Here is a 113741-nt window from a genome sequence, read left to right as displayed (position 1 = left end):
GGCCGAGGCCATCCGAAACACGCTTCAGACGGCTTGCGAAGAAGGCGACCCGCACGCGTTGGTGCCGGAGCTGGTCACGCTGCTGGCCCAGCGACCAGGCGCCTGATGCGTCAGCTGCGTTGACGGCGCTTTAGCCGCCTGCCTTGGAGGCTTTGGATTTTTGGCGCTTGGCCACCTCGGCTTGCATGGCCTGCAAGGTTTTGGCATCCGGGGTTTTCCAGTTTCCGCCAGACTGGTTGACCATGTGGTTCAAGGCTTCGGCGAAGGCCTCCAGCGTCAAGTCGGCTTGACCGCCTTTGGCAGGCATGCCTCTGACCCCCACATAGCCGTGTGCGGTGAGGGTGACCTGGCCCTCACGAATCAGCGGGGCCCATTGTGTTTTGTTGCCCAATTGCGGCGCCTTGGGAAAAGCCTGCCCGTGACAACTGGCACAAACGGCTTTGTAAGTGCCCTCGCCCGAGGCCCAGGCGGGCACGGTGGCCCAAGTGATGCCAGCCAACAAACAAATTGCCAATGGATTCATGGATTCAACCTTTCATTCACACGCATCAGCGCAGAGGCACCGTCAGCTGCGCAATGACCCCTGCCGTATCGGGGCGCACGCCCCGCCACCAGGCAAAGGCCTCGGCGGCTTGTTCGGCCAGCATGCCCACGCCATCGGCCAGGTGGGTCACGCCGGCTTGCTGGGCCAGCTTTAAAAACGGTGTGAGGCCTTTGCCGTACGTCAAATCATAGGCCAGGCAACCGGGGGCAAACACGCTGGCGGCCAGCGGCGGCAGCTCCGCCGTGAGGCTGGACGAGGTGGCGTTGAACACCACATCGAACATGCCTTGCACCGACTCATAAGCCAAACCCGTCACCGGCACCTGGCCGCTTTGGTGCTGGTGCGCCAGTGCCGCCAGCGCTTGCGCCTTGGCCACGGTGCGGTTGACGATCACGAGTTCGGCAGGTTGCTCGGCCAGGAGCGGCAGCAAAGCCCCGCGTGTGGCGCCACCCGCACCCAAAATCAGCACCCGCCGCCCTTGCAGCGGACAGCCCAGGTTGTGCACCACATCGCGCACCAGACCCACGCCGTCAAAGTTCTCGGCAAAAACCCGGTCGCCTTCGAACTTCATCGCATTCACTGCACCAGCCATCTGCGCGCTGGGCGCCAGGTCGGTGGCATAGGCAAAAGCGTCCAGCTTGAAGGGCGCGGTCACATTCATGCCGCGCCCGCCCGAGGCCCGAAACGCGTCCACTGTGGCTGCAAAGCCGCCCAAAGAGACCCAGCAACTTGCTGTAATCCATGTCTTGCCCCGTGACCTGCGCAAAAGCGCTGTGGATCAAGGGCGATTTGCTTTGCACAATGGGGTTGCCGATCACGGCGTAGCGGTCTGTCATGCGAGAAGGTCCTGGCCAATCAGGCCCTCATCTTATCGCCCCGGCTGAGGCAGAATGATCGCGCGCATGTCCACCTCCCCCACATCACACCTTCCAAACAACACGCCTGCCACATCCTGGCCAGTGGCTTTGATTGTGTTGGCGCAGTGCTTGGGCACCACCTTGTGGTTCAGTCCCAGCGGGGTGTCCGACAGCCTGATCGCCCACCTGCAACTCAGTGCAAGCGGATTTGGCTGGTTGCTGGCCGCCACGCAACTGGGCTTCATTGCGGGCACGCTGGGTTTTGCACTCAGCGGTGTGGCCGATCGGTTTGCCGCCACTCGGGTGTTTGTGGTGTCCAGCCTGCTGGGGGCCTTGGCCAATGCCGCGGTGGTCTGGGGCACAGCGGACATGGGCGCCATCTGGGCTTTGCGATTTGTGGTGGGCGTTTGCATGGCGGGCGTTTACCCGCTGGGCATGAAGATGATCGTGCAGCGCGTGGGCAGCAAACCAGCAGCGGCTTTGGGTTGGTTGGTCGGGATGCTGACTTTGGGCACGGCCATGCCGCACGCCTTGCGCGCCTGGGGGCAAAGCTGGCCGTGGCAAGAGGTGCTGCTGGCCTCATCCTGGCTGGCGGTGTTGGGGGCTGTGGTGGTGGGCTGCTTGGGCGAGCCAAGCCGGGCGCAGGCCATGTCCAGCCAGGCAGCGCCGGTACCCACCGGCTTGAAGCTGAACACGCATGCGCTGCGCGCCATTTTGGCGGTTCGGGGGTTTCGGGCTTCGGCGCTGGGCTACTTTGGCCACATGTGGGAGCTCTACGCTTTTTGGAGCGTGTTGCCCTGGCTGAGCCTGCCGATTGCACGCGCCTTGACCGACACACCCGAGGGCTTGGCTGGCACAGTCGCCTGGGTCAGCTTTTCCGTCATCGGCATCGGCTTTTTCGGTTGTGTGCTGGGCGGCATCTGGAGCCGCCGGGTGGGCAGCGCCCGTGTGGCGGCCAGCGCTTTGGCGGCCTCGGGCCTGATGTGCCTGCTCTACCCTTTGATTCCCGAGCGCTGGCCACTGGTGCAGCTAGGGGCTTTGCTGTTTTGGGGCGTCTGCGTGGTGGCCGATTCGCCCCAGTTTTCGGCCATGTCCTCGCAGCATGCACCCCCCCAGTGGCTGGGCAGTGCGCTGGTGCTGCAAAACGGCGTGGGCTTTTTGATCACCGTCCTCAGCATCTTGCTGCTGGGCTGGGCGCTGGAGACTTGGGGCAGCTGGGCCCTGTGGCTGTTGGCCCCGGGCCCTGCGCTGGGCCTGTGGGCTTTGTGGCCCTTGGTCAAGATGCCCAAAACTGGCACGTGCGCAGCCTAGCGTCGCCCTACCAAACGAAACACCACCATCCCCAACACCAGCACACCCGCAGCTGCGGCACTGAAAGCATAAGCCAGCCCACCCCTGTTCACGCTTTGGGCCATCAGCAAAACGCCCATGGATTGGCCAAAAAACAGTGAACTGGCAAACAAGGTCACGGCCGTACCCCGCGCTGCAGGGGCCATTTGGGTGGCCTGCACTTGCAAGGTGTTGTGCAGCATGTAAAAACCCAAACCCGCCAGCAGGCAAGCCAGCATGCCCGTCCAGGAGGCGATACCCCAAGCCAACAAGAGAAGCCCTGAAGCCACCAAGCCCGCTCCGGTTTTGACCAGGCCGCGCTCTCCCAACCATGCCAACCAACGCCGTGCCATCTGGCTGTAAAGCAATCCACCCACCCCATAGAGCATCATCACCGAGCCCGCAGCCGCCACACTCAAGCCATAGTGTTCATGCAAATGGGTCGGCATGAAGGCCATGGTGCCGAACACCAAAGCCCCTTCGATCGCGGTGACCGCCAAGACCCACCGCACGCGGGGCATGGCCAACAAGCGCGCCGTGGTGAGAAACGAACTCAAGAAGCTAGGGGCGTCCGTCGCCATGGCCAAAGCTTGACCGCGCAACTGGCGCAGCAACAAAACAGCCGCCACGACAAAAAGACCCGACAGCACCACAAAGGCGCCTCGCCAACCGAGTGTGTCGGCAGTGAAACCACCAAACCACAGGCCACTCATCATGCCCAACACGGTGGCACTCATGATTTTGGCCAGGGTTTCCTGACGGCGTTCATAAGGCACCTGGTCACCCACCCAAGCCATGGCCAAGGGAATCATACCTGCCGCTGCGGCCCCCATGCAGCCACGCACAATGACCAGCATTTGAAAATTGAACGACAAAGCCGTGATGGCACTGAACACGGCGCAAGCCAGAACGGCCAGTGATATCACCCGAAGCTTGCCCAACCGGTCCCCCAAAGGACCGTAAAAGAATTGTGCAATGCCGTACACCACGGCATAAGCCGAGACCACAGCCGAGGCCTCTCCGGTGCTGATCTGGAACTCTTCACCGAGCACCACCAGCATCGGGTCACAAATACGCATCGACGCCATGCTGGCAAAGCCAGCCAGACCCAGCAAGCGCAGGTAAAGGCGTTCTTCGCCCGGTGACAAAAGGGACACGCTCAGGCCAGTTGCTGTTCCAGATCGTGCAAGACCTGGTAGCAAGGCAGCACCTGGGCAATCGAGCTGTTGGGCTCACGGCCTTCGCGGATCGCGGCGAAGAACTCGCGGTCTTGCAGTTCGATGCCGTTCATCGACACCGCCACTTGCGACACGTCGATCTTTTCTTCCTTGCCGGTGAACAGGTCGTCGTAACGCGCCAGATAAGTGCCGGTGTCGCCGATGTAACGGAAGTAAGTGCCCAACGGGCCGTCGTTGTTGAAGCTCAAGCTGAGCGTGCAGATCGCGCCATTGGCCGCCTGCAGCTGAATGCTCATGTCCATGGCGATGCCCAAAGTGGGGTGGATCGGGCCTTGCACCGCATGGGCTTTGACGATGGGGCTGCCGCACTGGTAGGCGAACAAATCCACAGTGTGCGCCGCGTGGTGCCACAGCAGGTGGTCGGTCCAGCTGCGGGCCTGGCCCAGCGCATTCATGTTGGTGCGGCGGAAGAAATAGGTCTGCACATCCATCTGCTGGATGTTGAACTCACCGGCCTTGATCTTGTGGTGTACCCACTGGTGACTGGGGTTAAAGCGGCGGGTGTGGCCCACCATGGCCACCAGGCCGATTTCCTTTTGGACCCGCAGCACTTCCTGGCCTTCCTTGTACACATCGCACAGTGGAATCTCCACCTGCACATGCTTGCCCGCCTTCAGGCAAGCCAGGGTCTGGCTGGCGTGCATTTGCGTGGGTGTGCACAAAATCACGGCATCGACTTCTTTCAAAGCCAGCGATTCATTCAGGTCGGTGGTGACATGGCCAATGCCGTATTTGTCCGCCACCTCTTGGGTTTTGGCGAACTCGCGGCCGATCAGCGAGACGACTTCCACGCCGTCGATGTTTTTAATGCCGTCCAGGTGTTTGATGCCGAAGGCACCCGCGCCTGCGAGGGCGACTTTGATGGTTTTGCTCATGTGTGTTTCTCCAAAAGATTAAATGGGTTGTAGGTGACAAATTTGGAAGTTGAGCTTTGGGCAAGGGTCAACAGTTCATGAGCCATCGCCCACAGGGTGGGCTCCTACAGGAAGCGGCCCTGACTTCGGTGGTGCCCACCCCTGTGGGCGATCCATCCAAGAGCGGCTCCGTCTCTGTAGGAGCCCACCCCTGTGGGCGATGCGCTGCACGCCCGGCCCCTGGCCTGAGCATTGCGGTGCGATGACCACCAAGCGCATCAGCTGTTTTCCAAAATCACATGCCCGACCGCCGTGTTGCTGGCAGGCACATGGTAAAAGCGGTGGCGCAGCTGAGGCGCGGGGCCTGTGGCTTTGCCATCCTTGATGTCGTTCATCGCGCCACGGGCGATCAGCCACATGACCAGCTCGATGCCTTCGCTGCCGGCTTCGCGCACGTAATTGATGTGTGGCGTGGCCGCACAGGCCGCCGGGTCCTGGATCAATTGGTCGAGCCAGGCGTTGTCCCACTCTCGGTTGATCAGGCCCGCACGCGCGCCCTGCAGCTGGTGGCTCATGCCGCCTGTGCCCCAGATGTGCACGTTGATGTCTTCGTCGTAGCTCTCCACCGCTTTGCGGATCGCTTGCCCCAGGTTGAAGCAGCGCTGGCCGCTGGGCACGGGGTACTGCACCACGTTGACCGCGAACGGGATCACCGGGCAAGGCCAGGCGTCTTTGACCGGGTCGAGCGGACCGCACATCAGCGACAGGGGCACCGTCAGGCCGTGGTCCACGTCCATCTTGTTGACGATGGTCAGGTCAAAGTCTTGCTGAATGACCGACTGCGCGATGTGGCTGGCCAGCTCGGGGTGGCCTTTGACCACGGGCACCGGGCGTGGGCCCCAGCCTTCGTCGGCGGGTTGGTATTCGGCTGCGGTGCCGATGGCGAAGGTGGGAATCAGGTCGGAGCTGAAAGCCGTGGCGTGGTCGTTGAACACCAGAAAAATCACGTCCGGTTTGTTGTCCTTCATCCATTGTTTGGAGAAGTCGTAGCCCGCGAACACGGACTTCCAGTAGTCTTCTTGCGTTTTGCCCAAGTCCATGGCCGCGCCGATGGCGGGCACATGCGAGGTGTAAACGGATGCGGTGATGCGTGCCATGTCTTGTTCTCTCAAAAAAGAATTGGGATCTGACCCCAATTAATGAACCCAATTAAACTTTCTTCCCGGCTGCGCCTTGGGGCTGGTTTTGGGCTTGGGCGCTGCCGTTTTCGCCGATGTAGCGGTTGCCTTCCACGCTGCGGCCGCCGGCGATCATCATGTTTCGATATTCCTCTTCGGTCATGCCGGTCATGGAGCCTGCCATTTGCTGGAAGCTTTTGCCGTCGGTCGCGCCGATCTTGGCCAAGAAGTAAATGTTGCCGCCGGTGCGCATGCACCAATTGAGGTCACGCGCCAACACGGCCTGCTTTTGCTCTTCGGTCATCTGCCACTCGTCCAGATAGGCCCGCTCATCAGCCTTGAACTTTTCACGGTTCGCGGCCTTCATGAGCGACATGCAAAACTGGTTGAGCCAATAGCCTTTGCGCGATTGCTCTGCGTCAAAAATGATGGTGCCGGGCACGTCTTTGTAGGGTTTGTCTAAAGCCATGTTCTACCTTTCAGGTCGATGGTGATTGCTGTAGGAGCCCACCCCTGTGGGCAATGAGACCGTTGGAGGTCCACAAGCCATCGCCCATGGGGTGGGCTCCTACCAAAACGGCTATGCCTGCTCTTCAGGCCAATAAAGGCGCATCGGGTTGTCCACCAGCAGTTTCTTTTGCAGCTCTGCCGTGGGTGCGATGTGCGGGATGAATTCCACCAGCAGGCCATCGTCGGGCATGTGGTCTTTCAGGTTGGGGTGTGGCCAGTCGGTGCCCCACAGCACGCGATCGGGAAACTCCTGCACGATGCGCTGGGAAAACGGGATCACGTCTTGGTATGCGTTCTGTTCGCCGTTCAAGGCCTTGGGGCCCGTGACCGACAAACGCTCGGGGCATGACACCTTGCTCCACACGTTCTGGTGCTCGCGCATGAACTTCTGGAACAACGCAAACTGCGGGCCATCCACCGGCAGCGAAACGTCAGGGCGACCCATGTGGTCCACCACCACGGTGGTGGGCAGCGCGGTGAAAAAGTCCCACAACTCGGGGAGGTCCACCGCTTCAAAGTAGATCACCACATGCCAGCCCCATTTCTGGATGCGGCTGGCGATTTCCATCAGCTCGTCTTTTGGCGTGAAGTCCACCAAACGCTTGACGAAGTTGAAACGCACACCGCGCACACCCGCGTCGTGCATGGCCTGGATTTCCTGGTCGGTCACGCTGCGCTTGACGGTGGCCACGCCACGCGCTTTGCCACCCGAGTTGACCAGCGCATCGACCATGGCGCGGTTGTCTGCGCCGTGGCAGGTGGCTTGCACCACCACATTGCGCGCAAAGCCCAAGTGGTCGCGCAGCGAATACAACTGGTGCTTGGACGCATCGCAGGGGGTGTACTTGCGCTCGGGGGCGTAGGGGAATTCAGCGCCGGGGCCGAACACATGGCAGTGGGCATCCACCGCGCCTGCGGGCAATTGGAATCGGGGCTTGGACGGGCCGGTGTACCAGTCCATCCAGCCTGCGGTTTTGGTGAAGTCACCCGACGTGGGTTTATCCATGGGTTTGCTCATCTCGAATGCCTTTCAATGTGTCTTTTTTTGTAGGAGCCCACCCCGTGGGCGATGAAACGCATCAGGGTCCACCAACCATCGCCCACAGGGGTGGGCTCCTACAAACTCAAAAAATCAATCGATGTATTTGAGGCCTGCAGCCGCCAACGGCTCGCGCATCTTGTACATGTCCAAACCCAACACGCCTGAATCGAGCTTGGCGCGTTTTTCGCCTTCGTTGGCTTCACGGGCTTGCGCCGCTTCCAGTGTCTTGGCCACCAAGGCTTGGGGCACACAGACCACGCCGTCGTCATCGGCCACGATGGCGTCTCCGGGATGAACGATCATGCCGGCGCACACCACGGGGATGTTCACCGAGCCGATGGTCGCCTTGATGGTGCCTTTGCTGCTGATGGCTTTGCTCCAAGCGGGAAAGCCCATCCGGGTCAGCTCTTTCACGTCACGCACACCCGCATCGATGATCAAGGCCCGTGCGCCACGCGCCATGAAGGACGTGGCCAGCAGGTCACCAAAGTAGCCGTCGGTGCATTCGGCGGTGATGGCCGCGACCACGATGTCGCCGGGCTGAATCTGCTCGGCCACCACATGCATCATCCAGTTGTCACCGGGGTGCAGCAGCACCGTCACTGCGGTGCCAGACACTTGCGCACCGGCATAGACGGGGCGCATGTAGGGCTTCATGAGGCCCACCCGACCCATGGCTTCGTGAACGGTGGCCGAACCTAAAACGGCCAAGGCATCGGTGGCTGCGCGGTCCGCGCGGGTGATGTTGCGGTAAACAACGCCGAGTTCGTACATGGTTTTCTCCTGTCTATGCAAACGTGTTGGGGACTTCGTAGGAGCCCACCCCTGTGGGCGATGGCTTGTGAACGCTTGCCGTTTGTGCAAGGCACAAACAGCCCATCAAACCATCGCCCACGGGGTGGGCTCCTACAAAAATTTCACAAGCCTTTGGCCGTCAGCTGGTCGTCCAGCCGCTTGAACACGCGTCGCGCATTGCCCTCAAACACCATATAACGCTCGTCGTCGTTCAGGTTGGCCGTGGCTTGCACGTAGCGCTTGGTGTCGTCAAAGTAGTGGCCGGTCTCGGGGTCGATGCCGCGCACCGCGCCAATCATCTCGGACGCAAACAAGATGTTCTTGACCGGAATGACTTTGGTCAGCAGGTCGATGCCGGGCTGGTGGTACACGCAGGTGTCAAAGAAGATGTTGTTCAGCAGGTGCTCGGACAGCAAAGGCTTTTTGAGCTCTTGCGCCAAACCCCGGAAACGGCCCCAGTGGTAAGGCACCGCGCCGCCGCCGTGCGGGATCAAGAACTTCAGCGTTGGGAAGTCTTTGAACAGGTCGCTGGTCAGGCACTGCATGAAGGCGGTGGTGTCGGCGTTCAGGTAATGCGCGCCGGTGGTGTGAAAGCAGCTGTTGCAGCTGGTGCTCACATGAATCATCGCGGGGATGTCGTACTCGACCATTTTTTCGTAAATCGGGTACCAAGCTTTGTCGCTCAAAGGCGGCGAAGTCCAGTGACCGCCCGAGGGATCGGGGTTCAGGTTGATGCCGACGTTGCCGTATTGCTCGACACACTTGACCAGCTCGGGGATGCAGGTGGCCGGGTCCACACCGGGCGACTGGGGCAGCATGGCCGCAGGCACAAAGTGGTCGGGGAAGAGTTGCGCCACGCGCAAGCACAACTCGTTGCAGATCGCAGCCCAAGTCGACGAGACGTTGAAATCGCCAATGTGGTGGGCCATGAAGCTGGCTCGCGGGCTGAAGATGGTGATGTCCGAGCCGCGCTCTTTCATCTTGGCCAACTGGTTGGTCTCGATCGTTTCGCGCAACTCGTCGTCGCTGATTTTCAGCTCGGAGACTTTGGGGCTGACGCTGGAGTCCTTGATGCCGGCAATCTGGCGGTTGCGCCACTCTTCCAGCGCCTTGGGGGCGGTGGTGTAGTGGCCGTGCACGTCGATGATCAAGGGTTTCGTTGGTCGCATGGGCACTCCTGATGGGGCAAAGGGTTTGCGCTGATTGTGCAGGCACCCGCCTGGCCACCACAGCCCTCGGTGCATCTAGCAGCTAGAACAATATTGCATAACAGTACCACTGATATGACAAAATCAAACCAACCGAAAGCCCTCTCCCCCCATGGACCTCAAACAGCTCGAATACTTTGTCCGCGTGGCCGAACTGGGCAGCTTCACCCGGGCCGCCCAGGCCCTGAACATCGCCCAACCGGCGCTCAGCCGCCAGGTGCGCTTGCTCGAAGTCGAACTTCGGCAAAACCTGCTGGTGCGCAACGGGCGCGGCGCCACCCCCACTCAGGCCGGGTTGCTGCTGCTGGAACACGGCCGGGGCATCTTGCACCAGGTGGAGCGGGCACGCGAAGAACTGGGCCGGGTGCGTACGGGCCTGACGGGACGGGTGGCTTTGGGCCTGCCGCCCAGCGTGGCGCGGGTGCTCACAGTGCCACTCACCCGGGCCTTTCGCGCCAAGATGCCCGATGCCCAGCTGTCCATCAGCGAGGGCCTGTCGAGCGCGATGCAGGAAAACCTGCAAAACGGCCGGCTGGACATCGCCGTGCTCTACAACCCCAGTCAAGTGGCTGGCATCCAGCACACGGCGCTTGTGAAAGAAGAGCTGCTGCTGGTGCAGCCGCGCCCGCCGGGCCTGCAAGAGGACCCGCCCCCGCCCGCCATACCCCTGCAAGAAGTCGCCGCCCTGCCCTTGGTGATCCCCACCCGCCCCAACGCGATCCGCATGCATGTGGAGTCTGAAATGGCCGCCATCGGCTGCCGCCCCCTCATTGCGCTGGAGATCGACGGCGTGAGCGCCATCCTGGACCTGGTGGCCGACGGCGCAGGCTACGCCATCTTGCCGCGCAACGCCGTCATGCGTTCGGTGCGGCCATCGGCGTTTTCAGTACGCCCCCTCAAGCAGCCTGCCCTGCACATCCAGCTGACCACCGCCATCAGCGCACAACGCCCCAGCACCCTCACCCAGCAAGCCACGCTGGCCCTGCTGACCGAGATGGCCGCACAGTGGCTCAGCCCGCCTTGACGGCTTGCCTCATCACGCGCCGAGATCAGGGCACAACAACGCTCACGCAGGCTGTAGCTGCAAGCCCCACAACAGGGCACTGAGGGCAAAGAACGACAGAACCGTGGTCACCAGCAGAGCCGCTGCGCTGACCACGCCATACCCATGGCGCTGACTGAGAATGCTGTAGATACCCAGCATGGGCATGGCGCCCGAGAGCACGACCGCCGCCCGCAGCGCGGGATCATCGATGGGCACCCACCACAGCGTGACCAACCAGATGGCCAAGGGGTGCAACACCAGGTTGCCCACAAATGATGACATCGCTCTTGGCCTGTTCTTCGGGGGTGAGGTACATGTCCCAGTGGTCGGGTGTGCCTGCAACCACTTTGGTCAAGCAAGTGCCGCAAATGCCTTCTGAACAAGAAAACGGCACGTCGTGACCCGCGTCTTGCAGCACTTTCAGGATGGACTGGTCTTTGCTGACTAGCAGGCTCAGGCCGCTTTTTGCAGTTGCACTTCAAACGTGCCATCGGCAGCAATCGCGGTCTGAATCGGTTCTGTGGTGCTCATGCGACGACTCCCGAGTTGTTTTCTTCGGCCAACAACCGGTCGATGATGCGGCGCGACTGCACACCGCCTGCATCGATGTTGAGCTTCAGCAGTTTGCGGGCAGGCCACCGGCTGATGTTGGCTTGTTGCAATTGCAGCATCTCCATGTCTTCTTTGAAAATGCTGCCCTGCCCTGCGCGGATCTTGTCTGTCAGCGCAGCATCTTCCGGCTTGAACTGGCGTGCCATGCCCCAGTGGTACCAGTGCGAGGTTTCGGCCTCGGGCGTGATGAAGTCCACCACCACGCTGTAGGCCTTGTGCTCGGGGGCGGCGTCAAAGCCGCCTTTGCCAGCGAGGGCCACGCCCACGTCGATCATGATGTGGGTGGGTGGCGTGAAGCGGCAAATCTGCCAGCGGTCGACCTTGGCCTGCGGGTCCAGTCCGTTGGCGCTCATGGCCATTTGCCAAAACGGCGGGGCTTGAATGCCTTGCATGTGGCGCTGCAAGATGACCTGGTCGCCGCCCACCTTGATTTCGCAAGGCGTCTCGTCAATTTCGGGCTGGCCGATGCTGTTGGCGTGCACATAGGTTTCGTGCGTGAGGTCCATCAGGTTGTCGATCATCAGCCGGTAATCGGCCTTGACGTGGTACAGCCCGCCGCCATAGGCCCATGCCGGGTTGTCAAAAAACTCGAACACCGGCATCTTCGCCTCGTCGGCCTTGGACTGGTCACCCGGCCAGACCCAGACAAAGCCATAGCGCTGGGTCACGGCATAAGCCTTGATGGCCGGGAAACCGCGAACCCGCTGACCGGGCATGTGCATGGTTTTGCCTTCGCAGCCCATCTCCAGGCCGTGGTAGCCGCACACCAGCTTGCCCTCGCACACCTTGCCCAACGACAAAGGTGCGCCGCGGTGGGGACAAAAATCTTCCACCGCGGCGACTCGGCCATCCAGCTTGTTCAGATGCTCTCCCACAAAGCCCAAGGGCGATGCAAAGAGACGGTTGCAAGCGTGCTCGAACTCGCGAGCCAGCAGGCAACTGCCCAGCCAGAATCCGCTTGCACCAGCGTTGATGCGCCATGAAGGCCTGTGTGCCGGCTGCCAGGGGCATTGGGCTGGGCGGTGGTCTGCTTGGAGCGGTGGTTTTGAACGTCGGTCCTGGCCAAGTCAAGGCCGAGTTGGTCGGTGCAATGTCAACAAAAAATCTTGCACAGGGTTTATATTGAAATTTCTTTCGGGAATTTTTCATTCACTGTAGCCCAAGAGGCATTGAAAGCGCCAAGCTTGGAGACTCAAGCGAAGCACCCCAGGGCCCGCCGCACAAGGGTCGGTGACAATCAGGCCAAGACAGGGAGTGTTCCATGGTTTTGCAATTGCTGGATTTCGACCGCAGTGAAGATGCTGAGGGTGTGGTGTGCCTGGACGCGCTGGCCCAACCGGCCGCCGCCCATAATGCGGCATTGCTGGCAGAAGTGGTCAAAGTGCTGGTATGGGCGCATCAATTTGATAACCATGGTCCTGGGCCTTTGGAAAATGGCGCCAATTGGGACTTTGACCTCCAGGTCACGTTGCTGGGAGATGGGGCGCGACACCAAGTCGCTCAACCCCGTTTTGTGCACAGCGCCGGTCGTTTGACCCTCGTTCCCGAACCACAGGCCAACCAATGCTTGGCCTTGAGCCTGAGCTTGAGTGGCACGCCCTGTTTTATTCAGGCGTTTTTTGAAGCATTCGATCTGGCATGAGCTCCATCGGACCCGCATCGGACCTGGCAGACTCCCCCACAGTGAGCTTTGGCCAAGCCCTCCGATTTTGGCTGTGGCTGGGCTGCATGAGCTTCGGTGGTCCAGCCGCCCAGATAGCCCTGATGCATGAAGCGTTGGTGGTGCGTCGGTGCTGGATTTCTGAAAAAAGGTTCCTGCACGCCTTGCATTACTGCATGCTGTTGCCCGGCCCCGAGGCACAGCAATTGGCCACTTACACCGGATGGTTGATGCACGGCACACGCGGAGGGATTGTGGCCGGGGCCTTGTTTGTTTTGCCATCTTTGCTGATCTTGATTTTGCTGAGCTGGGCCTACACTGTCTGGGGCCATCATCCCTGGGGTCAAGCTTTGCTCTGGGGTCTCAAGCCGGCCGTGACCGCGCTGGTGCTGCATTCGGCACACCGATTGGCCCTTCGCACGTTGAAAGAACGCTGGTTGTGGGGGGTGGCCGGATTGTCCTTGCTCGGCATGTTGTGGGGCTTGCCTTTTCCCCTGATCATTGCCGCCGCCGCTGCCGCTGGGTTTTTCATGGCGCGCCCACACATCACCCCCCCCTTGCCCGAAAGAGTCGACCATGAACCCCAGTGCGCCAACCCAAGCGCGCAAGATCGCCCAGACCGCGCGTGGCTGGATGACAACACGCCTGCCCCCGCTCACACACACTTCAGCCGACCGCGACTGGTCCGGGCCTTGGTTTTGGGATGGGCACTTTGGGGACTTAGCCTGGGCCTGATCGCTTTGCTGTTCGGTGTGGGTCACACCCTCACTCAAATGGGCGGGTTTTTCACCCAAGCCGCTTTACTGACCTTTGGGGGGGCCTATGCGGTGCTGCCTTTTGTGACGCAAGCCGCCGTGGGACATTACAACTGGCTAACGGCCGCGCAAATGATGGACGGCCTGGCCTTGGGCGAAAGCACACCCGGGCCGCTGATCATGGTGGTGGCGTTCGTAGGATTTCTGGGCGGGCACAGTCAAGCACTTTTTGGCCACCCTTTCCTAGGCGGTATCGTGGCGGCCTGCGTGGCGACATGGTTCACTTTCCTGCCTTCCTTCGTATTCATTTTGGCGGGCGGCCCACTGGTCGAGTCGACGCGCCACATGCCTTCTCTGGCCGGGCCACTGCAAGGCATCATGGCCGCCGTTGTGGGTGTGATCCTGCACCTGGCTGGCGTGTTTGCCCATCAGAGCTGTTTCCCCAATGGCTGGCACCAAATGCCCGATTTGGCGGCCATGGCCCTGACGGTGTTGGCCGCTTGGTTGCTGATTAAAAAACAACTGAGCGTATTCAAGCTACTGGGCCTTTGTACGGCATTGGGTCTGGGGTGGCAGCTGCTGGTCTAAGTCGCAGCCCCCACCCCCGCCCCGTCTCATTTTTTGGGATACAGGTCCGGGTAAAGGTCCCTGAGCATGCAACCGCTGTCGTCATTGGCCGGGATGTTGCCGGTACGACGCGCATCATTCAACTCGGCCCGAACTTGCTCACGCGTCTTGCAGGGCACCACGGGCTTGGGTGGGTAAGCTGAGGGGTTGATCTCATTGAGCATACAACCACTGTCATCATTGGCGGGCATATTGCCCGTGCGCTGCGCTTCGGCCAGCTCAGCCCGCACCTCGGCGCGTGTTTTACAAGGCTCCACCTTTTTGGGTGGATAGGCAGAAGGGTTGACCTCATTGAGCATGCGCCCCGATTCATCGTTGGCAGGCAGGTCGCCAGTACGAATGGCTTCCATCAGCTCTATGCGCACCTGTTCGCGAGTTTTGGGACTGCCCGTGTTTTGCGACCAGACTTGGGTGGCGCACACCGCCAAGACCCCGAAAGCCAAGGCATGGATAGAAAAATGTCGCATGAAAATATCCTTTCAATGAAAAAAAGTCCGTCAAGGCCTCAGCATGAAATGACCGATTGCCCCATGAAGCCAAGCCGGTTTTGATTAAAAAAGATCAAAGTCGAACCGTCTGTGCGTTAATTCACCCTTGAACCCACACATCGCCATGACCGACGAATTCCAGATAGATATCCCGGCTTCATTCATAGCGCTGTACTTAGCGCCCGGCAAAGTCAAACCCACACTGGGACAGCGTGCGTTGGCTGCGCGCTACGAGCTGTGCGAAGACTTGGCCAATCTGTTGACCGAGAAAGCCGCCAACTTGCAGTTCACCCTGGGGATCACCGAAGAATTGGTGCTGGAGCAATGCGAAGCCGCTTTGTTGACCGAGCCTGCGGTGGTCTCCCCCACAGAGGCTCGTTGGGTGGTCTGCCGCTTGGCCGAACTTCTTCAGTGGCCGATGAGGCAAGCCGCCGGAGATCTGTCATGAGCAGAACCGTTGTTTACGAAGTGCAAGTGATGTTCGGTGACTGCGACCCCGCAGGTATCGTGTTTTTCCCAAATTTCTCCAAATGGATGGATGCGTCATCGCTCAACTTCTTTATCCAATGTGGCATGCTGCCCTGGCGCGAGACGGTCAAAACGCGCGGAATCATCGGCACGCCGCTGCTGGAGATTCACACCCGATTCATCCGCCCAGCCACCTACGGCGAAACCCTGCAGGTTCACACCACCGTGCAGGAGTGGCGCGACAAGGTGTTTGTGCACAAGCACGTGGTCATGCGTGGCGACACCGTGTTGTGCGAAGGCACCGAAGTGCGTGCTTTTTGCATCAAGCACCCCGAAGACCCCGACCGCATCAAGGCCATACCGGTGCCCGAAGACATCAAGGCTCTGTGCATCTGAGCTTTGGGCCATTGCACCCGCCAAAATCCTCCTAGCGCGGACAACAGCAGGCCCGACACCCAAGCATGCTGTTTCAGCATTGTTCTGCGGCGGCATAATGTCGGACACCATGCCCAACAAGCCCAGCCCCGAATCCAACTCCCGCACGGGAGCTACCCAAGCCGATTCAACCTCCTGCGCTGCGCCTGACACCACGGCTGAGGTTGACACCCGATACCTGCAAATCTTGATGGGTTACAACCCCCGCAAAGCAGCACTCAACATCCTTGAAGTATTTCTTGAGCGGCTGGCACCCTATGGACTCAAGCCGGTGGAATTTTCAGTCATGTCCACCATCTGCCATAAGCCTGGCGTGAACTCACGCCAACTTTGCAATGCGTTCGATTTATTGCATCCCAACCTGGTTGGTCTGATCCAGTCACTCGAATCGCGTGGTCTCATTGAGCGCCAACCAGCCCCTCACGATGTCCGCGCCATGGGATTCCACGCCACCTCAAAGGGACTCGAGTTGATGATTCAAGCCGAGCAAATAGCCACTGAACTCGAAATGAAAAAAATCGCTCAGCTCACCACTGCTCAGCGCAAGAGTTTGCTGACGCTGCTTCAAAAAATATACCTTTGACTGCGTCAAGTCTGGCCGTACTCCACCCAAGTCTCCTTTGATCGACAACGGGTTATGGATGGCATCGCTGACGAGGCTATGGGTGCGCCCCTCGACGCACACAATGTGTGCTTACCCCATGCGCCGAGCGGTATCTTCCATGTTGTTTGACCACACATCCCCCGCACACACTCAGAACCCGCTTCGCAAGCTTATTTGTGACATTCCAAGTTGAGCGCTTCTGGCAAGATCGTGCTATTCAATTTGGATGCCCTGGCCATGAACGCTTCTGCCTTGCCCCCCTTTTGTGAGCACGCCCTGCTGATCGGCCGCATATGGCAACCCAATACAGGTCCGGTCCTGGTGGCGATCACGCCACACAAGGTGCTGGACCTCTCCCCTTTGGCCCTGACGTGCAGTGAGCTGCTCGAACTGGACCAAGTCGCACAACGGGTCAGACAGTGCATCAACTCGGGGCAGGTTGCGGCGGTGGCAGACACCCCCGCCGTGCTGGCCAACAGCGACGAAGACGGGCGTGATCCGGCCCGGCCTTGGTTCATGGCCCCCTGCGATTTGCAAGCGATCAAGGCCGCGGGCGTCACCTTTGTCGCCAGCATGCTCGAGCGGGTGATCGAAGAGCAGGCCCGTGGCGACGCCAGCCGCGCCGAAGCCGTCCGTCAGGCGGTGGTCGCGGTCATTGGCGACAACCTGCGCAGCGTGGTTCCCGGCTCACCCGAATCGGCCAAGCTCAAGCAGGTGTTGCTGGCCCAAGGCATGTGGTCGCAATACCTGGAAGTGGGTATAGGCCCAGACGCCGAAATTTTCACCAAAGCCCAACCCATGAGCGCGGTTGGCCCTGGTGCCCGGGTGGGCATCCACCCCGCCAGCCAATGGAATAACCCCGAACCCGAGATCGTGCTGGCCGCCAACTCGCGCGGCGAAGTGGTCGGTGCCACTTTGGGTAACGACGTGAACCTGCGCGACTTTGAAGGCCGCAGCGCCTTGCTGCTGGGCAAAGCCAAAGACAACAACGCCAGTTGCGCCATCGGCCCCTTCATCCGTCTGTTTGACGAACACTTTGGCCTCGACGAGGTGCGCCAATGCGAGCTGAGCCTCAGAGTGCAAGGCCCCGAGGGTTTTGTGATGCAAGGCAGCAGCGCACTGAACCAGATCAGCCGTGACCCGCTCGATTTGGTGGGTCAGGCCATGGGCAAGTACCATCAGTACCCCGACGGCATGCTGCTGTTTTTGGGCACCATGTTCGCCCCCACGCAAGACCGCCATGGCCCCGGCCAGGGCTTTACCCATGTGGTGGGCGATGTGGTCAGCATCTCGACCCCGCAACTGGGCTCCTTGGTCAACCAGGTCAGCACCTCGGACCAGGCACCCGCCTGGACCTATGGCGTGGGGGCCCTGATGCGCGATCTGGCCAAACGCCAACGGACGAGCTGAGGGTGGGCGGGCTGGCATAATTTTGGGTTTCCACAACCGGGCGACCCACCAGAGGCACCGGACACTTTCTGACAGGATGCCCATGAACACCACCCCCTCCGGCCTGCAATACGAAGACACCATAGTCGGCGAAGGCGAAGTCGCAACAGCAGGCCAGGACGTCACCGTGCACTACACCGGCTGGCTCTTCAAAGACGGCGAACAAGGCGCGAAATTCGACTCCAGCCGCGACCGCCGCGACCCCTTCGTGTTCGGCCTGGGTGCAGGCATGGTCATCAAGGGCTGGGACGAAGGCGTGGCCGGCATGAAGGTCGGCGGGCAACGCACCCTGATCATCCCGGCCGAACTGGGCTACGGCGCACGCGGCGCTGGCGGCGTGATCCCGCCCAACGCCACCTTGAAGTTCGACGTGGAGCTGCTGGCCCTCGATTGAGCCCAAGGCGAAAAGGCTGCAGCTTTTCCGACTGACCCGCCTTTGGGCGGGTTTTTCTTGCGCTATTTTTGCTCTATTTTTTTGCGCCATTCCCGGGGCCATTGAACTGCACCCCCCCCTTGAAGCCTGAAACAACGCCCCTATTTGCAAAGGGTATCCATTTTTTGCGGACATTGTTCATGTCAGAAGCCACACAAAACCAAGACCCTAAGCCCCTGAGTGACGAAGAATTGGCTGCAGCTGCTGCCATGACCCCCACCGACCCGCTGGCCGATGCCCAGGCCGAGCTGGCCAACCTGAAGGCTCAAAACGCCGATCTGGCCGACCAGTACCTGCGCGCCCAGGCCGATGTGCAAAACGCCCGCCGCCGCGCCGACGACGAAATCGCCAAGGCCCGGAAATTTGCCGTGGAAGGTTTTGCCGACAGCCTGCTGCCTGTGCTCGACAGCCTCGAGGCCGGTTTGGCCTTACCCAACGCCACGCTGGAGCAAATCCGCGAAGGGTCAGAGGCCACGCTGCGCCAGCTCAAAAGTGCGTTGGAGCGCAACAAAGTGATCGAAATTGCCCCCCCCGCAGGCACCAAGTTCGACCCCCACCACCACCAGGCCATCAGCGTGGTGCCGGCCGAGCAAGAGCCCAACACCGTGGTGGGCGTGTTGCAAAAGGGTTATTCCATTGCCGACCGCGTGCTGCGTCCGGCTTTGGTGACGGTGACCGCCCCCAAATAAAACCTTTTCGGCGCAGGGGACTTGAAAAGCGTCCCGGCTGCCTCAATTGCAAAACATTGCACTTTTAACCAATTTCGGAGCATCAAAATGGGAAGAATCATCGGTATTGACTTGGGCACCACCAATTCGTGCGTGGCCATCATGGAAGGCAACACGACCAAAGTGATCGAGAACGCCGAAGGCGCTCGCACCACCCCGTCGATCATTGCCTACCAAGAAGACGGCGAAATCCTGGTCGGCGCTTCGGCCAAACGCCAAGCGGTCACCAACCCCAAGAACACCTTGTACGCGGTCAAGCGCCTGATTGGCCGCAAGTTCGCCGAAAAAGAAGTCCAAAAAGACATCGACCTGATGCCCTACACCATCGCCAAAGCCGACAACGGCGATGCGTGGGTGGAAGTGCGTGGCAACAAATTGGCCCCGCCACAAATCAGCGCTGAAATTCTGCGCAAGATGAAGAAAACTGCCGAAGACTACCTCGGCGAGGAAGTGACCGAGGCCGTGATCACGGTGCCCGCTTATTTCAACGACGCACAGCGTCAAGCCACAAAAGACGCGGGCCGCATTGCCGGTTTGGACGTCAAGCGCATCATCAACGAGCCCACCGCTGCAGCCTTGGCCTTTGGCCTGGACAAGCAAGAAAAAGGCGACCGCAAGATCGCCGTGTATGACTTGGGGGGCGGCACGTTCGACGTGTCCATCATCGAAATTGCCGACGTGGACGGCGAAAAGCAGTTCGAAGTGTTGTCGACCAACGGCGACACCTTCTTGGGCGGCGAAGACTTTGACCAGCGCATCATCGACCACATCATCACCGAGTTCAAAAAAGAATCCGGCGTGGATCTGGCCAAGGACGTGCTGGCCCTGCAGCGCCTGAAAGAAGCCGCTGAAAAAGCCAAGATCGAGCTGTCCAGCTCGGCGGCCACCGACGTGAACTTGCCTTACATCACAGCGGACGCCACCGGCCCCAAGCACCTGAACATCAAGCTGACCCGCGCCAAACTCGAGCAGTTGGTGGAAGAGCTGATCGAGCGCACCATCGCCCCTTGCCGCACGGCCATCAAAGACGCTGGCGTCTCAGTCGGCGAGATTGACGACATCATTTTGGTTGGCGGCATGTCCCGCATGCCCAAGGTGCAAGAGAAGGTCAAAGAGTTCTTCGGCAAAGAGCCCCGCAAAGATGTGAACCCCGACGAAGCTGTGGCCGTGGGCGCTGCGATCCAGGGCCAGGTCTTGTCGGGCGACCGCACCGATGTGTTGCTGCTGGACGTGACGCCTTTGTCTTTGGGCATTGAGACCATGGGCGGCGTGATGACCAAGATGATCACCAAGAACACCACCATCCCAACCAAGTTTGCTCAGACCTTCTCGACCGCCGAAGACAACCAGCCAGCGGTGACGATCAAGGTGTTCCAGGGTGAGCGCGAAATCGCCTCGGGCAACAAATTGCTGGGCGAATTCAACCTCGAAGGCATCCCGCCAGCTTCGCGTGGCACGCCCCAGATTGAAGTGTCTTTTGACATCGACGCCAACGGCATCTTGCACGTTGGGGCCAAAGACAAAGGCACCGGCAAAGAAAACAAAATCACGATCAAGGCCAACTCGGGCTTGTCGGAAGCTGAAATCCAGCAAATGGTGAAAGACGCCGAGCTCAATGCCGTCGAAGACAAGAAAAAGCTCGAACTCGTGCAGGCCCGCAACGCCGGTGAAGCTGCGGTGCACAGCGTCAAGAAGAGCCTGACCGAGCACGGCGACAAGATTGAAGCGTCTGAAAAAGACGCCATCGAGACAGCCGCCAAGGACCTGGAGGAAGTTTTGAAGGGCGAAGACAAAGAGGCCATCGAGGCCAAAACCGAAGCCCTGATGACGGCCAGCCAGAAGCTGGGCGAGAAGGTCTATGCCGACATGCAAGCGCAGCAAGCCGCCGCCAGCGCAGGTGCTGCCGGTGCCGCCGAAGCCAAGCCACAAGACGACAATGTGGTGGACGCGGAAGTCAAGGAAGTCAAAAAGGGCTAAGACCCCACCCTCTGCGGCCTGGCCGCAGTCCCGCCGCGCAAGCTGATTCAGGCCACTGAATCGCCTTCGCGGCGTTCTTGTTCTAACGGTTGGATTTGCCCCATGGCGACAAAACGAGATTTTTACGAAGTGCTGGGCGTTGCCAAAAACGCCACGGACGAAGACATCAAAAAGGCTTATCGCAAGCTGGCGATGAAGTACCACCCTGACCGCAACCAGGGCGAAGACGCCAAGGCCAAAGAAGCTGAAGGCAAATTCAAAGAAGTCAAGCAAGCCTACGAAATGCTGTCGGACCCGCAAAAACGCGCGGCCTACGACCAGCACGGACACGCCGGTGTCGACCCGAATATGCGAGGCGGAGCCGAAGGCTTTGGCGGTTTTGGTGATGCGTTTGGCGACATCTTTGGTGACATCTTCGGCGGGCAAGCTCGCGGTGGGCGCGGTGGGGGGCGACAGGTGTTTCGTGGTGCCGATCTGAGCTACGCGATGGAAATCACCCTCGAAGAAGCGGCCAACGGCAAGGACTCGCAACTGCGCATACCGAGCTGGGACGAGTGCGACACCTGCCACGGCACGGGGGCCAAGCCGGGCACCAGCGCCAAGACCTGCTCGACTTGCCAAGGCCAAGGTCAAGTGCAAATGCGCCAGGGCTTTTTCAGTGTGCAGCAAACCTGCCCGCACTGCCGGGGCACCGGCAAGATCATTCCCGACCCTTGCGGCACCTGCCATGGGCAAGGCAAGGTCAAGAAACAAAAAACGCTGGAAGTCAAAATTCCGGCCGGTATCGACGACGGCATGCGCATCCGCAGCGCGGGCAATGGAGAGCCCGGCACGAATGGCGGCCCACCCGGTGATCTGTTCATCGAAATCCGCTTGAAAAAGCATGACATCTTCGAGCGCGATGGGGACGACCTGCACTGCGCGGTGCCGATCAGCTTTTCCAAAGCTGCGCTGGGCGGAGAGATCGAAGTGCCCACCCTGGGCGGCAAAGCTGCCATCGACATTCCGGAAGGAACACAGACGGGCAAGCAGTTTCGTTTGCGAGGCAAGGGAATCAAAGGCGTGCGCGGCAGCTACCCGGGCGACCTGTATTGCCACATCACCGTAGAGACACCGGTCAAGCTCACCGAGCACCAGAAGAAACTGCTCAAGGAGTTTGAGGAGTCGCTCTCCAAAGGTGGCGGTAAACACCAGCCCAGCGGCGAAGGCTGGACGGATAAGTTGAAAGGCTTCTTCGGGGGCTGACGCTCAGGTCGGAACTTCGAATGTCGCCGGGCGCAGGCTTTTGAGTCGACCGCCTCCCTTCGAGCAGTGCGAGAGGGGCTGCGGCGGGTTCCTCATGGCGGGTACGCAAAAATCGTCACCCGCCGCAGCCCCTCTCGCACTTCGGTGCTTGTTTGACTCTGATCAATCTGGCTGCTTGGTTTTCGGCGCAGCATGCCATGCATGAGCGCCACCATCACCTTCCTCGGCGGAGCCGACACAGTCACTGGCTCCAAGTACCTGATCGAGCACAACCAGAAGCGGCTGCTGGTTGATTGCGGGCTGTTTCAGGGCTACAAACAACTGCGCCTGCGCAACTGGAACCCCCTGCCCGCCAACCCGGCAAACATCGATGCGGTGGTGCTGACACATGCGCACCTGGACCACAGCGGGTACTTGCCCTTGCTGGTCAAAAACGGTTTTCGGGGTCGGGTGCACGCCACCTCGGCCACTTGCGATCTGGCCAGCATTTTGCTGCCCGACAGCGGGTACATCCAGGAGGAGGACGCGTTTTTTGCCAATCGGCACGGTTTTTCCAAACACGCACCGGCCCTGCCGCTGTACACCAAACAAGAGGCCATCCAGAGCCTGCGGCATTTGCATGCCGAAAGGCAAGGCCAGTGGTTCGAGCCCATCCGTGGCTGGAAGGCCCGCTTTCAGCCTGCGGGGCACATTCTGGGCGCGGCCAGTTTGCTGTTGGATGTGGGTGGGCGGCGCATCCTTTTTTCGGGCGATCTGGGCCGCCCTGACGACCCGCTGATGAACCCGCCCGAGCCGCCCCCTCAGGCCGACACGGTCTTGATCGAATCGACCTATGGCGACCGCCAGCACCCCAGGGGAAACGTGTTTGAGGAACTGGGGCCGCTGTTGAAAAAACTGGCCGCACGCGGCGGCGTGGCCGTGGTGCCGGTCTTTGCCGTGGGGCGGGCCCAGGCTGTGCTGCACACCATCGCACAACTCAAGGCGGCGGGACAAATCCCCAAGAGTTTGCCGATTTTTCTGGACAGTCCGATGGCGATCCACTCCACCGCCCTGTTTGAGCGCCATCCTGGCGAGCACCGCCTGAGTGTGCAAGAGGTGCACAACATGGACCATGTGGCCACCATGCTGGAAACACCTGAGCAATCGAAGTCGCTGGCCAAACGGCATGGCCCCATGGTCATCCTGGCGGCCAGCGGCATGGCCACGGGCGGGCGCGTCTTGCACCACTTGACGCAATACGCGGGAGACCACCGCAACATGATCATCCTGACGGGTTATCAGGCCCCTGGCACACGCGGGGCGGCCTTGGCCAGCGGCCGCAACGCCATCCGCATCCACGCGCAGGATGTGGCGGTACGCGCCGAGGTGGCACAAATCGAGTCGGCCTCGGCCCACGCCGACGGCAACCAGTTGATCAGCTGGCTGCACAAAATGCCCAGTGCACCGGCTCAGGTGTATGTGGTGCACGGCGAACGCGAGGCATCCGACATGCTGCGCCAGCGCATCGAGCACGAGATCAAATGGCGCGCCTTGGTGCCCGAGCACGGCTCGGTCTGGCCCCTGTGAAATCGCTCAGAGAAAACGATCCAACAATTTGCGCGAGTGTTTGTCCATGGCCGCCAAATCTCGGATCATGTACTGCACGCCATTGGCGTCGTTGATCAGCAGCACAGTGCCTGTCAGGCGGCGGATGTCTTCCTCGCCTTTGAGCATGAATTGCGTGGTGCCCCGATCGGTCTGCACCGTCCAGGTGCTGGGCGTGAGCAGGCTGCTCACGGTGTCCAGGCGCAGGATTTGTGGCAAAAACTCTCGCTCGTCCACGGCCTCTCGAAGCGTGGCCTGCAGGTCAGGCGCGAGTGCCAACAGGTTGGGCACCCACTGCAGCTCGTGACCATCGGCGTCTATCAAGGCCACGCCTTGGTCAGGGGCCGAGACCGGATAGGCGCGCACAGCCGTCACCGGGCTGTGGCGCGTGCCATCGGCCAAGACCAGCACCCAACGGCCAAAAGCATCGCGTTGCAAATCAAACGGGGTCATGCGCTCACCTTTTTGTCCTCGTCGCTGCCGCCGAGCACCGCCACCGCTTCGGCCTGGCGCTGCTGCGCTTCGTACAAGCGCCAGTAAGCGCCTTGGGCCTCCATGAGCACGTCGTGCGTGCCCTCTTCGACCACCACCCCTTTGTCCATGACCACCAAACGGTCGGCCTTGCGCAAAGTGGACAAACGGTGCGCGATGGCAATCGTGGTGCGCCCGCGCACCAGGTTGTCCAGCGCTTTTTGGATTTCTTTTTCGGTTTCGGTGTCCACCGCAGAAGTGGCCTCGTCCAAGATCAGGATGCGCGGGTTGATGAGCAAGGCCCGCGCAATCGAGATGCGCTGGCGCTCGCCACCCGACAGGCCCTGGCCGCGCTCGCCCACCAGCGAGTCGTAGCCCTGAGGCATGCGCAAAATGAACTCGTGGGCATGCGCGGCGCGGGCTGCGGCCACGATCTCTTCACGGGTGGCGTCAGGCTTGCCGTATGCGATGTTGTCGGCGATGGTGCCGAAGAACAAAAATGGCTCTTGCAGCACCAAACCAATTTGACGGCGGTAGTCGGCCACCTTCAGCTGGCGGATGTCGGTGCCGTCAAGTTCGATGGCCCCTTCGCTCAGGTCGTAAAAGCGGCAGATCAAATTGACCAGCGTGCTCTTGCCCGAGCCACTGTGGCCCACCAGACCGATCATCTGGCCAGGCTGGATGTCAAGATTGAGCTGGCGGATCACGGCCCGGTTGCCATAACGAAAGCCCGCATCGCGCAGCCTGATGTGGCCTTGGACATGGGCTGGCAAAGCCACGGGGTTGATCGGCTCGGGCACGCTGGAGACATGGTCTAGGATGTCAAATATCCGCTTGGCCCCGGCGGCTGCTTTTTGGGTGTTCGAGACGATGCGGCTCATGGCATCGAGACGACTGTAAAACCGCCCGATGTAGGCCAAAAACGCGGTCAGCACACCCACGGTGATTTGGTTGTCCGACACCAACCAGATACCAAAGCCCCAGACCACCAGCAAGCCGATTTCGGTCATCAGTGTCACCGTGGGCGAGAACAGCGACCAGACGCGGTTGAGTCGGTCGTTGACTTGCAGGTTGTGCGCGTTGGCGTCCTTGAAGCGCTGGGCTTCGCGGTCCTCCTGTGCAAAGGCTTTGACCACCCGGATGCCAGGGATGGTGTCGGTCAGCACGTTGGTCACCTCGGCCCAAACGCGGTCGATTTTTTCAAAGCCGGTGCGCAGTCTTTCGCGCACCACGTGGATCAGCCAGCCAATGAAGGGCAGCGGCAACAAGGTCACCAGCGCCAACGTGGGGTTGATGTAAAACAAGATGACAGCCGTCATCAAAATCATCAGCACATCGGTGGCAAAGTCCAGCAGGTGCAGTGACAAAAACACGTTGATGCGGTCGGTTTCGCTGCCGATGCGCGCGATCAAATCACCGGTGCGCCGTCCGCCGAAATACTCCAGCGAAAGTTTGAGTAAATGCTCATAAGTGCTGGTGCGCAAATCGGAACCGATGCGCTCGGACACCAGCGCGAGGATGTAGGTTTTGGCCCAGCCCAGGCCCCAGGCCAGCAAACCCGAAGCGAGCAAACCCAGCAGGTACAGGGACACCAGGCCCGGGTCGATGTCGGCCCCGTTCTGGTAAGGGATCAGCACCTCGTCCATCAAGGGCATGGTCAGGTAAGGCGGCACCAGCGTGGCGGCGGTCGAGGCCAGGGTCAGCAAAAAGCCGATCAGCAAAGAGCGCTTGTAAGGCCGGGCAAAGCGCCAGAGTTTGAGCAGGGTCCAGGTCGACGGCGGGTTCAGGTCTTCCCGGCTGCAGACAGGGCACTCGTCATCGTCCTCGGACAAGCTGGCCTGGCACACCGGGCACACCAACACATGGGCCGCCTGCAAAGGTCGCCCTTGCAGGTCGGCGGGCACACTGTCCGGGCTTTGGGCACGGTGGCTTTGCTGCGCCTCGAACTGCGCCACCCAGCGAAACACCGCGTCTTGCAGGCCCAGCGTAAAGCGCCAAACCGCCAGGCGGCCTTGCACATCCCTCAACTCCAGCTGCCCGACCCCGGCGTGGTCCGTCTGGCGCAACCGCTGGCCTTGTGCCAAGGACCAGCTTTGCCAATTTTTTTCACTCAGATGGGCCGTGAGGATGCGCCGATCGGTCAAAATCAAAGCGATTTTGTGGAACTTCAGTGCCGCATTCAGGTCAACCAGAACCCAGGCTGTAGCGTTTTCATCGGGTTGCAGCCTCGATTGCACTTCTGCTTGCCACTCGTCCGGCACAACCGAACGACAAGATGCAGAAGAAAGTACTGAAGACATGAAGGCTGAACCCCAAAGAACCCGTTGCGCCCCGGTGGCGCGACGAAAAAAACACACTTCGAACCCGGTTGACACCGCCTGTCCAAGCCATGCCCCTGTTGAACCTTGAGCTTTCCGCCCAAACGCTGGACATCCCCGCGATCGAGCGACAATTCTATCGCTGCACCCCCAAAGCATGAGCGCACACCCCACACCCCACCCCATTCAGTTCCTGCGCATGACCCCATTGCGCGGCCCCAACATCTGGACTTACCGCCCGGTCATCGAAGCCCTGATCGACATCGGCGACCTGGAAGACTGCCCCTCCAACACCCTGCCCGGCTTCGCAGAGCGTCTGGCGGCTTGGCTGCCCGGCCTGGTCGAGCACCGCTGCAGTGTGGGCGAGCGTGGCGGCTTTTTGAAGCGGCTGCAAGAAGGCACCTGGCCGGGTCACATTCTGGAGCATGTGGCGCTGGAGCTGCAAACACGCGCCGGCATGCAAACCGGTTTTGGCAAAGCCCGCGAAGCTGGGCCCCGGGGTGTTTACAAGGTTGTCATCCGCACCCGTCATGAAGCCGTGAGCCGTCAGGCCCTGCACAGTGCACGCGATTTGATTCTGGCCGCCATTTCAGACCAGGCTTTTGATGTCACTGCGCACATCGCCCAACTGACCCAAATGGTGGACAGCCTGTGCATTGGCCCGAGTACCGCCAGCATCGTCGATGCAGCCGCCGACCGGGGCATCCCGAGCATTCGCCTGAACGATGGCAACTTGGTGCAGCTGGGCTATGGCCAGCGCCAGCGTCGCATCTGGACCGCCGAGACCGATCGCACCAGCGCGATTGCCGAAGGCATCTCCAAAGACAAGGACCTGACCAAGCAGCTGCTGAGCATGTGTGGTGTGCCCGTACCCGAAGGCCAGATCGTCGACAGCCCGCAAGCGGCCTGGACCGCGGCCCAGGACATTGGCCTGCCGGTCTGCGTCAAGCCCACCGATGGCAACCATGCCCGGGGGGTGTCGCTCGAACTGTCACGCCAGGAAGACATCGAAGCGGCCTATGGCATCGCCTTGGCCGAAGGCAGCGAGGTCATCGTCGAGCGTTTCATTTTGGGCCAGGAACACCGCCTGCTGGTGGTGGGTGACCAAGTGGTGGCGATCAACAAAGGCGAAACCGCCAGCGTGGTGGGCGATGGCGTGCACACCGTGCAACAACTGATCGAACTGCAAATCAACTCCGACCCGCGCCGGGGCGAAGAAGAAGACTTTCCCCTGGACACCATCCGCCTGGAAGACCACACCACCTCGGTGCTGGAGCTCAAGCGCCAAGGCCTGAACGCAGGCAGCGTGCCCGAGGCGGGCCGCAGCGTGCTCATCATGCGCACCGGCAACATGTCGATGGACGTGACCGACCTGGTGCACCCCGATGTGGCCGCCCAAGCGGTGCTGGCCGCGCGCGTGGTGGGCTTGGACATCGCCGGTGTTGACCTGGTGGTGGAAGACATCTCCAAGCCCTTGGGGCCGCAAGGCGGCGCGGTGGTCGAGGTCAATGCCGGCCCGGGCCTGCTGATGCACCTCAAACCCGCCACAGGCCAGCCCCGCCCGGTGGGCCAGGCCATTGCCAACCACCTGTTCAAGCCCGAAGACAATGGCCGCATTCCGGTCGTGGGCCTGATCGGCGATGGCGACACCACCCAACCTGCGCAATTGCTCGCGTGGTTGCTGCACCTGTTGGGTCTTCACACCGGACTGTCGTGCGCCAACGGCTTGTTCTTGAACCAACGCCAACTGCCCACCCAGGACGGCATGGACTGGGCCCAAGCGCAGCGTTTGCTGATCAACCGGGGCGTGCAAGCGGCCGTTTTCGAAAGCGATGCCCGCCATCTGCTGGCCCAAGGCCTGCCGTATGACCGCTGCCAGATTGGCATCGTCACCCGCATGCCCCGCGCCACCGGTCTGGATGACCTGTACCCGGGCGGTGATGAAAAAATGCCAGGCTACATCCGCACCCAAATCGATGTGGTGTTGCCCGAGGGTACGGCGGTGCTGAACGCCGCCGACCCCGAAGTGGCCGCTCTAGCGGATTACTGCGATGGGAGTGTGATGTTTTATGCCGACGATGAGCACAACACCCGCTTGCAAGCGCACCGCAGCGCAGGTCACCGCGTGGGGTTTTGGCGCGAAGGCCAGCTGGTGCTGGCCCAGGGCCCCAAAGAACACCTGGTGCTGGCAAGCCAACGACCGGCCGTGGCGCGGCTTTTGAAAACGGGCAGTCTGAACACCAGCGACATGCTCGTGGCTGCCTGCGCGGCCTGGGCCTTGGACATTGGCACCGACCTGATCCGGGCCGGGATCAAAAGTTACGGCAGCTTGCCCACCGCTTGAAACATCGCCCCTGGCCACCCTTCTTCCCCTGGAAACACCTTTCATGCAAGTTTCTCGTATTCGCGCTTTGCGTGGCCCCAATCTGTGGAGCCGCCACACCGCCATCGAAGCCATCGTCAGCTGCGGTCCCGAAGACAGCGGCCTGTCAGCGCAGCACCCGGTTGAGCAGCAACTGCGTCGCATCTTTCCCGCGGTCGGTCCGTTTGATGGGCAGCGCCCCGGCGAGGCCGTCACGCTGGCCCATGCGTTGGAAAAAGTCACCTTGAGCCTGCAAGCGCACGCAGGCTGCCCGGTGTCCTTCAGCCGCACCATGCCCACCGAGGAGCCCGGCGTGTTTCAGGTGGTGGTGCAGTACACCGAAGAAGTGGTAGGTCGTTTGGCGCTGAGCCTGGCCGAGCAACTGTGTCAGGCCGCCGCAGCAGGTGCCGGCTTCGACCTGGAAGGCGCCATCGCGCAATTGCACGAACACGACGAAGACGTGCGCCTTGGGCCTTCGACCGGGTCCATCGTGGACGCCGCCATGTCGCGCGGAATCCCGATCCGTCGCCTCACCGATGGCAGCATGGTGCAATTTGGCTGGGGCGCCAAGCAGCGACGCATCCAGGCCGCCGAAACCGACACCACCAGCGCCATTGCCGAATCGATTGCACAAGACAAGGACCTGACCAAAAGCCTGCTGCACGCGGCAGGCGTGCCCGTGCCCATGGGGCGCCCGTCCAAGAGCCTGGACGAAGCCTGGGCCATTGCCCATGAAATCGGTCTGCCGGTTGTGGTCAAACCCCAAGACGGCAACCAGGGCAAAGGGGTCTCGGTCAACATCACTGCGCGTGAGGCGTTTGACAAAGCCTATGCCACCGCTGTGCGGTATGGCACCGTGCTGGTGGAAAAGTTTTTGCCCGGCCACGATTACCGCCTGCTGGTGGTGGGCGACAAACTGGTGGCCGCCGCAAGGCGCGAGCCGCCGCTGGTCGTGGGCGATGGCAAGCACACCGTGCGCCAATTGGTCGATCTGGTCAATGCCGACCCACGCCGGGGTGAAGGTCACGCGACATCTTTGACCAAAATCCGTTTTGACGACATCGCCATCGGCCGCCTGCATGCGCAAGACCTGGAGCCCGAATCGGTGCCCGCCAAGGGCCGCCGCGTGATTTTGCGCAACAACGCCAACCTGTCCACCGGCGGCACCGCCACCGATGTGACCGACGAAGTGCACCCCGAGGTCAAAGCCCGCGTGATCGCGGCGGCACAAATGGTGGGCGTGGACATTTGCGGCGTTGACGTGGTCTGCGAATCGCTCTCGCGCCCGCTCGAAGACCAAAACGGTGGCATCGTCGAGCTCAACGCCGCACCGGGCCTGCGCATGCACATCAGCCCCTCGTTTGGCAAAGGCAGGGATGTGGGCAATGCCGTCATTGACCTCATGTTCCCCGATGGCGACAACGGCCGCATCCCGGTGATTGCCGTGACCGGCACCAACGGCAAAACCACCACCGTGCGCTTGGCGGCTCACCTGCTCAAGGCCCAAGGCCTGCGCGTGGGCATGACCAACACCGACGGGGTCTACGTCAATGGCCGCCAAACCGACTCGGGCGACTGCAGCGGCCCGCGCAGCGCCCGCAACGTGTTGATGCACCCCGATGTGGATGCCGCCGTGTTCGAGACCGCCCGAGGCGGCTTGCTGCGCGAGGGCCTGGCCTTTGACCGCTGCCAAGTGGCCGTGGTCACCAACTTGGGCGCAGGCGACCACCTGGGCCTGAACTACATCACCACCCTGGAAGACCTGTCGGTGCTCAAACGGGTGATCGTGCTCAACGTGGACCCCAGGGGCATGGCCGTGCTCAACGCCAACGACCCGGCTGTGGTGGCCATGGCCCGGCACAGCCCGGGCGATGTGACCTTTTTTGCGCTGGACGCCAACCACCCCGTGCTGGCCACGCACCGCGCCCAAGGCAAACGCGTGGTCTATGTGGAAGACGGCGCCATCGTAGCCCAAAAAGGCAGACAGGTGTTCCGCATCCCGCTGAGCCAAGTGCCGCTCACACGCCAAGGTCAAATCGGTTTTCTGACCGAGAACGTGTTGGCCGCGGTGGGCGCGGCTTGGGCGGTAGACGTGCACTGGGATGCGATGGCGCAAGGCCTGGCCACCTTCATCAGCGACATCCAGGGCGTCCCCGGTCGCTTCAACCTGTTTGACTACCAGGGCGCGACGCTCATTGCCGATTACGGACACAACCCGGACGCCATCCAGGCTTTGGTGCAGGCGGTGGAGAACATGCCCGCCAACAAGCGCGTGGTGGTGATCAGTGGTGCGGGCGACCGGCGCGACCAGGACATCCGCGACCAGACGCAAATTCTGGGCAAAGCATTTGACGAAGTGCTGCTGTTCCAAGACGCTTGCCAACGCGGGCGCGAAGACGGCGAGGTGATCGGTTTGCTGCGCGAAGGTCTGCAAGGCGCGCTGCGCACCACCCATGTGCAAGACATCCAGGGCGAGTTCAATGCCATCGACACCGCCCTGTCGCGCCTGTCACCGGGCGATCTGTGCCTGATTTTGATTGACCAGGTCGAAGAGGCTTTGGCGTACATCACCGAAAAGGTCAAGGCCAGCAACGGGGCCAACTGACCCGGGCGGGGACTCAAACCACCGGATTCATGAACAAGGCCAGTGCCACACTGGCCTTGAACGCCCCCACCCAAAACCACCAGCGCCACACCGTCGGTGGTTGCCGCTCCACCCACCGACAAAGCAGGCCACCCAGCAGCAGCGACAGCAGCAAGCTGGCCAAGACGCCCAGCACATTGACCCACAGCGCATCAGGCCAATGCTGCGTGACAACGGCACTGACTGCCAAGCTCACGCCAAAGTGGATGAGGAACACAGAGTAGGACACGCCCGACAACCACTCCAAGGCCGAGCGCCAGCGAGAGGCCCCAAGCGCTCGGCCCCACAGCCAGGCTTCAGGCACCGCCATCAACAGGGCCGCCAAGCTCCACGCCAGCGCGATCCGCGCTCGCGGCTCCAGCCACCAGGACACGCCGCCAACGAGCAGCATCAACGCACCCACAATCCAGCGGCGAACCTGGCCTTCAGAAGCGCCCGAGCCAGTGAACCGACGGGCCTCCCAAGCGAGTAAGCCCAAGCCATAAGAGCCCCAAAAATACACGCCCCAATCGTCCAGATTGCTGTCCAAATTCCACCACCACAAAGAGACGCAGACCAGCACCAACCACATCGCCCAGCGCTTGGCATCTGCCCGGTCCAAGCCCGGATTCGCTGTCTGTGCACGGGGCCAGGCCTTCAGCACCAACAGGCAAGTCAATGCCATCGCGTACAACTGAAAGTCAATCGCCACGTACCAAATACCTGCCGACAAGGCTTCCAGCTCCAGCACATGCTGCATGAGCGCCATGTGCGCCAGCGCCTGCCCCCAACCGGGCGGAGCCGACAGGCTGGCGTGCGCAAAGTCTGGCCTGACCCATTCACTGACCAGCACAGTGAAGCTCAGTGCGGCCAACAAGGGAATGGCCAAACGCAAATAGCGCTGCCAGGCCAGCTTCAGGGCCTCGGACAGCGTCAGCGATGCATATCGCGCCAAACTGCCTGCTGTGAGAAATCCCGCACACACCAAGAAAAACTGCACCGCCAATCGGCCATGGTCATAAAACCAGTCCACCACAGCAGGAAAAGCAACGTTCACCACATCCGACATGGGCCCGTAAAAGGCCAAGTGGTGCAACACAATCAACAAGCAGCCCGCAGCCTTGAAGGCATCGATCAAAAAAGAACGCCCCAAAGGGCGCTGCGATGTGTTGAACAAGGGCGGCTCAGGCAGAAGCCATCACAGGGCCAAACGGTTGCGGGCTGCTTGGTATTGCGCCTTGAGTTGGGCCACCAAATCGGCCGTGCTTTGCACCGCCTGGATCGCACCAATGCCTTGACCGCAGCCCCAGATGTCTTTCCAGGCTTTTTTGGCGTCACCACCGAAGTTCATCTTGCTGGGGTCAGACTCGGGCAGGTTCTCGGGGTCCAGACCTGCAGCGCGGATCGACGGGGCCAAGTAGTTGCCATGCACGCCCGTGAACAAATTGCTGTAAATGATGTCGTCCGAGTTGCACGCCACAATGGCTTGTTTGTAATCCTCTGTGGCTCGCGCCTCTAGGGTCGCGATGAAGGCCGAACCAATGTAGGCAAAGTCTGCGCCCATGGCCTGCGCGGCCAAAATCGCATCGCCCGTGGCAATAGAGCCGGACAACGCCACCGGGCCGTCGAACCACTGGCGGATTTCCTGGATCAAGGCAAAAGGGCTTTTGACGCCCGCATGGCCTCCTGCACCCGCAGCCACGGCGATCAGCCCGTCTGCGCCCTTTTCGATCGCTTTGTGCGCGTGCTTGTTGTTGATGATGTCATGCAACACCACACCGCCGTAGCTGTGGGCGGCAGCATTGATCTCCTCGCGCGCGCCCAGAGAGGTGATGATGATCGGTACCTTGTATTTGACACACATGGCCATGTCGTGTTCCAGACGGTCATTGCTTTTGTGCACGATCTGGTTGATGGCAAAGGGCGCGGCGGGTTTGTCCGGATTGGCCTTGTTGTAAGCCGCCAGAGTTTCGGTGATTTCAATCAACCACTCTTCGAGCTGCGCGGCAGGACGGGCATTCAAAGCGGGCATGGAGCCCACAATGCCGGCCTTGCACTGCTCAATCACCAACTTGGGGTTGCTGATGATGAACAGGGGCGAAGCGATGGCGGGGAAAGGCAGGTTTGCCAGAACGGCGGGCAATTTAGACATGGGGGCTCCTCAGAATCTTTGTTGGAATCAATTTCAGAAAGCGTCGAGCGCCATCGCCGTCACACTGCCAGCGCCTTCCACAATGCTATCGCGGATGCCTGGGGCCTTGGACAAAATGTGGTCGGCGTAAAAACGCGCGGTGTTCACTTTGGCGGCCATGAACGCGGCGTCTTGTGCCTGGGCTTCAGGGGTCAACGCCACCAACAGCGCGCGGCCCATTTGCCAGCCTGCCATCAAATTGCCCGCCAGCATGAGGTAGGGCACGCTGCCTGCAAACACGTCGTTGGGGTGGGCCTTGGTGTTGCCTGCCACAAACTCGACCACGTCGATGAAGGCTTCACGCGCGGCTTTGAGGCGACGGGCCACAGCCAGTGCATCGGCGTTGCCCGATGCGACCAATTCGCTTTCGGTCTGGGCCACTTGCGCGGCCAAGGCCTTGGCGGTTTGGCCGCCGTCACGCGCGGTCTTGCGGCCCACCAGATCGTTGGCCTGGATGGCGGTCGTGCCTTCGTAGATGGTCAAAATTTTGGCGTCGCGGTAATACTGCGCCGCACCGGTTTCTTCGATGAAGCCCATGCCACCGTGCACCTGTACACCTAAGCTGGTGACTTCCAGGCTCATCTCTGTGCTGTAGCCCTTGACCAGCGGCACCATGAATTCGTAGAACGCCAGATTTTGCTTGCGCACTTCTGCGTCAGGGTGGTGGTGCGATGCATCGTAAGCGGCGGCCGCGGTGGATGCCATGGCGCGGCAGCCTTCGGTGTAGGCGCGCATGGTCATCAGCATGCGGCGCACATCGGGGTGGTGAATGATGGGGCCAGCCGCAGGCAAGCTGCCGTCCACCGGGCGGCTTTGCACGCGGTCACGGGCGTATTGCACGGCACGCTGGTATGAGCGCTCGGCAATCGCGATGCCCTGCACACCCACGGCGTAGCGGGCAGCGTTCATCATGATGAACATGTATTCGAGGCCACGGTTTTCCTGGCCTACCAAGAAGCCCACAGCACCGGGTCCGGTGCTGTCTGCAATGCTCGCCGCCGTGCCGTCGCCAAACTGCAGCACCGCTGTAGGGCTGGCCTTGATGCCCAACTTGTGCTCGATGCTCACGCAATGCACATCGTTGCGCGCGTCCAAAGAGCCATCACCTTTGACAAGAAACTTGGGAACCACAAACAGGCTGATGCCTTTGACGCCTTCAGGCGCGCCCACCACCCGGGCCAGCACCAGGTGCACGATGTTCTCGGCCATGTCGTGCTCACCGTAGGTGATGTAAATTTTGGTGCCGAAGATTTTGTAAGTGCCATTGGGCTGCGGTTCGGCGCGGGTGCGCACAGCGGCCAAGTCTGAACCGGCTTGCGGCTCGGTCAGATTCATGGTGCCTGTCCACTGGCCGGAGATCAGTTTTTCCAGGTAAGTGGCTTTGAGTTCGTCGGAACCCGCTGTCAGCAAAGCTTCGATCGCGCCGTCGGTGAGCAAGGGGCACAGCGCAAAAGCCATGTTGGCCGAGTTGAGCATTTCACCGCAGGCCGCGCCAATGGTTTTGGGCAGACCCTGGCCGCCAAAGTCGGCCGGGTGCTGCAGACCTTGCCAGCCGCCTTCGGCATATTGTTGATAGGCCTCTTTGAAGCCGGGCGTGGTGGTAACACCGCTGCCGTTGTGAAAGGACGGGTTCTTGTCACCTTCCCAGTTCAGGGGGGAAATCACATCCTGGTTGAGCTTGGCGCACTCTTCAAGCACGGCTTGCGCGGTTTCCAGGCCCGCATCTTCAAAGCCGGGGATCTGCGCGATTTGGTCGATGCGTGCCAAATGCTCGATGTTGAAAAGCATGTCCTTCAAGGGGGCGATGTAACTCATGTCTTGTCTCCGATAGGGATCCGAGGAAATTGGGGTTGGGTACAAAAAAGACCTCTCACGGAGGCCTTTTTTGCAATCTTCAAATCATCACAGCGACTGAGTCAACTCAGGCACAGCCGCGAACAAATCGGCTTCCAGGCCAAAATCGGCAACGCTGAAGATCGGGGCTTCAGGGTCTTTGTTGATCGCCACGATCACCTTGGAATCCTTCATGCCCGCCAAGTGCTGGATCGCACCCGAGATGCCGCAAGCGACATACAGCTGCGGCGCGACGATCTTGCCGGTCTGGCCCACTTGCAGGTCGTTGGCCGCATAACCCGCGTCGACTGCTGCGCGACTCGCCCCAATGGCAGCGCCCAACTTGTCGGCCAGGGGCGTCATCACTTCCTTGAACTTCTCCGAGCTGCCCAAAGCGCGGCCACCGGAGACGATGATCTTGGCGGCGGTCAGCTCAGGGCGGTCGTTCTTGGCGATCTCGCTGCGCGTGAAGCTGCTCTTGCCGCTGTCGGCCTGGGCTAATGCAACTTCCACCGCGGCGCTGCCCCCTGTGGCAGCAGCAGCGTCAAAGCCGGTGGTGCGCACGGTGATGACTTTGGTGCCGTCGGTGCTTTGCACGGTGGCGATGGCGTTGCCAGCGTAGATGGGGCGCTCAAAGGTGTCGGCTGAGATGACTTGAGTCACGTCACTGATCTGCGCAACATCGAGCTTGGCGGCCACGCGAGGGGCCACGTTTTTACCCGCGGCTGTGGCGGGGAACAAGATGTGGCTGTAGTTGCTGGCGATGGCCAGCACTTGGGCTGCGACGTTTTCGGCCAGGCTGTGTGCCAAGGCGTCGCTGTCAGCGTGAATGACTTTTGACACGCCAGCGATTTGGGCAGCGGCGGCGGCAGCAGCAGCGGCGTTGTGGCCAGCCACCAGCACATGCACATCACCACCGCAAGCGGCGGCAGCGGTCACGGTGTTCAGGGTAGCGCCCTTGATCGAGGCGTTGTCGTGTTCGGCAATAACGAGAGAAGTCATGATGGGTGAGCGTTAAGTGTTGAGGGTTGAGCGCAAAGCGTGAAGGTTGGGCGTTGGCGGGTGCTGTTCACTGTGAAAGCCCAAAACACAACGCTGAATTTCAGATGACCTTGGCCACGTTTTTGAGCTTGTCCACCAAGGTCGCCACATCGGGCACCTTGATGCCAGCGCTGCGCTTGGCGGGCTCGGTCACTTTCAGGGTCTTGATGCGGGGGGCCACATCGACGCCCAGATCTTCTGGCATGAAGTGGTCGAGCTGCTTTTTCTTGGCCTTCATGATGTTGGGCAGCGTCACATAACGCGGCTCGTTCAGGCGCAGGTCGGTGGTGATCACAGCGGGCAGGCTGATGCTCAGCACTTCCAGACCCCCGTCGATCTCGCGGGTCACTTGGGCTTTGCCATCCACGATTTCCACTTTGGAAGCAAACGTCGCCTGGGGCAAATCGGCCAGCGCCGCCAGCATCTGGCCGGTCTGGTTGCAGTCGTCGTCAATGGCTTGCTTGCCCAAGATGATCAGGCCGGGTTGCTCTTTGTCGACCAAGGCCTTGAGCAGTTTGGCCACAGCCAGCGGCTGCAGGTCCATGTCCGCGGGGGTCTCGACCAGAATGCCGCGATCGGCACCGATGGCCATCGCGGTGCGCAGGGTTTCCTGGCACTGGACCACACCGCAAGACACGGCGATGATTTCGGTCGCAAAGCCTTTTTCTTTCAGGCGCACGGCTTCTTCGACGGCGATTTCGTCAAAGGGGTTCATGCTCATCTTGACGTTGGCAATGTCCACGCCCGAACCATCAGACTTGACACGGACCTTGACGTTGTAGTCCACCACCCGCTTGACGGGAACCAGAATTTTCATGAAATTAACTCCATTGAATGATCAAAACCAAGGACGTCTTCGACGATGTCTCGAAAAAACGACTAACGTTGACGTAAACGTCAATTTTGCATCAAAACACATCCCCACGGGGCTCATTATCCGAAAAAAAGCACGATCGTTCGAATTTTAAAACCACGGATACCATCTTGAGTCCATGGCAACCCCGAGAATTCACTGGTCAAACGGTCGGCCACTCAGGGTTAACAGGGATTTTGTTCGAATCCATTCGGATTGAATAAATTGTTTTTGCACCCAATGCCAGGGAAACTAAAACCCCGATTTCCCTTGTAGTCAGAACATTGAACCGGTTGCCTTGCAACATCCAGAAAAACGGTGTCAAAGTCATCCAGGCAAAGGCGGCGCCCTTTTTGGGTTGGCTTGGCTGGGCACTTTGCAGGCCTGACCCGCCATCAGTCTGTGCTTGCCTTCGAAGATGGACTGACCATCTGCACCACACGCTGCAAGTGCGGGATCACGACCCCCTGCTCTCGCAGCGCAGCCAAGATCAGCATATTGATGGTCGAGCGCAAGGCCAACTGGCCGTTTTCAGGATCGTCGATCCAATAACTCACCGTGAACTCCAGCCCGTCGGCACCAAATTTGCTCAAAAACGCGTTCGGTGCCGGGTCTTTCAAGACCCGCTCTTGGCTGATACAGGCCTCAATCAGCAAACGCCGAACCAGCTCCACATCGCTGTCATAGGCCACCGATACCAGCGTAGTCTGGGCCATTTTGGTGTCGAGGTAGGTGAAGTTCTCCACCCGGTTGATGATCAAGAACTCATTGGGCACGATCGATTCGCGTCCATTGAGCGCACGGATCACGGTGTAGCGCGCTTTGATGTCCACAATACGCCCTTCGAAACCATCCACCAGCACCATGTCGCCGATGCGCAGACTGCGTTCGGCCAAAATCACAAAGCCGCTGACGTAATTGGAGGCCAGCTTTTGCAAACCAAAACCAATGCCCACACCCACTGCGCCGCCCAACACCGACAAAGCCGTCAGGTCAATGCCTACCGACGACAGCGCCAGTAACAGGCCGACAAACATCAGTAAAGCGCGCACTGTGTTGCTGATCACCTTGCGCAGTGACAAATCACTGCCCGTGGCCGATTTGAGCAGACGTGATTCGATGGCGGCCGACACCCACAACGCCACGATCAGCACCGCCCCTGCAGTCAATGCGCCTTCGATCAAAGTTCGTACCGAGAGCATGGAGCCACCCACTTTCCAGCGGATCTGGTCCAACTCATTGAGCATCAAAGGCAATATGCCCGTGACCCACAGCACCACCGTGCCCCAGGCCAACCACGAAATCGTGCGCTCCAGCACGCGCACAAAGGGCGCATGTGCAAAAGCCACCTGCAAAACCTTGACCCCGAAGCGGATGACCAACAGCGAGATACAAACAGGCAACAAAATCTCAAACAGCACGATCGACTGGTTTCGTGTCAGCACCGTGCGCGCAACAAACACCAAGCCCAGCAGCACAGCGGGAAACAGCACGCCGTCATACAGCTTGCGCCCCAACAAAATGGCCATATCGCTCCCGCCCGACAAACGGCGCACCCCCCAAGCCATTGTCCAAGCCAAGGCCAGGCTGCCCACAAAAGCGGCCATGGCCAGCATCGACTCCGACTGCGCCAATGACACCATCAAGACCAAGGGGTCCACCACGGTCTGCTCGTTCATGCCCGCCATGACGGTGTCCTTTTTTCAATGAAGGCCTGCACACCCTCTTGCGCGACGTCGTGCACCATGTTGCAGGCCATGGCCTGACCCGCCAACTGGTACGCAGCCTCAATGCCCATCTCGCGCTGCTTGTAAAACAGCGCTTTGCCCGTACACACCGCATGCCGGGGCTTGGCCAGAATGGCATTGACCAGTTCATCGACTTGTGCATCCAGCGCGTCCAATGCGCAAACCCGGTTGACCAAGCCCCGGTTTTGCGCCTCCCGGGCTGAGATGAAGCCACCTGTCAGCAGCATTTCCATGGCCTGCTTGGCCAGCATGTTGCGCACCAGCGGCACGCTGGGCGTGGCACAAAACAGCCCCACATCGATGCCGTTCACGCCAAAAGTGGCACTCTCGGCTGCCACCGCCAGATCGCACTGAGCCACCAGTTGGCAGCCTGCCGCAGTGGCCAAGCCCTGCACGCGGGCAATCACCGGCACGGGCAGGTTTTGGATCGCCAGCATCATGCGGCTGCACTGGGCAAACAGCTTTTGGTAGTAAGCCAAGTCAGGCTGAGCGCGCATTTCCTTAAGGTTGTGTCCAGCACAAAAGGCCTTGCCCGCAGCGCCCAGAACCACCACGCGGGCCTGATCGTCTTGCGCAATCGCAACGAATGCTTGTTGCAAGGCATCAAGCATGGTCTCACTCAAGGTGTTGAAACTGGCAGGGTTGTTCAGGGTCAGCCGGCGCACACCACGCGCATCGCGCTCGTGCAAAAGCAAATCCTCGGGCTGGTGTCGGCTGGAATCGGTCATGGCATTGATTGTGCCCAAAGTATTCGGCTTGAACGCCTTGGGACTGAATTGCCCCTGGTTTATCAGACGTCGGCCAACACCCGCAAATGCGCTTCCACGCTGCGCCCCAGCGCACTCAGGTTGTAACCGCCCTCAAGGCAACTGACGATGCGGCCTTGGGCATGGCGTCGCGCCACATCCTTGATGCGCTGGGTGAGCCAGGCGTAATCCTGCTCCACCAGCCCCATCTGACCCAAGTCGTCTTCGCGGTGGGCATCAAAACCCGCGCTGATGAAAATCAGCTCGGGCCGGTGCGCCTCCAACCGCGGCATCCACATCATGTCCACCAACTCCCGAATGTCCATGCCGCGGGTATAGGCCGGCACAGGCAGGTTGACCAGATTGGCAGCTTGAGATGTCGAGCCCCCTTCCGGGTAAAACGGGTGCTGAAAAAAACTCACCATCAAGATGCGCTCGTCGCCCGCCACGATGTCTTCGGTGCCGTTGCCGTGGTGCACGTCAAAGTCCACAATCGCCACCCTTTGGAGGCCATGGCGCTCCAGGGCATATTTGGCAGCGATGGCCACGTTGTTGAAGAAGCAAAACCCCATGGCCTTGTCGCGGCAAGCGTGGTGACCCGGTGGACGAACGGCACAAAAAGCGTTCTCCAACTCGCCCGCCAGCACGGCGTCGGTGGCATCGATAGCCGCACCAGCGGATACCAGCGCCGCATCCCAAGTGTGCACATTGATCATCGTGTCCGGGTCCAAGCTGGTGTGCGTGGGGCCACCAGCGGCCATGTCCTCGCGCAGCATGTCACCCAAACCGCGCAATGAAGCGATGTGCATGCGGCCGTGCGCCAGCTCAATCTCGGCCAAAGCGGCCGGGCTGGCCTCACGACGTTGCAAAGCCATCCCGACACCACTGATCAGCAAGCGGTCTTCAATCGCGCTCAAGCGCTGCGGACACTCCGGATGCCCCGCCCCCATCTCATGCTTCCAGCAAGCTGGATGGGTGAAATAACCTGTCGAGCCCATGATGTTGTCTTCCCGAATGACCATCAGCCTGGGTCTGATGGTTTGGATGAATGGCCTTGTTTTTGTGGCTTCCAGCTTATCACGCCGCCCACGCCCGGCGTACATCCCCATCATCCACTGATTCATTCTCATGGGGCTGGGGTGCTCGCCCATTTCCAAGGTGCATCGCGATTAAACTGGACACCCCATGCACAAACTTTCCATCACCCGAAAACCAGGTCACTTTTTCACCCTCTGGGTCGCCTTGACCTTGGCCCTGCTGTTGGGCACAGCCAGCCCCATAAGCACAGTGGCGCAGACTCAATCCAGCGCCCCCCCCCAAAAAAAATCGGCTTCTGCTACCGGCAAAAAATCTGCCCCATCGGCCCAGTCAGCACACCCCAACAAAACCAAGATGCCCATTGGCCCGGCACCTCGCCCAAGCAAATCGGCCAAAACCCCATTGACAGGGCCTTTTTTCAGCGAATCGCCGGTGGCCATGGCCTGGTCTGTGCAGGCGGCTGAACGCTTGAACCTCGATCCCAAATGGGTGCAAACACAACTCGGACTGGCACGGCGGCTGCCCTCGGTCGAAAAACTGGTCTTGCCTCCCAGCAGCCCGGCGGCCAAAAACTGGGCGGCTTACCGTGCCCGCTTCATCGAACCCCAACGCATCCAGGCAGGCCTGCGATTTTGGCAAACCCACAAAAATGCCCTGGAACGCGCAGAGCGCGATTTCGGTGTACCCGCATCCGTGGTAGTGGCCATCATCGGAGTGGAAACCTTTTACGGCCAGTACACAGGCAATTTCCGGATCATGGACGCCCTGACCACTTTGGCCTTTCACTTCCCTTCCGCTCACCCGCGTGCCGCTGCCAGAGAAAGCTTTTTCAAAGGCGAATTGGAACAATTTTTGCTGCTCACCTCGCGCAGCGGTGCAGACCCCATGACCATCCGTGGCAGCTATGCCGGTGCCATGGGCCTGCCGCAATTCATGCCATCGAGCTGGGCAAAATTTGCCATTGATTTCGACGGCGACGGACGCATCGACCTGTTTGGCAGCCCCACGGACGCGATCGGGTCGGTGGCCAACTACTTCAAAGCCTTTGACTGGCGTCCCGGCATGCTCACGCATTACCCGGTCACCCTCACCCCGGGTCAAACCGACATGGATGCGCTGCTGGCCCCGGATATCCTGCCCACCTTCAGCGTGACCAACTTTGTCAGCAAAGGTGCCAGCTTGTCAGGTGCTGCCCTGCAGCACACAGGCCCCTTGGCCTTGATCGAGTTGCGCAACGGCACCGAAGCGCCCAGCTACGTGGCCGGTACAGAAAACTTCTACGCCATCACCCGCTACAACTGGAGCAGCTACTACGCCATGGCGGTGATTGATCTGGCCGAGGCGGTGGCGCGTGAAATGCGAAACAGCCGCTGAGGACCATCACCCATGAACCCTCTCAACCCCAAGAAACTGCTGATAACCAACATGATTTCTTCTGAATTTTTCACAACACAAATCGATGCTGCAACTCCAAGCAACATCAATTCAGTGGGAATCCTGCGCTACCTGTCCATCGCAGGGTGTGCCTTTCTTGCGCTCATGCTGATGCTGGAGCCTGATGTTGGATTCTCAGCTCCTATGGAAGCTCGGCTGCTGTTTTGGTCCATGCAGATCATCACGGGATTGCTCGTATTGCAATCGGTGCTGCACCTGCTTACACGCCATTTCGGTGCCAGCCGGGCACCCAGCTGGTCATTGGTTTTACTTTCTGGAGTGTTCGGTTCTGTGCTGCTCGCGCCACTTTACTGGCTGATTGGAGAAGGACTGATGGTGGCGAGGTTGAACTATCCGAACCAAGCGGATGACTCGGACACCGATTTCATGGGCATTACCCTTGCAAACCCTCTGCTCCAGGAATACCTGAACATCGTAGGCCCGGTCACAACAGCGTGGGCACTGATCTGCCTACCCCGCTTGCATTGGCTGATGCCACCACTGCTGCATGGGCGAACAACGAACAACGATGCTGCCGTCAAGCCGGATACAATTTCAGTAGCCCTTGAACTTTCCGCCAACATCAACTCGTCGAAGGCAGCAGAGTCGCCCACCCCGACTCGTGCGACCTGGCGAGATCGCCTTCCTGAACAGCTTGGTACGGACGTGATCGCCGTCGCTTCCGAGTTGCAATACCTGCGCGTCTGGACGCCTCGCGGTTGCGCCTTGATTCTGGGTGCTTTGGCGGATGTCGAATCCGAGGATTCAGCGTCCGGCTTGCGCGTGCACCGGACCTGGTGGGTGGCCAATGAACATGTGGTCAGCGTTCGGCGCACCCCCACAGGAGCAGTCTGCTTGATGAGCGATGGTCGCCAGGTACCGGTCAGTCGCCGCCGCCGCAGCGAAGTGCTCGCCCACTTTGGCGATGGTGCTCAATACCGTCGCGAGGACGCCTCAAAAGCTGTAACGGATACCCACCTGAACTGATATCGGGTTGTACTTCAGTGGGCTTGCACTCCCCCCTGGATTGCCCACCTCATTGTCCAGACGAACAGAGCCCACCCGCAGCCAACGTGCATCAGCAGTCAAGCGCCACTGGGGTGTGAGTTCGTACTCGATGCCGCCAATGAACTGGAAGGCTGACTTGCTGCCTGTCGAGTAGCCACGTTCAGCCCCTGTGTTGCTGGGGGTCATATCGATGTCGATCTCCTGAACCCAGCCGATACCAGCTCCCACATAGGGCGTCCACCCGCCGCCCATGCTGAAGCGACGCAAGCCAGTTGATCAGCAGGATGTTGGAAGCAAAATCACCATCGCGTGTGAGGTTGCTGCTGCCCTGACGCAGGGCATCGAGCGAATGACGTCGGTAATTCCACTCGATCTCAGACGCCCAGCCATTTCCATAGCGATAGCCTATGTCGCCGCCAAAGCCGAGTCCGCTACCAAACTCCGCACGCAGACCATTTCCGGCACCCTGGGTGCCGGATTCTGTGAAGTTGGAGGAGCCAATCCGACTTTGCTGAGCGTAGATCGTGGCGTAAAAACCCTTGGAATCTGCCTGCGCCATCGCAGCAGCGGGCATCAAGCTTGCACACAGCAAAGGGCCGATGAAATATGTCAAAGAACGTTGAAGCATGAGGGTTCACCTATTGTGGGTTGAAGAAAACTGCCGTCCACACGGGGAGCGACAGGGTCAAGATATATATGGCCTGCCCAAGAGGCAAGCGCTGCTGAACAAGCGGTTCGCCATTTGAACGAAAGGTAGCATTGAGTTGGTGGAAGAAGGAGCCTGTCAGAAATTTTGTGTGTGAGGCATACCATGTCACCAAGGAGCATGTATGCCAAGCAAGACAAGGAAGACTGCAGCCGCACAGGCGCTGCCAGCCATACCCAAAGAACTCATTGACCAGTTTGTCAATGGCCCCATGAACGCAGAGGCGGTCAATGCCACCTCGATGGCCTTTAATAAGGCGCAAACCGCACCGAATTGGTCGCGTTGTAGCAAACCGTATGCTGAATATTCCGGTGGCCTAAATCATCTTGAATCAATCGGGTGTCAGCGCCAGTTACGCCGCCAATCCAAGCGGCTCAATTTCTCGCTTGATGAGCTTGGCGCTTTGCTTCTCGGCAATGCGAAGGTCATAAGCTGCCTGCAGGGCAAGCCAACCCTGGGCCTCACTGCCAAAGTAGCGCTCCAGGCGCAGTGCCGTATCAGCCGAAACTCCCCGTTTGCCGTCCACGATTTCACGGAGGCGGGAGTAAGGGACATGCAGGGCAAGCGACAGCGCACGAACGCTGATCTGCCAGCGGCTTGATGTAGTCCTCAAGCAAGATTTCCCCAGGGTGGATGGGGCGCATTCCATTTTTGAACATGATGTTCCTTTGCGTCAGTCAGTGAGAGTCTTCAATCAGGACATCAAATGGACCACTCGGCCCCCACCTGAAAGTCAATCGCCATTGGCCGTTGATCCGAACGTTCCATGCGCCGTCGTACTCCTTGAGGTCATTGCCTGGTGGTGCCCGCATGAAGTTCAATGAAGGAGCAGCATCCAGCTGGACCAGCTTTCGTTCGGCAACTTTTTTGATGTTGGCAAATCGTGGATTCCGTCCAGTGGTGAAAAGCTCCTGGGTCTCGGCGCACGCGAAAGATTGAATAGCCATTGGCTGGATGTTGCCTGTTATCCGTTTAACGATCAAGATTTTTTGGTTGTATGGTTTCCGCCACACAAATCAGTCGACTCCTGAATTTCAAACGACTGGAATCTCCTGCCAACATACCGTGTCATTCGGCGAGATCCTCTCCAGCCGCATCTGCCAGCCCTTGAATGCTCCTTGCGTTGACACCTTCACCGTCCCACGTCCATAGCGCTGGTTCAGCGTGTCAAGCACTTGCATTAGGTTAGCGCTGCAGGTTGTCTCGGGCTCCAGCAAGTCGCCTTGCTTACGCGTGACCGGTGTGATCTCACTGAGCATGATCCCGGCCTTTTTGTACTGGTAGTCGGGTTTGAAGATGCGCTCGCACAGGTAACTGGCCCAACGGTAGAACTCCAGGCTGTCGTTCGTCGGGTAGGGCAGAGGCACGACCAGACCGGGCATGTACTGGGTCAGCTCTTTGCGAAATCGGTTGGTTTGCAAGAAGACCTGAACCACAACGCTTGGCCTTTTCAATCGAGTAAAACGAAATCGCAGTGGAGGCCACAGATCCACCCAAACCGAATTGAAAATCGTTGATTATTTAAGCGCGTCCAAGGGTTGCAAGTTAGGTCTCCCTTGTGCAGCTCCCACGGGCGGACAATAGAGCTTACCCGCATGAACATTGAGCCCTCCGAGCAACCCTAAGTCTTGTTGACAGGACGCTTTCCAGCCAAATTGGGCGAGTTTGAGCACATAAGGAATGGTTGCGTTGTTCAGAGCGAACGTCGATGTTCGCGCCACCGCGCCAGGCATATTGGCCACGCAATAATGCACGATGCCGTCAACAATAAAAGTGGGGGCATCGTGTGTCGTGGCTCTGGAAGTTTCAAAGCATCCACCCTGATCAATGGACACATCGACCAGTACCGCACCTGATTTCATATTCGACAAATCGCTGCGCCTGACCAGCTTTGGTGCGTTGGCACCCGGCACCAAGGCCGCGCCAATCACCAGATCTGCATCGGCGAGTAGCTCTTGAGTGGTGGCGTGACTCGGAAAACGTGTGCTGACGGCAGCGCCAAAAATATCATCCAATTGACGCAGTCTCGGAATAAATGAGTCAACAATGGATACGCGAGCGCCCATGCCAACCGCCATTTTCGCCGCGTGCGTGCCGACAACACCTCCGCCAAAAATCACGACGTTGGCGGGCGGCGTACCCGGAACTCCGCCGAGCAAGATGCCGCGACCGCCATTGGGTTTTTGCAGCGCTGCTGCCCCCACTTGGATGGACATGCGCCCAGCCACTTCGCTCATTGGCGCGAGCAGGGGCAGTCTGCCTTGTGCATCGGTCACTGTTTCATAGGCAATCGCTGTGCAGCCCGAGGCGAGCAATAAATCGGTTTGCTGGACATCTGGAGCCAAATGCAAATAGGTAAACAGAATTTGCCCCGGCCTTAGCAGCTTGCACTCCTGGGGCTGCGGCTCTTTCACCTTCACAATCATTTCACCGAATTCAAATATCTCTGCAGCGGTCGCCATGATGCATGCACCTGACTGAATGTATTCGTTGTCGCTACAGCCTATTCCCATACCGGCACTGTGCTCCACTGCCACCTGATGCCCAGCCTGGGTCAACTCCAACACTGCCTCTGGCGTGAGACCCACACGATATTCGTTGTTCTTAATTTCTTTCGGTAGTCCTATTTTCATAAGTATTCCTGATGCTTTGATGAGGATTTGGAGTCAGTCAAGTCAACTTGTCGCCGACAAAGCCATCAAAAGCAAATGACTTTTCAAGCGTGCGTTCGGGCGCAAAGTTAGGCCTGTGCAATACCCGCTTTTTCCAGCATCGCGTGCAGTAGCACGTTGCAGCCTGCGGTGATGTGCTCAGGCTTGGCGTCTTCGATTTCGTTGTGGCTAATACCGTCTTTGCAGGGAATGAAAATCATGCCAGCGGGTGCCAGGCGGGCCATGTAAACGGCGTCGTGTCCAGCGCCGCTGACTGCTGGCATGTGGGAATAACCTAGGGCCGTTGCCGCGCGCTCCACCGCATTGATGCAGTCGGGGCTGAAGGACTGCGCCGGATAACTGGAGGTGGGCACAATCTCAATACTGCAGCCTGTTTCCTGGGACACCTTTTGCGCAAAGGCCTTCACTTCAGCGGTCATTTGATCGACTAGGGTGTCGCTGCTGTTGCGCAAGTCGATGGTGAAAGTCACGGCACCTGGAATGACGTTACGGCTGTTGGGATGGACACGCACCATACCAACCGTTCCACGACCGTGCGGCGCGTGGCGCAATGCACTTGCTACGACTTCTTGCATGATGCGGGAGGATGCTTGTAGCGCATCTCTTCTCAACCCCATGGGGGTTGGGCCAGCGTGAGCTTCCATACCGGTGACAGTGCAGTCAAACCAGCGAATTCCAAGCACACCGGTCACTACGCCAATGGTGACGTCATTGTCTTCCAGCACTGGGCCTTGTTCGATGTGGGTCTCGAAGTAACTGCCAATGGGGTGGTCGCCAGGCTCTTCAGTGCCGATGTATCCGATGCGCTCAAGCTCTTCTTTCACGCCTTTGCCTTCGGTATCTTTGGCAGCGTAGGCGTGTTCCAGCGTGAAGGCTTTGGCGAACACGCCCGACCCCATCATCACCGGCACAAAGCGAGAGCCCTCCTCGTTGGTCCACCAAGCGACCTCGATCGGCGCTTCGGTTTCTATATTGTGGTCATTGAGTGTGCGCACCACTTCCAAGCCAGCCAGTACGCCGTAGTTGCCATCGAACTTACCGCCTGTAGGCTGAGTATCTATGTGGCTACCGGTCATCACCGGGGGCAAGTCGTTGTTACGCCCAGGGCGACGCAAGAAGCCATTGCCAATTTTGTCAATGGTGACGGTCATGCCGGATTCTCGCGCCCAGCGCGACACCAAGTCCCGCCCCTCTTTATCAAGCTCGGTCAATGCCAAACGACACACACCACCCTTGGGTGTGGCACCAATTTTCGCCAGCTCCATGAGTGAATCCCACAAGCGTTGGCTGTTGATTCGGATTGGTGATGTGCCGTTGTTGCTGGTGATATTGGGGTTCATGGTTTTGTCCTATCGTGGCACGGCTTGGGGGGCCTGTTGGGTGGCTTTGCGCTGGAGCGCATCAAACTGGGGGCCAAAAGGTGGGCGCTTGACGTATTGACCCGCGCCGCGCACGGCGCGCAAATCGCCCAAGGCAAACACAATGCGACCACGGCTCAACGTGTGGGTTGGAATTCCGGTGACTGTGCGGCCTTCGAAAATATTGAAGTCGCCCAGACTCTTTTGTGTTTTGACCGACAAGGTTTTGGTCCCCGCTGGATCCCACACCACCAAGTCTGCATCCGAGCCAGGTGCGACGCAACCTTTTCGAGGGTAGATGTTGAAGAGCTTGGCAGCGTTGGCTGATGTGACTGCAACAAACTCGCTGGGCGTCAGACGCCCAGTGTTGACCCCTTCGTCCCAGATCACCGCCATGCGTTCTTCAACCCCGCCACAGCCATTTGGAATCTTGCTGAAATCGTCTTTGCCAGCGGCTTTTTGTTCAGCACAGAAGGTGCAGTGATCAGTAGCTGTTGTGTGCAAATGCCCGCTTTGCAGTCCATGCCAGAGTGCCTCTTGGTTAAGTTTGTTGCGAAACGGCGGACTCATGACGTGGGCGGCAGCCACCGCGAAGTCTTTGTGTCTGTAAACGCTTTCGTCCACCGTCAAGTGGCCAGCCAGCACTTCGCCAAAGACGCGCTGGCCATTGGCGCGCGCTCTGGCAATGGCGGAGGCGCTCTCGGCGCAGGATACATGTACCACATAGATCGGTACATTAAGCACATCTGCGATGGCGATGGCCCGCTGAGCGGCCTCGGCCTCCACCGCCGGCGGACGCGACAAGGGATGACCTTCGGGCCCGAGCACGCCGCGCGCCTTCACATCGGCTTGCAACAAGAACACGAGTTCTCCGTTTTCAGCGTGCACGGTAGGCATAGCCCCCAGTTCCAGCGAGCGCTTAAAGCTACTCACCAGCGTTTCATCGTCGCACATGATGGCATTTTTGTAGGCCATGAAGTGCTTAAAGCTGTTCACTCCTTCTTCTTTGACGAGCGTGCCCATGTCCCTTTTGACGCTCTCATCCCACCAAGTTACGGCGACATGAAAGCTATAGTCGCTGGCCGCTTTTTCTGCCCAGCCGCGCCACTTTCGATAAGCATCCATCAATGGTTCCTTCGGATCAGGAATCACGAAATCAATGATGCTTGTCGTGCCCCCCGCTAAGGCAGCGGCAGTACCACTGTAGAAGTCGTCCATGGTGGTGGTGCCCATGAAGGGCAACTGCATGTGGGTGTGAGGATCAATGCCGCCGGGCATCACCAACTGCCCACCCGCGTCAATCACCTGCGCGCCCTCACTGGACACTGTCTCAGCCACCTGCACCACACGACCATCCTGGCACAGAACATCGGCACGAAAAGCTCTGTCTGCGTTGACCACGGTGCCGCCGCGAATCACAACGCTAGAAGTTGTTGAACCCATGAAAGTCATCTCCTATTGTTTTTTGGTCGTCAAGAAATAGTAGCCGCCAGCCAAGAACAAGCTCAAGAACCAGCCAAAGCTATAAAGGTCCACCCAGAAAGCTGCCACACTCGTGGCATTTAAGATGCCCGAGACAACCATATAGCCGGGCAAACAAGGCAACACGCCCAACGCAAACGCAACGATTGCATTAAAGTTCCAACCATTGCTGTATTCGTATTCGCCATTCCGCTCATAGAGGTCAGGCACATTCAACTCGGTCTTTCGCACAAGGTAATAGTCGACCAGCAAAATACCAGCAATCGCACCCAACAAGGTACCGTAACCGCCAAGCCATGTGAACAAATAACCGCCAGATGTAGCCAGGAGCTTCCAAGGCATGAACAACAAGCCAATACCTGCAGCAATCAATCCACCGGTTCGGAAGCTGATCTTTTTGGGCGCCACTTGACTGAAGTCGTAAGAAGGTGAGACCAGGTTTGCAGCCACATTGGTGGTCAGGTTGGCCAGTAAAATCACCAACAATCCAACACCTGCGGCAAAAGTGCCCATCTGCGTCAGCAAACCGTCTGGGAAGAGCTGCGCTTTGCCATACAAAATCTGTGACACTGAAAACCCAATTACCCCAACCATTGAGAACAAAGCCATGGGGATTGGCAAACCAATAGCCTGTCCCTTGATCTGAGCACTCTGCGATTTGGCAAAGCGGGTGAAGTCAGGAATATTCAAAGCCAGCGTGGCCCAAAAGCCCACCAGCCCTGTCAATGCCGCCCAAGTCTTGGGCCCACCTTCGACCACCTTTGCGGGCAGATTAAAAATCTGGCTTGGGGATACATTTATGAATGCCCACACCACCAAAGCCACCGAGGCCAACACCATCAATGGAGCTGCAACCACCTCTAGCTTTCGTATCGATTCCACCCCGTTCCAAATGAAGTAAATATGCACCAACCAAAAGGCTAAAAAGCACATAAATTGTGATGTGCTGATGGTGGAACCATCTGCCGGGCCTGCCAAATTGGCACCGAGCAAGTTCAAGAATCCATGCAATGCCAAGGCGCCAAAGTAACAATTGATTGAAAACCAACCGCAAGCCACCAGCCCGCGCAGCACGGCCGGTAAACTAGCACCCTTGACGCCAAAGGAAGCCCGAGCCAGAACAGGAAATGGAATGCCATGTTTAGGCCCCACCTTGCCGATCAAGATCATGGGCACCAACACAATACCGTTGGCTATCAGAACCAGCATGATCGCCATTTGCCAAGTAAAACCTTGATCCAGCATGGAGCTGGCCATGGTGTAGGTGGGCACGCACACGACCATGCCAATCCACAACGCTGTGAAATCTTGCCAACGCCAAGTTCGTTGTGCAGGAGTGGTTGGCTGGAGATCCTCATTGCTTAAATCTTGACTCATTGCGATATCCTTTTGTGTTTAAAGGTGACATGGGTTTGGGGCTGCAATAACCAAAGCATCCCATGAAATTTTGCTCTGGTATTTCCGACGAGTTGCCTTGGCTCAAGCAGCCAAAGGATTATTGGGATGTGTGGTCCAGTTAGCGTACTCACCGCTGACACTTTTTCCAGTGCGCGCATCGACCTCGCCTGGCTTTAAAGCACGCATGGTCAGCGTCTCTGGCACTGGACAGATGGAGACGCACAGGTTGCATCCGACGCACTCTGCCTCATTCACTTCGAAATGACGCTGGCCATTTTTAGTGGCAAAAATCGCTTGGTGCGAAGTGTCTTCACACACCACATGACATCGTCCACATTTGATGCAACTGTCTTGGTTTATGACAGCTTTTTCAATGTGGTTGAGATTAAGCAGTTTCCAGTCTTTGACCGTCGGAACGGCTTTGCCCCGAAAATCTTCGATGCTGGTGTAACCATGCTGGTCCATGAAGTTGGACAGACCGTCGCACATGTCCTGCACGATCTTGAATCCATACACCATGGCGGCGGTACAGACTTGCACGTTGCCGCATCCCAGAGCGATGAACTCGGCGGCATCGCGCCAGGTCGTGATGCCGCCGATACCCGAGATAGGCAATCCTGCGGTCAACGGGTCGCGCGCGATCTCGGCGGTCATGTTCAGCGCAATCGGCTTGACAGCTGGACCGCAGTAGCCCCCGTGTGATCCCCAGCCATCCGTATTCGGTGTCATGGTCATGCGTTCAAGGTCAACGCCCATTACTGAGTTGATGGTGTTGATCAAGCTCACCGCGTCAGCCCCCCCTGCTTTGGCAGCTCTGGCAGGAAAACGCACATCTGTGATGTTGGGCGTGAGCTTAACGATGGTGGGCAGTTTGGAGTATTTTTTGCACCATTCAGCGATTTGCTGAATGTATTCTGGCACCTGACCCACAGCCGCACCCATGCCGCGTTCGCTCATGCCATGCGGGCATCCAAAGTTGCACTCTATCCCGTCGGCCCCAACGTCTTCGACCTTAGTCAAGATGGTTTTCCAGGCTTGCTCATCAACTGGCACCATCAACGAGACCACGAGAGCACGATCTGGCCAATTGCGCTTGACTCGGCGTATTTCATCCAAATTAGTCTGCAGCGATCTATCGGTGATGAGTTCTATGTTGTTGAGGCCAATCACTCTCCTGTCTTGAGACATCAGGGTCGAGTAGCGCGGCCCGTTGACGTTGACAACCGCTGGATCTTGACCCAAGGTCTTCCAGACCACACCCCCCCAACCGGCCTCAAACGCTCGGCAGACATTGATCTCTTTGTCGGTCGGTGGTGCCGATGCGAGCCAAAAGGGATTGGGGCTTTTGATGCCAATGAAGTTAGAAAATAGGTTGGCCATGGTATTTCTTTCAGGCGCCTGCGCGCAATGTTGCATCGATGGATATAGCGGCGACTTTGCCGTGCTCGACGGCCTCCACCGTCAAGTCCTTGCCTCCAAAACGGCAGTCACCCCCGGCCCAGACCCTTGAGTGGTTGGTGCGACCATGCTCGTCTGTCGCGATGCGACCAGCCTTCAATTCGATGGCGCTGCCCACCGGCTGCGCTAGGTATGTCTGACCGATGGCCTTTAGCACCATGTCGGCTTCAAGAGTGAATTCTTCGCCAACCTCGACCAAATTACCCTCCACCAGAGCTGTGGTGGCGAAGCGCACGCCAATGAGTTGTCCGTTGTCGCTCAACACCTCTTTCGGTGCTGCCCAGTGACGAATCGTCACCCCATGGGTTTGTGCCCAGGCTTGCTCGACCGTTGAAGCCGACATGGCTTGCACACCGCGCCGGTAGACCATGGTCACTTCCCTGGCGCCCAAGAGTCGAGCCTGCACAGCGGCATCGACCGCTGTCATGCCCCCACCAATGACCACCACACGATTGCCCACTGGCACCTGTGCAGGATCACTTTGGCGCAATTCGGCGATGAACTCCACAGCATCGCGTACCGCTGATAACCCTGTGGCGGGCACACCTAGTGCGTTTACCCCTTGCATGCCCAGACCCAGGAAGACTGCATCAAACTGGCCAAGCAAACTCTCGAGCGTGAAGTCGCTTCCCAAGGCTTGTGCCGCATGGACAGTGATACCACCAATGGACAAGAGCCACGCAATTTCCTTTTGCGCAAAATCGCCCGCAGTTTTGTAGGTGGCCAGGCCGTATTCATTCAACCCCCCCAGCTTCGGATTGGCGTCAAAAAGCTCCACCGAATGACCGAGACGCGCGAGTCCATGTGCGCAAGCCAAGCCCGCCGGCCCAGCGCCCACCACAGCGATGCGAAAGCCGCTGGAGGTCGCACGGGAGAACAATGGTTCGCCAGGGTTATCAAAATACGCATCTGTTGCATATCGCTGCAAAGCGCCGATCTCCACCGGCTTCTCTTCATTGGTGTTGCGCACACAAGCTTGCTCACACAAAACCTCGGTCGGACAAACCCGCGCGCACATGCCCCCCAGTGGGTTGGCTGTCAGGATGGTTTTTGCAGCGCCACGGTTGTTGTCTTGCGCGATGCGATGAATGAATGAGGGAATATCGATGCCAGTCGGACAAGCGGTTTGACACGGTGCGTCAAAACAGTAGTAACAGCGCTCGGCTTCAATGAGCGCTTGCGAGCGGCTCAGGTTGGGGTGTGCATCGCCAAAGTTGACAGCATAGTCTGCGAGGTTCAGTCTCGCTGCGTGCAGACCACAGGCACTGGAAGCAGGTGTGTTCATCGTAGTTGAGAGGAAGTTGGTGAGTGGGTTAGCGGCCTATCGCTTTATGCGATATTAAATTTTTACTCATTGGTAAAAATTTACAAACTGGTAAAAACCCTCGCCAACAAGCCAACGGTCATTAACATGAGGCCGTGAAAATTTCTGCCGTATCCCGGAAAATGGCCCCATGTCTGCACCATCTTTACCTCGACCTTCCGTTAAAAAGTCGCCCCCTCCAGCCGACTCCACAGCCCCAGAGCTCAAGGGTGACAAAAATTCACCAAGTGTCTCGCGCCTCAAAAAACAACGCCTCATCTTGGCTGAGGCTGAACGTCAGTTCGCGCGGTTTGGATTTGAAGGCGCTTCGCTAGAGACCATCGCTGCGACCATGGGGGTGAGCCGCCAGAACATGCTGTACTACTACAGCAACAAACAAGATCTTTACGCTGCGGTGCTGGATGATGTTTTGGCATCTTGGCTCGCGCACATGGAAGACATGGCTCGGTCCATCGATCCAGCGACGGCGGTGAGCCGCTACGTGCGCGCCAAACTGCGCTTTTCCAAAGAGCGCCCTTTTGGTTCTGCGGTGTTCACAAGGGAGGTGATGAGTGGGGCTCCGCTGTTTGGAGACAAACTGATCCAACAGGTGCTGCCCAAGCTGCGTGCGGATGTGCGCAGCTTCGAGCGTTGGGCCAAGCAGGGAAAGATCGCGCGCGTCGATTTCACCCATCTGATGTTTGTGATCTGGGCCAGCACCCAGGCCTACGCTGATCTGTCGACTCAATTTGCCTTTTTTTTGAACAAGCCCGCGCTTGAAGATAGCGACTATGAGACGGCCAGCGACTTGATCACCCACATGGTGTTGAAGTCGCTGACGGCTTGACCACGATTGGCGTGGTACGCGGGCTGTGGTGGCGCGCGGTAGTCAGCGGCTGGACGGGAAGGCAAACACCGTACCCTCTCGCACACCAGCCGCTGGCCAGCGCTGGGTGATTGTTTTTCGTTTCGTGTAAAAGCGCACCGCGTCCGGGCCGTAGGCGTGCAAATCACCGAACAGGCTGCGTTTCCACCCCCCGAATGAGTGATACGCCACCGGTACAGGCAGGGGCACGTTTACACCCACCATGCCGACCTGGATGTTGTCGGTGAAGTAGCGCGCAGCTTCACCATCGCGGGTGAATATGCAAGTGCCGTTGCCGTATTCGTGGTCATTGATCATATCCATGGCCTCCTGAAGCGTCTTCACTCGCACCACGCCCAACACCGGGCCAAATATTTCTTCAAGATAAATAGTCATCCCGGGTTTCACGTGATCAAACAGACAAGGGCCGAGGAAGTAGCCAGCTTCGTGACCGGCCACCTTCGCCCCACGACCATCGACCAACAACAAAGCACCCTCTTTGACGCCTTGATCCACGTAGCCCTTGACCTTATCAAAGTGCGCCCGGGTCACCAAAGGCCCCATGTCACTTTGGGCATCGAATCCCGAACCCAGCCTCATCTTGGCCAATTCGGTCTTTAGGCCAGCAAGCACCGCATCGGCCGTTTCGTCGCCCACAGCGACCACCAGAGGAATGGCCATACAGCGCTCGCCGCACGAACCAAAGGCGGCGCCCATGAGCGCATTCACCGCATTGGGCACGTCGGCGTCGGGCATCACCACTGCGTGGTTCTTGGCACCCCCCAAGGCCTGAACCCGCTTACCGTGTTTGCAACCCTCGCTGTAGATATACTCGGCAATGGGAGTCGAGCCAACAAAACTCACGGCTTTGATGCGGGGATCTTGAAGCAATGTGTCGACCGCCTCTTTGTCACCGTTGACCACATTAAGGACACCCGGCGGCAAACCCGCCTCCAAGGCCAGCTCAGCGATACGCAGTGCGCTGGTGGGGTCGCGCTCGGAGGGTTTGAGCACAAATGTGTTGCCACAGGCCACGGCCATTGGCCACATCCACAAAGGCACCATGGCCGGAAAGTTAAAAGGTGTGATGCCCGCTGCCACACCCAGCGGCTGGAACTCACTCCAGGAGTCAATGGCCGGACCTACGTTTTTGCTGTGCTCACCCTTAAGCAACTCCGTTGCGTAGGACGCGTATTCGACGTTCTCGATCCCGCGTTGCAACTCGCCCATGGCATCGCTCAACACCTTTCCGTGTTCGCGAGTGATCATTTCGCACAGTTCGTCGGCGTGTTGCTCCAGCAGGACCTTGAGCGAGGACATCACGCGGGCTCGTTTGAGCGGAGGTGTGTTGCGCCAGCTGGTAAACGCAGCTTGAGCGGCGGTAATGGCCGCTTCGACCGTCGTCTTGTCGGCCAGCATAACGGTGGTTTCAGCCTGTCCCGTTGCGGGGTTAAAAACGGGTTGGCTGCGGCTACCGCCGACCACGCGCTGGCCGTTGATGAGGTGGCCGAGGGGTGCAGAGTGGGATGTGGTCATAGAACTTGGCCTCTCTAAAGAATGTTCAAAGGGTTTCGGCCAGGGCTTCACCCAGCGCATTGATCAGGCTGTCGATCTCTGCCTTTTCACTGATGAACGGTGGTGCGAGTTGGATGGTGTCGCCACCGTAGCGCACATAAAACCCTTTTTTCCAACAGGCCATGGCAATCTCATAAGGTCTCTTGGCAGGCTCTCCCGGCACAGGATCAATGGTGAAACCGGCGGCCAGACCGTAGTTGCGAATGTCCAGCACATGCTTGGACCCCTTAAGGCTGTGCACCATGTTTTCGAAATACGGCGCAAGGGATTTGACGCGACCGACCATGTCCTCCTGAACCAAGATATCCAGTGCGGCAATGCCCGCCGCGCAAGCGACTGGGTGAGCCGAGTAGGTGTAGCCGTGCGCAAACTCCAACAGGTAGTCGGGGGCATCGATCTCGGTGAGCGTGTGGTAGATGTCTTTACTGACCATCACTGCCCCCGTGGCTTGTGCTCCGTTGGTGATCTGCTTGGCAAAATTAGCAATATCAGGCGTCACGCCAAAAGCTTCCGCACCCGTGAAAGCACCCGAACGGCCAAAACCAGTGATGACCTCGTCAAAAATCAGCAATATGTTGTGAGCAGTACAGATCTCGCGCAGGCGCTTCAGATAACCCTTGGGTGGAATGATGACGCCCGCAGAACCGGAGAACGGTTCCACGATGACCGCGGCGATATTGGAGGCATCGTGCAAACCTATCAGGTCCAGCAACCTGTTAGCCAACTCCACGCCCCCCAACTCGGCTTCACCCCGACAAAACGCATTCGAGGCCATCATGGTGTGTGGCAAGTGATCCGTACCGCCCAGTCCTTCCCCAAAGGTCTTGCGATTGCCAACGATACCGCCCACAGAAATACCGCCGAAGTTGACGCCGTGGTAACCCTTTTCGCGACCTATCAGGCGGGTCTTGCTTCCCTGCCCTTTGGCGCGCCAGTATGCGCGTGCCATCTTGAGCGATGTGTCAGCGCACTCACTGCCAGAGCTGGTGAAAAAACAATAGTCCAGTCCATCTGGTGTGAGGTCCTTGATCTTGTTGGCCAGCTCAAACGACTGCGGGTGACCAAACTGAAACGCCGGTGAATAGTCGAGTTGGGCCACCTGACGGCTCACCGCCTCAGTGATCTCAGGGCGCCCATGACCCAGTCCACAACACCACAAACCGGAGAGGCCGTCAAAAATTTTGCGCCCATTCGAATCGGTGTAATACGCGCCCTTGGCTTTCACGATCAGGCGCGGATCGGCTTTAAAACTGCGATTGGCCGAAAAGGGCATCCAGTGCGCATCCAGCCAGGCGGCATCGGTTCGAACTGCGGGGGTGAATGTGTCGGTCATTGCGTTCATGGTCCAAGCCTTGTCTGAAGAAAGGTAAGTGAATGGTGAACGTGAATTGTGTGACTTGGCTTAAATTTGACAAATGTACATATTTCACTGTTTACTTGCGGATATATGAAAGTATCGACTCAGCCCTCCAAAGCGGAAAACACAACCTCTCACAGAGCCTTGCTGGGTCAACTGGGCGATATGGACCTGAGGCTGCTGCGGGTCTTCAAATGTGTGGCCGATTGCGGCGGTATGGCGGCGGCTGAAATGGAGCTGAACATTGGCACATCAACCGTCAGCCGCCACATCAAGGACCTGGAAATCCGGCTGGGGCTGCGCCTGTGCCGTCGCGGCCGCGCGGGTTTTTCCCTGACGGCTGAAGGCCAGCGCGTCTACGAAGAGACGATGCGCTTGTTGGATGCGGTGGACATATTTCGCACCGGGCTGGACGACATTCACCAGCGCATGGGCGGGCGACTGGATCTGGCCCTGTTTGACAAAACTGTCAGCAACCCAGAGACCAAGGTCCACATCGCCATTGCCGATTTTTCGCAGCGCGCACCGGATGTTGAACTGTGTCTGCATGTCGCCTCATCCAACGCGATTGTTCAGGGACTGATGGACGGCAGCTTTCAAATCGGAGTGATGCCTGTGCACCGCAACCTTCAAGCGCTCAATTGCTCACCGCTGTTTAACGAAAAAATGCTGTTGTATTGCGGCGCTTCGCACCCCTTATTCCGCGCCACACCTGAACCTAAACAATGGTCCGATCTGCGGGTGCACCATTTTGCAGGCCTAGGCTACAACTCCCCCAACATGGAATTGAGCCACCAATTCAAGCTGCAACGGCGCGCCACTGCGTTTGACCAAGAAGGCGTCGCCACTTTGCTGATGTCCGGCAAGTATTTGGGATTTTTGCCCGACCACTACGCAGCGCCCTTTGTGCAACAAGGTGCCATCCGAGCCATTCACCCCGACATCTTTCAGTACGACTGTACCTTCGTTTCGGCCTTTCGGGCTTCTCCGGCACCGTCCCGCGCAGCGCAACTATTTCAAACCTGTCTGGTGCAAGCTCATGCCACCGGATCTGCAAGCAAGGCATAAGAGCATTGATACCCTTGGTGCCTGAGACGTCGGACAAGAACTAGGCGTCGTCCGGGTCGTTGGGGCAGCACAGATCGGCTCTTTGATCTCGTTCATGTCGATCTCGATTGCACGTTACTCAATAGGAGAGTGGCGTTAAATTACGCCTGAAGAAGCAAAAAACATCTTGCCCGACATAACAGAATGTCAGCCATTAATCGCGCTTGATGCGGTAATGGATTTATTGGAGTCACCAAATGGGTGAAGCAAAAAGGCGTCAACTTGCTGTCCAAACGCAGGCACTGGAGGCCATGGTCGTGGATACGCCGGGTGGGCGAATTCATGTGAAGTGGACCATGGGGCCAGCGCCACACCGAATGCACAGTTGACCTTCTTCTCCGAGTTCTTGGCCACCACGGGTGTGTACAGCTCCTGGGTCGATAGCTGCCCATTGACCTACACAAGCCCCAATGCACCCAGCAAACAGGATATCTTGGGCACATGGCTGCTGGCGATACTGGCAGGGCACAACCGCTACGCCCACATCACCGGGCTGCGCGACGACATCAAGCCGATGTTCGGAAAACAAAGCGGAGCTGAGGTCAGCGACAACCCACACAAACCCGGGCGCCCGAGCCACGCACTGCACACATACTGGGTTGGCAACCTGCGCTTGGTGCTGGACGTTGTCGTCTGCCCCGGCAAAGAGCACAGCGCGGCCAAAGCGCGGCCTGGTCTGATCGGCGTACTGGAAAAGCTCACGCCCCAGCAGCGTCCGGCCTTGGTCCGAGGCGACTGCGGCTTTGGCAACGAACCCTTTATCGCCGAGCTGGAGGAGCGAGCCCAGCCCTACCTGTTCAAGCTGCGCCAGAGCGTGGGTGTCAAGAAATGATTGGCACGCCAATTCGCGCGTGATATCAATGGGAATGGGGTGGCTTCACGACCCAGGACATTGAGCGCTGCCAAGGACAAGTTGCTCGCGCTCATCGCCAACATTCGTGCGGCTTTAAGTCATGTCAGGGATGTTGCGGAGCAGTTGCCTTTTGCGGATCGATGGCAGACATTTCTGGACTACGTGGTGGCCAAAATCACGCGCCCACTGCCACCTTGGCTACCGTCAGCCCAACTTACAGCGGCAGGGTAACTGCCGGATTTAGGATCAACGCAGAGGCTCAGGCCGTCACACCCTTCGCGTTCTCCACGTACTCGTCAATCTGGTTGAAGTTCAAGTACTTGTAGATGGCAGCGCCGTCCTTGTTCACGATGCCCATGGCTTCGTGGTACTCGGCGACTGTCGGGATGTGGCCCAGCTTGGACGCGATCGCCGCCAACTCGGCCGAGGCCAAGAACACGTTGGTGTTCTTGCCCAAGCGGTTGGGGAAGTTGCGGGTGCTGGTGGACACGACCGTAGCGCCTTCACGCACCTGGGCCTGGTTGCCCATGCACAGCGAGCAGCCGGGCGTTATTTGGCAGGATGACCGTATTGTGCTAACCTTTAAAACATGAGCGCCCTGCTGTCCCCCATCGTTTCCGAGTTCGAGACCGAAGAACAGGAATCAAGCTACAACCTTTGGTTTCGCGCCAAAGTTGAAGAAGCATTGCACAGCAACAAGCCACGTTTGCCACACGATGCGGCCATGGCAAAGGTTCAGACCATGCTCGAAGAACGCCGCAAAGCCCGTGCAAACAATTCGGTGGGCTGACGAGGCAACCACCGACTTGGTGGAAATCATCGATTACATCGAGCAGCGCAACGCTACGGCGGCGCAAAATCTTTACGCCACCATCGTTCAATCTGCCGAAAATCTGCCGCTCATGCCGTATTTGTTCCGGCCCGGCCGCGTGGCTGGCACCCGTGAGCTGGTTGTGCATCCTAATTACATTGTGGTGTATCAGGTCGGCACCGCTGTGATTGATATTTTGCGGGTCTTGCACTCTCGCCAAGAATATCCCTAGCGATAACGGATAGTCAATCCAACCGAATGACGGCAGAGCTGGCTGGAGCTTGGAGAATGGGCCTCGCGTACGCATGGGGAACTTAAGCCGAGGACGATCAGTGCGACATGACGCATGTGACAGTGGACGAGGTGCTGGACTCAGCACCCACCAGGAAATCCTCACCATACTTGCGTGAAAATCGGAAAGATGCGAACCGGCCCATTAACCCAAGGCCATGATTACTTGACGCAGTGCTGGAGCAGAGTCGTTGATTTCCAGTGTCTGTATCGAGTTGCTTCGGCAACTGCCTCCCGAGGTGATTCAGCGGGCACAGAGACAGTGGCAGTCACGCCTTTCGGACCTGATCGAGTAGCCAACACAAGATACCATTCGCCAGTTTCGGGCAGCTGGATGCACTGGCCCACTAGCAATGGCGCTGGCGACAAAAATGTCTTGATGCCGGTTTTATCGCCGCCTTTGTAATTCAGCAGGTAAATGGTGGCAGTCATGTTAGCTGCTTGAAAGCGCTTCGAGCCAGCGCCGCTCGCTGATGATAAAAATAGCGTGGCCCTGCGTTTGCATCTCCACAGCGCGCTCGATCTTCCGGCCGTAGCTGGTGTGCACCCAGTCTGGCGAGACGCGGCTGCCAATGACCAGGTAGCGCGATTTTTTGCTGACGTTATCGAACGCGATGCCGCCCGCCTTTTCGGTCAGGTTGGCGCATGCGCTCCGTGTGCCGTAAGAAAACTCGCCCGTCAAACAAAATCCGGCATCACGCACCTCGACATTAATGTCATCGGTCAAGGGCAAGCGCGTCGGCTCAGCAGTGGCTGATCCGGTTTCGGCAAAGTCATTCGCAAGGAGGTCGCCGAGCGTTTGCGTGAGGTGCGTGCGCTCGGCTTCACTGATCTGCCCATCTTGAAGCGCTGCCCGAATGCGTTGCGCAATAACGCTGGCAGGCCAAACTTGCACAAGCTCATCATTGGCGTCAAGCCACGTTGACAATAGTTTGATCTCCATGTCATGCAAATGCCCGTCTGCCAGCATGCCTTGAACCATGCCCAAAAGGTGCTCCATGGCCACACTTGTGCGGTGCCTCATCAATGATTTTTCAATCCCCAGTGCCCCCATCTCGTGCCTCCTTGAAAAGCTTTTTTGTGTCCATCGTAAAAACAACCTTGGTGCCCGTGCTGGTGCATTGCATCAAGGGCTCGCTGTTCGTGTCGATGTATAGGTCTTCGCCCCGCAGCCCTTGCCATGTGGCAAGGTAAAGCAAGCTGCCTGTTTTGAGTGTTTTTATGTGTCGATCACAGCCGCCCTTCCAGGCCAGAACGGGTAGCGCGCCTTGCATGCACTGAACCACCAGCTCGGGCGACTCCAGCCGCTTTTCTATGCCGCGAAGCCATGCCGCAATCAGCCCTTTGTCTATACCTGACCAGCGTGCCGCCTGCTCAACAGGAAGTTGTGGCGGTTCGCTAAATTTTTCTGAAATAATAATTATTTAAAATACATAAATATATATTAATTGACACTAAATAAAACAGAATGTACCCGATCATAGCTCAGGCTTTGGGCATAACAGGCCTGTCGACCGGCGTTGAGGTGGCGTTTGTTCAGAGTCAGTTGACCAAGATTTAATTACTTTACGATGCATTGTCGGTGCCAAGTGCAACCTGCCGCCAAGCGACGCCCATATCCCTGTTATCAACGCACCAACTAATGCGATGATCGGCCTCTCAGTCTGGTGCCGCTTGGTGGCCCTAGCCCCAGTCCGGCAGGGGCTCAATACCTTCCACACATGAACCGACCGCCGCATAAGCCTCCTCCAACATCGGCGGGCCATGTGCTGGCGCAATTCGCGGTGGCTCGGTCTATATTTTGATGTGCGCCAAAATGTGACGGATGTCAGCGCTGTCGGTCATGAAAGCGATCACACCCATTTGGCCTGTGCAGGTGGGCTCAACATAGGGAGCCTCTCATAGATGTGGGCGGCGCGGCAGTGGGTTAGCAGGGAACGCCTAAGTCACAACGCCCATGGCATCCCCTGTTGCGTGCACATCGTTGACCTTGGTCAGTGCCTCACCAGCATGCACTGTGCCCGCCACTTCGGTCAAAAAAACGGCCCCGAAGGGCCATTTTTCACTCGAGGAGCCATAGCCACTCAAGCAGCAACACCCTTTGCGTTCTCCACGTACTCTTCAATCTGGTTGAAGTTCAGGTACTTGTAGATCGCAGCACCGTCTTTGTTCACGATGCCCATGGCTTCGTGGTACTCCGCCACCGTGGGGATGTGGCCCAGCTTGGACGCGATCGCCGCCAATTCGGCCGAGGCCAAGAACACGTTGGTGTTCTTGCCCAAGCGGTTGGGAAAGTTGCGGGTGCTGGTGGACACCACCGTGGCGCCTTCGCGCACTTGGGCCTGGTTGCCCATGCAAAGCGAGCAGCCGGGCATCTCGGTGCGGGCACCGGCTGCACCAAAGTTGGCGTAGTGGCCTTCCTTGATCAACTCGCTCTCGTCCATCTTGGTCGGTGGGGCGACCCACAGCTTGACGGGGATGTCGCGGCTGCCACCGAGCAGCTTGGCGGCGGCGCGGAAGTGGCCGATGTTGGTCATGCACGAACCGATGAACGCTTCGTCGATCTTGGTGCCCGCCACATCGGACAAGAACTTGGCGTCGTCCGGGTCGTTGGGGCAGCACAGGATCGGCTCTTTGATGTCGGCCAGGTCGATCTCGATGACGTGTGCGTACTCGGCGTCCTTGTCGGCTTCGAGCAGGTTGGGCGCAGCCAACCAGGCTTCGACTTTCTCAATGCGGCGGGCCAGTGTGCGGGCGTCGGCATAACCATCGGCGATCATGTTTTTCATGAGCACCACGTTGGACTTCAGGTATTCCTCGACCGGCTCTTTGTTGAGCTTGATCGTGCAACCCGCGGCCGAACGCTCGGCGGACGCGTCGGACAATTCAAACGCTTGCTCGACCTTCAGGTTGGGCAGGCCTTCGATTTCCAAGATGCGGCCGGAGAACTCATTGATCTTGCCGGACTTGGCCACGGTCAGCAGGCCCTTCTTGATGGCGTACAAGGGAATCGCGTGCACCAAATCGCGCAGGGTCACGCCGGGCTGCATCTCGCCCTTGAAGCGGACCAACACAGACTCAGGCATGTCCAAAGGCATCACACCCGTGGCCGCACCAAAGGCCACCAAGCCAGAGCCTGCGGGGAAGGAAATGCCGATGGGGAAACGGGTGTGCGAGTCACCACCGGTGCCCACGGTGTCGGGCAAGAGCAAACGGTTGAGCCAGCTGTGGATCACGCCGTCACCGGGGCGCAGGGCCACGCCGCCGCGGTTGCTCATGAAGGCGGGAAGTTCACGGTGCGTCTTCACGTCCACCGACTTGGGGTAAGCCGCGGTGTGGCAGAAGGACTGCATCACCATGTCGGCGCTGAAGCCCAAGCAAGCCAAGTCTTTCAACTCGTCGCGGGTCATGGGGCCGGTGGTGTCTTGCGAGCCCACGGTGGTCATCTTGGGTTCGCAGTAAGTGCCAGGGCGAACGCCTTGGCCTTCGGGCAAACCGACTGCACGGCCGACCATCTTTTGGGCCAGCGTGAAGCCAGCTTTCGTCGAAGCGGGCACGGTGGGCAAGCGGAACACGGTGGACGCGGGCAGACCCAAGAACTCACGCGCCTTGGCAGTCAGCGAGCGGCCGATGATCAGGTTGATGCGGCCGCCAGCGCGCACTTCGTCAAACAGCACATCGCTCTTGAGTTGGAAGGTGGTCACGGTTTCGCCGTTCTTCACGATCTTTCCGTCGTAGGGCAACACGTCGACCACATCGCCCATGTTCAGGCCGCTCACATCGACTTCGATGGGCAATGCGCCGGAGTCTTCCTGGGTGTTGAAGAAGATGGGAGCAATCTTGCCGCCCAAGGTCACGCCGCCGAAACGCTTGTTCGGGACAAACGGGATGTCCTCACCGAAGCCCCAGATGATGCTGTTGGTAGCCGACTTGCGGCTGGAGCCGGTGCCCACCACATCGCCCACGTAGGACACCAAATGGCCTTTTTTCTTGAGCTCTTCGATCATGGCCATGGGGCCGCGCTTGCCGTCTTCTTCGGGCTTAAAAGGTGCGCCTTCGCGGGTGTTCTTCAACATCGCCAGGTAGTGCAAGGGGATGTCAGGGCGGCTCCAGGCGTCGGGCGCGGGCGACAGGTCGTCGGTGTTGGTTTCACCGGGCACCTTGAAGACGGTGATGGTGATTCTTTTCTCGACTTCGGGGCGGCTGGTGAACCACTCAGCCTCGGCCCAGCTTTGCATGACCTCTTTGGCCTTGGCGTTACCGGCCTTGGCTTTTTCGGCGACGTCATTGAAGAAGTCGAACATCAACAATGTTTTCTTCAAAGCTTGAGCGGCTTCATTGGCCACTTCGGCGACGTCCAGCAATTCAATCAAAGGGTGCACGTTGTAGCCGCCCACCATGGTGCCGAGCAACTCGGTGGCCTTGGCTTTGGAAATCAAGCCCACCTTGATTTCGCCATGCGCCACAGCGGCCAGGAAAGAGGCCTTGACCTTGGCCGCATCGTCCACGCCCGGTGGCACGCGGTGCGTCAACAGGTCCATCAAGAAAGCATCTTCGCCTGCGGGTGGGTTCTTGATCAGTTCGATCAATTCGGCGGTTTGTCTGGCATCCAATGGCTGTGGCGGAATGCCAAGGGCTGCGCGTTCGGCGACGTGATCTCGGTAGGCTTTCAACATGGTCTTTCTCCGGTAAGTCAAGGTTTCAAGGGTTATCGCCCCATGCCTTGGGTATCGATCAGGCTGGGCGGGGGATTGGTTTTCATGGCCTCGGCGACGGCCAATTGGTGAGGGTGAACACAGTCATCAACCATGCGTCTGCCCCGTTTTTGATCCATCAGCATGGATTTATTGGCCAATTGCAACCAGACGGCACCGGCCTTTTTGTCCTCAAGGCGCAAAGCGCCCGTGCTCGTCTGGACAGGGAGCATGCGGTATCTGAAACCTTTGCCCTGGACATGAAAAACACCAGCTTGCGTGGCATCGGCTTGAATTCGGACACTGACACCCAATTCACAGGGCAAGTTGCCTTGGTGGATTTGCTGGGCAATCAGGATTTCGGGAGAGGACAACTGCGACAACCAGGGAATATCGGTGGCAGGGTTGGCCGCTTGATCGACCGCTGCAGCAGGCATCGCACCGACGGTTGGTGTCCAAGGGGCATCCAAAGAACTGCTCCGAACCTGAGGCGGGGTTGAAGGTGTTCTGGATTTTGATGGGTTGTGGACTTGGCTTTGCGCCCAAGCAGAGCAGGCGCATAACCACAGCAGCGCCAGCAGGCTGGTCAGCGACCGGGGGCATCGACGCAGTTTCATGCTGCAACCTCCTTCACGCACAAGCGATCAAAGAACTGCCGCAACTCAGAGGGCAAGTGCCGCCCTGTTTGCTGAGCTCTCTCCAACAACTGCCAAAAAAACCGGTAACTGGCCCGGTCGTGCAATTGACCTGCGTGGCTGATGGGCGCCCAGTCGGCCGCTTGCGCAGCCAAAATGATCTCGCTGGCCTGGTCGATTTGGGCATCGCTGGGCGCCATGGCCTCCACAATGGGGCGAATCTGATCGGGGTGAATGCTCCACATGCGGGTGTAACCCAGCTCACGGTTGGCTTTTTGGGCGGCCATGCGAATGGCATCGGTGTTCTTGAATTCGGTGACCACGCAGTGCGAGGGCACTTTGCCGTGCGCATGGCAGGCGCTGGCGATCTCAAGCTTGGCGCGCAGCACCAGCGGGTGGGTGAACTGCCCCTGGATGCCCATGCCCTCGGCGGGAATCGCACCGCCGTGCGTCGATACAAAATCCATCAGGCCAAAACTGATCGACTGCACACGCGGGTGGGCAGCGATGTCAAAGACGCAGTGCACGGCTGCGGGCGACTCGATCAGCACATGCACCGGCAAATGGCCGGCTCCCGCCGTGATCAAGGCTGCTTGAACGCGGTCCACATCGGCCACGCTCTCGACTTTGGGCACCATGATGTGCGTCAAAACGCGACCGGCCCGGCCCGCGATGTGGCTCATGTCGGCTTCAAAACTGGGATGGTCCACCGGGTGGACCCGCACCGCGATGCGCGCATCGGCGCGAGCGGCTTTTGTGGCCAGTGCCAATTCGGTCACCAGTGCTGCATGCTCGGCTTCGCCCCCCACTGGCGCACCGTCTTCGCAATCCAGGGTCACATCAAAAACGCAAGCGCCGAACTCTTGCATCATGTCCGCCTGCAATTGCAAGCTTTTGCGCATCCTCGCCTCCACTCCGCTGTAATGGTCACACACCGGCAGCTGCACGCTGGCGGCTTTCGCTCCCAACAGAACATCGCGAGGATGGTTCATTGAATTTTCCAGGCTCAAAAATCAGATCAGGTGCGCCACGCCCGCCTGCTCGTCGATCAACTCTTTCAGTGTCTTGTCGATGCAGCCTTGGCTGAAGGCGTCGATGTCCAGACCCTCAACCACTTTGTACTCGCCGTTATCGCAAGTGACGGGGAAGCCGAACATGACATCTTTGGGGATGCCGTACCAGCCTTGCGATGCAATGCCCATGGTGACCCACTTGCCGTGGGTGCCCAGCGCCCAGTCGCGCATGTGGTCGATGGCCGCGTTGGCAGCCGAGGCAGCCGAGGACAGGCCCCGCGCTTCGATGATGGCCGCGCCGCGCTTGCCCACGGTGGGCAAGAACACGTTGGCGTTCCATTCCTGGTCGTTGATCATGGCCTTGACCGACTCGCCTTTGATGGTGGCAAAGCGGTAGTCGGCGTACATGGTGGGCGAATGGTTGCCCCAGACGCACAGTTTTTCGATATCGGCCACGGCTTTGCCAGTCTTGGCAGCAATTTGCGACAGGGCACGGTTGTGGTCCAAACGCAGCATGGCGGTGAAGTTGCCGGGCTTCAAATCAGGCGCGGCCTTCATGGCGATGTAGGCATTGGTGTTGGCAGGGTTGCCCACGACCAGCACTTTGACGTTGCGCGAAGCGACAGCGTTCAGGGCCTTGCCCTGCGTGGTGAAGATGGCACCGTTGATGGCCAGCAACTCGGCACGCTCCATGCCGGGGCCGCGTGGACGAGAGCCCACCAGCAATGCATAGTCCACATCTTTGAAAGCGGTCATCGGGTCGCCGTGGGCTTGCATGCCGACCAACAAGGGGAACGCGCAATCTTCGAGTTCCATCATCACACCCTTGAGGGCCTTTTGCGGGCCTTCGACGGGCACTTCGAGCAACTGCAGGATAACGGGCTGGTCTTTGCCCAGCATTTCGCCCGAGGCGATGCGGAACAACAATGCGTAACCGATTTGACCTGCTGCGCCGGTGACGGCAACGCGGACGGGCTTTTTGCTCATGGTGAAAAACTCCGAAGTGTTGAAAACAAGGGGCACGGTCCCATGCCGACACCGATGTCGGCAAGGCCGTCCGGCGTACCGGACCCACGCACCCAGCCTCATGGCGAAAGCCGAAAGCGCAAGCAAACAGCCCGTGAGTGTACCCGCGAAAACCCTGAATCGTCAATTTGTCTTATGTCTTATATAAGATAAGATCTGGCACCTGACTGCCAACTGACCAGCTGGTCAAGCTCTCGCCCATGAACACCACTTTGCCACCCACCGAAGCCCCTGCGATTGCCGAATTACTGGCCGCTACTGCTGCGTTCAGCCCGCTGTACCAGCAGATCAAGGGCTTGATCCTGCAAAGCCTGCAGGCCGGTGAATGGAAACCCGGCGAATCGATTCCCAGCGAAATGGAGTTGGCCGTGCGTTACAGGGTCAGCCAGGGCACCGTGCGCAAAGCCATCGATGAGCTGGCCAGCGGGCACCTGCTGATCCGCAAGCAAGGCAAAGGCACCTTTGTCGCCACCCACGCCGAGCACCAGGTGCAGTACCGGTTTTTGAAACTGGTGCCCGATCAGGGTGACCTGAACACCGAAGGCCCCGCACAGCGAGAGATCGTCGACTGCAAACGCTTGCGCGCCCCAGCCGAAATCGCGCGCGCACTGGCGTTGCGCTCTGGCGACAGCGTGCTGCAAGTGCGCAGAGTTCTTTCGTTTGTCAACGTGCCCACCATCTTGGAAGACTTGTGGTTGCCGGCCACCCCTTTTAAGGGCTTGACGGCCGAGCGCTTGGCCGATTACCACGGCCCCATGTACGCCTTGTTTGAAACCGAGTTCGGTGTTCGCATGGTGCGTGCCGAAGAAAAAATCCGGGCCGTGTTACCCGACCAGCCCCAAAGGGAATTGCTGCAACTGCCCCCCAACACGCCCTTGCTCAGTGTGGAGCGCATTGCCTACACCTACAAAGACACCCCGATGGAGCTGCGGCGCGGCCTCTACCGCACCGACAAACACCATTACCACAACGATTTGAACTGACAGAAAGCCGCCTTCAACGTCTTGCAGAAGACTGTCGCTGAAATGCTCACGTCAGTTTGCTGCATTGCAATAGAATCCAACGGCTTGTTATCTACAACACGAACGCGTTACACCCAGAAAGTACCCACATGACCGAACTCGTCCGCAAGCGGCCTGAATTCCGCAACATCAACGCCCTGAAAGACCTGCCCTCGTACCGCCTGCCTGCCGCTGGCATCGTCTCTATCCTGCACCGCATCAGCGGTTTCTTGATGTTCTTGCTGATGCCCCTGTTCATCTGGTTGTTTGACCACTCCATCACGTCCGAAATCTCCTATGCCAAGCTCTCAGCCGCTTTTGGCATCGGCATCGGCTTTGTGCCCGGCTGGTTCTTCAAGTTGTTGGCCCTGGCGCTGATCTGGGCTTATTTGCACCACTTCATCGCTGGCGTGCGCCACATCTACATGGACGCTTTCCACGCCGTGACCAAAGAATTCGGCAAGTCCTCTGCCGTGGCCACCTTGGTGCTGAGCTTGGGCTTGACTGCCGTGCTGGCCGCCAAGCTGTTTGGCCTGTACTGATTTCCCCGCCCATCACTCAAAACAACAAGGAAACTGACCTATGTCGTCCGTGAATTACGGCTCCAAACGCATCGTGACCGGTGCTGGCTATGGCTTTCGCGACTGGCTGGCCCAACGTGTGACCGCCGTCCTGATGGCTCTCTTCACTGTGGTCCTGCTGGCCCAAGTGATCTTCACCTCCGGCCCCATTGGCTACGAAGAGTGGGCGGGCATTTTTGCATCGCAGTGGATGAAGGTGCTGACCTTCACCGTCATCATCGCCTTGCTCTACCACGTCTGGGTCGGCATGCGTGACATCTGGATGGACTACATCAAGCCCCTGGCCTTGCGGCTGGCCTTGCACGTCTTCACCCTCGTCTGGCTGGTCGGCTGTGCCGGCTGGGCTGTTCAGGCCCTGTGGCGTCTGTAACCCGGCAGCCCTCGCCTGTCCTTGCGCTGAAATCACACCAACCAAGTTAAACCATGAGCTATACCCAAGACAAAATCACCACCCGCAAGTTTGACGTCGTGATCGTCGGCGCCGGTGGTTCGGGCATGCGTGCCTCGCTTCAATTGGCTCGTGCGGGCTTGAATGTCGCCGTACTGTCCAAAGTATTCCCCACCCGCTCACACACCGTGGCGGCCCAAGGCGGTATCGGTGCCTCGCTGGGCAACATGTCTGACGACAACTGGCACTACCACTTCTACGACACCGTCAAAGGCTCCGACTGGCTCGGCGACCAAGATGCGATCGAATTCATGTGCCGCGAAGCGCCCAAGGTCGTTTATGACCTGGAGCACATGGGCATGCCGTTTGACCGCAACCCGGACGGCACGATTTACCAGCGCCCCTTTGGCGGACACACCGCCAACTACGGTGAAAAGCCCGTACAACGCGCCTGCGCTGCGGCTGACCGCACCGGCCACGCCATGCTGCACACCCTGTACCAGCAAAACGTCGCCGCCAAAACCAGCTTTTTTGTGGAGTGGATGGCCCTTGACCTGATCCGCGACGCCGAAGGCGACGTGGTGGGCGTGACCGCCCTGGAGATGGAAACCGGCGACCTGCACGTCTTGCACGCCAAGACTGTGCTGATGGCCACCGGTGGCGCAGGCCGCATTTACGCGGCCTCCACCAACGCCTTCATCAACACCGGTGACGGCCTGGGCATGGCAGCGCGTGCGGGCATTCCCCTGGAAGACATGGAGTTCTGGCAATTCCACCCCACCGGCGTGGCCGGTGCTGGCGTGCTCTTGACCGAAGGCTGCCGCGGCGAAGGCGCGATCTTGCTCAACAGCAACGGCGAGCGCTTCATGGAGCGCTACGCGCCCACCCTGAAAGACCTGGCCCCGCGTGACTTCGTGTCCCGCTGCATGGACCAGGAAATCAAGGAAGGCCGAGGCTGCGGCCCCAACAAGGACTACGTGCTGCTCAAGCTCGACCACCTGGGCGCCGAAACCATTCACAAGCGCCTGCCCTCGGTGTACGAAATCGGCGTCAACTTCGCCAACGTTGACATCACCAAAGAATCGATCCCGGTGGTGCCCACCATTCACTACCAAATGGGCGGCATCCCGACCAACATCAACGGCCAAGTGGTCACCCAGACTGCATCCGACCACAACGCGGTGGTCAATGGTCTGTATGCCGTGGGCGAATGCTCCTGCGTATCGGTGCACGGTGCCAACCGCCTGGGCACCAACTCGCTGCTAGATTTGCTGGTGTTTGGCCGCGCTGCGGGCAACCACATTGTCGACTTCGCCTCCAAAACCAAGTCGCACAAAGACCTGCCCGCCGACGCCACAGACCGCACGCTCGAGCGCTTGAACAAGCTCGAAGGCCGTGGCGGTGAATACGCCCAGGACGTGGCCAACGACATGCGGGCTGCGATGCAGCAACACGCTGGCGTGTTCCGCACCCAAGCCTCCATGGACGAAGGCGTGCAAAAAATTGCGGCCATCCGAGAGCGTGTCAATGCCATTGGCCTGAAGGACACGTCCAAAGTGTTCAACACCGCCCGCATTGAAGCCCTGGAAGTGGAAAACTTGATCGAAGCCGCTCAGTCCACCATGGTGTCTGCCGCTGCCCGCCGCGAATGCCGCGGTGCCCACACCGTGAGCGACTACGAACGTCCAGTGGACGACGCCGTGGCCCCATTGGGTCGCGACGACGCCAACTGGATGAAACACAGCCTGTGGCACAGCGCTTCCAACAGCCTGACCTACAAGCCCGTCAAGCTCAAGCCCCTGACAGTGGACTCTGTGCCACCCAAGGTTCGCACGTTCTAAAGATTGTCTGGACCGCTCACCCTCTGTGGCGGTCCATCACCCGAATACACCAGGAGTTCTTTCATGAACCTACGCACTTTTCAGATCTACCGCTACGACCCCGACAAGGACGCCAAGCCATACATGCAAACCCTCCAGGTGGAGCTGGACGGCAACGAGCGCATGCTGCTCGACGCCTTGATGAAACTCAAAGCCGTGGACCCCACCATTTCGTTCCGTCGCTCTTGCCGCGAAGGCGTGTGCGGTTCGGACGCGATGAACATCAACGGCAAAAACGGCTTGGCATGTCTCACCAACATGAACACCCTGCCCGGCACCATCGTTTTGAAGCCCCTGCCCGGCCTGCCCGTGATCCGAGACGTGATCGTGGACATGACCCAGTTCTTCAAGCAGTACCACTCGATCAAGCCCTATTTGATCAACAGCACCATTCCGCCTGAGACCGAGCGTCTGCAAAGCCCGCAAGAGCGTGACGAGCTGAACGGTTTGTACGAGTGCATCTTGTGCGCCAGCTGCTCAACCGCCTGCCCCAGCTTCTGGTGGAACCCAGACAAGTTCGTGGGCCCGGCCGGTTTGCTGCAAGCCTACCGCTTCATTGCCGACAGCCGCGACGAAGCCACCGCCGAGCGCCTGGACAACCTGGAAGACCCCTACCGTCTGTTTCGCTGCCACACCATCATGAACTGCGTCGATGTCTGTCCCAAGGGTCTGAACCCCACCCAGGCCATCGGAAAAATCAAAGAAATGATGTTGCGCCGCGCTGCCTGATGCCGTCTCCCCTGTTCTTGAAGACGCGTCACTGGTTGGCGCTGACCGCCAAGCGCCTTTGAGCGAGCGGTCACTCAGCAAGCTGCGCTGGCGCAGCCGTCGCGGCCTGCTCGAAAACGACTTGTTCATCGAACGCTTCTTCAACCGCCATGCAGACGGCTTGACGGTAGGCCAGGCCCGAGGCATGTACGTGCTGATGGACCTGTCAGACAACGATCTCATGGACTTGCTGTTGCGCCGCAAGGCGCTGCAGCCCGAGATCAGCACTCAAGAGGTGTGCGAAGTCCTGGACATGCTGAGAGCCTGAGCCTGGCAAGGCTCAAACCCGCCAACCTAGAGGAAACCCACCATGAAACTCGCTGACAACAAAGCCACTCTGTCGTTCTCCAATGGCAGCCCCAGCATCGAGATGCCTGTTTACTCCGGCAACATCGGCCCCGACGTCATTGACATCCGCAAGCTGTACGGGCAAAGCGGCATGTTCACCTATGACCCGGGTTTCCTCTCGACGGCCTCATGCCAATCCGCCATCACCTACATCGATGGCGACAAAGGCGAGCTGCTGTACCGTGGTTACCCCATCGAGCAGTTGGCCAACAAGGTGGACTATCTGGACACCTGCTACTTGCTCTTGAACGGTGAATTGCCCGTCGGCCAGCAAAGCAAAGACTTTCACAAGTTGGTGAACAACCACACCATGGTCAACGAGCAAATGCAGTTCTTTCTGCGCGGCTTCCGTCGTGACGCCCACCCGATGGCCGTCTTGACCGGTCTGATTGGTGCTTTGTCGGCCTTCTACCACGACAGCACCGACATCAACAACCCCGAGCACCGCCACATTGCCGCGATTCGCCTGATCGCCAAAATGCCCACCCTGGTGGCCATGGCCTACAAATACGGCGTGGGCCAGCCCTACATGTACCCCCGCAACGACCTGTCCTACGCGGGCAACTTCCTGCGCATGATGTTCGGCACCCCCTGCGAAGACTACGTGGTCAACCCCGTGCTCGAACGCGCCATGGACCGCATCTTCACCCTGCACGCCGATCACGAACAAAACGCCTCCACCTCCACCGTTCGCCTGTGCGGCTCATCCGGCACCAACCCATTTGCCGCCATTGCTGCGGGTGTGGCCTGCCTCTGGGGCCCTGCCCACGGCGGCGCCAACGAAGCCTGCCTGAACATGCTGGAAGACATCCAGAAAATGGGGGGCATCTCCAAAGTCGGCGAATTCATGGAAAAGGTCAAAGACAAAAATTCTGGCGTCAAGCTCATGGGTTTTGGTCACCGCGTTTACAAAAATTACGACCCCCGCGCCAAATTGATGCAAGAAACTTGCGACGAAGTTCTGAAAGAACTCGGCCTGGAAAATGACCCGCTGTTCAGACTGGCCAAAGCCTTGGAAAAGATTGCGCTAGAAGACGACTACTTCGTCAGCCGCAAGCTATACCCCAACGTGGATTTTTACTCCGGCATCGTGCAACGCGCCATCGGCATTCCCGTGAACCTGTTCACCGGTGTTTTTGCCTTGGCCCGCACGGTCGGCTGGATCGCCCAACTGAACGAAATGATCGGCGACCCCGAGTACAAAATCGGCCGTCCACGACAACTGTTCACCGGCTCTGTGCGCCGCGACGTGCAACGTTGATCGGCTAAAACCGGCACCCCAAAGCCCGCCTTGTGCGGGCTTTTTTACGTTTTTGTGTTGTCGATGCACTCTTGTGGTGGCAGTGCCGTGGCCCGGCAGGCCGATTTGCTGGCGCGAAGCGACTGATGAGGCCTGGCGGGCGACGGCGCTACCGCCACAAGCCCACGCAAAGCTGGATCGGTCACGTGCAAGGGTGACAAAGAAAGCATGCGAACCGCATAAAATGGCAGGCTGCACAGCAAGGAAGCACATGCCCCGTACCCTCTACGACAAGATCTGGGACGAACACGTCGTCCACACCGAAGAAGACGGCACCTCTGTCCTCTACATCGACCGCCACTTGGTGCACGAAGTCACCAGCCCCCAAGCCTTTGAAGGCCTGCGCCAAGCCGGTCGCAAAGTCTGGCGCGTCAGCTCCATCGTGGCGACTGCCGACCACAACACCCCCACCACCGGCTGGGAGTTGGGCTACGACGGCATCACCGACCCGATCAGCAAAGAACAAATCACCACGCTGGACGCCAACATCAAGGCATGCGGCTCGGCCGCTTTCTTCCCCTTCCTGTCCAAACGCCAGGGCATCGTGCACGTCATTGGCCCTGAAAACGGTGCCACCCTGCCCGGCATGACCGTGGTCTGCGGCGACAGCCACACCTCCACCCACGGCGCGTTTGGCGCACTGGCCCACGGCATCGGCACCTCCGAGGTCGAGCACGTCATGGCCACCCAAACGCTCTTGGCCAAAAAAGCCAAAAACATGCTCATCCAGGTCGAAGGCAAGCTGGCCAAAGGCGTCACCGGCAAAGACATTGTGCTGGCCATCATCGGCCAAATCGGCACTGCGGGCGGCACCGGCTACACCATCGAATTCGCAGGCTCAGCCATCCGTGCCTTGAGCATGGAAGGCCGCATGACCGTCTGCAACATGGCCATCGAAGCCGGTGCGCGTGCGGGCCTGGTGGCGGTGGACGACAAAACCATCGACTACGTCAAAGGCCGCTTGCTCTCGCCAGGCACCGACCCCAAAACCGGCCAATTTGTTGGCGGCACCGAATGGGAGCAAGCCCAGGCGTACTGGAAGACCTTGCAGTCCGACCCCGGCGCGCACTTTGACGCCGTGGTCGAACTCGATGCCAGCACCATCGTGCCTCAAGTCACCTGGGGCACCTCGCCCGAAATGGTGCTGGGCATCGACGGCCACACGCCCGACCCCGACAAAGAAAAGGACGACGTCAAACGCGACGCCATTGAGCGCGCGCTGACTTACATGGGCTTGCAGCCCGGCAAGGCCTTGGCCGACATCACCATCGACAAAGTTTTTATTGGTTCTTGCACCAACAGCCGCATCGAAGACATGCGCGAGGCCGCTGCCGTGGTCAAAAAGCTCGGCCAGAAAGTGGCCAAGAGCGTCAAGCTGGCCATGGTCGTGCCCGGTTCGGGTCTGGTCAAAGTGCAAGCCGAACAAGAAGGCCTGCACGAGATCTTCAAGGCCGCAGGCTTTGAGTGGCGCGAGCCCGGCTGCTCCATGTGCCTGGCCATGAACGCCGACCGCTTGGAGCCCGGCGAGCGCTGTGCCTCGACCAGCAACCGCAACTTTGAAGGCCGTCAGGGTGCGGGTGGCCGCACCCACCTGGTCAGCCCCGCCATGGCGGCTGCTGCGGCCATCCACGGTCACTTCGTTGACGTTCGCAAATTCGCCTGAAGCGTTCGAGGAACCACAACATGCAAAAATTCACCCTCCTCAAAGGCATCGTGGCCCCCATGGACCGCGCCAACGTGGACACCGACGCCATCATCCCCAAGCAGTTCCTCAAGTCGATCCGCAAGACGGGCTTTGGCCCCAACCTGTTTGACGAATGGCGCTACCTGGATGTCGGCCAGCCCGGCGTGCCCGAGTCCGACCGCAAGCCCAACCCCGACTTTGTGTTGAACCAGCCGCGCTACCAAGGCGCCAGCATCCTGCTGGCCCGCAAAAACTTCGGCTGCGGCTCCAGCCGCGAACACGCCCCCTGGGCCATCGACCAATACGGCTTTCGCTGCGTGATCGCGCCCAGCTTTGCCGACATCTTCTTCAACAACTGCTTCAAAAACGGCCTGCTGCCCATCGTCTTGCCCGAGGCCACGGTGGACCTGCTGTTCAACGAAGTGGCCGCCTTCCCCGGCTACGAACTCACCGTGGACCTGGAGCGCCAAGTGGTCGTTCGCCCTCAAGGCGAAGAGATCCCCTTCGAGGTGCAGGCCTTCCGCAAGTACTGCCTGCTGGGCGGCCTGGACGACATTGGCCTGACCCTGCGCCACGCCGACAAGATCAAGGCCTTTGAAGCCGAGCGCCTGGCCAGCAAGCCTTGGTTGGCACACACCGCCCAAATGGGGTAATTGGCCATTTATTGGGGTATTCATTGATCTGAATACCCCAATTTTGCGATAGCATCCCCTCATTCTTTTATTTTTGAATGCTATTGGATGCACTCCTTGCTGCCTGACTTTCTTGCCAAGTTGCGCTTTGATGCGCAGCAGTTGGCAACACTGCGCGCCTTGGGGGAATACAGGGGCAAGCAACAACTTTTTGTCGCGCAGTCACCCGAGGTCTTGAGTGACCTAAGACAGGTTGCTGTCGTTGAATCAACCGAATCGTCCAACCGCCTTGAGGGCGTGGTGGTCGCCCCACATCGCCTAAAGTCGCTGGTGCTCAAAAATGCGACGCCGCAAAGCCGATCAGAGCAAGAAGTGGCGGGCTATCGCGATGCGCTGGGATTGATCCACGAAAGCGGTGAGGAAATGCCTTTCTCAGAGGGCACCATCCTGCAGCTGCACAGCATGCTGTATCGCTACATGCCTCAACCGGGCGGGCATTGGAAAGCCACGAACAATGACATCATCGAGCGTCACCCCGATGGCAGCTCGCGCATTCGCTTCAGGCCCGTCGCGGCACATCTCACGCCCATGGCGATGACGGACATGATGGCGCGCTACAGAACGGCTCTGGACCAACATCTGGCCGATCCGCTGGTGCTGGTGCCTTTGGTTGTTCTCGACTTTCTTTCCATTCACCCCTTTCCAGATGGCAATGGCCGCATGGCGCGCCTGCTGACCTTGCAGCTGCTGTATCACTTTGACTATGCAGTCGGTCGCTTCATCAGCTTGGAACGCATCTTCGAAGAATCGAAAGAGAGCTATTACGAAACGCTAGAAACCAGCTCGCAAGGTTGGCACGAGGGCGAGCACAACATTGCACCATGGCTCGATTACTTTTGGGGTGCGCTGCTGCGCGCCTACAAAGAGTTTGAGGAACGTGTAGGCACCATCGAGCGAGGACGCGGAGCCAAGGGTGACCGTGTTCGCGCTGAAATTCTCAAACGCCAACTGCCCTTCTCCATCACCGACATCGAAGAAGCCTGCCCCGGCATCAGTCGTGACACAGTGCGCATGGTGCTGCGCGCCATGAAAGCAGAGGGGCTGATTGCACCCATGGGCAAAGGCCGAAGCGCCAAGTGGACACAAATCCAATCTGAGGGAAAGAGCTGAATGGCCCAAGTTCTGACGCCACACCCAAGCCAATACTACGCGTGGCTAATCACACGCCGGACGGCGGGCGACTCTGTTGAGTCACTCGCTTCCACCTTGGTGGACTCGCAAGTTGACCTCAACCCCCATCAGTTTGAGGCAGCCTTATTCGCCTCAAAGTTCAACTAACAGCTACACCACTGCAAAAGTTTGACTCGGACACCGAACGGCGCTTCGCAGTCATCCTGGAGCGCGATGCATTGAAGTGGTTCAAGCCAAGGCAGTGGCTGCGTCGCGCTGGTGTAAACATGCGTCTGACCACACGGCATCAGTGGGTAGCAAGCCTTGGCGCTACTTGCTCGTGCCGCACGATGACGTTGCAGAATCAAAGCGGCTGACCGATTTCTTGCAATTTGAGGTGAAATTCACATCGTCCGCTTGAGGTGGTGTCCACCTAAAATAACGATTCACTTCCAGTTTTTTACTCTCTTGCGAGCCTGCTCGCCTCTCAACATGAAAATCGCAGTCCTCCCCGGTGATGGCATCGGCACCGAAATCGTCGCCGAAGCCGTCAAAGTTTTGAACGTCCTCGACCTGAAGTTCGAGATGGAAACCGCCCTGGTCGGCGGCGCGGCTTATGACGCGCATGGCCACCCCCTGCCCGAAGCCACGCTCAAGCTGGCCATGGCGTCTGACGCCGTGCTGTTTGGTGCGGTGGGCGACTGGAAATACGACACGCTCGACCGCCCGCTGCGCCCCGAACAAGCCATTTTGGGCCTGCGCAAAAACATGGGCCTGTTCGCCAACTTCCGCCCGGCCATTTGCTACCAGCAACTGGTGGGCGCGTCCAGCCTCAAGCCCGAGTTGATCTCCGGTCTGGACATCCTGATCATCCGCGAGCTGACGGGCGATATTTACTTCGGCCAGCCACGCGGCCGCCGCATCGCCACCGATGGCCATTTCCCCGGCGCCGAAGAAGCCTTTGACACCATGCGCTACGCCAAGCCCGAGATCGAGCGCATCGCGCACGTGGCTTTTCAGGCCGCTCGCAAGCGCAAAGCCGCTGGCAAAGAGGGCCGCGTGACCAGCGTGGACAAAGCCAACGTGCTCGAGACCTTCCAGTTCTGGAAAGACGTGGTCACCGAAGTCGGCAAAGCGTACCCCGACATCGCGCTGGACCACATGTATGTGGACAACGCCGCCATGCAACTGGTCAAAGAGCCTAAGCGCTTTGACGTGGTGGTCACCGGCAACATGTTCGGCGACATCCTGAGTGACGAAGCGTCCATGCTGACGGGCTCCATCGGCATGCTGCCCTCGGCCAGCCTGAACACCAAGAACCAAGGTCTGTACGAACCCAGCCACGGCAGCGCCCCCGACATCGCGGGCAAAGGCATCGCCAACCCACTGGCGACCATCTTGTCAGCCGCCATGATGCTGCGCTTCAGCTTGAACCAAGGCGAAGCCGCCGAGCGCATCGAATCAGCGGTGCAAAAAGTGCTGGCCCAAGGCCTGCGCACCGGCGACATCTGGAGCGAAGGCACCACCAAAGTGGGCACCGCGCAAATGGGTGATGCGGTGGTCAAGGCTCTGGCTTAAAACCAACACGGGCGCTGTCAGAAATACCGCAGGCAGCATCCATTACAATTTCGGCCATGTTCCACGCCCGCCTGTTCAACCCGAACTTCGCTTGTGCCACCACGGCAGCAGTTGGCGCGCGTGCAACCCCCACCAAAACCACGACCATTAAGGGCTGATCCGGCCTGGTTCGTCGTGCGCCCTCCCCGGCCAGACGAGCCGGGCAAACAGCCTGGTCAAACACTGTTTTTAAAACTGAAAGGGCGTTGAAATGAGCAAGTTAGTAGGTTTGGTCGGCTGGCGCGGCATGGTCGGCTCGGTGTTGATGGACCGCATGATTCAGGAAAAAGACTTTGACCTGATCGAGCCCCTGTTCTTTTCCACATCCAATGCCGGCGGCAAAGCCCCCGCGATGGCCAAGAACGAAGCCACGCTGCAAGACGCCTTCAACATCGAGCAACTCCAGCGTTGCGAGATCATCATCACCGCCCAAGGCGGTGATTACACCTCCGAGGTCTTCCCCAAACTGCGCGCTGCCGGCTGGAAAGGCCACTGGATCGACGCCGCATCGACCCTGCGCATGGAAAAAGACGCCGTGATCATCCTCGACCCGGTCAACATGCCCGTGATCAAGAACGCCCTGGCCCACGGTGGCAACAACTGGGTGGGTGGCAACTGCACCGTGTCGTGCATGCTGATGGGCGTGGGCGCCTTGTTCAAAGCCGGCTTGGTCGAGTGGATGAGCACCCAAACTTACCAGGCGGCTTCCGGCGGCGGCGCGCAGCACATGCGCGAGTTGATGACCCAATACGGCACCCTGAACGCCGAAGTCAAAGCCTTGCTGGACGACCCCAAGAGCGCGATTCTGGAAATTGACCGCTTGGTGGTGGCCAAGCAGCGCGCCCTGACTGCGACTGAGACCGCCAACTTTGGCGTGCCTCTGGGCGGCTCCTTGATCCCCTGGATCGACAAGGACCTGGGCATTGGCAAAAACCGGGATGAACCCGGTTGGGGCACGTCCAAAGAAGAGTGGAAAGGCATGGCCGAAACCAACAAAATCTTGGGGCTGGGTGAGGCATTTGGCTCTGCGGCCATCCCGGTGGACGGTTTTTGCGTGCGCGTGGGCGCCATGCGCTGCCACAGCCAGGCTTTGACTTTCAAGCTCAAAAAAGACGTGCCCGTGGCCGACATCGAAGCCATGATCGCCGCCGACAACGAATGGGTCAAACTGGTGCCCAACACCCGCGAAGCCACCCTCCAAGACCTGACCCCCGTGGCGGTGACCGGCACCATGACCATTCCGGTGGGCCGCGTTCGCAAGCTGGCCATGGGCCCTGAGTACGTCGGCGCGTTCACCATCGGTGACCAACTGCTGTGGGGCGCGGCCGAGCCGCTGCGCCGCATGTTGCGCATCTTGCTGGACGCTTGAGGTCTGCATGCCCTGCGTGTCCAGCGTACCGAACACCTGGCCTTGGCTGTTCATGACCCGGACACCTCCAAGGCCTGCACCATGAGACTGGCGCTGGGTATTTGCTATTCAGGCACGGCCTACCAAGGCTGGCAAAGCCAAAGCACGGGTTTGACCATCCAGGACAAGCTCGAAAAAGCCCTGGCCCAGTTTGCCGATGTGCCTCGCATCAGCACCCTGTGCGCTGGCCGCACCGACGCCGGGGTGCACGGCCTGATGCAGGTGGTCCACTTTGACACCGAGATCGAACGCGACGCCCATTCCTGGGTGCGCGGCACCAACCGTTATTTGCCCTGCGACATTTCGGTGCAATGGGCGCAAGTGGTGCCAGGCAGCTTCCATTGCCGGGGCAGCGCCATCGGCAGGCGCTACATCTATGTGCTGCTCGACTCGGCTGTGCGCCCCAGCCTGGAGGCGGGTCGGGTGGGCTGGGTGTACCGCCCCCTGGCCGAAACGCCCATGCGCCAGGCCAGCCAGCACCTGCTGGGCGAACACGACTTCTCTTCCTTCAGGGCCAGCAGCTGCCAGGCGCTGTCCCCCGTCAAAACGCTGCGCCACATCCAGATCAGCCGACGCGGCGCTTATTGGCGCTTTGAATTTGAGGGCAACGCCTTCTTGCACCACATGATCCGCAACATCATGGGCTGCCTGGTCACCATCGGCCAGGGCCTGCAGTCGCCAGACTGGATGCGCGAGGTGCTGCATGCCCAAAGCCGCGATGCCGCCGCCCCCACGTTTTCGCCCGCCGGCCTGTACTTTGCCGGGCCGATTTACAGCGCAGAATGGGGCCTGCCCGACGCCACCCCTGCTTTGGATTGGTTGCCATGAACCCGCAACAACGCACCCGCATCAAGATGTGCGGCTTCACCCGCGAAGCCGACGTGCTGGCGGCCTGCGCCGCAGGGGCCGATGCCATTGGTTTTGTGCTGTACCCCCCCAGCCCGCGCAGCGTGAGCATCGAACGGGCTGCCGAGCTGGCCCGGCTGTTGCCCGCCTTTGCGCTGCCCGTTTTGCTGTTCGTCAACGACACGGCCGAGCGCATCCAGGCAGCGTGCAAGGCCGTGCCGGGGGCTTGGTTGCAGTTTCACGGCGATGAAACACCAGAATTTTGCGCGGCCATGACGCGGCTCACGGGCCGCCCGCACCTCAAAGCGGCCCGAATCCCCCTGTCCGAGGTGGCCGACTTCGACTTGCTAGAATTTGCGCTCCTTCACCAACAAGCCCACGCCCTCTTGCTCGACGCCCATGTCGACGGATACGGCGGCGGCGGAAGAACATTCCATTGGTCACTCCTGCCAACAAGCGTCAATGCTCACCTCGTTTTGTCTGGTGGACTCACACCTGCAAACGTGGGCGACGGCATTCGGGCGCTGCGCTCACACGGCCTGTCTCTGGCCGTTGACGTGAGCTCCGGCATCGAGGCCGCCAAGGGCCTGAAAGATGCCCAAAAAATCCAGCAATTCGTGGCCGCCGTGCGAGCGGCCGATGCTGACCTCCTTTGAATTTTTTCCGGGTTGAACCCCGGCCCCAATTGCCATGTACGACTACCAACAACCCGATGCCAAAGGCCATTTCGGCATCTATGGCGGCAGCTTTGTCAGCGAAACCCTGACCCACGCCATCAATGAGCTGAAGGCCGCCTACGCCCAATACCAGCACGACCCGGCCTTCATTGCCGAATTCAAATCCGAGCTGGCGCACTTTGTGGGCCGCCCCTCACCGGTTTATCACGCCGCCCGCATGAGCCGCGAGATGGGCGGCGCACAAATATTCCTCAAACGCGAAGACCTCAACCACACCGGCGCGCACAAGATCAACAACACCATCGGCCAGGCCATGCTCGCCAAGCGCATGGGCAAGCCGCGCATCATTGCCGAGACCGGTGCAGGCCAGCACGGCGTGGCCACCGCCACCATCTGCGCCCGCTACGGGCTGGAATGCGTGGTGTACATGGGCAGCGAAGACGTCAAGCGCCAAAGCCCCAACGTCTACCGCATGAAGCTGCTGGGTGCGACCGTGGTGCCCGTCGAGTCGGGCAGCAAAACCCTGAAAGACGCCCTGAACGAAGCCATGCGCGACTGGGTGGCCAATGTGGACAACACCTTTTACATCATCGGCACCGTGGCAGGCCCCCACCCCTACCCCATGATGGTGCGCGATTTCCAAAGCGTGATTGGGCAAGAGTGCCTCACGCAAATGCCCGCGATGTTCAAGAGCCTGCAAATGGCCGAACAGCAGCCCGATGCGGTCATCGCCTGCGTGGGCGGTGGCAGCAACGCCATGGGCATCTTCTACCCCTACATTGCGCACGAAAACACCCGTCTGATCGGCGTGGAAGCCGCAGGCGAAGGCATGGATTCGGGCAAGCACTCTTGCTCGCTGCAACTGGGCAGCCCCGGCGTGTTGCACGGCAACCGCACCTACATCTTGCAAGACAACAACGGCCAGATCACCGAAACCCACAGCGTGAGCGCAGGCCTGGACTACCCCGGCGTCGGCCCCGAGCACGCCTTCCTCAAAGACATTGGCCGCGCTGAATACGTGGGCATCACCGACAAAGAGGCGCTCGAAGCCTTCCACTATTTGTGCCGTACCGAAGGCATCATCCCCGCCCTCGAATCCAGCCACGCCGTGGCCTATGCCATGAAGCTGGCCAAAACCATGCGCCCTGACCAGTCCATCTTGATCAACCTGTCGGGCCGTGGCGACAAAGACATCGGCACCGTGGCCGACTTGTCGAACGCCGACTTTTTCTGCCGCCCCAGCTGCCAAGGCCAGTCGGTCAAAGGTGCCGAGCAGCCTGTGAACTTTGTGAAGTGAGGGCTGAAACATGAGCCGCATCGACGCCACCCTCTCCGCCCTCAAAGCCCAAGGCCGCAAAGCCCTGATCCCTTACGTGACGGCAGGTTTCCCCCAAAAAAACACCACCGTACCGCTGATGCACGCCATGGCCCAGGCCGGGGCTGACATCATCGAGCTGGGGGTGCCCTTTTCGGACCCGTCAGCCGATGGCCCGGTCATCCAGAAAGCGGGCGACAAAGCGCTGGCTCTGGGCATTGGCACCGTGCAGGTGCTGGCCATGGTGCGCGAGTTCCGCCAAACCAACAGCCACACCCCCGTGGTGCTGATGGGCTACGCCAACCCGGTGGAGCGCTACGACCAAAAGCACGGCCCCGACAGCTTCATCCGCGATGCCTCGGCTGCCGGGGTGGACGGCGTGCTGATCGTGGACTACCCGCCCGAAGAATGCGTGGAATTTGCCGCCAAACTGCGTGCCCACAGCATGGACCTGATCTTCTTGCTGGCCCCCACCAGCACCGACGAGCGCATGCAGCAAGTGGCCAAAGTGGCCAGCGGCTACGTGTATTACGTGTCGCTCAAAGGCGTGACCGGCTCTGGCACGCTGGACACCGACGCCGTCGAAGCCATGCTGCCGCGCATCCGCCAGCACGTCAGTGTACCGGTGGGTGTGGGTTTCGGCATCCGCGACGCAGCAACCGCCAAGGCCATCAGCAAAGTGGCCGATGCGGTGGTGATCGGCTCACGCCTGATTCAACTCATCGATGCCGCCCCGGCAGACCGCATCAACGCCGTGGCCGGTGAATTTTTACAAGGCATCCGTCAGGCGCTCGATGCCTGAGCGACGGAGCCCGGTCTGCGAACCCGATGCCCCTCACGGGTCAGGGGCCAACCCGACCGTTTCAACGATAATTGGCAGCACAAGGAGACTCCCTGATGTCCTGGCTCGAAAAACTGCTCCCCCCAAAAATCCAGCACACCGACCCGGCTGAGCGACGCACAATTCCTGAAGGTCTGTGGGTCAAGTGCCCCAGTTGCGAGACGGTGCTGTACAAAACCGACCTCGAAGAAAACCAGAATGTCTGCCCCAATTGCTCGCACCACCTGCGCATCGGTGCCCGCACCCGCCTGAACGTCTTTCTGGACGGCGAAGGCCGCTACGAAATCGGCCAGGAAGTTCTGCCGGTGGACCCCCTCAAATTCAAGGACAGCCGCAAGTACCCCGAGCGCCTGAAAGAGGCCATGGACAACACCGGCGAGACCGATGCCCTGGTGGTCATGGGCGGCGCGGTGCACAGCATCAACCTGGTGGTGGCCTGCTTCGAATTCGACTTCATGGGCGGCTCCATGGGCTCGGTGGTGGGCGAGCGCTTCGTGCGCGGCGTCGAAGCCGCCATCGCACAAAAAGTGCCCTTTGTGTGCTTTACGGCCACGGGCGGTGCCCGCATGCAAGAAGGCCTGCTCTCGCTCATGCAAATGGCCAAGACCAATGCCGCCTTGACCCGCCTGGCCAAAAAAGGCCTGCCCTACATCAGCGTGCTGACCGACCCCACCATGGGTGGCGTGTCGGCCGGTTTTGCCTTTTTGGGCGACGTGGTCATTGCCGAGCCCAAAGCCCTGATCGGCTTTGCCGGTCCCCGCGTCATTGAAAGCACCGTGCGCGTGACCTTGCCCGAAGGCTTTCAGCGCGCCGAGTTCCTGCAAACCAAGGGTGCTGTGGATTTCATCTGCGACCGCCGACAACTGCGCAAAACCATCGCCAGCACCCTGGCCATGCTCCAGCGCCAGTCAGCAGACGCGGTCAGCTAAGCTGGCCCACGCCACAAAAACAAAGGCCCTCCTTGGAGGGCCTTTGTTTTTGTGGCAAAGCCTTCAACGACTCATGGCAAGCCGTTCATTTGCAGCGATGCCAACACCATGCCAATCAACTGCAAAACCACCAACAAGGCGATGGGCGACAAATCCACCCCACCCACCAAAGGCACCACCCGCTGGAAAGGCCGCAAAAAAGGCTGACTCAAGCGCGCCACCAGGCTGTACATGGGTGAGCCAGGGTTCACCCAAGACATCACCGCCAACACCAGCACCAGTGCGCTCAGGGCCGACACCACCAACTGGGCCATGCCCACCAGGCTCACCAGGGGCAGCAAGCCCAAAGCCCCCTGCCCGCCTGCCAACAGCCACAACAGCGAGTACTGCACCAATTTGACAAGGAAAGCGCCCACCAGACTCGACCAATCCCAGGCCGACCATGGCGGGATCACCCGGCGCAGCGGCAAGAGCAACCAATCGGTCACCGCAAACACAAACTGGCCCAACGGCTGGTGGAAAGAAATGCGCTGCCACTGCATCAAAAACCTCAGCAAGCAGGTGCCCGCCACCAAACCAGCCAACACCTCCAGCACCAAACTGACCATTTGAAACAGCATTGACATCCTCCTGCTCGTGCAATGATACCCAGATGCCCTCAAGCCAGAACGCCACGACGGCACTGCCCCTTTTCCCATTGGGCACGGTGCTGCTCCCTGGCGCTCTGCTGGCCCGGCAAAAGCCCCTGCTGCGGCTGGAGCTGATCGGCGACAGGGGCGGCCCCCGCAAAGCGCTCGCCTCAGCCTGGGGCATCGTCATCTGGCAACCCAGGCCCCCAGCCGCCCGCAAACTCTTAAAATAGACCGCTTTGCACTTTGGCGCTGCCGCCAGACTCTGCCGGCAACCCCGACTCAAGTGCCCCGCGCACCCAGCCCAACCACCACCCGCCATGCCAGACACAAACGCCAACGCCCCAACCGCGCTCGCCCCGCAAGATGACAACCAACTGATCGCCGAGCGCCGCGAAAAACTCAAAGCCATGCGCCAGGCGCAGGCCGAAGGCAAAGGCGTGGCCTTCCCCAACGACTTCAAGCCCGAGCACCACGCCGCCAACCTGCACCAAGCCCACGGCGACAAAGACGCCGAAGCCTTGAACGGCGAAGGTGTGGCCAAAACCACCGCCAAAGTGGCGGGCCGCATGATGCTCAAGCGCGTCATGGGCAAGGCCAGCTTTGCCACGTTGCAAGATGCCACGGGCCGCATCCAGGTCTATGTGACCCGCGACGACGTGGGTGAAGACCTGTATGCCCTGTTCAAGCACTGGGACCTGGGCGACATCGTGGGCGTCGAGGGTCATTTGTTCAAGACCCGCACAGGCGAGCTGTCCATCCACGCCACCAGCATCCGCATGCTCACCAAGAGCCTGCGCCCCATGCCCGACAAGTTCCACGGCGTGGCCGACCAAGAAGTGAAGTACCGCCAGCGCTACGTGGACCTGATGACCGACGAAGCCGCCCGCAAGCGCTTTGTGGCCCGCAGCAAGGCCGTCAGCGGCATCCGCGAGTTCATGGTCCAGCACGGCTTTCTGGAAGTCGAAACGCCCATGCTGCACCCCATCCCCGGCGGTGCCAACGCCAAGCCGTTCATCACGCACCACAACGCGCTGGAGCAAGAAATGTTCTTGCGCATCGCGCCCGAGCTCTACCTCAAGCGCTTGTTGGTGGGCGGTTTTGAACGTGTGTTCGAGATCAACCGCAACTTCCGCAACGAAGGCATCTCGGTGCGCCACAACCCCGAATTCACCATGATGGAGTTTTATGCAGCCTACTGGAACTACCAGGACCTGATGGGTTTTACCGAAAGCCTGATCCGCAACGCGGCCATGACCGCTGCGGGCACCCTGGACTTGACCTACAACGGCAAGCCGGTGGACCTGAACAAGCCTTTCGCCCGCATGACGATCCGCGAAGCGATCGTGAAATACACCGAAGCTGGCGAAGCATGTGAAACCGGCACAGGCGCACGGGTGGACAATGCCGAATGGCTGATCAACGCCCTCAAAAAACTGGGCATGAACGAAGCCAAGGACAAACTGTCCACCCGCAGCCTGGCCAGCCTGCAGGTGTTTTATTTTGAGGAAACCGTGGAAGACAAGCTCTGGGAGCCCACCTTCATCATGGAACACCCCACAGAAATCTCACCACTGGCCCGCGCCAACGACACCCGCCCCGAAGTGACCGAGCGCTTTGAGCTCTACATCACCGGCCGCGAGTTCGGCAACGGCTTCAGCGAGCTGAACGACGCCGAAGACCAGGCCGCACGCTTTCACGCACAAGTGGCCGCCAAAGACGATGGCGACGACGAAGCCATGTACTACGACCACGACTTTGTGCGTGCATTGGAATACGGCATGCCCCCTGCTGGCGGCTGTGGCATCGGCATTGACCGCCTGATGATGCTGCTGACCGACAGCGCCAGCATCCGCGACGTGATCTTGTTCCCGGCGCTGCGGCACGTGCAGGAATAAGCGGCCCACCCGCCCCCAGCCCCAGGCTCTGTTCAGCGCCCGGCGATCAGCCCGAGCAACTGGGCTTTGTGCAAAGCCTGCAAACGGTTGTTCACGCCCAAACGTTCGTAAAGACGACAAAAATGGACTTTGACGGTGTGCTCGGAAATGCCCAGTTTTTGGGCAATGGCCTGATTGGCCATGCCGGACTGCAGCAAAATCAAAAGCTGTGACATGCGGCGCGTCAACTTCACCGCCTGCAAGGTCTGGCCCTGATCGCCTGGGGCCATCAGGCCCAAAGAGGCAAAACTCGCGGCCAACTTATCCCAGGGCACCAGCTCGCCAAACAACAAATCGTCCTTGCCCCAGCCCAGCTTGAGCCGCGTGGCCGCAAGATCGTCGCCACCACCAAACCCCACAAAACGCAGGCCGGGGCACACCGATCTGAACATGCGGAACTGCTCTATTTGCTCTGCGTCGGTGCAGGTATCCACCCAAATCCAGGTGGGGCTGTATTGCAACGACAAATGCAAAATGTCGCCGATGTTCGTCGCCGACACCACCCGCAAACCCGGCAGCTTGTCGCTGAACATCGAAGCAATGGCTCTGCCAACGTCAGGGTGCGAGTGATAAACCACCAGGCACCCTGGCCAAGAATCATGGTCTGACATGAATAACACCTTCAAAAAAACGCATCTCGACCGCTTCAAGAATGCAGGGGGGGGTTGATGCCGACGGTGACGGCCACCCTGACCTGAATGTCTTGCCGGGTTTGCGTGGCCGACTGAGGCTGGCTTTGGTCATGGCTGGCTGTTGACATGAACGGTTTTGTCAATTTGCCTGATGTCATTGACCGGGGGGCTCATTCGAATGTCTCGATTTCGACTTTTGTTAGACTTAATTAATGATTAATTGCAATAATAACATGCTTTTGCATTTATTAGATATAAAACGTAATTATTTTAATAAAGTCAGTTTCAGGCTGCCCGCATGCCCCAGCCCCGCATGGGTCGTTGTTGAAACGATCGAGTTCACCAGCGGCCAGACGGGGGTGGCCAGCGGCGCTACGCAGACTGACAAGTTCGACCTCGGTGTCGCCTAATATGCATTGGTTTTTAATGGAACGATGTACCTAGTGGGGCGGCTGGCGCTAGTGGGGTGGCCGGCGCCCACGGCTGGCGACATCGTCTGGTGCCATTTCCCTGACAACATTCACCCTGCACCCAAGCCACGCCCCGGCCTCATGATTTCGACCAAGGAAGACGCCGAAGGCATGATTTTCTTGAGCGTGGCGTATGGGACCCGCCAAAAGACGGAGCGTCTTGACAGCGGGGAATTCAGAATCGCAAAAAGCGCGCAACCCAGTGCATACACCAGCGCCGGTTTGAGCTACGACACCAAATTCGACCTGAGAAACGTGCTTGAGCTCCCGTTCAACGACGCCTACTTCTCGGTCCCACCGCATGCGCCATACGGCCAAATCCCACAACTCGGAACTCTGCATCCGAGTAGGGTCAGGATTGCCGCCACCGCTTTTGCGGCAGCAAGTCAACAGTGACCTTGACCCCGTAGTAACCGATTACCCGCAACCCATTACCCTTGCCCCTACGGCACCTCTAAAGGCGCGCATGATGGCAGGATGGGGTTGCTGATGAAAGCGAGCACGCCGCCGTAGGCCCAGGGGCCAGGCAGGCCCCCATCGGTATTGCGCAAGCTGCTGTCTAAACAATAGCAGCCTGCAAGCCCGAGGGCCGGGCTGACCTGCGCATGGCAGGCTTGGCGTGGCCCAACACTCACAACACCTGCAATATGGCGTTAGGGCGAGCATCGGTGTCGCCAAAAAGGTAAACATAACTGTCGTTAGCCATGACTATGTGTCCACCGGCGCCGAACGACGTGGCCGAATGGATAAGTTCAATATTTGTCCAGCCCGGTGCAAGGGGGCCGTTGCTCCTGATCTGCTGGCCCGTAGTCATTGAGGTGTTGAACTGGTCCCAAATAGCACTCAGGTCTGCGCGTTGGTTCTGTTGACTGTTGACAACAAGGAAGTTGCCTGACAGTGGAGTCATTGACCGCCCCGGTCACTAATGCCAGCCTCCAGTTGTTGAACGCAGCCAAATCGCCGTAGCGGAAATTGGTGCCAGCACCCCAGCTGCCCAGCGCTCAGTGTCAATTCTGAAGTGGTGTCGTACTGGTTACCCGGATCTGTGGGTGTAGTGGTGGTGGGTCGTGTCGGGCACGAGCAATGCTTCGGTTGAATCTTGAATTTTGATAAAACAAACTATCCAAAAAATTATGATCCATCCTGTCTGTTGAAAAAGCACTAGTGCCGCCGTTGGTGCCGGTGGTGGCGCCGTTGCCCGAGAGATCCCAGTAATAAAAGGTTTTGTTCACCCACACCGGCGCTGCCAGCGTGCCGGTGTTGACGGCCACAACGACTGGCGCGATCAGGTTGCCGTAGGTGCCCTGGCTGATGGTTGATACCGGCGCGGCGTAGGTGATGGCCGCGTTGTCCACCGTGTTGCTGGCGACCACATTGCCCGCCACGTCTTTGAAAAAGCCGTTGACGATGTCCACGCCATCGGCCTGGTTGCCCAGGCCCCTGCCTGCGCCGGTGTTGGTCAGCCAGTAGCTGTTGTTGGCGTTGCTGTCGGCACCAAAGTAGTCCCGCTGTGTTTGGCCATTGGCGTCCAGTTCGCCAAAGTCTCCGCCCGATGAATCGCCGCTGTAGGCCTCCAGCGCGGTGATTTTGGCGCTGGTGAACTTGATGGCCAGTGTGTTGCTGCTGGTGACACGGGCGCTTTCGATGTCGGCCAGGGTGAAGGTGCCTGCAGCTGCGGTCTGTACACCATTGGTGCTGTTGCCATCAAAATCATAAGTGAACTTGCTCCAGTCCAGCCGGGCTTTGATGTCGGTGCCATTGGCGCCCATGGTGTCGCCGCTGTTCACCATGTCGAGCAGTTGGTTAAAGTTGGTGCCATTGATCACCATGGTGCGGGTCAGGGCACCCGCGGCAAAATTGGCTTCGTTGGCGTAGTTGCCGTAGTAGGTGACGCCAGAGACAGTGGGAGTGGGGTTGGACAATTGCAGCGCGGTGTTCCAGCCCGTAACGAAAGTATCAACATTGTTATGGATATACCCATTGAAAAGCGTGACGGCAGTATGCGCGCCACCGCTGGTTTGGTCGGCAGCCCAAAGGCGGTCGGTTGTTGACCACCCCGGTGGGGTGCCACCCCCGCCAGTGCTCCCAGTGGTGCTACTGGTGTTGAACTGGTCCCAAACGGCCCTCAAGTCTGAGCGCTGGTTGTTTGCATCGTTGGCTGATATTGAAAGACCAGCACCATCGCCACTGGCGGCCGCCGTTGGCAGTGCCAGTTGGATGTTGTTGAAAGTGGTCAGGTCACCATAGCGGAAGTCTGTGGTGTTGAACCCCCCCGACGTGGTGTCTGCCCCCGCAGTACCACCGGTAAAGTTGCTGTTGCGGTAAAACAAACCGTCCAGCGTATCGTGGGTCACGAAGTCGCCGCTAATCGTGCCATCGCCTGACCTGTCCCAGTGGTAAAAGGTTTTGTTGACCCACACCGGCGCTGCCAGCGTGCCGGTGTTCACCGCCACCACGGTGGGGGCGAGCAGGTTGCCGTTGCCGGCGCCCAAGCTGATGGTTTGCGCCGGGCCGGCGTAGGTGATGGCTGCATCGGCGGTGGAATTCGTACTGGCATTGCCTGCGGTATCCCTTAAAAAACCACTCAGCACGTCAATGGTGTCGGCCTGGTTGCCTTTGCCTGCGCCTGTGCCGCTGGTCCAGTAGGTGTTGTTGGCATTGCTGTCGGCACCAAAGTAATCGCCCTTCGTGAAGTCGTTATAGCTTTCCAGCGCCCGGGCCTTGGCTGAGGTGAGCTTGATGGTGAGCGTGGTGCCGTTGGTGACGAAGGCGCTCTCGATGTCGTTGACGGTGAATGCGCCGCGCGCACCGTAGAGCTTGCCGTCAGCACCAAGGTAGGTGCTGCCGTCCACGCCGGTGTCGTTGCCATCAAAGTCGTAAGACAGTTTGCTCCAGTCGAGCCGGGCTTTGATGTTGGTGGTGGCGTTTTCACCGGCTTCCAGCAAAGTGCTGAAGTTGGTGCCGGTCAAAACGATGGTGCGGCTGGTAAAGCCCGTAGCATCTGTGAGGTTGGTAGAGCCTTCCTGCGCGTTGGCGAAATAGGTGGCGCTGCCAACGGTGGCCGTGGGCGCTATGATGTCATAAACAAAGGTATCCACAGCAAAGGCGAGACCGCCGCCGATGCTGGCCGTCACGGCTTTGTTGCCCGGGCCGGAGTCAATGAGCTGCTGTTGGCTGATGTTGATGGATGCAAAGCCGTTGGTCAGGTCGGTACTGGTCACGGCACGCGAGATTGTCTGCTGCGTCCCGCTGCCGGAGCCCGGCAAGGTTAAGGTGATGGTCTGACCCACCGAAGCCCCGTCAAGGGCGACGGCCACGGTCACGCCGTCAGCCGCTTCTTGGGCGTTCAGGTTGCGGTCAGCGAGCTCGCCACTGGCGTTGACCACAATGGCGCGCAACTCGGACATGCTGTTGGCCAGGCTGGCATCGGTGCCGGTGCTGGTGGCATCTATCCTGGTGCGTATGGCTTCCAGGTTGGTGCTGGTCACGCCGGTCAAGCCGAGGTTTGTCAGGTTGGCCACCGTCAGGGCGCCGCCATTGACAGCAGCCACCACGGCTGCGGCACCGCTGGCCATGTTGTTGAGGTTCAGTTGGGCCGTACCGCTGGCGGCTTGCAGTGCGCTGTTGAAGAGGGCGAGCTTGTCTGTGGTGTCCACCGCAGTCAGGCCCAGAGCATTGACTTGTAATGAGGAAAGCGGTTGGGTGATGTCGTCGAGCAGGCCGGCGCTGTTCAGCGCGTTCAGTTGGGGCGTCGAGAGGATCTGCACTTGCGCCAGTGTCAGCGCGGCCACTTGTGTAGGCGTGAGGGCTGCGACTTGGGTCGTCGTCAGGGCCTGCACTTGGGTGTTAGTCAGGGCCGGCACTTGGGCGGTAGTCAGGGCCTGCACTTGGGCGGTAGTCAGGGCCTGCACTTGGGCGGTAGTCAGGGCCTGCACTTGGGTGTTAGTCAGGGCCTGCACTTGGGTGTTAGTCAGGGCCGGCACTTGGGCGGTAGTCAGGGCCTGCACTTGGGCGGTAGTCAGGGCCTGCACTTGGGTGTTAGTCAGGGCCTGCACTTGGGTGTTAGTCAGGGCCTGCACTTGGGCGGTAGTCAGGGCCTTCACTTGGGTGTTAGTCAGGGCCTGCAATTGGGCGGTCGTCAGGGCCTGCACTTGGCCGGTACTGAGCAATATCACGTTTGCAGTTGTCAGGCCCTTGATGTCAGTGCCCAGGGCTTGAACATCGGCGGCGATCAGGGTGCCGACCTGTCCGCTGGTCATGCCGCCAATGGCCGCCTCTGTCAGGGCGGCGAGCTGCGGCGTGCTCAGCGCATCAAACTGCGTCGTGCTCAGCGCAGCAATCTGCGCAGCCGTCAGGCCGCCAATTTGGGTGGTGGTAGAAAGCGCGGCCACTTGTGCAGCCGACAGGCCGGTGATGTCTGTGCCCAAAAACCCAATCTGCTCGGCGCTCAGGCCGGTCAGGCGGCTTGGGCTGGCGCTGGCCAACTGACCAATTTGCGCAGCCGTCAGGCCCTCGAGTTGGGTTGGGCCCAGTTGCGCCACTTGTGCAGCGGTCAGGAGGGCGACATCGCTGCCCAGGTCTGCTACCGCCGAGCGAGTCAGGCCGGTCAGGTAGCTGGTGGTGACCAGGGTGTAGGCCACGTTGGCAATGGATGTGGCGTTGCCGGCTTTGTCGGTGACTTTGAGTCGCAGTTGGTTGGCACCTGACGGTCAGGGCGGTGCCGCTGGCAGATAGGGGCCAGTCCAGAGAACTGCTACGGTTGAGGTAAGTCGTGATGTCGACCCAACTGGTGCCGGTGTCGGTGCTGGCCCACAGGGTTTCTTGGTTGTCGCCGACGGTGACCAAAGAGCGGGTGAGGTTGACTTGAATGCGCTGTTCGCTGGCGGTGGTGTAAAAGCGTCCGCCAGTACCGATGCCCTGGTTGCTTAAGCTGATGGCGGCACCGCTGGCCAGGGCGACGTTGGATTCTGTGGTGTCCACTGTGTAAGCCTGGTTAACAAGCACGCTCTCATTGCCGGCAATGTCCACCACTTTGAGGATGATGCGGCTGTTGGCGCTGTTGGTGGTGAGCAAGTTTACGCCCGTCCAGCTCAGGCTGGCGCCTGTCAAGCTGCTGTTCAGCGAGATAAAGCTGCCCCCGTTGTTGATCGAGCCCAGCAGGGTGTTTCCCAGAGCCAGGGCGCTGCTCAGTGTGGCGCGGATGGTCTGGCTGGTTTCGTTGGTGATCCAGTCGGTGTTTTGTGGGGAGGTGCCGGCGTCGTAAATGCCGGTGATCGTGGTGCCACTGTCTGCCGAGAGGCTGAGCCCGCCTCCTGATGCAAAGGCCATGACTGGCGGGGTGGTGCGCACCGTGACGGCGTTGGCGTAGCTGGTGATGGCACTGGTGTTGCCGGCCCGGTCGGTTTGCTCGACCTGAATGTCGAAGGCCTCGTAGCGGGTGCCGAGAAGGCCCGAGCTGGGCAGCACAAAGCTGCTTCTGCCGCCCGCCAACACCGCGCCGCCGGTTTGCCAGTCACCGCCGCCCAGTCTGTAGCGCCAGGTGGCCCCGTCTTCCAGGCCCGTGACGTTGATGGTGCCGTTGTTGGTGACGAAGTCAACGTTAGAGGTGCCGGTGTCTGCGGCCAGCGCCAGAGTGGGTGCAGCCGCGCTGGTGTCAATGGTGATGGCTCTGAGGGTTTTGTCAACCGCACTGACCAGGCCGCCCTCGCTGGTCTGGCGCAACTGGATGGCGCCCAAGGCATAGCTGTCTGCAGGGGCGATAAAGAAGGTGCCGCTTCCAGTTGTCCAGGTGGTGCCGCCATCGAGGCTGTATTGCCAGGTATGACCGCTCAGGACGTCTGTGACGTTAAAGCGGCCGTTGCGGGTGATGCCATCGTTGGTATTGACGCCGGTGTCTGCGGCCAGCGTCAAGGTGGGTGGCGGGGGCAAGGTTTCCAAAAAATAAGTTCGGTTGCCCAGGGCGGCCAGCGTGTTGCCAGCCACGTCGGTGATTTTAAAGACAATGGTGTTGTCGCCCTCGATCAGGCTCACATTGGTCCAGACCAGGTTGCGCCCACCGGTACTCAGGTTGACAATGCTGCCATTCAGGTCTGTCCAGGTGGTGCCGTTGTCCACACTGCCCCAGAGGGTTTCACCGTTGGCTTGGGTGATGTCAAGCCGTTTGCCCAATTGGGCGGTGATGGTTTGTACTTTGGTGGCGGTTCTGAAGTCACCCGGTGTGCCGGTGTCTGCTGAGATGGTGATGGTGCTCAGGTCGATGCTGTTGTCCGGCACTGTGGTGTCGAGCACGTAGGGGGTTGCATTGCTGTTGCTGCTGATATTGCCGGCAGCGTCTCGCACCTGAAACACCAGGCTTTTGGTGCCAGGGGCGGTTTGATTGACCAGGGCGGCAACGTTCCAGTTGAAAGTGGTTGCGCCGGTGACGCTGCTGGTGCTGCGGTTGGTGATTTCGCTCCAGTTGCTGCCGCCATCGACCGAGCCAAAGATGCGCTCTGTGGCGAACACCGCGCTGGTGATGGTGCCGCTAACGGTTTGCGCCGCTGAGTTGGTGATGAGGTCGGTGCCGCTGGTGCCGCTGTCAACGCTAAAACCCAGGCCGGTCACCACCGGCGTGGTGGGGGCCGTGGTATCGAGGATGTAGACCAGGTTGACGCCGGTATTGACTTGCGCGGCTTCGCTCAGGCTGGTGGCTGTGCTGGTGTACCTGAATTGCAGCGTTCTGCTGCCGCTGGACAGGCTCGCGCCGGTCAAGACCAGGGTGTCGGTGCCGTTGCCTGCAACGCCTGTGCTCCAGACAGCAGCGTCGGTGGTTTTCCAGGACAGGGTTCTGGTGCTTTCCAGGGCTTTGGAGAATTTGACGGTGATGTTCTGGGTGCCAATTGCTGGTGATCAGGTCGGCCAGAGACGCCGGTGTCGGCACTGAAAGTCACGCCGGCAATGGTGGGCGGCGTTTGCAGCACGGCCGTCTGGAACTGCGCCACATTCGTGACAGTGGGGTCTTTAAATCCGGATTCGCCGCGGGCGAGATCTACTTCTTGGAGCTGGCCTGCCACGGTTGCGATGGCGGCTGTCGGACTGGTGAAGTTGTTTAACCTTTCCAACTGGGAGATGGTGTCGAGCAGTTTGCCGGCCGGGTTGGCGCCGGCATTGGGGCTGCCGTTCCAGATTGACTGGTGGGGATGACGGCAATGTCTGACAGCAGTTGGCCCGTGGTGCTGAGCTCCAGGGTTTTGGCCAGGGCCCTGCTGATGGTCAGGAGCTCTGCCAGAGGACCTGGATGGTGACCACCGAGCCCTCGGCCAGGCCGGACTTGACTGCCGCCAGTTCGGTCAGGGGGTTGATGTGGACTGTTTTGGGAACAATGCCTTCGGTGACAACGATGGCACGCAGGTCTGGCAGTGCCCCTGTTTTACCAAGGCTCAAGCCTGTCTTGGTGGCTTCGTCCATGTAGTCGGCGTCGTTGGGGTTGCCGTCGAGTACCTTGAAAATGACAACGCCGCTGTAGCCGTTGGTGATTTTGATTTCAAAAGCGCCGGTGGTGCCCTCCACCGTTTCGTCGCTGCCCAGTATTTTGCCGTCGCGGTCATAAGCCACCACGCGCAGCTGGTTGGCGGCCAGCATCGGGCCGAGGGTGACAGTACCCGTGAGAGACAGCGAGGACAGGTTGACCGGGCCTGAGGAGGCCGCAGAGACCACCGCCGCAGCCGCCGCTGCGCCGCCGCCGCCCGCGGCGCCCGCGGCGCCCAAGGCGCCCAAAGCGCCCCAGGCCGGGCTAATGTTAGGCGAGAAAGCCGCTTTTGGCGGCCGCCGGGGCCTGGCTTGCCGCGTCTGGCTGGATGATTTGGGTCAATTTGCCTTCGATGTTGCTGCTGAAGGCCTCTAGCTGGCGCGACAACAATTCAATTTGGGTTTGTTGTTTGGTCAGTAAGTCGGTGATGTTTTTGTTGAGTTCTGCGTTGCTGCTCAGCACATCCAGCGGTTTGCCGGGCGCGTTGGCGTCTGGCGTTTTGCTGGCATCGGCGGTGGCGGCAGCGTCTTTGCTGGCCACCGACAGGTCGGACAAGGCGTCAGCCTGGACAGTGCCCACTTGTTTGAGCAAGTCAGCGGCGCGTATTTCGCCGTCGGCAAAGGCAATGCGCAGGTTGGTGTCGATCATGGCGCGCATCGCGCCGTCGCGGATGGTCACGCGCTGGCCAGACTTGAGGATGACGATCAGGTCGGTGTCCAGCACCCGCACCGAGGCGATTTCTGCCGCTCGCATGGGCAAGCGGATGACCTGGGTTGCAGCGATGGTTTTGGGATCGGCCATGATTTAGCTCCAGTCTTCAGATGTGTGTCTGCTGCAGGCCCAGCTGTATGCGCAGCTTGGCTCCCACTTCTTCGAAGGTGTCTTTGCAGGCCAACAGGCTCTCGCGCAGGGCTTGTTGTTCTGTTTGTTGCAGGCTTTGGCTTTGCAGCAGTTTGTTGCCCAGCAGGGTCTGGCTGGCCTCTGAACGCACCAGGGCCTCGGCCATGAGTTTGAGGTGCAGGTTGGTCTCAGACTGCAAGGCGCGGTGTTGCTGGTGTTGCGTCTGGTCCTGGTGGTGAATTTGCCGCAGTTGGGTGCCCATTTGGTCCCAGGCGTCCATCCAGTGCGGCCCCGCGGCCATGACCTGGTGCACCATGGCGTCAATGCGGTTGCGCTCTTGCAGGGTCTGGTTGATGTTGACGGTGGCGGCCACCATGCTCTGAATGTCTTGGCGGGTTTGCGTGGCCGACTCCAGCAGGCTTTGGTAATGGTCGGTGGCTTTGGCCACCATCTGGGTGCCGTCAGCAATGACGCGCGCAATCACGCCGTCGAGATCATTGCGTTCGCGCATGGTGCGGTTGAGGTCTTCGGCTGAGCGCAGCACGCCTCGGGTTTCATCCTGCATTTGCAGCATCAGCGCCGTGAGGGTCTCATTGCGCTCGCGCATTTGCTGAAACATGGCGTTCCAGCGCTCGGATTCGGCCCAGGCCAGTTCGGTGTCGGCTTGCAGGGCAAGGACGCCCTCGCTGCCAGCGCCATAGTCGTAGTCGCGCACGCTTTCACGGATGGCCTTGACGACCTGGCCGCCGGTTTTGCGCACCGACATGACCACCATGCCCAACAGCAAAGAGCCCATCAGGCCGTACAAGGACGCCACAAAGGCGGTGCCCATGCCGCGCATGGGGGCTTGCAGCTTTTGCAGCATGTCCTTGAACATGTCGGCCTGGGTGGCACCTGCCGAGCTGTTGCCCATGAGCGCAGAAAACAGGTTGCCGAGCTCGTCCAGCGTGCCCAGCAAGCCAATGAAAGTGCCCACCAGGCCCAGACCAATCAGGGCACCCCCCAAAAAACCCGGCAGTGTGAGCTGGCTGCCAATGCTTTTTTCAAACTCCAGCATCTCGTTTTCTACGGCGGCCTGGCGCATGCGCAGGGGCAGCACCGCTTTGCCCGACAACAGGTTGTACAGCGGCGACAGTTGGGGCACCCATTGGGTGCTTTCGAGCAGGCTGGCACGGTCTTCTTTGCCGGTCTTTTGCCAGCGCCGCAAGTAGGACTCTTCCCGAATAAAGCGCAGCAGGCTGTACCAGGACAGGATGAGCCCCATGAAGAAGCCCCCAAAAATAAGATAGACCACCTCGGGGTGCGGCGTGGAGACGATGGAGGCCACCACCGCGTTCCAGAAAAGTGTGACCGTAGCCACGATGACGATCATGGTGGGCGCGATGGCGTTCACACCGTACCCCAGCACACGGAAAAAGTACTGCTGTTTTGATAACTTGGCGATAGACATCAGGGGGCTCTCAGTGTGGGGAAAGGTTTGGGCCGTTAAAAATCGGGGCTTGGGGGGCGTGCGCTCAACCGGGGGCGGGCGGGCTGCCTGGCGGGTTGCCTGGCGGGCTGCGCGCCAACCACACGGTTTGCTGGCCTGCGGCTTGCAGGTCCTGCCCGCTGTCGAGCAGCCGAACTTCGATGGCTGGCGGGGGCTGGCCCGAATCGATCAGGGCGTTGCGTATCGCCATGGCGCGCTGATAGGCTTGGCGCGCCTCGACGGCGTTGCGCGTGTTCACGCTGACCCAAATGAGCCACTGCGGGGCGGTTTGGGCTGTGGAAATTTTGCGCAGGGTGTCGCGCACGGCGCTGTCATCGGCAGCGCTGAGGCGGGAGTTGCCGGGCCCAAAGTCAAAGCGCACCAGGCCTTCGCCCGCGCTGTCTTGGCGCAAGATGGCCCAGCGCACAGCAGCGGGCTTGTCGCCGCCCTGGGGGGGACTTTCTTGCACAAACAAAGGCTGGGGTGGCGCCTCTTGGGCCTGCGGCACATCTTGCAATTCTTGTTTGTCTGGGTTGCTGACAGCTTCAATGGACTTTTCTTTGGGCGCATCTTTCACCACGGTGTTCAGGGCCAAGGCAAACACCGCCACCACAAACAGGATGTTGAGCATGACGTTGGTGATGGCATCCACATAGGCTGGCCAGAAACTGCCGTCTTCGTGGTGGTTTGCTCCGCTCATGGCTGCCCCTTTTGGGTCACGTTTGCAGGTGCTTGCAGACTGCCGGGCTTGACGAAGACCTTGCCTTCGGTCGCCAGGGCTTGGGCATTGGCCGTTGGGCTGCGCGTGAGCGCCGGGTCGGTGTCCAGCAGTTGCTGCTCAATGTTTTTGGCTGACACGCCGGATTCGATGAGCAAGTCGCGCGTGGCCAGCACCCGGATGTAAGCCAGCCGCTGCGCCGATGCGTTGCCTGGCTCGCTGTAAGCAAACACCTGCCAGATGCCTTCGGGGTTGGCCCTGTTCAGTTGGGCTGCAAATTGGGCGCGTTGCGCTGGCCCAATGTCCACCGTCTGGCCGGAAAAGTTGAGCACCCAGCGCGCACCTTTGGCTGGACTTGGAGGCCGGGGGGTTGGGGATGATTGCACTTGCCGCTCGAGCTCTGGTTTTTCTGTAGCACTCGCCAGCACCAATGCGATGGCGAGGATGGCCATGATCAGCAGCAGGGCCAGCAGCAGGCACGAAATGACAGAGACATAGCCCTGCCACATGGTGTCTTCTGATTCTTGTGCGCTGGCGGCTTCCACTTCAGACTTCTCCTAGCGATGTTGGCAGGGTTTCGGAACAGCGATCAATGACCCATCGAACCACCTGGCCCGGGTGTGCGCGCAGCTTTTGTGGGCTTGTTTGCTGGTGGTTGTTTTGGACATTTTCAACAGTTTTGCCATTTTAATCAACTGACTTTTTTGTTAAAAGGCCGCATTATGATACATATGGATGCAAAAAACAAATCGGGGAAGAAACTTCCTTTTTTGGGCCCTTGATTTCTGCCCGAGCGGGTCACCCGCGCTGGCCGCTTCCACGTCAGCCCTCTTGCAGCGATGTTGGCAGGGCTGTGCACCAGCACGCGACCCCGGAGCCAGCCCCGCTGGGCACGACAGCGGCCATGGGTGCTGCCGATACGTCTGCCCAAGCCCGGGGCTGGCCCGAACCCGCTGGCAGCAGGCGCTGCACTTGCTGGCAGATGGTTTGAACGGTTTTGTCAATGGGTGTCAGGTCAGTGACAGGGGGGTTCATCCGGATGTCTCAATTTCGACGTTTATTGGACTTAATTTCTGATTTATCGCAATAGTAACATGTTCAGACATTTATTATAAATAAATGAAAATTTTTTTAATAAAAGCGGTGTCAGACTGACCGCATGCCCGGTGCTGTCTCAGGCGCAGTCCATCGGCTGGCCGACGCGGTGCGGCAAGCTGATGCGAAGGGTCTGGCATTGGAGGCTGTGGCTCAGGCTGTGCTCAGCGCCCGGCGATCAGCCCGAGCAACCGGGCTTTGTACAAAGCCTGCAAACGGTTGTTCACGCCCAAACGCCTGAAAAGACGCCAAAAATGGACTTTGACGGTGTGCTCGGAAATGCCCACTTTTTGGGCAATGTCCTGATTGCTCATGCCGGACTGCAGCAAAATCAAGAGCTGTGACATGCGGCGCGTCAACTTCACCGCCTGCAAGGTCTGGGCCTGATCGCCTGGGGCCATCAGGCCCAAAGAGGCAAAACTCGCGGCCAACTTGCCCCAGGGCACCAGCTCGCCAAACAACATATCGGCCTTGCCCCAGCCCAGCTTGAGCCGTGTGGCCGCAAGATCGTCGCCGCCACCAAACCCCACAAAACGCAGACCGGGGCACACCGATCTGAACATGCGCAACTGCTCGATCTGCTGTGCGTCGGTGCAGGTGTCCACCCACACCCAGATGGGGCGGTATTGCAGCGACAAATGCAAAATGTCGTCGATGTTCGTCGCCGTCACCACCCGCAAACCCGGCAGCTTGTCGCTGAACATCGAAGCAATGGCCCTGCCAACGTCAGGGTGCGGGTGATAGACCACCAGGCACCCTGACCAAGCATCATGGTTTGACATGCGTTATCCTTTAAAAAAAACCGCATGGGCGGGCACACAGCGGCCGCGAACCCACACAAAACCGTCAAAAGCCAAAGCAAGCCCCGCACCGCCGCCTTGCGCCATAGGCCGCCACAACCGACTCACAGCACCGCCGATACGCGGCCTCCGGTGGTGATGGTGATGGCTTTGAGATGACTTAAAACTTTGGATTTCGAATTAAAACTGAAGCGGTCATAGTACCACAAAATACTTATAAAAAATCGTGTGAGTACAAAGATACAGTTCTTTACCACTTGGTGGTTTTTGTCACTTTTGGCCCAACGCGCCGCTGAAGGCGCGCGCAATGGGCTTGCCGATGAAGTGCAGCACGCTGCGGCGGCCGGTCTGGATGTCAACGCTGACGGTCAGGCCGGGTTTGATGTCTTCGGGCCGGATGCGGCTGTTTGCTGGCAGTTGCAGGCTCAGGTGGGCGCGGTAATAGGTCTGGCTGCTGCGGCCGTCGGGGCCGGGCTCGTTCAGGGTGTCCGAGCTGAGGTAGTCCAGGCGGCCTTCTACAGGGCCGTAGATGCTGTAGTCGAAGGCGTCGAGCCGCAGGGTGGCGTGCTGGCCCACTTCGAGCTGGCCGATGTCGGTGGGGTTGATCTTGGCTTCGACGAGGTATTGGCCCTCGGTGGGCGAGATTTGCATGAGCTCATCACCGGGGCGCAGCACGCCGCCCAGGGTGTTGAAGCGCAGGTATTTGACGATGCCGTTGGTCGGGGCTTCCAGGATGGTGTGGTCATAGATGCTCTGGCGCTCTTTCAGTCGGCTGCGCTGGGCGGTGATTTCGTCTTCGATGCGGGCCAGTTCCCTGCGGGCTTCGGAGCGGAATTTGTCTTGCGTGGCCTGGATGCGTTGCTGCACGTCGAGCACCTGGCGCTGGGCGCGCATGAGTTCGACTCGGCTGATGTCGCCGCTATTGAAGAGCCGTTCATTGAGTTGCTGCTCTTCTTCGGCCAGCCGCAACTGGCCGCGCAGGGCGGCGGTTTCTTGCTGCAGTGCAGCGGTGTTTTGCTGGTAAAGCGATTGCTGGGCCTGCACCAGGTCGGGGTGGCTGCGCCGGTAGGCGTTGGGCTCAAAGAGCTGGGCACTGGCTTCGGCCTGGGCGCGCAGGCGGGTGATTTCGAGGCCGGCGATGCGGTTGCGGACTTCGTCCACGCCGGCGCTGGCGCGTTGGTTTTCGAGGCGGGCCAGCACTTGGCCTTTGCGCACGGTTTGTCCTTCGGTGACTTGCAGTTCTTGCAGCACGCCACCGTCGGCGACCTGGATGATCTGGGTGCGCTCTTGCGGAATGATCTGGCCGGTGGCTCGGACGATCTGGTCGATCTCGAACCACGCGGCCCACAGCACAAAAGCCAGCAGGGTGCCGAGCAGCAGCAGTCCTGCGCCTGGACGGATGGAGGGTGTGGCGGTCATGGTGTGGCCTGTGCGGGTGCGGTAGGGGGAGCAGATGGGTTTGCCGGTGCCGGGGCGGCTGGAGGGGGTGCAGCACTCAGATGCTGCAGGACCTGGTCGCGGGGGCCGTCGAACATGAGTTGCTGGTTGTTGAGCACCATGATGCGCTGGACCAGCCCGAGCAACTGCGGTTTGTGGGTGACCAGGATGAGGGTGCTGTCGGGCCGCTTTTGGAGTTCTTCGCTCAGGGTTTGCAGCACGCGCTGCTCCAGTGGCGGGTCCATCGAGGCGGTGGGCTCGTCCAGCAGCCAGATGCTGGGCTGGCGCAACAGGGCGCGGGTGAAGTGGACCAGTTGGCGTTGGCCACCAGACAGGCCCTGGCCGCCTTCAAAGATCTCGCGGTCGAGCCCTTTGGGGTGCGGCGCGATGGCGGCGTCAAACAGCCCTGTGCGGCGGGCCGCGATGAGCAGGGCTTCGTCGCCGGGGTCGGCCAGGCCGAGGATGAGGTTTTCGCGCAGGGTGCCTGCAAACAGGCGGCCGTCTTGTGCGACAAAGCCGATGTGCTCGGACAGGCAGTCTTTGGCGATGAGTTCGAGTTCCATGCCGTCGAGCAGGATGCGGCCACCCTGGGGCTTGTACATGCCCGAGAGCAGTCGCAGCAGACTGGTCTTGCCGCTGCCGATGCCGCCAATGACGGCGATGCGTTCTCCGGCGCGGATGTCGAGCTTGGGCAGGCGCAGGGCCTGCGTGCCGCTGTATTGCATGTCGATGTTGCTGAGGCTGTATTGGCCGTGCAGGGGGGCCACCAGGGGCTGAGTGCCTTCGGGGTGATCGGAGGGCAGTTTCCAGAAGCGGTCGAGGTCATCGACGGCGACCTTGGTTTGGGCCCATTGCATGAGCAGATTGGGAACCATGGCGATGGGGTTGAGGATGCGCCCGCTCAGAATGGAGCAGGCGATGAGAGCCCCCATGGTGAAGTCGTCCATGCCGATGGTCAATGCGCCCAGGGCCACCAGTGTGATGTAGGCCAGTTGTTGCAAGGCGCCGACCATGAACTGGGCGTTTTCGGTCAGGACGCGGGAGCGGTGCTCGTACTGGCGGGCTTCGTCGGTGATGTCAAGCCAGCGCGAGAGCATGCGCCAGCCGCCCTGCCCCGACTTGATGGTTTCGGCGCCTTCGATGCTTTCGACCAGGATGCCGGATTTGTGGTGCAGTGATGGTGTGGCCAGACGGGTCAGGTGTTCGATGCGGCGCTTGGAGATGGTGGCTGCGATCAGCCCGGCGACCAAAAATGCACCCGGAATCAAGGCCAGATTGCCGGCCATGAAGAACAGCACAAGCAAGGTGAGCAAGGCCAGCGGGATGTCAACCATGGCCTGAGTGACCAGACTGACCAGAAAGCTGCGCAGGCTTTCGTAGCCGCGCAGACGCGAGGCGGTGCTGCCGACGCTGGGCGGCAATTGGTCGAGGCGGATGTGCAGAAAGCGACCAAATACGGTGCGGGCCAGGCTTTGGTCGATGAGGTCGGTCAGGTGATGGATCTGGCGCGAGCGCAGCCATTTGCCCAGCACTTCAAGCAGGATGGAGGCGATGACGCCGAGGGTGATCGCCAACAGGGTGCCGCTGGCTTGGGTGGGGACCACGCGGTCGTAAACCTGCATGCTGTAGAACGAGGTGGCCAGGGCCAGCACCGTCACCGTCAGGGTGGCGGCGGCGATGTCGAGGACGGCGCGGGGGTGTCGCCAGATTTCGCTCCAGACCAATTGGAAGCTGGGGCTGGCCGATGGCGAAAAACTGGCCACCATGCGCAGGCGCACGGTCTGGCTGCCGGTGGCGAAGTCGCGCACGGCTTCTTCGCTGAATTGCCGCAGCGTGGGGCTCCAGCGCTGCACGGTCCAGGTGCCGTCGTTGCGGCTGGCCACGATGAGGGCGGGGAGCTGGTCTGGCTCCAGCAACAGTGCGGGCAGGCGCGAGGGGTCGGGCTGGCCACTGCTTTGCGGACGGGGCCAGCGCTGCGCTTGGGCCAGCGATGTGAGGGCCTGCAGCAGTTGGGGCGGCGTGACTTGCTCTGACAGTTGGGCTTCGCGCAGCAGGGACTGCACTTGCAGCACGTCGATGGGTTCGCGGCGCAACTGCGACAGGCGCATCAGGCAGGCGGTCAGGGCTTGGGAGGAGTCGGGGGGGGCCATGCTGGTGGGTGTGTGGCTTGCAAAGGCAATGGACCTGTCAGCGCGCGGGCCGGGCCAGGTAGGCGTCCAGTCCTTGGGTGTTCAGGCGCAGGCGCTGTGCAGCCAGCCAGGCTTGGGCGCTGGTGTCGGCCAGTTGGGCGCGCAGTTGGGCTTTTTCGCGGGCACTGTTCATGAGTTCTTGCCAACTGCGGCGGCCGTTGTCGAACTGGGTCTCAGAGGATTGGAGGTAGGCGTCTGCGGCTTCCAGCGATTGCTGCAGTTGGCGCGCCCGTTGCATTTGGGTGATGCCCTGGAGCTGGTCTGCGGTGATCAGGTCGATGAGGTCGCGGCGGCGCATTTCCAGGTCTTGTCGCTGGGATTCGACCCGGCTTTGCGCCGAGCCCACAGCCGTCAGGCTGGACAGGCCCCCGCCATAGCTGGTGCTCATGCCGATGAAGGCTTTGCGCACTTCGCCGGTGATGTCGCCGTGAATAATTTCTCCGCGCGCATAGACCTCGGGCGAGAGGCGGGCTCGCGCCAGGTCAACGTCGGTTTGGGCGGAATCGATTTGGGCACGGCTTTTTTGCAGCACGGGGTGGTTTTCGTCTGGCTCGGGCGTTGGATCGGGGGCGTTGGGCGCTGCGGCCTGCAGGTCAGGCAGGCCCATCGGCAGTGAGTTGGGCCATGGCCGTCCCCACATTTGACGCAGCCTGTTGAGGGCTTGTTGCTGCTGGGCGCGGGCCAGTTCGAGCTCGGCCCGCACATTGGCCAGCCGTGACAGCGACAAGAGGATTTCGCTGCGGGCGATTTGCCCTTCGGAGGCGCGCGCCTGGACCCGATTGACGTAACGCTGGTGCAGCGCTTCGGATTCGGTGAAGGCCTCGACCCTGCGGCCTGCGGAAACGGTTTCGACCCAGAGTTCTAGCCAGCGTGTGGCCAGGTTGTGGCGTTGCTCGCGCCACGTGGCGTTGGCCAGGCTGGCCTGTGCTTTGGCACGCTCGGTCTGGGCGGTCAGGCGTCCGCCTGTCCAGAGCGGTTGTTGCAGTCGGGCAAAGCGCATTCTCGAGTCGAGCAGGCGGTTGATCTGGTTGCTGCTTTCCACCCCGAAGGATGGGGTTGGGAAGTATTGCCAGCGGGCACCTTCGACTTCTTGGGCTGCGGCTTGTCTTTGCTGGTCTGCGGCACGCACGACGGGGTGCTGGTCGAGCATGTCGGGCAGCATGTTGTGGTATTGGAAAGCGTTGTCGGCTTGGGCTGGCAACGCAAACAACACCCCCGCCAGGGCCATCGATGTGACAAAAATGATGTTCATTGAATGGAGATTGGTTTTGATCGGTGCAAAAAGTGGTTTTTTCAATTGTCTCTCGCAGTTTCATTCGAATGGCAATTCTAGCCATCTCCAGCTTTGCACGTCAGCCAGGGCGATCTGAAGGTTTGTTTCTGTTTTATTCACCCAGGATAGATCAATCCTAGAAAACGCAGTTGCCCGCTTTGAACCCGCTGGAAACCCTGATGTATCCTGAGCTTTGTGAGCACGAAGACGCTCACCTTGTGGGTGACACCGCTACGCACCCGATGGCACAGCCCTGGGGGGCACTGGCGGCGTTGCTCGTCGTTCCAGGGGTGCAGCCTGCGGTCTCCTCGCGCCTGGCCATTGCCGCCATGGGTGTGTTGGGATCGGTCGCGGTTTTTGTCTGCCGTCTTGGCGTCAGGTCGTGGTCAGTGCCGCCCGGATGGTGCTGGCAGAGCTGTCCCCCCCTCAAGGGGGTGGCAAGCGGGTTGGTTTGTCGTCCAATTCTCGGGCTTGGACATCGACCACTTGTTCGTCTGTGGGCTGGGTTCGCCAGGCAGGGGCAGGTCCCGGTGCAGGCCTGCGGAAGCTGCCCTGCCGGAAGGTTTGGCGCATGGTGTTCAGTTGCTGCCAGATCATGAGCACCTGTGGCTTGCGGCCCGTCAACACCCAGCGCAAGGTGGCCCACACCAGGTACAGGCCCAAGGCCGCCCACAGCCCCAACAAGAACACCAGGCCCAAGAGGGCCATGAACAGGTGCAATAGCCAAGTCAACAAAGTTGCCACGGTTTCATCCTTTGGGGCATCAGGGCAGGCGTTCGAGTGCCTGCATGTAATCGGTCGAGCGCACCAACTCGTCCCAGGGGCGTGCGGGCGTGCGGGGCAGCAGGTTCAGGCGGCGCTCTTCGCTGGCTTCGTTGGGCTGCACATGCGATTTGACTTGCGCCTGGGCCAGTTGGTCGAGCACTTGATCGAGTTCAGCGCCGCCGTTGTCTGTAGAGCGGTTGCACAGCAGCGCCAGGTCGCAACCGGCTTGCAGCGCTGTGAGGACCGCTTCGGTGTAGCTGAGTGTGCGCCCGTGCATCTGGCGGGCGGCGACCATCGACAGGTCGTCTGTGCACACCGCGCCCTGAAAGCCCAATTGCTCGCGCAGGATGCCCTGCAGCCAGCGGGACGAAAAACCTGCCGGGCGGTCATCTACCTTGCTGTAAATGACGTGTGCGGGCATCACGGCCGTGAGCACGCTGCCCAAGTGGCGGTAGGGCAGCGCGTCGTCGCTCAGGATGGCTTTGAGGCTGCGCTTGTCCACCGGCTGTGCGACGTGCGAGTCGGCCTTGACCGCGCCGTGCCCCGGAAAGTGTTTGCCGCAGTTGCCCATGCCCGCTTGCAGGAGGCCCTGCATCAGGCTGCGCGCCAAGAGGCTGACGGCTCGCGGGTCGCGACCAAAGGCGCGGTCGCCTATGACGCTGCTCTCGCCATGGTCCAAGTCAAGGACAGGGGTGAAGCTGAAATCGACCCCGCAGGCGCGCAATTCGCTGGCCAACACAAAGCCCGCCGAGGTGGCCGCTTCGCAGGCCTTGAGCACGCCCGAACCGGGTTGGCCTTTGTCGTCTTCTGTCCAGAGTTGGCCCAAGGCCCGCATGGGTGGCAGGTGGGTGAAGCCGTCGGTGCGAAAGCGCTGCACGCGGCCTCCTTCGTGGTCAACCGCGATCAAGAGGTCAGGACGGATGCTTTTGATGTCGGCACACAAGTCGCCGAGCTGCGCACGGCTTTGCCAGTTGCGGCCAAACAGGATGAGGCCTGCTACCAGCGGGTGCGCCAGGCGACGGCGGTCCACGGCGGTCAATGTGGTGCCGGCAATGTCGATGATCAGGGGGGCGTGGATACTCATGGTTTGTTCTTTCGATGTCGGGTCGGACCCGGGTAATTCAAGGGCTTTCGACCACGCAAAAACTCGCGGCGTATTCGCTTTCGTCGGTCACGGTGATGTGGGCTTTCAGGCCCTGGGCCTCAAACCATTCTTTCAGCCCCCCATGCAGCACGATCACCGGCTGGCCGCTGGGCAGTTTGCCCACCTCACACAGCCGCCAGGTCATGGGCATGCGCATGCCCAGGCCGATGGCTTTGCTGAAGGCTTCTTTGGCCGAAAAGCGGGTGGCCAGGTAGCGCACGCCGCGCTCGGGCCAGCGGGCGCTGCGGGCCTTCCAGGTGGCCATTTCGGCATCAGACAGCACCTTGGCGGCAAAGCGCTCGCCGTGCCGATCCAGGCTGGCTTTGATGCGGCGGATGTCGCAGATGTCGGTGCCGATGCCGTAGATCATTTTTGCAGGCAGGCCAAGTACGCTTGCACCGTGGCGGTGTAACCCATCTCCAGCGCATCGGCCATGAAGGCGTGGCCGATTGAGACTTCTTGCAGTCCCTTCACCGCCGCCACAAAGGCTGGCAGGTTGTCACGGTTGAGGTCGTGGCCCGCATTCAGGCCCAGGCCCGCTTGCTGGGCAGCCACTGCTGCATCGGCGTAACGCTGCAGTTGCTGGTCTTGCTCGGGCGTTCCAAAGGCGGCGGCATAGGGCTCGGTGTACAGCTCCACCCGGTCAGCGCCCACGGCGCGGGCATGGGCCATTTGCTCAGGGATCGGGTCCATGAACAGGCTGACGCGCACACCCAGCGCCTTGCATTCGCCGATCAGGGGTTGGAGGCGCTCGGCGTCTTGCGGAAAAGTCCAGCCGTGGTCGCTGGTGAACTGGCCTTCGCTGTCGGGCACAAAGGTGACTTGGTGCGGGCGCACGGCACGCACATGGTCCATCAGGTTGTGGAAGGGGTTGCCTTCGATGTTGAACTCGCGGTCGGGCCAGGCTTGCATGAGCGCGTGCAGCTCGGGCACGTCGCTGGCGCGGATGTGGCGCTCATCAGGCCGGGGGTGGATGGTGATGCCATTTGCGCCCGCCTGGAGGCAAAGCTGCGCCGCACGAGTCACGCCGGGGAGGCCCAGGTGCCGGGAGTTGCGCAGCAAGGCGACTTTGTTGACGTTGACCGACAGGGCCACGCTTTGCTTGGAGTGGGTCATAGGGTTTGCAGGTCCAGCATCATTTGGCGGGTGCGCAATGTGCCGACTCCGCAATGGTAGTTGAGCATGAGGCGCAGGGGGCGTTGCAGTTGCACCAGCAGGTCAGCGCATTCGCGCAGCAGTGCCGCCAGCGGGCTGGCCGCATTCAGGGCGGTGTGCAGCGCCAGCCATTGCGCGCCAGTCAGGGCCTGGCAGCCGTCGTCAGGCAACCACTGCAGGCCTGCTTCGGGCAGCAGGTTGTAACGGTGTTGGGGGGTCAGCGGCTGAAGGGTCAGGGTCTGCGTGTTGAGCGCGGGCAGCAAGCCCATGTGCTTGAGCAGCAGCAATTCGAACGCCCGCAAGGCCCATTGCAGGGCCTGAGCGTCGCCACTGGCGAGCAGTCGCACAGCAGCGGCATAGACATCAAACAACTGCGGGTGCGGGTCGTCGCGCGCGGTCAGGCGCATCAGCAGCTCGTTGAGGTAATAACCGGACAGCAGCGCCTCGCCTGTGGGCATGACGTGCCCGCCCACCCATTCGGCCGATTTGAGGGTGCGGATGTCGCCATCGCCCCCAAAGGCCAGCGACAAGGGCTGCAAGGGCAGCAGCACCGGACGAAAACTGGATGTGGGCCGCTTGACGCCTTTGGCCACCAGGGCGGTGCGGCCGTGGTGGCGGGTGAAAACCTCCAAGATCAGGCTGGTTTCGCTCCAGTCGTAGCGGTGCAGCACATAGGCTGGCTCGTCTGCAATCCGCTGGGAGGCCATGGGCGGTGGATTTACTCGTAGCCGAAGCTGCGCACGCGGGCTTCGTCGTCGGCCCAGCCGGATCGCACCTTGACCCACAGTTCGATGAAGACCTTGGCGTCCAGCAGCTTTTCCAACTCGACGCGGGTTTCGGTGCCGATGCGCTTGAGCTTTTCGCCCTTGTCACCGATGACCATGGCTTTGTGGCCTTCGCGCTCGACCACGATGGTGGCGGCAATGCGCAGCATGCGTTTGGCGGTGCGACCGGCTTCTTCTTCGAACTTGTCGATCACCACGGTGGAGGTGTAAGGCAATTCGTCACCGGTCAGGCGGAACAGTTTTTCGCGCACCATTTCGCTGGCCAAAAATTTCTCGCTGCGGTCGGTGAGTTCGTCTTCGGCATGCCACCAGGGCTGCTCGGGCAGGTATTTTTCGCAAATGGTCAGCAGGCGTTCGATGTCTTTGGGCTGCTTGGCCGACATGGGCACAAACTCTGTGAAGGCATGGCGCTCTTGCAGGCTTTGCAACCAAGGCGCAATGTCGCCACGGCGGTGCACGTTGTCCAATTTATTGGCCACCAGCAAGACCGGGATGCCGGGTTTCAGCAGCGCCAGCACTTTGGCGTCCGCCGTGGTGAAGCTGCCCGCCTCGACCACGAACAAGACCAAATCCACATCGCTCACCGCACCGACCACGGTCTTGTTGAGCGACTTGTTGAGCGCGGTGCCGTGGATGGTCTGGAAACCGGGCGTGTCCACAAAGACGTATTGCGCCGCGCCTTGGGTGCGGATACCGGTGATGCGGTGGCGCGTGGTTTGGGCTTTGCGCGAAGTGATGCTGATCTTTTGCCCCACCAAGGCGTTGAGCAAGGTGGACTTGCCCACGTTGGGCTTGCCCACAATGGCCACCAGGCCGCAGCGCTGGCCTGCCACCGGCACAGGCGCGGGGACGACAGCGACCGGAGGCAGTGCAGCGTCTTCGGATGCGTTTTCAGAAGCGGAACGCGGCTGAATGGTCACGCCCGCAATTTGAACGGGACGGCGCATGGTTTGCTCATGCGGCGTGCGTTCAGTTTCAGGCGTTTTTTTATCGGTGCTCATGCGGCGCTTTCAGATTTCAGGGTCTGCAGCATGGCGGCTGCCGCTGCTTGTTCGGCAGCGCGACGCGACGCGCCCGAGCCTTGCTGGGTTTGGCGCAATTCGGTCACTTCACAAGAGACCTCAAATTGCTGTCGATGCGCCGCCCCGGAGGTACCGACCACGGTGTACTTGGGCAACGCGAGCTTGCGCCCTTGCAGCCACTCTTGCAGCTCGGTTTTGGGGTCTTTGCCCACCGCCTGCATGTCGGGTTTGATGTCCACTTGGGCAAACAATCGCTCGACCAAGTCTTGAGCATCCTTGTAGCCGCCGTCCAGATAGACCGCGCCAATGATGGCTTCCAAGGCATCTGCCAGGATGGAGGGGCGGTTTTGACCGCCTGAGCGCATCTCGCCCTCGCCCAAGCGCATCACGGCAGGCAAATCCAGGGTTTTGGCCAGTTGGTGCAAGGTGTCTTGCTTGACCAGGTTGGCCCGCACGCGCGATAAATCGCCCTCGGGCAGACTGGCCAGTTGTACATACAGCAGGTTCGCCACCGACAGGTTCAGCACTGAATCGCCCAAAAACTCCAGGCGCTCGTTGTGGTCGGCGCTGAAGCTGCGGTGCGTGAGGGCCTGCTTGAGCAACTGCGGCTGGACAAAGGTGTAGCCCAGGCGGATTTGCAGCTCGGACAGTGCGGGAGTTGTGGCCACACCCACCTCAGTCAAAAGCGCCGATGCGCTTGAGGTTGCCGAAGTTCATCCACACGAAAAAGGCTTTGCCCACGATGTTGGCGTCAGGCACAAAACCAAAGTAACGCGAGTCCAGCGAGTTGTCGCGGTTGTCACCCATCATGAAGTAATGCCCTGCAGGCACTTTGCAGGTGATGCCTTCGACGGTGTAGTTGCAGTTTTCGCGGCCCGCAAATTGATCAGCCCCGGGCACAAAAGCCGGACGGTCATCGTCTTGCAGGGTTTGGTGTGCCTTGGTGCCCAGGGTTTCGCTGCGTTGCTGGTGGTAGCGCATGGTGGACTCGTCAAAAAATTCGGGCAGCACTTGGGTGGGCACCGGTTTGCCGTTGATCGTCAGGCTTTTGTTCAGGTAAGCGACCTCGTCACCGGGCAAACCCACTACACGTTTGATGTAGTCCACGCTGGGCTTGGGGGGGTATCGAAACACCATCACATCACCGCGCTGCACGGGAGTGCCTTCGGTGAGCTTGGTGTTGGCCACCGGCAAGCGAATGCCGTAATGGAATTTGTTCACCAAAATCAGGTCGCCGATGTGCAGCGTCGGGATCATGGAGCCCGAGGGGATCTTGAAAGGCTCGAACAGGAATGAACGGAGCACAAACACCACCACGATGACGGGGAAGAGCCCCGCCGTCCAGTCCAGCCACCAGGGCTGCATGAGCAGTTTTTCGCGAGACTCGCGGATGTCGGTGTCGACCTTGTCGATGCCCATTTTGGCCAAGTCGGCGCGGCGCTGGGCGGTCTCGGCCTCAAGCTGCGCGACCGCTTTTTGGCGCTGCGGCAAAAAGAAGAAGCGATCGGCCAGCCAATACATGCCGGTGACCACGGTGGCCATCAGCAACAGCAGGGAAAAGTTGCCCTCTAAAAAACCCAGATACCAAGCACCGGCGTAGCCGACAAAAAAGGCCAGCACCAAAGACGTAAAAAACTGCATCAATCTTCCACCTGCAAAATGGCCAAGAACGCCTCTTGGGGCACCTCGACCGAGCCAATTTGTTTCATGCGCTTTTTACCCGCTTTTTGCTTTTCCAGCAGCTTGCGTTTGCGGGTGATGTCGCCTCCGTAACACTTGGCCAGCACGTTCTTGCGCAAAGCCTTGATGGTTTCACGGGCGATGATGTTGGCACCAATGGCTGCCTGAATCGCCACATCAAACATTTGGCGGCTGATGATCTCTCGCATCTTGGCCGCCACCGCACGCCCCCGGTATTGGGCCTGGGTGCGGTGCACGATGATGGACAGTGCATCGACCTTTTCGCCGTTGAGCATGATGTCCACCTTGACCACGTCAGAGGCACGGTATTCCTTGAATTCGTAGTCCATCGAGGCGTAACCCCGGCTGACCGATTTGAGCTTGTCAAAGAAGTCCAGCACGATCTCACCCAAAGGCATTTCGTAGGTGAGCATGACCTGCCGGCCGTGGTAGGCCATGTTCATCTGCACGCCACGCTTTTGGTTGGCCAGCGTCATGACGGGCCCCACATAGTCTTGCGGCATGTAAAGGTGCACCGTGACGATGGGCTCGCGAATTTCTTGCAGCTTGCCCTGGTCGGGCATTTTGGAGGGGTTTTCCACCATGATGACTTCGCCGTCGCCCTTGACCACTTCGTAAACCACGCTGGGCGCGGTGGTGATGAGGTCTTGGTCAAATTCGCGCTCGAGGCGTTCTTGCACGATTTCCATGTGCAACAGGCCCAGAAAGCCGCAACGAAAACCAAAGCCCAGCGCTTGCGAGACTTCGGGCTCGTAATGCAGCGATGCGTCGTTGAGCTTGAGCTTTTCCAGGGCATCGCGCAGGGCGTCGTATTGGTTGGCTTCGGTCGGGTACAGACCGGCGAACACTTGGGG

The 113741-nt window shown here is 59.8% G+C and carries 108 protein-coding genes and 4 pseudogenes (2 of these 112 only partly in view); 45 read left to right on the top strand and 67 right to left on the bottom strand.

The genetic code is table 11. The annotated features are described in order from the left end of the window. Window positions 1-106 carry the 3' end of an NAD(P)-dependent oxidoreductase gene (locus HEQ17_RS03700; protein WP_296293669.1) on the top strand. Its footprint begins 776 nt before the window's first position, so 106 of the gene's 882 nt are visible here — the last part of the coding sequence; its start codon lies beyond the left edge, outside the window; it ends in the stop codon at window positions 104-106. 24 nt (window positions 107-130) lie between these two features. Here HEQ17_RS03700 and HEQ17_RS03695 read toward each other — a convergent pair whose 3' ends face one another. Together HEQ17_RS03695 and aroE are read right to left on the bottom strand one after the other, a co-directional pair. After that, window positions 131-523: a c-type cytochrome gene (locus tag HEQ17_RS03695; RefSeq protein WP_296291344.1), complete on the bottom strand. Its 393-nt coding sequence runs from the start codon at window positions 521-523 to the stop codon at window positions 131-133. Between the two features lie 25 nt (window positions 524-548). Next, window positions 549-1380, bottom strand: a pseudogene (gene aroE, locus HEQ17_RS03690) (shikimate dehydrogenase). A gap of 66 nt (window positions 1381-1446) precedes the next feature. Here aroE and HEQ17_RS03685 point away from each other — a divergent pair. After that, window positions 1447-2712, top strand: a complete 1266-nt coding sequence (locus HEQ17_RS03685; protein ID WP_296291343.1) for an MFS transporter — start codon at window positions 1447-1449, stop codon at window positions 2710-2712. Here HEQ17_RS03685 and HEQ17_RS03680 read toward each other — a convergent pair. The 7 genes from HEQ17_RS03680 to HEQ17_RS03650 form a co-directional block, all read right to left on the bottom strand. Beyond that, a complete protein-coding gene (locus HEQ17_RS03680) occupies window positions 2709-3893 on the bottom strand; it encodes an MFS transporter (RefSeq protein WP_296293668.1) in 1185 nt (394 codons plus the stop codon). The two genes, HEQ17_RS03685 and HEQ17_RS03680, sit on opposite strands and share 4 nt — an antisense overlap. Then, entirely contained in the window at window positions 3890-4843 is a 954-nt protein-coding gene (locus HEQ17_RS03675) for a Gfo/Idh/MocA family oxidoreductase (RefSeq protein ID WP_296291342.1), read from the bottom strand. The genes HEQ17_RS03680 and HEQ17_RS03675 overlap by 4 nt, the downstream gene beginning before the upstream one ends. A gap of 257 nt (window positions 4844-5100) precedes the next feature. Continuing rightward, window positions 5101-5979 (bottom strand): class III extradiol dioxygenase subunit beta, encoded by an 879-nt coding sequence (locus tag HEQ17_RS03670; protein ID WP_296291341.1) that lies wholly within the window; start codon window positions 5977-5979, stop codon window positions 5101-5103. 52 nt (window positions 5980-6031) lie between these two features. After that, entirely contained in the window at window positions 6032-6469 is a 438-nt protein-coding gene (ligA, locus tag HEQ17_RS03665) for a protocatechuate 4,5-dioxygenase subunit alpha (RefSeq protein ID WP_296291340.1), read from the bottom strand. A 111-nt stretch (window positions 6470-6580) separates the two neighbouring features. Next, entirely contained in the window at window positions 6581-7516 is a 936-nt protein-coding gene (locus tag HEQ17_RS03660; RefSeq protein ID WP_296293667.1) for an amidohydrolase family protein, read from the bottom strand. A 126-nt stretch (window positions 7517-7642) separates the two neighbouring features. Next, complete coding sequence (gene ligK / locus HEQ17_RS03655) at window positions 7643-8326, bottom strand: 4-carboxy-4-hydroxy-2-oxoadipate aldolase/oxaloacetate decarboxylase (RefSeq protein WP_296291339.1); 684 nt, start codon at window positions 8324-8326, stop codon at window positions 7643-7645. A 143-nt stretch (window positions 8327-8469) separates the two neighbouring features. Then, window positions 8470-9498, bottom strand: a complete 1029-nt coding sequence (locus tag HEQ17_RS03650; RefSeq protein WP_296293666.1) for an amidohydrolase family protein — start codon at window positions 9496-9498, stop codon at window positions 8470-8472. Between the two features lie 169 nt (window positions 9499-9667). Between HEQ17_RS03650 and HEQ17_RS03645 the strand changes: the two genes are divergently transcribed. Further along, complete coding sequence (locus HEQ17_RS03645; protein WP_296291338.1) at window positions 9668-10579, top strand: LysR substrate-binding domain-containing protein; 912 nt, start codon at window positions 9668-9670, stop codon at window positions 10577-10579. A gap of 42 nt (window positions 10580-10621) precedes the next feature. Here the strand turns inward: HEQ17_RS03645 and HEQ17_RS03640 are convergent, their stop codons facing one another. The 3 genes from HEQ17_RS03640 to HEQ17_RS03630 form a co-directional block, all read right to left on the bottom strand. Then, window positions 10622-10882, bottom strand: a complete 261-nt coding sequence (locus HEQ17_RS03640) for a hypothetical protein (protein ID WP_296291337.1) — start codon at window positions 10880-10882, stop codon at window positions 10622-10624. Continuing rightward, a complete protein-coding gene (locus tag HEQ17_RS03635) occupies window positions 10803-11018 on the bottom strand; it encodes a 2Fe-2S iron-sulfur cluster binding domain-containing protein (protein WP_366938024.1) in 216 nt (71 codons plus the stop codon). Before HEQ17_RS03635 ends, HEQ17_RS03640 begins: the two co-directional genes overlap by 80 nt. Before the next feature lie 109 nt (window positions 11019-11127). Beyond that, the gene (locus HEQ17_RS03630) at window positions 11128-12096 is read right to left on the bottom strand and encodes an aromatic ring-hydroxylating dioxygenase subunit alpha (RefSeq protein ID WP_296291336.1); all 969 of its coding nucleotides are present in this window, start codon (window positions 12094-12096) and stop codon (window positions 11128-11130) included. A gap of 377 nt (window positions 12097-12473) precedes the next feature. On the opposite strand from HEQ17_RS03630, the gene HEQ17_RS03625 reads away from it, so the two are divergent. Next, the gene (locus HEQ17_RS03625; RefSeq protein WP_296291335.1) at window positions 12474-12854 is read left to right on the top strand and encodes a hypothetical protein; all 381 of its coding nucleotides are present in this window, start codon (window positions 12474-12476) and stop codon (window positions 12852-12854) included. Further along, entirely contained in the window at window positions 12851-14215 is a 1365-nt protein-coding gene (gene chrA, locus HEQ17_RS03620; protein ID WP_296291334.1) for a chromate efflux transporter, read from the top strand. Before HEQ17_RS03625 ends, chrA begins: the two co-directional genes overlap by 4 nt. A gap of 26 nt (window positions 14216-14241) precedes the next feature. On the opposite strand, the gene HEQ17_RS03615 is transcribed toward chrA, so the two are convergent. Continuing rightward, entirely contained in the window at window positions 14242-14721 is a 480-nt protein-coding gene (locus HEQ17_RS03615) for a DUF4148 domain-containing protein (RefSeq protein WP_296291333.1), read from the bottom strand. A 127-nt stretch (window positions 14722-14848) separates the two neighbouring features. On the opposite strand from HEQ17_RS03615, the gene HEQ17_RS03610 reads away from it, so the two are divergent. From HEQ17_RS03610 to HEQ17_RS03570, 9 genes are all read left to right on the top strand, one after another. Continuing rightward, entirely contained in the window at window positions 14849-15190 is a 342-nt protein-coding gene (locus HEQ17_RS03610) for an ATPase with chaperone activity (protein WP_296291332.1), read from the top strand. Next, window positions 15187-15606 carry a thioesterase family protein gene (locus HEQ17_RS03605; protein WP_296291331.1) on the top strand — a complete coding sequence of 140 codons (420 nt, stop codon included), beginning with the start codon at window positions 15187-15189 and terminating at the stop codon, window positions 15604-15606. The genes HEQ17_RS03610 and HEQ17_RS03605 overlap by 4 nt, the downstream gene beginning before the upstream one ends. 229 nt (window positions 15607-15835) lie before the next feature. Continuing rightward, on the top strand, window positions 15836-16228 hold the full coding sequence (locus tag HEQ17_RS03600; protein WP_296293664.1) for a MarR family transcriptional regulator: 393 nt from the start codon (window positions 15836-15838) through the stop codon (window positions 16226-16228). 258 nt (window positions 16229-16486) lie between these two features. Next, on the top strand, window positions 16487-17659 hold the full coding sequence (locus HEQ17_RS03595) for a fumarylacetoacetate hydrolase family protein (RefSeq protein WP_296291330.1): 1173 nt from the start codon (window positions 16487-16489) through the stop codon (window positions 17657-17659). A 76-nt stretch (window positions 17660-17735) separates the two neighbouring features. Next, window positions 17736-18092, top strand: coding sequence for an FKBP-type peptidyl-prolyl cis-trans isomerase (locus HEQ17_RS03590; protein ID WP_296291329.1), 357 nt, complete (start codon window positions 17736-17738; stop codon window positions 18090-18092). A gap of 179 nt (window positions 18093-18271) precedes the next feature. Continuing rightward, window positions 18272-18820: a nucleotide exchange factor GrpE gene (gene grpE / locus HEQ17_RS03585; RefSeq protein ID WP_296291328.1), complete on the top strand. Its 549-nt coding sequence runs from the start codon at window positions 18272-18274 to the stop codon at window positions 18818-18820. 87 nt (window positions 18821-18907) lie between these two features. Next, complete coding sequence (gene dnaK, locus HEQ17_RS03580) at window positions 18908-20836, top strand: molecular chaperone DnaK (protein ID WP_296291327.1); 1929 nt, start codon at window positions 18908-18910, stop codon at window positions 20834-20836. A 102-nt stretch (window positions 20837-20938) separates the two neighbouring features. Then, entirely contained in the window at window positions 20939-22081 is a 1143-nt protein-coding gene (dnaJ, locus tag HEQ17_RS03575) for a molecular chaperone DnaJ (RefSeq protein WP_296291326.1), read from the top strand. A 201-nt stretch (window positions 22082-22282) separates the two neighbouring features. Next, window positions 22283-23647: an MBL fold metallo-hydrolase gene (locus HEQ17_RS03570; protein ID WP_296291325.1), complete on the top strand. Its 1365-nt coding sequence runs from the start codon at window positions 22283-22285 to the stop codon at window positions 23645-23647. A gap of 6 nt (window positions 23648-23653) precedes the next feature. Here the strand turns inward: HEQ17_RS03570 and HEQ17_RS03565 are convergent, their stop codons facing one another. Next, on the bottom strand, window positions 23654-24118 hold the full coding sequence (locus tag HEQ17_RS03565; protein WP_296291324.1) for a DUF1854 domain-containing protein: 465 nt from the start codon (window positions 24116-24118) through the stop codon (window positions 23654-23656). Continuing rightward, window positions 24115-26436 carry an ABC transporter ATP-binding protein gene (locus HEQ17_RS03560; protein WP_296291323.1) on the bottom strand — a complete coding sequence of 774 codons (2322 nt, stop codon included), beginning with the start codon at window positions 26434-26436 and terminating at the stop codon, window positions 24115-24117. The genes HEQ17_RS03565 and HEQ17_RS03560 overlap by 4 nt, the downstream gene beginning before the upstream one ends. A 175-nt stretch (window positions 26437-26611) precedes the next feature. On the opposite strand from HEQ17_RS03560, the gene cphA (HEQ17_RS03555) reads away from it, so the two are divergent. Together cphA (HEQ17_RS03555) and cphA (HEQ17_RS03550) are read left to right on the top strand one after the other, a co-directional pair. Further along, on the top strand, window positions 26612-28798 hold the full coding sequence (cphA, locus tag HEQ17_RS03555) for a cyanophycin synthetase (RefSeq protein WP_296291322.1): 2187 nt from the start codon (window positions 26612-26614) through the stop codon (window positions 28796-28798). 43 nt (window positions 28799-28841) lie between these two features. Beyond that, window positions 28842-31421, top strand: coding sequence for a cyanophycin synthetase (gene cphA, locus HEQ17_RS03550; protein WP_296291321.1), 2580 nt, complete (start codon window positions 28842-28844; stop codon window positions 31419-31421). 13 nt (window positions 31422-31434) lie between these two features. On the opposite strand, the gene HEQ17_RS03545 is transcribed toward cphA (HEQ17_RS03550), so the two are convergent. From HEQ17_RS03545 to HEQ17_RS03510, 8 genes are all read right to left on the bottom strand, one after another. Next, complete coding sequence (locus HEQ17_RS03545) at window positions 31435-32616, bottom strand: acyltransferase (RefSeq protein WP_296291320.1); 1182 nt, start codon at window positions 32614-32616, stop codon at window positions 31435-31437. A gap of 21 nt (window positions 32617-32637) precedes the next feature. Further along, a complete protein-coding gene (locus tag HEQ17_RS03540; RefSeq protein ID WP_296291319.1) occupies window positions 32638-33591 on the bottom strand; it encodes a nitronate monooxygenase family protein in 954 nt (317 codons plus the stop codon). Between the two features lie 33 nt (window positions 33592-33624). After that, entirely contained in the window at window positions 33625-35445 is a 1821-nt protein-coding gene (locus HEQ17_RS03535) for an acyl-CoA dehydrogenase (RefSeq protein ID WP_296291318.1), read from the bottom strand. Between the two features lie 87 nt (window positions 35446-35532). Beyond that, complete coding sequence (locus HEQ17_RS03530; protein WP_296291317.1) at window positions 35533-36465, bottom strand: electron transfer flavoprotein subunit alpha/FixB family protein; 933 nt, start codon at window positions 36463-36465, stop codon at window positions 35533-35535. Window positions 36466-36565: 100 nt separating this feature from the next. Continuing rightward, window positions 36566-37321: an electron transfer flavoprotein subunit beta/FixA family protein gene (locus tag HEQ17_RS03525; protein ID WP_296291316.1), complete on the bottom strand. Its 756-nt coding sequence runs from the start codon at window positions 37319-37321 to the stop codon at window positions 36566-36568. Between the two features lie 431 nt (window positions 37322-37752). Beyond that, window positions 37753-39045, bottom strand: coding sequence for a mechanosensitive ion channel domain-containing protein (locus tag HEQ17_RS03520; RefSeq protein WP_296291315.1), 1293 nt, complete (start codon window positions 39043-39045; stop codon window positions 37753-37755). Then, window positions 39033-39833 carry an enoyl-CoA hydratase gene (locus tag HEQ17_RS03515; protein WP_296291314.1) on the bottom strand — a complete coding sequence of 267 codons (801 nt, stop codon included), beginning with the start codon at window positions 39831-39833 and terminating at the stop codon, window positions 39033-39035. The genes HEQ17_RS03520 and HEQ17_RS03515 overlap by 13 nt, the downstream gene beginning before the upstream one ends. A 62-nt stretch (window positions 39834-39895) precedes the next feature. Then, the gene (locus HEQ17_RS03510) at window positions 39896-40849 is read right to left on the bottom strand and encodes a histone deacetylase family protein (protein ID WP_296291313.1); all 954 of its coding nucleotides are present in this window, start codon (window positions 40847-40849) and stop codon (window positions 39896-39898) included. A gap of 187 nt (window positions 40850-41036) precedes the next feature. Between HEQ17_RS03510 and mltB the strand changes: the two genes are divergently transcribed. Both mltB and HEQ17_RS03500 read left to right on the top strand, forming a co-directional pair. Beyond that, window positions 41037-42263: a lytic murein transglycosylase B gene (gene mltB / locus HEQ17_RS03505; protein ID WP_366938022.1), complete on the top strand. Its 1227-nt coding sequence runs from the start codon at window positions 41037-41039 to the stop codon at window positions 42261-42263. A gap of 12 nt (window positions 42264-42275) precedes the next feature. Continuing rightward, entirely contained in the window at window positions 42276-43310 is a 1035-nt protein-coding gene (locus tag HEQ17_RS03500; protein ID WP_296291312.1) for a LytTR family DNA-binding domain-containing protein, read from the top strand. Here HEQ17_RS03500 and HEQ17_RS03495 read toward each other — a convergent pair. Together HEQ17_RS03495 and HEQ17_RS03490 are read right to left on the bottom strand one after the other, a co-directional pair. After that, the gene (locus tag HEQ17_RS03495) at window positions 43278-43583 is read right to left on the bottom strand and encodes an outer membrane beta-barrel protein (protein WP_296293662.1); all 306 of its coding nucleotides are present in this window, start codon (window positions 43581-43583) and stop codon (window positions 43278-43280) included. The two genes, HEQ17_RS03500 and HEQ17_RS03495, sit on opposite strands and share 33 nt — an antisense overlap. Next, window positions 43492-43959, bottom strand: coding sequence for a hypothetical protein (locus tag HEQ17_RS03490; protein WP_296293776.1), 468 nt, complete (start codon window positions 43957-43959; stop codon window positions 43492-43494). The genes HEQ17_RS03495 and HEQ17_RS03490 overlap by 92 nt, the downstream gene beginning before the upstream one ends. Before the next feature lie 202 nt (window positions 43960-44161). Here HEQ17_RS03490 and HEQ17_RS03485 point away from each other — a divergent pair. Further along, window positions 44162-44296 (top strand): annotated as a pseudogene (locus HEQ17_RS03485) (IS256 family transposase); the annotation flags it as partial. 93 nt (window positions 44297-44389) lie between these two features. Here HEQ17_RS03485 and HEQ17_RS03480 read toward each other — a convergent pair. From HEQ17_RS03480 to HEQ17_RS03440, 9 genes are all read right to left on the bottom strand, one after another. After that, window positions 44390-44686, bottom strand: coding sequence for a HigA family addiction module antitoxin (locus HEQ17_RS03480; protein WP_366938057.1), 297 nt, complete (start codon window positions 44684-44686; stop codon window positions 44390-44392). Window positions 44687-44714: 28 nt separating this feature from the next. After that, window positions 44715-44984: a type II toxin-antitoxin system RelE/ParE family toxin gene (locus HEQ17_RS03475; RefSeq protein ID WP_296291311.1), complete on the bottom strand. Its 270-nt coding sequence runs from the start codon at window positions 44982-44984 to the stop codon at window positions 44715-44717. A gap of 87 nt (window positions 44985-45071) precedes the next feature. Next, a complete protein-coding gene (locus HEQ17_RS03470; RefSeq protein ID WP_366938021.1) occupies window positions 45072-45473 on the bottom strand; it encodes a DUF4113 domain-containing protein in 402 nt (133 codons plus the stop codon). Window positions 45474-45554: 81 nt separating this feature from the next. Then, complete coding sequence (gene ald, locus HEQ17_RS03465) at window positions 45555-46670, bottom strand: alanine dehydrogenase (protein WP_296291309.1); 1116 nt, start codon at window positions 46668-46670, stop codon at window positions 45555-45557. A 107-nt stretch (window positions 46671-46777) separates the two neighbouring features. Further along, window positions 46778-48049 (bottom strand): Zn-dependent hydrolase, encoded by a 1272-nt coding sequence (locus tag HEQ17_RS03460; protein ID WP_296291308.1) that lies wholly within the window; start codon window positions 48047-48049, stop codon window positions 46778-46780. A gap of 9 nt (window positions 48050-48058) precedes the next feature. After that, a complete protein-coding gene (gene hydA / locus HEQ17_RS03455) occupies window positions 48059-49510 on the bottom strand; it encodes a dihydropyrimidinase (protein ID WP_296291307.1) in 1452 nt (483 codons plus the stop codon). 12 nt (window positions 49511-49522) lie between these two features. Then, the gene (locus tag HEQ17_RS03450; RefSeq protein ID WP_296291306.1) at window positions 49523-50926 is read right to left on the bottom strand and encodes an NCS1 family nucleobase:cation symporter-1; all 1404 of its coding nucleotides are present in this window, start codon (window positions 50924-50926) and stop codon (window positions 49523-49525) included. A gap of 102 nt (window positions 50927-51028) precedes the next feature. Continuing rightward, entirely contained in the window at window positions 51029-52327 is a 1299-nt protein-coding gene (gene preA, locus HEQ17_RS03445; RefSeq protein WP_296291305.1) for an NAD-dependent dihydropyrimidine dehydrogenase subunit PreA, read from the bottom strand. A gap of 10 nt (window positions 52328-52337) precedes the next feature. After that, window positions 52338-53690 carry an NAD(P)-dependent oxidoreductase gene (locus HEQ17_RS03440; RefSeq protein ID WP_296291304.1) on the bottom strand — a complete coding sequence of 451 codons (1353 nt, stop codon included), beginning with the start codon at window positions 53688-53690 and terminating at the stop codon, window positions 52338-52340. Between the two features lie 169 nt (window positions 53691-53859). On the opposite strand from HEQ17_RS03440, the gene HEQ17_RS03435 reads away from it, so the two are divergent. Next, entirely contained in the window at window positions 53860-54555 is a 696-nt protein-coding gene (locus HEQ17_RS03435; RefSeq protein ID WP_296291303.1) for a TetR/AcrR family transcriptional regulator, read from the top strand. A gap of 42 nt (window positions 54556-54597) precedes the next feature. Here HEQ17_RS03435 and HEQ17_RS03430 read toward each other — a convergent pair whose 3' ends face one another. Both HEQ17_RS03430 and HEQ17_RS03425 read right to left on the bottom strand, forming a co-directional pair. Further along, a complete protein-coding gene (locus HEQ17_RS03430) occupies window positions 54598-56109 on the bottom strand; it encodes a CoA-acylating methylmalonate-semialdehyde dehydrogenase (protein WP_296291302.1) in 1512 nt (503 codons plus the stop codon). Between the two features lie 25 nt (window positions 56110-56134). After that, the gene (locus tag HEQ17_RS03425; protein ID WP_296293661.1) at window positions 56135-57481 is read right to left on the bottom strand and encodes an aspartate aminotransferase family protein; all 1347 of its coding nucleotides are present in this window, start codon (window positions 57479-57481) and stop codon (window positions 56135-56137) included. 114 nt (window positions 57482-57595) lie between these two features. On the opposite strand from HEQ17_RS03425, the gene HEQ17_RS03420 reads away from it, so the two are divergent. Beyond that, on the top strand, window positions 57596-58573 hold the full coding sequence (locus tag HEQ17_RS03420) for a LysR family transcriptional regulator (RefSeq protein WP_296291301.1): 978 nt from the start codon (window positions 57596-57598) through the stop codon (window positions 58571-58573). A gap of 364 nt (window positions 58574-58937) precedes the next feature. Further along, a complete protein-coding gene (locus HEQ17_RS03415; protein ID WP_296291300.1) occupies window positions 58938-59444 on the top strand; it encodes a transposase in 507 nt (168 codons plus the stop codon). 280 nt (window positions 59445-59724) lie between these two features. On the opposite strand, the pseudogene HEQ17_RS03410 reads toward HEQ17_RS03415, so the two are convergent. Further along, window positions 59725-60021 (bottom strand): annotated as a pseudogene (locus HEQ17_RS03410) (aconitase family protein); the annotation flags it as partial. A gap of 33 nt (window positions 60022-60054) precedes the next feature. Here HEQ17_RS03410 and HEQ17_RS03405 point away from each other — a divergent pair. Next, on the top strand, window positions 60055-60255 hold the full coding sequence (locus HEQ17_RS03405; RefSeq protein WP_296291299.1) for a stability determinant: 201 nt from the start codon (window positions 60055-60057) through the stop codon (window positions 60253-60255). Between the two features lie 19 nt (window positions 60256-60274). Continuing rightward, complete coding sequence (locus HEQ17_RS03400) at window positions 60275-60508, top strand: type II toxin-antitoxin system RelE/ParE family toxin (RefSeq protein WP_366938056.1); 234 nt, start codon at window positions 60275-60277, stop codon at window positions 60506-60508. A 221-nt stretch (window positions 60509-60729) separates the two neighbouring features. Here HEQ17_RS03400 and HEQ17_RS03395 read toward each other — a convergent pair whose 3' ends face one another. From HEQ17_RS03395 to HEQ17_RS03370, 6 genes are all read right to left on the bottom strand, one after another. Then, window positions 60730-60999, bottom strand: coding sequence for a hypothetical protein (locus tag HEQ17_RS03395; RefSeq protein ID WP_296291297.1), 270 nt, complete (start codon window positions 60997-60999; stop codon window positions 60730-60732). Between the two features lies 1 nt (window position 61000). Beyond that, window positions 61001-61591: a BRCT domain-containing protein gene (locus tag HEQ17_RS03390; RefSeq protein ID WP_296291296.1), complete on the bottom strand. Its 591-nt coding sequence runs from the start codon at window positions 61589-61591 to the stop codon at window positions 61001-61003. A 1060-nt stretch (window positions 61592-62651) separates the two neighbouring features. Next, window positions 62652-65243, bottom strand: a complete 2592-nt coding sequence (acnB, locus tag HEQ17_RS03385) for a bifunctional aconitate hydratase 2/2-methylisocitrate dehydratase (RefSeq protein ID WP_296291295.1) — start codon at window positions 65241-65243, stop codon at window positions 62652-62654. Between the two features lie 32 nt (window positions 65244-65275). Then, window positions 65276-65878, bottom strand: coding sequence for a hypothetical protein (locus HEQ17_RS03380; protein WP_296291294.1), 603 nt, complete (start codon window positions 65876-65878; stop codon window positions 65276-65278). Next, window positions 65875-66888 carry an aldolase/citrate lyase family protein gene (locus HEQ17_RS03375; protein WP_296291293.1) on the bottom strand — a complete coding sequence of 338 codons (1014 nt, stop codon included), beginning with the start codon at window positions 66886-66888 and terminating at the stop codon, window positions 65875-65877. The genes HEQ17_RS03380 and HEQ17_RS03375 overlap by 4 nt, the downstream gene beginning before the upstream one ends. Window positions 66889-66909: 21 nt before the next feature. Beyond that, entirely contained in the window at window positions 66910-67896 is a 987-nt protein-coding gene (locus tag HEQ17_RS03370) for a malate dehydrogenase (protein ID WP_296291292.1), read from the bottom strand. A gap of 239 nt (window positions 67897-68135) precedes the next feature. Between HEQ17_RS03370 and HEQ17_RS03365 the strand changes: the two genes are divergently transcribed. The 18 genes and pseudogenes from HEQ17_RS03365 (at window position 68136) to accD (ending at window position 85320) form a co-directional block, all read left to right on the top strand. After that, window positions 68136-68918 (top strand): GntR family transcriptional regulator, encoded by a 783-nt coding sequence (locus HEQ17_RS03365; RefSeq protein ID WP_296291291.1) that lies wholly within the window; start codon window positions 68136-68138, stop codon window positions 68916-68918. A 128-nt stretch (window positions 68919-69046) separates the two neighbouring features. Continuing rightward, a complete protein-coding gene (sdhC, locus tag HEQ17_RS03360) occupies window positions 69047-69478 on the top strand; it encodes a succinate dehydrogenase, cytochrome b556 subunit (protein ID WP_296291290.1) in 432 nt (143 codons plus the stop codon). 40 nt (window positions 69479-69518) lie between these two features. Next, on the top strand, window positions 69519-69887 hold the full coding sequence (gene sdhD, locus HEQ17_RS03355) for a succinate dehydrogenase, hydrophobic membrane anchor protein (RefSeq protein WP_296291289.1): 369 nt from the start codon (window positions 69519-69521) through the stop codon (window positions 69885-69887). Between the two features lie 53 nt (window positions 69888-69940). Next, window positions 69941-71746 carry a succinate dehydrogenase flavoprotein subunit gene (gene sdhA, locus HEQ17_RS03350; protein ID WP_296291288.1) on the top strand — a complete coding sequence of 602 codons (1806 nt, stop codon included), beginning with the start codon at window positions 69941-69943 and terminating at the stop codon, window positions 71744-71746. A gap of 63 nt (window positions 71747-71809) precedes the next feature. After that, window positions 71810-72514, top strand: a complete 705-nt coding sequence (locus tag HEQ17_RS03345; RefSeq protein WP_296291287.1) for a succinate dehydrogenase iron-sulfur subunit — start codon at window positions 71810-71812, stop codon at window positions 72512-72514. 31 nt (window positions 72515-72545) lie between these two features. Further along, entirely contained in the window at window positions 72546-72821 is a 276-nt protein-coding gene (locus tag HEQ17_RS03340; RefSeq protein ID WP_296293660.1) for a succinate dehydrogenase assembly factor 2, read from the top strand. A 42-nt stretch (window positions 72822-72863) separates the two neighbouring features. Continuing rightward, on the top strand, window positions 72864-74162 hold the full coding sequence (locus HEQ17_RS03335; RefSeq protein WP_296291286.1) for a citrate synthase: 1299 nt from the start codon (window positions 72864-72866) through the stop codon (window positions 74160-74162). Between the two features lie 250 nt (window positions 74163-74412). Then, a complete protein-coding gene (gene leuC, locus HEQ17_RS03330) occupies window positions 74413-75864 on the top strand; it encodes a 3-isopropylmalate dehydratase large subunit (RefSeq protein WP_296291285.1) in 1452 nt (483 codons plus the stop codon). A gap of 20 nt (window positions 75865-75884) precedes the next feature. Further along, the gene (leuD, locus tag HEQ17_RS03325; protein WP_296291284.1) at window positions 75885-76538 is read left to right on the top strand and encodes a 3-isopropylmalate dehydratase small subunit; all 654 of its coding nucleotides are present in this window, start codon (window positions 75885-75887) and stop codon (window positions 76536-76538) included. 87 nt (window positions 76539-76625) lie between these two features. Continuing rightward, on the top strand, window positions 76626-77687 hold the full coding sequence (locus HEQ17_RS03320; RefSeq protein ID WP_296291283.1) for a Fic family protein: 1062 nt from the start codon (window positions 76626-76628) through the stop codon (window positions 77685-77687). A gap of 144 nt (window positions 77688-77831) precedes the next feature. Next, a pseudogene (locus tag HEQ17_RS03315) lies at window positions 77832-78108 on the top strand (hypothetical protein); the annotation flags it as partial. A 71-nt stretch (window positions 78109-78179) separates the two neighbouring features. Further along, complete coding sequence (leuB, locus tag HEQ17_RS03310) at window positions 78180-79265, top strand: 3-isopropylmalate dehydrogenase (protein ID WP_296291282.1); 1086 nt, start codon at window positions 78180-78182, stop codon at window positions 79263-79265. 250 nt (window positions 79266-79515) lie between these two features. Next, window positions 79516-80673 carry an aspartate-semialdehyde dehydrogenase gene (gene asd / locus HEQ17_RS03305; protein WP_296291281.1) on the top strand — a complete coding sequence of 386 codons (1158 nt, stop codon included), beginning with the start codon at window positions 79516-79518 and terminating at the stop codon, window positions 80671-80673. Between the two features lie 81 nt (window positions 80674-80754). Next, window positions 80755-81540, top strand: coding sequence for a tRNA pseudouridine(38-40) synthase TruA (gene truA, locus HEQ17_RS03300; RefSeq protein WP_296291280.1), 786 nt, complete (start codon window positions 80755-80757; stop codon window positions 81538-81540). Further along, complete coding sequence (locus HEQ17_RS03295) at window positions 81537-82214, top strand: phosphoribosylanthranilate isomerase (protein WP_296291279.1); 678 nt, start codon at window positions 81537-81539, stop codon at window positions 82212-82214. Before truA ends, HEQ17_RS03295 begins: the two co-directional genes overlap by 4 nt. 34 nt (window positions 82215-82248) lie before the next feature. After that, the gene (trpB, locus tag HEQ17_RS03290; protein ID WP_296291278.1) at window positions 82249-83532 is read left to right on the top strand and encodes a tryptophan synthase subunit beta; all 1284 of its coding nucleotides are present in this window, start codon (window positions 82249-82251) and stop codon (window positions 83530-83532) included. Between the two features lie 10 nt (window positions 83533-83542). After that, complete coding sequence (gene trpA, locus HEQ17_RS03285; protein ID WP_296291277.1) at window positions 83543-84352, top strand: tryptophan synthase subunit alpha; 810 nt, start codon at window positions 83543-83545, stop codon at window positions 84350-84352. Between the two features lie 95 nt (window positions 84353-84447). Next, a complete protein-coding gene (gene accD, locus HEQ17_RS03280) occupies window positions 84448-85320 on the top strand; it encodes an acetyl-CoA carboxylase, carboxyltransferase subunit beta (RefSeq protein ID WP_296291276.1) in 873 nt (290 codons plus the stop codon). A 71-nt stretch (window positions 85321-85391) separates the two neighbouring features. On the opposite strand, the gene HEQ17_RS03275 is transcribed toward accD, so the two are convergent. Continuing rightward, complete coding sequence (locus HEQ17_RS03275; RefSeq protein ID WP_296291275.1) at window positions 85392-85940, bottom strand: YggT family protein; 549 nt, start codon at window positions 85938-85940, stop codon at window positions 85392-85394. A 329-nt stretch (window positions 85941-86269) separates the two neighbouring features. Between HEQ17_RS03275 and lysS the strand changes: the two genes are divergently transcribed. Next, window positions 86270-87847 (top strand): lysine--tRNA ligase, encoded by a 1578-nt coding sequence (gene lysS / locus HEQ17_RS03270; protein WP_296291274.1) that lies wholly within the window; start codon window positions 86270-86272, stop codon window positions 87845-87847. A gap of 32 nt (window positions 87848-87879) precedes the next feature. Here the strand turns inward: lysS and HEQ17_RS03265 are convergent, their stop codons facing one another. Continuing rightward, window positions 87880-88497, bottom strand: a complete 618-nt coding sequence (locus HEQ17_RS03265; protein WP_296291273.1) for a helix-turn-helix transcriptional regulator — start codon at window positions 88495-88497, stop codon at window positions 87880-87882. A 254-nt stretch (window positions 88498-88751) separates the two neighbouring features. Between HEQ17_RS03265 and HEQ17_RS03260 the strand changes: the two genes are divergently transcribed. Continuing rightward, window positions 88752-88928, top strand: a complete 177-nt coding sequence (locus tag HEQ17_RS03260) for a hypothetical protein (RefSeq protein ID WP_296291272.1) — start codon at window positions 88752-88754, stop codon at window positions 88926-88928. A gap of 141 nt (window positions 88929-89069) precedes the next feature. Beyond that, window positions 89070-89384, top strand: coding sequence for a hypothetical protein (locus HEQ17_RS03255; RefSeq protein ID WP_296291271.1), 315 nt, complete (start codon window positions 89070-89072; stop codon window positions 89382-89384). Between the two features lie 235 nt (window positions 89385-89619). Here HEQ17_RS03255 and HEQ17_RS03250 read toward each other — a convergent pair whose 3' ends face one another. The 22 genes from HEQ17_RS03250 to lepA all read right to left on the bottom strand — a co-directional run. After that, a complete protein-coding gene (locus HEQ17_RS03250; RefSeq protein WP_296291270.1) occupies window positions 89620-89895 on the bottom strand; it encodes a hypothetical protein in 276 nt (91 codons plus the stop codon). Window positions 89896-89995: 100 nt separating this feature from the next. Next, window positions 89996-93379 carry a hypothetical protein gene (locus tag HEQ17_RS03245; protein ID WP_296293659.1) on the bottom strand — a complete coding sequence of 1128 codons (3384 nt, stop codon included), beginning with the start codon at window positions 93377-93379 and terminating at the stop codon, window positions 89996-89998. After that, window positions 93300-95738 carry a hypothetical protein gene (locus tag HEQ17_RS03240; protein WP_296291269.1) on the bottom strand — a complete coding sequence of 813 codons (2439 nt, stop codon included), beginning with the start codon at window positions 95736-95738 and terminating at the stop codon, window positions 93300-93302. Before HEQ17_RS03240 ends, HEQ17_RS03245 begins: the two co-directional genes overlap by 80 nt. A 501-nt stretch (window positions 95739-96239) precedes the next feature. After that, window positions 96240-96734, bottom strand: coding sequence for a hypothetical protein (locus tag HEQ17_RS03235; RefSeq protein ID WP_296291268.1), 495 nt, complete (start codon window positions 96732-96734; stop codon window positions 96240-96242). Window positions 96735-96765: 31 nt separating this feature from the next. Then, on the bottom strand, window positions 96766-97296 hold the full coding sequence (locus tag HEQ17_RS03230; RefSeq protein ID WP_296291267.1) for a hypothetical protein: 531 nt from the start codon (window positions 97294-97296) through the stop codon (window positions 96766-96768). Window positions 97297-97312: 16 nt separating this feature from the next. Then, window positions 97313-98785, bottom strand: a complete 1473-nt coding sequence (locus HEQ17_RS03225; protein ID WP_296291266.1) for a hypothetical protein — start codon at window positions 98783-98785, stop codon at window positions 97313-97315. Window positions 98786-98849: 64 nt separating this feature from the next. Beyond that, complete coding sequence (locus tag HEQ17_RS03220) at window positions 98850-99503, bottom strand: hypothetical protein (RefSeq protein ID WP_296291265.1); 654 nt, start codon at window positions 99501-99503, stop codon at window positions 98850-98852. Further along, entirely contained in the window at window positions 99500-100066 is a 567-nt protein-coding gene (locus HEQ17_RS03215) for a hypothetical protein (RefSeq protein ID WP_296291264.1), read from the bottom strand. Before HEQ17_RS03215 ends, HEQ17_RS03220 begins: the two co-directional genes overlap by 4 nt. Before the next feature lie 277 nt (window positions 100067-100343). Then, complete coding sequence (locus HEQ17_RS03210; protein ID WP_296291263.1) at window positions 100344-100556, bottom strand: hypothetical protein; 213 nt, start codon at window positions 100554-100556, stop codon at window positions 100344-100346. A 224-nt stretch (window positions 100557-100780) separates the two neighbouring features. Beyond that, window positions 100781-101398, bottom strand: a complete 618-nt coding sequence (locus tag HEQ17_RS03205; protein ID WP_296291262.1) for a helix-turn-helix transcriptional regulator — start codon at window positions 101396-101398, stop codon at window positions 100781-100783. Between the two features lie 288 nt (window positions 101399-101686). Further along, window positions 101687-102835 carry an HlyD family efflux transporter periplasmic adaptor subunit gene (locus HEQ17_RS03200; RefSeq protein ID WP_296291261.1) on the bottom strand — a complete coding sequence of 383 codons (1149 nt, stop codon included), beginning with the start codon at window positions 102833-102835 and terminating at the stop codon, window positions 101687-101689. Further along, complete coding sequence (locus HEQ17_RS03195) at window positions 102832-105003, bottom strand: ATP-binding cassette domain-containing protein (RefSeq protein ID WP_296291260.1); 2172 nt, start codon at window positions 105001-105003, stop codon at window positions 102832-102834. The genes HEQ17_RS03200 and HEQ17_RS03195 overlap by 4 nt, the downstream gene beginning before the upstream one ends. Window positions 105004-105040: 37 nt before the next feature. Beyond that, window positions 105041-106294, bottom strand: coding sequence for a TolC family protein (locus tag HEQ17_RS03190; RefSeq protein ID WP_296291259.1), 1254 nt, complete (start codon window positions 106292-106294; stop codon window positions 105041-105043). 447 nt (window positions 106295-106741) lie between these two features. Next, window positions 106742-107059 (bottom strand): hypothetical protein, encoded by a 318-nt coding sequence (locus HEQ17_RS03185; RefSeq protein WP_296291258.1) that lies wholly within the window; start codon window positions 107057-107059, stop codon window positions 106742-106744. Between the two features lie 19 nt (window positions 107060-107078). Next, the gene (gene nagZ / locus HEQ17_RS03180) at window positions 107079-108164 is read right to left on the bottom strand and encodes a beta-N-acetylhexosaminidase (RefSeq protein WP_296291257.1); all 1086 of its coding nucleotides are present in this window, start codon (window positions 108162-108164) and stop codon (window positions 107079-107081) included. Window positions 108165-108201: 37 nt separating this feature from the next. Continuing rightward, entirely contained in the window at window positions 108202-108594 is a 393-nt protein-coding gene (gene acpS, locus HEQ17_RS03175; protein ID WP_296291256.1) for a holo-ACP synthase, read from the bottom strand. After that, window positions 108591-109340, bottom strand: coding sequence for a pyridoxine 5'-phosphate synthase (locus tag HEQ17_RS03170; RefSeq protein ID WP_296291255.1), 750 nt, complete (start codon window positions 109338-109340; stop codon window positions 108591-108593). Before HEQ17_RS03170 ends, acpS begins: the two co-directional genes overlap by 4 nt. Then, window positions 109337-110086 (bottom strand): DNA repair protein RecO, encoded by a 750-nt coding sequence (recO, locus tag HEQ17_RS03165; protein ID WP_296291254.1) that lies wholly within the window; start codon window positions 110084-110086, stop codon window positions 109337-109339. Before recO ends, HEQ17_RS03170 begins: the two co-directional genes overlap by 4 nt. 11 nt (window positions 110087-110097) lie before the next feature. After that, window positions 110098-111165, bottom strand: a complete 1068-nt coding sequence (gene era, locus HEQ17_RS03160; protein WP_296291253.1) for a GTPase Era — start codon at window positions 111163-111165, stop codon at window positions 110098-110100. Next, window positions 111162-111836, bottom strand: a complete 675-nt coding sequence (gene rnc, locus HEQ17_RS03155; protein ID WP_296293658.1) for a ribonuclease III — start codon at window positions 111834-111836, stop codon at window positions 111162-111164. Before rnc ends, era begins: the two co-directional genes overlap by 4 nt. Before the next feature lie 25 nt (window positions 111837-111861). Further along, window positions 111862-112827: a signal peptidase I gene (gene lepB, locus HEQ17_RS03150; protein ID WP_296291252.1), complete on the bottom strand. Its 966-nt coding sequence runs from the start codon at window positions 112825-112827 to the stop codon at window positions 111862-111864. Next, window positions 112827-113741, bottom strand: the 3' portion of a protein-coding gene (lepA, locus tag HEQ17_RS03145) for a translation elongation factor 4 (protein WP_296291251.1). Its footprint extends 894 nt past the window's final position; only the last 915 of its 1809 coding nucleotides appear in the window; its start codon lies off the right edge, out of view — the gene reads right to left on this strand; its stop codon occupies window positions 112827-112829. Before lepA ends, lepB begins: the two co-directional genes overlap by 1 nt.

The sequence above is a fragment of the Limnohabitans sp. genome (assembly GCF_023910625.1).
In the GTDB taxonomy this organism is placed as follows: domain Bacteria; phylum Pseudomonadota; class Gammaproteobacteria; order Burkholderiales; family Burkholderiaceae_C; genus Limnohabitans_A.
Note: the sequence above shows the minus strand (reverse complement) of the source record. Positions and strands in the feature narration are given on the sequence as shown.

What these genes read in the sequence shown, in the direction of transcription:
- HEQ17_RS03695 (WP_296291344.1), bottom strand. Translation starts at nt 523, where the DNA reads ATGAATCCATTGGCAATTTGTTTGTTGGCTGGCATCACTTGGGCCACC.
- HEQ17_RS03685 (WP_296291343.1), top strand. Translation starts at nt 1,447, where the DNA reads ATGTCCACCTCCCCCACATCACACCTTCCAAACAACACGCCTGCCACA.
- HEQ17_RS03675 (WP_296291342.1), bottom strand. Translation starts at nt 4,843, where the DNA reads ATGAGCAAAACCATCAAAGTCGCCCTCGCAGGCGCGGGTGCCTTCGGC.
- HEQ17_RS03670 (WP_296291341.1), bottom strand. Translation starts at nt 5,979, where the DNA reads ATGGCACGCATCACCGCATCCGTTTACACCTCGCATGTGCCCGCCATC.
- ligA (WP_296291340.1), bottom strand. Translation starts at nt 6,469, where the DNA reads ATGGCTTTAGACAAACCCTACAAAGACGTGCCCGGCACCATCATTTTT.
- HEQ17_RS03660 (WP_296293667.1), bottom strand. Translation starts at nt 7,516, where the DNA reads ATGGATAAACCCACGTCGGGTGACTTCACCAAAACCGCAGGCTGGATG.
- ligK (WP_296291339.1), bottom strand. Translation starts at nt 8,326, where the DNA reads ATGTACGAACTCGGCGTTGTTTACCGCAACATCACCCGCGCGGACCGC.
- HEQ17_RS03645 (WP_296291338.1), top strand. Translation starts at nt 9,668, where the DNA reads ATGGACCTCAAACAGCTCGAATACTTTGTCCGCGTGGCCGAACTGGGC.
- HEQ17_RS03640 (WP_296291337.1), bottom strand. Translation starts at nt 10,882, where the DNA reads ATGTCATCATTTGTGGGCAACCTGGTGTTGCACCCCTTGGCCATCTGG.
- HEQ17_RS03625 (WP_296291335.1), top strand. Translation starts at nt 12,474, where the DNA reads ATGGTTTTGCAATTGCTGGATTTCGACCGCAGTGAAGATGCTGAGGGT.
- chrA (WP_296291334.1), top strand. Translation starts at nt 12,851, where the DNA reads ATGAGCTCCATCGGACCCGCATCGGACCTGGCAGACTCCCCCACAGTG.
- HEQ17_RS03615 (WP_296291333.1), bottom strand. Translation starts at nt 14,721, where the DNA reads ATGCGACATTTTTCTATCCATGCCTTGGCTTTCGGGGTCTTGGCGGTG.
- HEQ17_RS03605 (WP_296291331.1), top strand. Translation starts at nt 15,187, where the DNA reads ATGAGCAGAACCGTTGTTTACGAAGTGCAAGTGATGTTCGGTGACTGC.
- HEQ17_RS03600 (WP_296293664.1), top strand. Translation starts at nt 15,836, where the DNA reads ATGGGTTACAACCCCCGCAAAGCAGCACTCAACATCCTTGAAGTATTT.
- HEQ17_RS03595 (WP_296291330.1), top strand. Translation starts at nt 16,487, where the DNA reads ATGAACGCTTCTGCCTTGCCCCCCTTTTGTGAGCACGCCCTGCTGATC.
- HEQ17_RS03590 (WP_296291329.1), top strand. Translation starts at nt 17,736, where the DNA reads ATGCCCATGAACACCACCCCCTCCGGCCTGCAATACGAAGACACCATA.
- grpE (WP_296291328.1), top strand. Translation starts at nt 18,272, where the DNA reads ATGTCAGAAGCCACACAAAACCAAGACCCTAAGCCCCTGAGTGACGAA.
- dnaK (WP_296291327.1), top strand. Translation starts at nt 18,908, where the DNA reads ATGGGAAGAATCATCGGTATTGACTTGGGCACCACCAATTCGTGCGTG.
- dnaJ (WP_296291326.1), top strand. Translation starts at nt 20,939, where the DNA reads ATGGCGACAAAACGAGATTTTTACGAAGTGCTGGGCGTTGCCAAAAAC.
- HEQ17_RS03570 (WP_296291325.1), top strand. Translation starts at nt 22,283, where the DNA reads ATGAGCGCCACCATCACCTTCCTCGGCGGAGCCGACACAGTCACTGGC.
- HEQ17_RS03565 (WP_296291324.1), bottom strand. Translation starts at nt 24,118, where the DNA reads ATGACCCCGTTTGATTTGCAACGCGATGCTTTTGGCCGTTGGGTGCTG.
- HEQ17_RS03560 (WP_296291323.1), bottom strand. Translation starts at nt 26,436, where the DNA reads ATGTCTTCAGTACTTTCTTCTGCATCTTGTCGTTCGGTTGTGCCGGAC.
- cphA (WP_296291322.1), top strand. Translation starts at nt 26,612, where the DNA reads ATGAGCGCACACCCCACACCCCACCCCATTCAGTTCCTGCGCATGACC.
- cphA (WP_296291321.1), top strand. Translation starts at nt 28,842, where the DNA reads ATGCAAGTTTCTCGTATTCGCGCTTTGCGTGGCCCCAATCTGTGGAGC.
- HEQ17_RS03540 (WP_296291319.1), bottom strand. Translation starts at nt 33,591, where the DNA reads ATGTCTAAATTGCCCGCCGTTCTGGCAAACCTGCCTTTCCCCGCCATC.
- HEQ17_RS03535 (WP_296291318.1), bottom strand. Translation starts at nt 35,445, where the DNA reads ATGAGTTACATCGCCCCCTTGAAGGACATGCTTTTCAACATCGAGCAT.
- HEQ17_RS03530 (WP_296291317.1), bottom strand. Translation starts at nt 36,465, where the DNA reads ATGACTTCTCTCGTTATTGCCGAACACGACAACGCCTCGATCAAGGGC.
- HEQ17_RS03525 (WP_296291316.1), bottom strand. Translation starts at nt 37,321, where the DNA reads ATGAAAATTCTGGTTCCCGTCAAGCGGGTGGTGGACTACAACGTCAAG.
- HEQ17_RS03520 (WP_296291315.1), bottom strand. Translation starts at nt 39,045, where the DNA reads ATGGCGGGCATGAACGAGCAGACCGTGGTGGACCCCTTGGTCTTGATG.
- HEQ17_RS03515 (WP_296291314.1), bottom strand. Translation starts at nt 39,833, where the DNA reads ATGACCGATTCCAGCCGACACCAGCCCGAGGATTTGCTTTTGCACGAG.
- HEQ17_RS03510 (WP_296291313.1), bottom strand. Translation starts at nt 40,849, where the DNA reads ATGGGCTCGACAGGTTATTTCACCCATCCAGCTTGCTGGAAGCATGAG.
- mltB (WP_366938022.1), top strand. Translation starts at nt 41,037, where the DNA reads ATGCACAAACTTTCCATCACCCGAAAACCAGGTCACTTTTTCACCCTC.
- HEQ17_RS03500 (WP_296291312.1), top strand. Translation starts at nt 42,276, where the DNA reads ATGAACCCTCTCAACCCCAAGAAACTGCTGATAACCAACATGATTTCT.
- HEQ17_RS03495 (WP_296293662.1), bottom strand. Translation starts at nt 43,583, where the DNA reads ATGGGCGGCGGGTGGACGCCCTATGTGGGAGCTGGTATCGGCTGGGTT.
- HEQ17_RS03490 (WP_296293776.1), bottom strand. Translation starts at nt 43,959, where the DNA reads ATGCTTCAACGTTCTTTGACATATTTCATCGGCCCTTTGCTGTGTGCA.
- HEQ17_RS03480 (WP_366938057.1), bottom strand. Translation starts at nt 44,686, where the DNA reads ATGGAATGCGCCCCATCCACCCTGGGGAAATCTTGCTTGAGGACTACA.
- HEQ17_RS03475 (WP_296291311.1), bottom strand. Translation starts at nt 44,984, where the DNA reads ATGGCTATTCAATCTTTCGCGTGCGCCGAGACCCAGGAGCTTTTCACC.
- ald (WP_296291309.1), bottom strand. Translation starts at nt 46,670, where the DNA reads ATGAAAATAGGACTACCGAAAGAAATTAAGAACAACGAATATCGTGTG.
- HEQ17_RS03460 (WP_296291308.1), bottom strand. Translation starts at nt 48,049, where the DNA reads ATGAACCCCAATATCACCAGCAACAACGGCACATCACCAATCCGAATC.
- hydA (WP_296291307.1), bottom strand. Translation starts at nt 49,510, where the DNA reads ATGGGTTCAACAACTTCTAGCGTTGTGATTCGCGGCGGCACCGTGGTC.
- HEQ17_RS03450 (WP_296291306.1), bottom strand. Translation starts at nt 50,926, where the DNA reads ATGAGTCAAGATTTAAGCAATGAGGATCTCCAGCCAACCACTCCTGCA.
- preA (WP_296291305.1), bottom strand. Translation starts at nt 52,327, where the DNA reads ATGGCCAACCTATTTTCTAACTTCATTGGCATCAAAAGCCCCAATCCC.
- HEQ17_RS03440 (WP_296291304.1), bottom strand. Translation starts at nt 53,690, where the DNA reads ATGAACACACCTGCTTCCAGTGCCTGTGGTCTGCACGCAGCGAGACTG.
- HEQ17_RS03435 (WP_296291303.1), top strand. Translation starts at nt 53,860, where the DNA reads ATGTCTGCACCATCTTTACCTCGACCTTCCGTTAAAAAGTCGCCCCCT.
- HEQ17_RS03430 (WP_296291302.1), bottom strand. Translation starts at nt 56,109, where the DNA reads ATGACCACATCCCACTCTGCACCCCTCGGCCACCTCATCAACGGCCAG.
- HEQ17_RS03425 (WP_296293661.1), bottom strand. Translation starts at nt 57,481, where the DNA reads ATGACCGACACATTCACCCCCGCAGTTCGAACCGATGCCGCCTGGCTG.
- HEQ17_RS03420 (WP_296291301.1), top strand. Translation starts at nt 57,596, where the DNA reads ATGAAAGTATCGACTCAGCCCTCCAAAGCGGAAAACACAACCTCTCAC.
- HEQ17_RS03405 (WP_296291299.1), top strand. Translation starts at nt 60,055, where the DNA reads ATGAGCGCCCTGCTGTCCCCCATCGTTTCCGAGTTCGAGACCGAAGAA.
- HEQ17_RS03395 (WP_296291297.1), bottom strand. Translation starts at nt 60,999, where the DNA reads ATGACTGCCACCATTTACCTGCTGAATTACAAAGGCGGCGATAAAACC.
- HEQ17_RS03390 (WP_296291296.1), bottom strand. Translation starts at nt 61,591, where the DNA reads ATGAGGCACCGCACAAGTGTGGCCATGGAGCACCTTTTGGGCATGGTT.
- acnB (WP_296291295.1), bottom strand. Translation starts at nt 65,243, where the DNA reads ATGTTGAAAGCCTACCGAGATCACGTCGCCGAACGCGCAGCCCTTGGC.
- HEQ17_RS03380 (WP_296291294.1), bottom strand. Translation starts at nt 65,878, where the DNA reads ATGAAACTGCGTCGATGCCCCCGGTCGCTGACCAGCCTGCTGGCGCTG.
- HEQ17_RS03375 (WP_296291293.1), bottom strand. Translation starts at nt 66,888, where the DNA reads ATGAACCATCCTCGCGATGTTCTGTTGGGAGCGAAAGCCGCCAGCGTG.
- HEQ17_RS03370 (WP_296291292.1), bottom strand. Translation starts at nt 67,896, where the DNA reads ATGAGCAAAAAGCCCGTCCGCGTTGCCGTCACCGGCGCAGCAGGTCAA.
- HEQ17_RS03365 (WP_296291291.1), top strand. Translation starts at nt 68,136, where the DNA reads ATGAACACCACTTTGCCACCCACCGAAGCCCCTGCGATTGCCGAATTA.
- sdhC (WP_296291290.1), top strand. Translation starts at nt 69,047, where the DNA reads ATGACCGAACTCGTCCGCAAGCGGCCTGAATTCCGCAACATCAACGCC.
- sdhD (WP_296291289.1), top strand. Translation starts at nt 69,519, where the DNA reads ATGTCGTCCGTGAATTACGGCTCCAAACGCATCGTGACCGGTGCTGGC.
- sdhA (WP_296291288.1), top strand. Translation starts at nt 69,941, where the DNA reads ATGAGCTATACCCAAGACAAAATCACCACCCGCAAGTTTGACGTCGTG.
- HEQ17_RS03345 (WP_296291287.1), top strand. Translation starts at nt 71,810, where the DNA reads ATGAACCTACGCACTTTTCAGATCTACCGCTACGACCCCGACAAGGAC.
- HEQ17_RS03335 (WP_296291286.1), top strand. Translation starts at nt 72,864, where the DNA reads ATGAAACTCGCTGACAACAAAGCCACTCTGTCGTTCTCCAATGGCAGC.
- leuC (WP_296291285.1), top strand. Translation starts at nt 74,413, where the DNA reads ATGCCCCGTACCCTCTACGACAAGATCTGGGACGAACACGTCGTCCAC.
- leuD (WP_296291284.1), top strand. Translation starts at nt 75,885, where the DNA reads ATGCAAAAATTCACCCTCCTCAAAGGCATCGTGGCCCCCATGGACCGC.
- HEQ17_RS03320 (WP_296291283.1), top strand. Translation starts at nt 76,626, where the DNA reads ATGCACTCCTTGCTGCCTGACTTTCTTGCCAAGTTGCGCTTTGATGCG.
- leuB (WP_296291282.1), top strand. Translation starts at nt 78,180, where the DNA reads ATGAAAATCGCAGTCCTCCCCGGTGATGGCATCGGCACCGAAATCGTC.
- asd (WP_296291281.1), top strand. Translation starts at nt 79,516, where the DNA reads ATGAGCAAGTTAGTAGGTTTGGTCGGCTGGCGCGGCATGGTCGGCTCG.
- truA (WP_296291280.1), top strand. Translation starts at nt 80,755, where the DNA reads ATGAGACTGGCGCTGGGTATTTGCTATTCAGGCACGGCCTACCAAGGC.
- HEQ17_RS03295 (WP_296291279.1), top strand. Translation starts at nt 81,537, where the DNA reads ATGAACCCGCAACAACGCACCCGCATCAAGATGTGCGGCTTCACCCGC.
- trpB (WP_296291278.1), top strand. Translation starts at nt 82,249, where the DNA reads ATGTACGACTACCAACAACCCGATGCCAAAGGCCATTTCGGCATCTAT.
- trpA (WP_296291277.1), top strand. Translation starts at nt 83,543, where the DNA reads ATGAGCCGCATCGACGCCACCCTCTCCGCCCTCAAAGCCCAAGGCCGC.
- accD (WP_296291276.1), top strand. Translation starts at nt 84,448, where the DNA reads ATGTCCTGGCTCGAAAAACTGCTCCCCCCAAAAATCCAGCACACCGAC.
- HEQ17_RS03275 (WP_296291275.1), bottom strand. Translation starts at nt 85,940, where the DNA reads ATGCTGTTTCAAATGGTCAGTTTGGTGCTGGAGGTGTTGGCTGGTTTG.
- lysS (WP_296291274.1), top strand. Translation starts at nt 86,270, where the DNA reads ATGCCAGACACAAACGCCAACGCCCCAACCGCGCTCGCCCCGCAAGAT.
- HEQ17_RS03265 (WP_296291273.1), bottom strand. Translation starts at nt 88,497, where the DNA reads ATGTCAGACCATGATTCTTGGCCAGGGTGCCTGGTGGTTTATCACTCG.
- HEQ17_RS03260 (WP_296291272.1), top strand. Translation starts at nt 88,752, where the DNA reads ATGCTTTTGCATTTATTAGATATAAAACGTAATTATTTTAATAAAGTC.
- HEQ17_RS03255 (WP_296291271.1), top strand. Translation starts at nt 89,070, where the DNA reads ATGATTTCGACCAAGGAAGACGCCGAAGGCATGATTTTCTTGAGCGTG.
- HEQ17_RS03250 (WP_296291270.1), bottom strand. Translation starts at nt 89,895, where the DNA reads ATGACTCCACTGTCAGGCAACTTCCTTGTTGTCAACAGTCAACAGAAC.
- HEQ17_RS03230 (WP_296291267.1), bottom strand. Translation starts at nt 97,296, where the DNA reads ATGGCCGATCCCAAAACCATCGCTGCAACCCAGGTCATCCGCTTGCCC.
- HEQ17_RS03225 (WP_296291266.1), bottom strand. Translation starts at nt 98,785, where the DNA reads ATGTCTATCGCCAAGTTATCAAAACAGCAGTACTTTTTCCGTGTGCTG.
- HEQ17_RS03220 (WP_296291265.1), bottom strand. Translation starts at nt 99,503, where the DNA reads ATGAGCGGAGCAAACCACCACGAAGACGGCAGTTTCTGGCCAGCCTAT.
- HEQ17_RS03210 (WP_296291263.1), bottom strand. Translation starts at nt 100,556, where the DNA reads ATGAACCCCCCTGTCACTGACCTGACACCCATTGACAAAACCGTTCAA.
- HEQ17_RS03205 (WP_296291262.1), bottom strand. Translation starts at nt 101,398, where the DNA reads ATGTCAAACCATGATGCTTGGTCAGGGTGCCTGGTGGTCTATCACCCG.
- HEQ17_RS03200 (WP_296291261.1), bottom strand. Translation starts at nt 102,835, where the DNA reads ATGACCGCCACACCCTCCATCCGTCCAGGCGCAGGACTGCTGCTGCTC.
- HEQ17_RS03195 (WP_296291260.1), bottom strand. Translation starts at nt 105,003, where the DNA reads ATGGCCCCCCCCGACTCCTCCCAAGCCCTGACCGCCTGCCTGATGCGC.
- HEQ17_RS03190 (WP_296291259.1), bottom strand. Translation starts at nt 106,294, where the DNA reads ATGAACATCATTTTTGTCACATCGATGGCCCTGGCGGGGGTGTTGTTT.
- nagZ (WP_296291257.1), bottom strand. Translation starts at nt 108,164, where the DNA reads ATGAGTATCCACGCCCCCCTGATCATCGACATTGCCGGCACCACATTG.
- acpS (WP_296291256.1), bottom strand. Translation starts at nt 108,594, where the DNA reads ATGATCTACGGCATCGGCACCGACATCTGCGACATCCGCCGCATCAAA.
- HEQ17_RS03170 (WP_296291255.1), bottom strand. Translation starts at nt 109,340, where the DNA reads ATGACCCACTCCAAGCAAAGCGTGGCCCTGTCGGTCAACGTCAACAAA.
- recO (WP_296291254.1), bottom strand. Translation starts at nt 110,086, where the DNA reads ATGGCCTCCCAGCGGATTGCAGACGAGCCAGCCTATGTGCTGCACCGC.
- era (WP_296291253.1), bottom strand. Translation starts at nt 111,165, where the DNA reads ATGAGCACCGATAAAAAAACGCCTGAAACTGAACGCACGCCGCATGAG.
- lepB (WP_296291252.1), bottom strand. Translation starts at nt 112,827, where the DNA reads ATGCAGTTTTTTACGTCTTTGGTGCTGGCCTTTTTTGTCGGCTACGCC.